Below are 111,284 nucleotides of genomic sequence, written 5' to 3'. Positions count from 1 at the left end.
AGCGCAGTATTTCAGCCGCGCCAAGCCGCGCGCCAAGGTGCTGATCCTCGACGCCAACGACGACGTGGTCTCGAAAGGCGCGCTGTTCAAGCGGATCTGGTCGCAGCGCTATCGCGGCATGATCGACTACCGGCCGCAATTCAAGACGGTGAGGGCGCAGGCGAATGCGGTGTTTTCCGAACTGGGGGACCGCGTCGATGCGCACGTACTCAATATCATTCCGCCCCAGCGTGCCGGCGCCATCGCCGTGCAATCCGGACTGGCAAACCTGAACCAGCGCTGGTGCGGGGTGAATTTCCTCAGCTTCGAATCGACTGTGCATGCCAACGTCCACGTGCTCGGCGACGCCATCCAGACCTCGCCGTTCATGCCGAAGTCCGCGCACATGGCGAACCAGCATGCGAAAGTGTGCGCGGCGGCGGTGGTGGACATGCTGGGCGGCCGTGCACCGGACGCCCATCCGGTGCTCACCAACACCTGCTACAGCTTCGTCTCCGACAGCGACGTCATTCACGTGGCGTCGGTGCATGCGTACGACGCGGCGCAAAAGACGCTGATCGTGGTGCCGGGGTCGGGCGGCGTCTCGGCCAACGCCAGTGCGCAGGAGGGCGTGTATGCGTTCAACTGGGCCCGCAATATCTGGGCCGACACGCTGGGCTGATCAGGCTCGGATAGCCGGCGCCGCCGCCCCGGCCACCCGCAAAACACGTCGCATCAGAACTGCGGCAGCTGGCGGAAGCCATGGGCCGGGATGCCGGACGTCACACCCAGCCTGCAATAGGACGTGCCCCACAGCGTTCCGTTGCGCTTCTCGATGATGGTGCATGAGTCCCCGGCCCATACCTTGCGCACGCCGGTCGCTACCTGGGTGAGCGTGGGCGCGCCCCCCGTTGTGCCATCGCCGAACTGTCCTTCTGAATTGCTGCCGTGCGCCCAGAGCGTTCCGTCGGTCTTCAGCGCCATCGTGTAATACGCGCCGGCCGCGAGCGAGGCATAACCCTGTCCGGCCAGCACCGGCACGTCCTCTGTGCCGACCTCCCCGCGGTTCGGCGCATTGCGGCCCCACGCCCATAGATCGCCGTTTTTCTTGAGGCCATAGGTAGCGCCATAGGCAGTGGCGAGCGCCTGGTAATCGTCGCCGATTTTTTTCACGACAAATGGCGCGTCCGAGATATTTTCGTGCCACGACCATATGCTGCCGTTTGCCTGCAGCGCCATCGATAGCCCGCTGCTGCCCCCGGCAAGGGCGGAGAAGCCCGAGCCGAACTGGTGCGGGGTGAACTGGCGCTCCCACGAATTCGGAACCGGACTCGAACGGGAACCCCAGGCCCATAATGATCCATCACGCTTTAGTCCGACCACCCGGCCCCCGGCGCTGGTGTGCGAGCCCTTTGCCGCGACTTCGATGAAGTCCTTGCCAATTTCAATCGGGGTTGGGCTGCCGGCCCTCGGGCCATCGGCAAACGTGCCGGCATTGTTGGAACCCCATGCCCACAAGGTGCCGTCGGTCCGGATTCCCAGCACCGATTCCTCGCTCACTTCCAGCTTGGTGTAGTTGGTCCCCAGTTGCGTGCGCGTGATCACGGTATTGGCCGCGGTGCTGGCGGTCCAGTCGTTTTCCCACACCCACAATGTACCGTCGGCCTTCACCACGTTCACCCTGGAATTGAGTTCGCCAATGTCGAGCACTGGCGTGAGATGCTCGACTGCCTTGCTGGACAGGCTGGTCGTGGCGGTGGCCGATTGGAAGACCTGCAGCGTCCGGCTACCGGCGCTGCCCGATGGGGTACAACTGAACACCCGGCGCGTTTTACTGCCGCCGGCGGCTTCGGTGACTGCGGCGCAACCATCGAGCTGGAAGCGCATGTGGCGGCAGCGGAAGGCTGGGTTGACGGAGCGGTAGCGACAGTGATCACTGTAAATTGCTTGTGCCGCTAGCGATATTGTCCTTTGGTGCAGTCGGGTGTGACGCTGAGCCATTGCGCTGGCCGAAACAATCAATTTCGCCCCGCCCCGTTTCGCTCCCGGGCGCAAGTTCCTAAGATGGCTTGGTCGACTACCGACACATCAACCAAGCCACTCACGCAAAGGAATCATCATGAAAGCAGCCATCATCGTCTTCTCCGATCCAACACACGGCGGCGAAGAAGCCCTCGGCCGGTTGTTCAACGCCCTGGCGGCCGCCTACGACTTCAAGCAGCGCGGCACCGACGTGGCGATCTATTTCCAGGGTACGGGAACCCGCTGGGCCGGGGTCGTCGGCAAGCCGGACCATCCGGTGCACGCGCTGTACAACGCGGTGGCCGACACGGTCGCCGGGGTGTCCTGCGGTTGCGCCGATGTGTTCGGCGCGCGCGAAGAAGCGGAAAAAAACGGTTTCGACCTGATCACCGACAACAGCGTGCCGGGCACCTCGGGCCTGCCGAGCATTGCGCAGCTGTCGGAGCAGGGCTACACCATCTTCAGTTTCTAGGCGCCGCACGGTCGGCAGCCGCGCAGGCGGCTGCCTTCAAGCTGGCAGTGGCGATTGCACGAAAAGACAGTCATGTCGTCAGGGCCGCGGCGACCGGGCGGCGTTGCCGCCGTACGCCGGTATGCGCAACATCCTGCGGGCCTGGCTCGGCGCCGCGATTGCACTGATGCCGCTGACCCGCACCGCGCATGCGCGGGCCGTCTCGAATCCTGTAATCATCTTGCTGGCGCCGCCGGGGCGGGACTTACTGCTGTTCCCGACCGTGAGCGGCGCATTGGCCGTGACCGTGGTTGCGCTGGTCTACAACAACGCCACGCGCACGGCGCGCTATCCGAAGCACTGGCAGGCAGGAAGCGGCGGACCGACATTGTCCGCCGCTAAGGCCGGCCCACCGCGCGACATGCTTGCCTGTCGCGGGGGGCACTGCTACAGGTCCAACTCCAGATCATCGCCCGCGGCCCATGAAACGCAGGTCGTCATCCCCTGCGCCCGCTGGCCGGGCGTGAGGCAGGCGTCGCGGTGGATCGGCTCGCCGGCAACGACATTGGCGAAGCAGTGGCCGCACTCGCCGCGTTTGCAGTCGAAGGACACGAACGCATCGGCGGCAATCATTGCGTCCAGGATAGACGTGCCCGGCATCACGTCGATGCGCATGTCGCTCTGGCGCAGGTACAGCTTGATGGGCCGGTCGGTGGCTGCGCTGCGCGCACCGAAGCTTTCGACATGCACATTGGCCATCGGCCAGCCCAGCGCGGCGGCTGCGGTACGGATGGCGTCGAGTAAGGACGCCGGTCCGCAGGCGTGCAGCTCGCTGCCTTCGCTGTAGGCGCCGATCATTGCCTGGAGGTCCGGACGGTTGCCCGACTCGGTCGTATAGGTGGCCAGCTGCCCATGCGCCAGCCGGTCGACCTCGTGCAGCAGCACCAGCCGCCCGGCGTCGCGGGCGAGGTAGTGCAGCTCGAACCGGCTGCCGCCGCGATCCAGCGCGCGCGCCATCGAGACCATGGGGGTGATGCCGATCCCGCCGGCGATCAGCAGGTTGCGCGCGCTGCCGGTGTGCAGTGCGAAGTTGCCCATCGGCGCGCTCACCGAAATCCGCATGCCGGCGATGTACTCGTCATGCAGCACGCGCGATCCGCCGCGTCCTGCCGCCTCGCGCTGGACGGCGATGCGCAGTTGCGCGCCGGGTTCGCCAATCAGCGAATACGCATTGCGGTGGCGCTCGCCCGACTGCGCGGCGATATCGAGTTCGACATGGTCGCCCGCTTGCCACGCCGGTGCGGCGCCGCCGTCCACCCGCACCAGGCGAAATTCCTTGACCGCCGGGCCATGCTGCAAGATGCTGTCGATGAAATAGTCCATGGTCGTCACCCCTCCGCGGTTGGCAGGTTGAACGGCGATGCATCGAGGTATTCCCACTCCAGCCGCTGCGGCACCTGGCGCAGGACCCAGCTGGCGATCTCGACTTCCCAGAAGCGCCCGGTGCCGCCGGTCAGGTTGGCCGGGTCGGGCTGATCCCACAGCACCCGCGCGGCGCCGCTGATCTGCAGCAGGCGCTGCCCCGCGAAATCCGGAATGCACAGGCCCACGCGCGGGTCGAGTTCAAAATTGCCGAAGCTGTTGAACAGGCTGTTGCCGGCGTAGTCGGGAATGCGCAGCGTGCGTTCGCCGGTAACCTGTACGAATCCTGGATTGCCGCCGCGGTGCGATGCGTCGGCCCCGGTGTCGGCGTTGGTGCTGGCGACGAAGACGGTGTCGGCTGCGCGGATCAGGGTGGCGACAAGGCCGCCGATGGCCGCGCCGGTCGCAACGCCTCCGGCCTCGTGGAATTCGCCTTGTGCCCGCAAGTGGCGGCGCTGGATGAACTTGGGACAGTTCGGGTAGGCTTCGCCGACCCGGATGTCGATGGCGGCGCAGTCGTCGCGCTCGATGGTGCCGTTGATCCGGTAGCGGCGGCGCGTGCCGAGCTCGATGAAGAGCATCCCGACTGCCGGGTTGAAGCGGATATTGTCCCAGAACGGCTCGCTGTCGGCGCGGCGTTCGGCGGGAACGTCGAGCGTGACGACGGTGGCGCTGTCGGCATGGACAAAGCCCGGCTGGCCGTAGACGACCGACGACCAGACCGCGCCGCCGGCGTCCACGCTGGCCAGCACCACCATGAATTGTTTGGCGATGAAGGGCCGGGCGCCGCCGAGGATGGTGTCGGCGATGACGCTGCCGTTGCGCTCGGCCATGGCCGCTTCTCCGGCACGTTCCTGCACCGCGCGTTCGCCCGGGTGGAAGCTGAATTTGGTCTGCATGATGTTCTCCTGGGTAGCGAACCGGGCAAGCTGCCCGGTTTTGATTGTCGATGGAGATATTTTGGGAAATAATGAGGGGAAATAGAATCCCCGCCCGCCGACATTCACTGTTTCGCCAGGAGTAACGCTCATCGACCAGGTCCATCTGATGCAGGTTTTCGTCACCGTCAGCGAGGAGGGCGGGTTTGCCGCGGCATCGCGCAAGCTCGATGTCTCGCCGGCGGCGGTCACGCGCGCCATCGTGGCGCTGGAGGAACAGCTCGGTACCGTGCTGCTGCAGCGGACCACGCGCAATGTGCGCCTGACCGACGCCGGCCGCCAGTACTTCGACGATTCGCGCGCCATCCTCGCCAGCATCGCCGAGGCCAATGAAGCCGCGTCCGGCGTCAATGCCGAACCGCGCGGGCAGCTGTCGGTGACGGCGTCGGTGCTGTTCGGGCGCATGTACCTGATGCCTTGCATCGTCGAGTACATGCAGCGCCATCCCCAGGTCGAGGTGAGCGCGCACCTGCTGGACCGGGTGGTCAATATCGTCGAAGAGGGCATCGACGTGGCGGTGCGCATCGGCCACCTTCCCGATTCGTCGCTGCGCGCATTCCGGGTCGGCCAGATCCGGCGCGTGCTGTGCGCTTCGCCTGCCTACCTGGCGGCGCATGGGGTGCCCGGGCATCCGTCGGACCTGCTGCAGCACACCATCGTCTCGTCGAGCGCGATCTCGCCGCGGGTCGAATGGCACTTCGGCAGCGGCGCGGAGCAGCTGACCGTGCGCATGAAGCCGCGCCTGGTGGTGACCAGCAATGACGCGGCGATGCAGGCGGCCCTGGGCGGACTCGGGATCACACGATTGCTGTCCTACCAGGTCGCCCAGGAAGTGGCGCGCGGCGCCCTGGTCCTGGTGCTGGAGAATTTCGAAGAGGCGCCGTGGCCGGTGCAGGTCGTGCACCGGGAAGGCAAATACGGCGCGTTCAAAGTGCGCGCGTTTATCGATTGCGTGGTCGAGCGGCTGCGCGCCCAGCCGGAGCTGCAGGGCTGAGCGTGGCGGCGTCGACGGGCGCCACCGGCTTGGGTGTACAGTAGCGCTGTTCCGGCTTCCTGATCTGGAGGATCACATGACTCAGCAGCGTATTGAATTCCCCGGCGCGCACGGCACCATGCTGGCCGCGCGCCTGGACGCGCCCGCCGGCCCGATCCGCGCCTACGCGCTGTTCGCGCATTGCTTCACCTGCGGCAAGGACGTGTTCGCGGCGACCCGTATTTCCCAGGCGCTGACCGAGCACGGCGTGGCCGTGCTGCGCTTCGACTTCACCGGGCTGGGCGCCAGCGACGGAGAATTCGCGAACACCAATTTCTCGTCGAATGTCGCCGACCTCGTGGCAGCGGCCGATTATCTGCGCCGGCACCACCATGCGCCGGCGGTGCTGATCGGCCACAGCCTGGGCGGGGCGGCGGTGCTGGCCGCTGCCGAGCAGGTGCCGGAAGCGCGCGCCGTGGTCACGGTGGCCGCCCCCAGCGATCCCTCGCACGTGGCCGGGCTGTTCCGCGATCAGCTGGCCCAGATCGAAGCCGACGGCGAGGCCGAAGTCAAGCTGGCCGGGCGCACTTTCCGCATCCAGCGCCAGTTCCTGCACGACGCCGCCCAGCATCGCCTCGGCGAAACGGTCGCGCGCATGCGCAAGGCGCTGCTGGTGATGCATTCGCCGCGCGACCAGACCGTCGATATCAGCAACGCGCTCGACATCTTCACCCATGCCAAGCATCCGAAAAGCTTCGTTTCCCTCGACACGGCCGACCACCTGCTGAGCCAGAAGAGCGACGCGCTCTACATCGCCAATGTGATCGCCGCCTGGAGCGAGCGCTACCTGCCGCCCGCGCCGGGCGGGCACAGGGACGGCGAAAGACCCGGCTGACGGCTGGAAAAATTTACCGGATGGACTATGCTGAAAGTCCATTCGTCGCAGCGGGCAGGGTGCCATATGATCACCGCGCAAGATATCGAGGCCGGACTCGGCGCCCGCCAGTTCCAGTTGTACTATCAGCCGAAGTTTTCGATGGCCCATGGCGAAGTGTGCGGCTCGGAAGCGCTGGTGCGCTGGTGTCCGCCTGACGGCAGCGTGATCGAACCCGGCGCATTTCTTCCGCTAACCCACAGCGCCGGCCTGTCGCCCCGGATGAGCGCCTACATCGTCGCGCGCCTGTTCGAGGACATGGCGGTACTTGGCCCGACCCGGTTTGCGCCTGTGTCCTTCAACACCGTGGCCACCGATTTCGAAGATGACGCCCTGAGCGGGCAGATTTTCGCCGGCATGGCCGCCACCGGTACCGCCCCCGCCTCGCTGGAAATCGAAATCACCGAGCACCATGCGCTGTCGTGCAGCCCGCGCGTGCTGGCCAACATCAGGCGCCTGCGCGAGGCCGGTCTCGGGCTGGTCATGGACGACTATGGCCTGGGCTATTCGTCGGTCGACACCCTGAGCAAATGGCCATTTACCTCGATCAAGCTCGACCAGGGGCTGGTGCAGCGGATGCTCAACTCGGACAAGAATGCGGGCATCGTGCGTTCGGCGATCCGGATGGCGCATGAACTCGATATTGGACTGGTGGCCGAAGGCGTCGAGACGGCGGCCCAGTACCACTTCCTGGTCGAAGCAGGCTGCATGAAGATGCAGGGCTACCTGATCAGCCGGCCGCTGGCATTGGCGGCGCTGATCGCGCATGAGCGCTTCGCGCCGTGTCCGGTGTCGATGGCGGTCGGGCTGGTGCAGATGGCGATCGTCGACCATATCCAGTGGCGCCGCAAGATGGTGGCCTACACGCTGCGCCACGCCGGCGAGCCGGCCGACTCGCCGCAGCGCGCGGCCACCGACTTTCCAACACTGAATTGCGACAAGTGCCAGATCGGGCGCTGGTACCGCAACGAGGGCGCGACGCTGGCCGGTTCGCCGACCTTCGCGCTGTCGGAGCGCGCCCATCGGCGGCTGCACGCGATCGGCGCCGAGCTGGTCGAGCGCATGGGCCAGGGGGCGGATCTGGAGCAGGTGCGGCCAATGCTGGGCTCTTTGCAGCAGACCTCGCTCGAGCTGCTCGGCTCGCTGCTGTCGCTGGAGGACCATGGGCTGGCCACGATCTACGCCAGCGGCAAGCCGGCGCCGGAGGGGGCCGCACGGGTGTGCGGCCTGGAGATGCCGGCCGCTGTCATGTGAGCTTAGGGCGCTGCCGGGCTGCCCCCCAGCAAGGAAAACGTGTTTTCGACCGGCGCCGCCTTGCGCCAGATGCCGGGTGTGCTGCCGTAGAAGCGGCTGAAGGCCCGGTTAAAGGCCGCTTCGGACTGGTAGCCCACCGCATTGGCGATGATTGCCACGTTGCGTCCATCGCCGCGCAGCAACTGGGCCGCGCGCGCCATGCGGATCCGCATCAGCATGTCGCCCGGCGTCATCCCGGCGGCCTTGCCGAAGTGGCGCGCGAAGCTGGCGCGCGACATGTGGCACGCTTCGGCCAGCTCGTCGACCGACCACTGGCGCGCCGGATCGTCAAGCATCGCCTGCAAGCCGCGCCGCAAGCGCGGGTCCGCGAGCAGGCTGAGCATGCCGGACTGGGCCGGGGCTTGCTCGGTCCAGGCGCGCAGGATCAGGGCGAACAGCACCGAGGCCAGCTGGCGCACGATGACGGACGAGCCGAGCCGGGTCGCCTGGGCTTCCTTGCGCAGCAGCTGGATCAGCAGGGCCATCTCGTCCAGGTCGCTGCGATGGGCGTGGCGTACGTGCAGCACTTCCGGCAGGGACGACATCAGGGTGCCCGCGACATCGGGTTCGAAACTGAAGTGCCCGCATAGCATCTCGTTCTGCACGCCATGGCCGCCGTTGGCGACCACCGGCAAGGCGTCGCTGTAGGTCACCTCGATACTGGTGCCGCTGCTGTCGCCGTCGGCGAACAGGGTGTGGGCCATGCCCGAGGGCAGCACCACGATATCGCCTTCCTCCAGCAAGGCCGCGCGCACATTGGGGGTATGCAGCCAAACGTTGCCGGAGGTGATGATGTGGTAGGGCGCCGTGCCGGCCCCGGCCTGCGCATTCTCCAGCGACCACGGCGCGCCCAGCTTGCAGGCGAGCTCAAGGTCGACGTCGACCGGATAGAGGTGGAGCAGGCGGCTCAGCAGGTCCATGGTGCTTTTTCCTTGGTTGAGACTGTGGAGCAAATTTCTGAGCCATTGTGTCACCAATACGCTTTTTGGTCCATCTATAGTCTAGTCATCCGGAAACGTTCCGGCCTCAACCGACTATAAAGGACATCGTATGACCCGCCTGAACTCGCAACCTGTCTCCCAAGCCACCGGCCCAGCCGCCGACATCTTCGCCAGCATCCAGGCCGCCATCGGCGTGGTGCCGAACGCCTACGCCGGCATCGGCACCAACAGCCCGAACGTGCTCAGCACGCTGCTGGCGATGGACGCCACCCTTGCAAAGGGTTCGCTGAGCAAAAAGGAAGTCGAAACCATCAAGCTGGCCTTGAGCCAAGACACCGGTTGCGACTATTGCCTGGCCGCCCACACCATGATCGGCAAGAGCGCCGGCCTGAAAAAAGAGCAGATCCTGGCCGCGCGCCACGGCAGCGCATCGGGCGACGACCGCCTCGACGCCCTGGCGCTGTTCGCCCGCACCGTGCACGGCACCAAGGGAACGGTGCCGGTGGAAACGGTCGATGCGGTCAAGGCTGCCGGCTACACCGACACGCAGATCGTCGAGTCGTTGCTGGCCATCTCCGCGATTCTCTTCACCAATTATTTCAACCGCGTCAACGACACGGTGCTTGATTTCCCGAAGGCAGACTGATTGTCGCCCTTGTCCACTAAAAAACACTTAAAAGGAACCACCATGAACAAGCTCAAAACCGCCGCCGCCGCCCTGATGATCGCCGCCGCCTCCGCCGCCGCGGCCGCCCCGGCCGTCAAGCCAACCGTCATCCTGGTGCATGGCGCCTTCGCCGACGCCACCAGCTGGAACGGCGTGGCCGCCAAACTGCGCAAGGACGGCTACACCGTCATCGGCGCCGCCAATCCGCTGCGTAGCGTCAAAGGCGACGCGCAGGTGGTGTCGAACATCGTCAAGAGCATCGACGGTCCGGTGGTCCTGGTCGGCCACTCCTACGGCGGCTCGGTGATCAGCGCCGCGGCCAATGGCAACGCCAACGTCAAGAGCCTGGTCTATGTCGCCGCGTTCGCACCGGAACAAGGGGAAACCGCGCTCGAACTGTCCGGACGCTTCCCTGGCGGCACCCTGGGCCAGGCGCTGGCCACCCCGGTCGTGCTGGCCGAAGGCGGCAAGGACTTCTACATCCAGCAAGACAAATTCCACAAACAGTTCGCCGCGGACTTGCCGAAAGCCGAGGCCGCGCTGATGGCCGTTGCCCAGCGTCCGATTGCCGAGGCGGCGCTGACGGAAGCGTCCGCTGCGCCGGCATGGAAGACGCTGCCGTCTTACTTTATCTACGGCACCGGCGACAAGAACATCCCGGCCGCGGCGCTTGGCTTCATGGCCGAACGCGCCAAGTCGCGCAAAACCGTGACGGTGGCAGGCGCTTCGCACGTGGTGATGACCTCGAACCCGGCCGCCGTGGCCAGCTTGATCGAAGCGGCCGCTGGCGCAAACTAAGGCCGCGATCCGCCAGGTTCGCCTGGACAGTATCGTTCGATAATTTCGACGATAGAGCTGCAAATTTTCCGTTTTTTAAAGTTGGGCGGACCCGGCATACTGCATTCCTCGCCTACAAGAAGCCGTGCATCCCAAGCCGGATTCGCCCACTTTAAAGGACAGCATCATGAAAAAAATTGCACTCTTCTTCCTCGCGGCCACGGTCTCGCTGGGCGCGCTGGCAGCGCCCGAGACCTACGCCATCGACGGTTCCCATACCTTCCCGCGTTTCGAATACAGCCACTTCGGCTATTCGACCCAGGTCAGCCGCTTCGACAAGACCAGCGGCACCATCGTCCTCGACCGCGCCGCCAGGACCGGTTCGGTCAATGTCACCATCGACACCACCAGTGTGAACACCGGCTTCCCGCTGTTTAACGAGCACATCCAGGGCGAAGACTTCCTCGACACCAAGAAATTCCCGACGATTACATTTAAATCGACTAAGCTGAATTTCGCGGGCGACAAGCCGGGATCGGTCGACGGCGACCTGACCATCAAGGGCGTCAGCAAGCCGGTGCGCCTGGAAGTCACCTCGTTCCACTGCATGCCGCACCCGCTGCTGAAGAAGGATGCCTGTGGCGCGAATGCGGTCGCCAAGATCAAGCGCAGCGAGTTCAACGCTGGCAAGCACGCACCGTATGTCGGCGACGAAGTCACCTTGACCATCGCGGTCGAAGCAGTCAAACAATAATCCTCGGTCAACCATCGTGCCGCAGTGCGGCGTCAGGATATAAAAATGAAACCATCTTCGTACCTCTTTTTGGCGGGCCTGGCAGCGGCCGGCATGGCCCAGGCGCAAGCGGATTTGATCCTGACGAACGGCAAGATCGCCACGATGGTGAAACAGGGCGAATTTGTCCAGGCGGTCGCGATCAAGGACGGCAAGATCGCCGCCGCTGGCAGCAATGCGGCCGTGCTCAAGCTCAAGCGCGCCGATACCAAGGTGATCGACGCCCAGGGCCGCACAGTCATTCCAGGCCTGAACGATTCGCACACCCACGTGATCCGCGCCGGACTGAACTACAACATGGAGCTGCGCTGGGACGGCGTGACGTCGCTCAAGCGGGCGCTGGAGATGCTCAAGGAGCAGGCCGCGCGCACGCCCGACGGCCAATGGGTGAAGGTGGTGGGCGGCTGGAGCGCGCACCAGTTCGACGAAAAGCGCATGCCGACCCTCGCCGAGATCAACGCCGCCGTGCCGGACAAGCCGGTGTTCATCCTGTACCTGTACGGCCTCGGCTTCCTGAACAAGAAGGGCGTCGAGACGCTCGGCTACAACAAGGACACCAAGTACAAGGACGGCGTCATCGAACTGGACGCCAAGGGCGAGCCGACCGGCCTGCTGGTGGCCAAGCCAAATGCGATGGTGCTGTATTCCACGCTTGGCAAGACCAACAAGCTTGGCCGCGCGGACCAGGTCAATTCGTCGATCCACTTCTACCATGAACTCAACCGCCTCGGCGTGACCAGCGCGATCGACGCCGGCGGCGGAGGGCAGGCTTATCCGGACGACTACAGCGTCAGCATCGAACTGGCGCGCCAGGGCAAGGTCACGGTCCGCACCTCGTACTTCCTGTTTGCGCAAAAGCCGGGCACCGAGCTGGCCGACTTCCAGCGCTGGATGGACCAGACCAGGCCGAACAAGAATGACCACATGCTGTATCCGAACGGCTTCAGTGCCGAAGGCGCGGGCGAAAACCTGGTGGCGAGCGCCGGCGACTTCGAAAACTTCCTCGAGCCGCGTCCCGACCTGCCCGGGCATATGGAAAGCGAACTGGAGCCTGTGATCAGCCTGCTGGTCAAGAACCGCTGGCCGTTCCGCCTGCATGCGACCTATGCCGAAAGCATCGAGCGCGACCTGGCCGTGATCGAGCGCGTCAACCAGAAGACGCCGTTCAATGGATTGCGCTGGATTGTCGACCATGCGGAAACCATCACCGACGACCAGCTCAAGCGCATCAAGAAGCTCGGCGGCGGGGTGGCGGTGCAAAACCGCATGTTCTTCCAGGGCGAGTCGTACTGGGAACGCTACGGCGCCCAGGCACGCCAGATGCCGCCGATCCGCAAGATGCTCGAGCTCGGCGTGCCGGTGGGCCTCGGCACCGACGGCACCCGCGTCAGCAGCTATGCGCCGTGGCCGGCCCTGTACTGGGCGGTGACCGGCAAGACCGCCGGCGGCATGAGGATGTGGCAGGACCGCGACGTGCTGAGCCGCTTCGAGGCGCTGCGCCTGATGACGACCGGCAGCGCATGGATGAGCGGCGAGGAGCAGCTGAAGGGCACGATCCGCACCGGCCAGTACGCCGACCTGGTGGTGCTGCCGGCAGATTACTTCTCGATCCCCGCGGAAGACATCAAGAAGCTCGACAGCGTCCTCACCATCGTCAACGGCCAGGTGGTGTACGGCGCCGGTCCTTACCAGTCGCTGGCGCCGCAGCTGCCGCCGGTGTCGCCAGCCTGGAGTCCGGTCGGCGCCTACGGCGGCTACCAGAACAAGTAGCCGCGTTCGGCCGGCACGCCGTCGGCCGGCATCGCGGCACGCATGACGGCGCAGTGCGCCGTCATGCGTGACTCTTTCCCGTTATAATCTATGCAAGGGTGATCATGCCGTAACGGCATGACAGGATGCGCGATGGTCGGGCCGCCACGCGGTACCTTTGCGTCCATCACCCATGCGTATTGAAAAACAGCTCTCACTCTCCTTCAAAAAATTCATCCAGTCCAGTAAAGCCGGCGGCATCGTGCTCATCGCGTGCACGCTGGTCTCGATGGCGCTCGCCAATTCGCCGGTGGCCGAGGGCTATCTCGGGTTCTGGCAGCTGAAAGTGGCCGGCCTGAGTATCGAGCACTGGATCAACGACGCGCTGATGGCGATCTTCTTCCTGCTGATCGGCCTGGAACTCGAACGCGAGCTGTATAACGGCGAATTGTCCGACCTGCGCAACGCCATGCTGCCGATGCTGGCCGCGGCCGGCGGCATTGCCGTCCCCGCGCTGATTCACTTCGGCCTCAACTACGGCTCGCCGACCCAGCCCGGCATCGGCATCCCGATGGCCACCGACATTGCCTTCGCGCTGGGCGTGCTGGCGCTGCTTGGCAGCCGGCTGCCAGCGTCGCTCAAGATCTTCCTCACCGCGCTGGCCGTCATGGACGACCTTGGCGCGATCATGGTCATCGCGGTGTTCTACACGGCCGAGCTGTCGCTGGCTTACCTTGCCGCGGCGTTCGCCGTGTTTGCGGCGCTGGTGGCGATGAACCGGGTGATGCGCGTCATGCGCTTGCTGCCGTATCTGGTCGGCGGCGCCTTGATGTGGTTCCTGATGCTCAAATCCGGTGTCCATGCGACCATCGCCGGGGTGCTGCTGGCCTTCGCGATTCCCTACTCGTCGGTGCAGGACGATGCCAGGTCGCCTTCGCACCGGCTGGAAAACGCGCTCCACATTCCGGTCGCCTTCCTGATCTTGCCGGTGTTTGCGCTGGCCAACACCGGCATCGCGATCGCCCCCGGCTGGACCCAGGAACTGTTGTCGGCGAATAGCCTAGGCGTCCTGCTCGGTCTGCTCGTGGGCAAGCCCGTGGGCATCTTCCTGTTCAGTTTTGCCGCGGTGGCGCTGGGCCTGTGCAGGTTGCCGCTCGACCTGGCCTGGCGCCACGTCCTTGGCGCCGGCCTGCTTGGCGGCATCGGCTTCACGATGTCGATCTTCATCACCAACCTGGCGTTCACGGGGCAGGCCGATGTCATCAACTCGTCCAAGATGGCCATCGTGATCGGTTCGCTGTTGGCCGGCGTCATCGGGTTTGTCTGGCTGAAGTTCATGGGCGCGCCGCTGGCTTCGGACACCAATCCGGATACGATGGACTTCGACAGCGGGCCGGAGCCTGGGCGGGAAAAAACAGCAGGCTGATTCAAGTTTTGTAGCAGGCAGCGCGGCATACTCCGGGTGTGGGCCGCGTCGCGGCCCGGACAGCTGAAGGGGGCCGCAATGTACCTGATGTCGATTGGCGCGGGAATACTCGTAGGGATCATCTATGGCCTGATCAATGTGCGCTCGCCGGCGCCGCCGGCGATTGCCCTGGTCGGATTGCTGGGCATGCTGATCGGCGAGCAGGTGGTTCCGGTCGCCAAGCGGCTGGCCCAGGGCGCGCCGCTGACCAAAGCCTGGCTCGCCAGCGAATGCGCGCCCAAGATCACCGGCATCGCGCCCAAGGAGCAGCAGCCCGGGGAGGACCGGGCATGAGCGCGTCGCTGATCCTCGTCAATGGCCGCTTCCACACCGGCGACCGCGCCAATCCGGCCGCCAGCGCGGTGGCGATTGCCGACGGCCGCTTCCTGGAAGTGGGCGATGCGGAGGCGGTGATGCGCCACCGCACGCCGGCCACCGAGGTCATCGACCTGGCAGGGCATACCGCCATCGCGGGCCTGAACGATTCGCACATGCACCTGATTCGCGGCGGGCTCAACTACAACCTGGAGTTGCGCTGGGAAGGCGTGCCGTCGCTGGCCGACGCCTTGCGCATGCTGCGCCAGCAAGCCATGGTCACGCCCAGCCCGCAATGGGTGAGGGTGGTGGGCGGCTGGACCGAGTTCCAGTTTGCCGAGCGCCGCATGCCGACCCTCGACGAATTGAACGAGGCGGCGCCGGATACCCCGGTGTTCGTGCTGCACCTGTACGACCGGGCCTTGCTCAACCGCGCCGCGCTGCGCGCTGTCGGCTACACCAGGGACACGCCGAATCCGCCCGGCGGCGAGATCGCGCGCGATGCCGCCGGCAACCCGACCGGCATGCTGATCGCCCGGCCCAACGCGATGATCCTGTACGCCACGCTGGCCAAAGGGCCGGCCTTGCCGCTCGACCAGCAAGTGAACTCGACGCGCCAGTTCATGCGCGAGCTGAACCGGCTGGGCGTGACCAGCGTGATCGACGCCGGCGGCGGTTTCCAGAACTATCCTGACGATTACGCCGTGGTCGACCAGCTCGCGCGCGCCGGCCAGCTGACCGTGCGTATCGCCTACAACCTGTTCACCCAGAACAAGGGCGCCGAACTGCAAGACTTCAAGGCGTGGACCGGCATGGTCAAGCCGGGCGACGGCAGCGACTTCTACCGCCACAACGGCGCCGGCGAGATGCTGGTGTTCTCGGCCGCTGACTTCGAGGATTTCCTGGAGCCGCGGCCCGACCTGTCCCCGAGCATGGAGGACGAACTGGAGCAGGTGGTGCGCCACCTGGTCGAGCAGCGCTGGCCGTTCCGCCTGCACGCCACCTACGACGAATCGATCAGCCGCATGCTCGACGTGTTCGAAAAGGTCAACCGCGAGATTCCTTTCGCCGGCCTGCACTGGATGTTCGACCACGCCGAAACCATCACGCAGCGCAATATCGACCGCGTGGCCGCGCTGGGCGGCGGCATCGCGATCCAGCACCGGATGGCGTTCCAGGGCGAGTACTTTGTCGAGCGCTACGGCGCCGATGCGGCCAGCCACACGCCGCCGATCGCGCGCATGCTCGCCACCGGCGTGCCGGTGGGCGCCGGCACCGATGCCACGCGTGTCGCCAGCTACAACCCGTGGACAGCGCTGTACTGGCTGGTCTCGGGCAGCACCGTCGGCGGCTTGCGCATGTACGGCGCCGACCAGCGCCTGCCGCGCGCCAGCGCGCTCGCGCTGTGGACGGCCGGCAGCGCCTGGTTCTCGAGCGAGCAAGACAAGAAAGGCAGGATCAAGGCGGGCCAGCTGGCCGACCTGGCCGTGCTGTCCGCTGACTTCTTCAGCGTTCCGGAAGACGACATCAAGGCCATCGAATCGGTGCTGACCATCGTGGGCGGCAAGCCTGTCTACGGCGACGCCGGCTTTGCATCGTACGCGCCGCCGCCGATCCCGGTGCTGCCCGACTGGTCGCCGGTCAAGTCCTTCCCCGGCAGCTACCGGCCGCGCGCCGCCGCGCCGCGGATGGCGCTGCCGCATATCTGCTCGGGCCCCTGCGGCGTGCACGGGCACGGCCACGACAGCGCGCGCGCCTCGACCGTTCCGGTAGCCGATTTCACCGGTTTCTGGGGCGCGCTGGGCTGCAGCTGCTTCGCGTTCTGATTTTCAACCCAAGGAGTATTTCACCATGAATCCGAAACTTGACGTTCTCAGCCCAAGCAACTCGCAGCTGATCTTCATCGACCACCAGCCCCAGATGGCGTTCGGGGTGCAGTCGATGGACCGCCAGGCGATGAAGAACAACACCGTCGCGCTGGCCAAGGCGGCCAAGGCGTTCAACATCCCGACCACCATCACCACCGTTGAAACGCTGGGCTTCTCGGGGTACACCTATCCTGAACTGCTCGATGTTTTCCCTGGCCAGCCGATCCTCGAGCGTACCTCGATGAATTCCTGGGACGACCAGAAAGTGCGCGACGCGCTCAAGGCCAATGGCCGCAAGAAGGTGGTGGTGGCGGGCCTGTGGACCGAAGTGTGCAACTGCAGCTTCGCCCTGTGCGCGATGGCCGAAGGCGACTACGAGATCTACATGGTGGCCGACGCGTCGGGCGGCACCAGCAAGGAAGCCCATGACTACGCGATGCAGCGCATGGTCCAGGCCGGCGTGATCCCGGTGACATGGCAGCAGGTGATGCTGGAGTGGCAGCGCGACTGGGCCCACAAGGATACCTACGAAGCGGTCATGGCGATCGTGACCGAACATTCGGGCGCGTACGGCATGGGCGTCGACTATGCGTATTCGATGGTGCACAAGGCCGCTACCCGCGCCACCGGCGCGCACGAAACGCTGGCGCCGGTGCCGGCACGCTGATCGCTTCGCGCCGCCGGCAACGGCGGCATGTCTTTCCCGACCAGGAGAATCGTTTATGTCTAACATGACTGGCAGCACCTTCACCACCACCGACGGCGTCGAGCTGTACTACAAGGATTGGGGCAGCGGCCAGCCGGTCGTTTTTTGCCACGGATGGCCGCTCAATTCGGACAGCTGGGAAGCGCAGATGTTCCACCTGGCGAGCAATGGCTTTCGCGCCATTGCCCACGACCGCCGCGGGCATGGCCGCTCCAGCCAGCCGTGGGACGGCAATGACATGGACCATTACGCCGACGACCTCGCACAGCTGATCGCTGCGCTGGACTTGAAAGATGCCATCCTGATCGGCTTCTCGACCGGCGGCGGCGAGGTGGCGCGCTATGTCGGCCGCCACGGCACCGCGCGGGTCGCCAAGCTGGCCCTGGTTTCCGCGGTGCCGCCGCTGATGCTGCAGACCGGCGACAATCCGGGCGGCTTGCCGATATCCGTGTTCGACGGCATCCGCGCAGGATCGCTGAAGGACCGCGCGCAGTTGTACATCGATATCGCCAGCGGTCCCTTCTTTGGCTACAACCGCGCGGGCGCGATCAAATCGCAGGGCGCCATCGACGCATGGTGGATGCAGGGCATGATGGCGGGCCACAAGAACACCTATGACTCGATCAAGGCATTCTCCGAAACCGATTTCCGTGACGACTTGAAAAAATTTGACCGGCCGACCCTGGTGGTGCATGGCGACGACGACCAGATCGTGCCGTTCGAGGCAGCAGGCAAGGCGGCCGCGGCGATGGTGCCGGGTGCGCAACTGCTGGTCTATCCAGGGGCGCCGCATGGCCTGAGCGAAACGCACAAGGAAAGGCTCAACGCCGACCTGCTGGCATTCGCGCGCGCATGAGCGGGCTGCCGGCATGACTTCAGGGCGCAACCGCTGGACCAGCGTCGGGCTGGGATTTCTGGCCGGCTATGTCGATACGCTTGGCTTCATCGCGCTGTTCGGGCTGTTCACGGCGCACGTGACGGGCAACTTCGTCCTGATCGCGGTGGCGCTGGCGGACGCCTCGCAGGCATCGGTCCTGCTGAAATTCCTCGCTTTCCCGGCCTTTGTGGCCGGGATCGCCGCGGCGCGCCTGCTGATCGCCGCGGCCCAGCGCAGCAATGGCCCGGCGCTCAAGCTGGCCCTCGGTCTGCAGGCTTCGCTGCTGTTTGGGTTCATGTTGTGCGGCTATCTGGCCGAACCGATCGGCAGCACGGTCACGCCGCTGGCGATGGCCGCCGGTTTGCTCGGCACCGCCGGCATGGGCGCCCACAGCGCCACCAGCCGCCTGCTGCTCGGCCATCTCGCGCCAACATCGATGATGACCGGGAACGTGACCCAGCTCGTGATCGACAGCGTGGACGTGCTGCGCGGCGCGGCCGACGCGGGCACGGCCGAGCGCTGCGGCAAGTTCTTCTGGCCGCTGTGTGCGTTTGCGCTCGGTTGCATTGTGGCGGCGTTTGCCTACCAGGCGGTCGGCTTCCTGGCGCTGATACTGCCGATCGCGATCCTGCTGCAGGAACTCGTGAAGCAGGATGCGCCCGCACCGGCGGGCGCGTGAGCATGCGCCATGGCTTCTGACCCGCCGGGCTGGCTGTGGCTGCGCCAGCTAGCCGGTGCTATCATCGGCCGATGAAAGTCACGCGACAATTGCTGTTCGGCGCGCTGCTGTTGCTGTGCTCGCTTCTGGCCGTGCCCGCCGGCGCGCAGGAGCGCTCGCTCGACAGCATGGAGCACCGGCGCTGGCTGTCCGCCGATGGCGGGCCGAGCCAGGTCGGCGCCATCGCCCAGACCCGCGACGGCTACCTGTGGCTGGGCACCAACGATTCGCTGTTCCGCTTCGATGGCATGCGCTTCGTGCGCTACGAAGCAGCGGCGCGCAATACGCTCAATATCGTCGCATCGCTGCTGGTGGTCGGCGACGAGCTGTGGGTCGGCTTGCGCTACGGCGGGGTGCGCGTGATCCGCGACGGCGCCATGCGCGCGTTCCCGGTCGGCGCAGGCTTGCCCGACGGCGTGATCTACAGCCTGGCGCGCGACCGCGGCGGTGCGATCTGGGCCGCCGCCGACGACGGCCTGGCGCGCTATGCCGGCGGGCGCTGGCAGCGCATCGGTGCCGACTGGGGGTTCGCCGGCGCCAACGCGCGCGCCGTCTTCACCGACCGCGACGGCGTGCTGTGGGCAGCCAGCGGCAAGCGCCTGCTGTACCTGCCCGAGGGCTCGCGCAGCTTTGTGGATACCGGTCTCGCGGTCGACACGGTCAGCCAGATCGCCCAGGCGCCTGACGGCGCGATCTGGGTTGCCGAGCGCTACGGCGGTACGCTGCACCGCGTGGTGCTCGACAAGGGACAAGTGACCACTGCCAGCAGGCAGATGAAGGCGGCCGCGATCGGCCTGCTGTTCGACCGGGCCGGCAGCCTGTGGCTCAGCACCACCGGGCAGGGCATCCGCCACATCGCCCAGCCCGTGAATCTGGCAGCGCTCGACAGCGCCACGGTGTTTACGGCCAGGCAGGGCCTCAGTTCCGACTTCATCTGGAAGATGCACGAAGACAGCGAGGGCAACATGTGGGTCGGCACCAACGCCGGCCTCGACAGGTTCCGGCCGCGTACCCTGATGCCGGCGGCGTTTCCCGCCGGCGCCCTCAATTTCGCGCTGGCGGCGGGCGCCGACGGCAGCGTCTGGGGCGGGCCCAGCAATCGTCCGGCAATGCGCATGGTGGGCGACCTGGTCGAGCAGATGGCGATGCCGGCGCCGGTCAACAGCGCCATGACCGACAGCAGCGGGACGGTCTGGATGGGCGGCCCGTCGGGCATCTGGCGTTCGCGCGGCAATGCGCTTGAGCGCGTCGCGGCGCTGCCCGGCGCGCCCGGGATGGAGACGCCGGTACGGGCGATGGCGCGCGACGCTGCCGGCGACTTGTGGGTGTCGATCAACCGGGTCGGCCTGTTCCGCCTGCGCGGCGGGCAATGGCGCGCCGAGCCGCCGGTGTCGGCGCTGGCCAACCAGCGCATGCCGGTCAGCGCGCTGGCTGCGCCCGGCGGCTGGCTGTGGTTCGGCTACCGCGACAGCCTGCTGGTGGCGCGCCGCGGCAGCGAGGAGCTGCGCTGGACCAGCGACGACGGGCTCGACATCGGCCACGTCACCGCGCTGGCGCAGCACGGCGGCAGGACCTGGGTCGGCGGGCAGCGCGGCGTCGGCTACATCGACGGCGGCCGTTTCCAGCGCCTGCAACTGCCGGAAAACGGCTTGTTCAACAATATCTACGCGATGGTCCCGGTGCCGGTGCGCGACGGCCGCGGCGTTGACCTGTGGCTGCATACGCGCTCGGGCATCTTCCAGCTGACGGTGGCCGAATTGCGCCGCGCCGCCGCCGATCCCCAGCACCGGATCCGCTACCGCTCGTTCGACCTGATGGGCGGCCTGGCCAACGACCCGTACCAGGTGCTGCCGCTGCCGACCGCGGTGCGCAGCAGCGACGGCCGGCTCTGGTTCTCGACCAGCGGCGGGGTCGCGTGGATCGACCCGGCACGCCCGCCATCGCAGCATCCCGGACCGACGGTGGTGATCGAATCGGTCAGCGTCGATGGCGCCAGGGTCGGCACCGCCGCGCCGCTGGCGCTGGGCTCAGGCACGCAGCGGGTCACGGTCGATTACACCGCGCTGAGCCTGTCGGCGCCGGAACAGCTCAACTTCCGCTACCGCCTCGACGGCTTCGATGCCGACTGGCAAGACGCCGGGCGCGAACGGCAGGCCAGCTACACCGGGCTCGGTCCCGGGAACTATACGTTCCGCGTGATGGCGCTGAACAAGGACGGCATGTCGAGCACGCAAGAGGCGACGTTTTCCTTTAACATCGCGCTGGCGTTCTATCGCGAGCCGCTGTTCCTGGCCCTGATGGCCACGCTGGCGGCAGGCAGCCTGTGGCTGGCATATAAAATCAATATGCGCCGCGCCGCCCAGCGCCTGCGCGACCGCCTGGAAGAGCGTCACCGCGAGCGCGAGCGCATCGCGCGCGAGCTGCACGACACCCTGCTGCAGGGTGTGCAGGGGCTGGTACTGCGCTTTCATGCCGTGGCCGGCAGCATGCCCCAGGATGCGCCCGCGCGCGCCAGCCTGGAGCAGGCGCTGGACCGCGCCGACCAGGTGCTGGTCGAGGGGCGCGACCGGGTGCGCGACCTGCGCAGCGGGCCGCAGGATGCGCGCGGCCTGCAGCAGGCGCTGGCGGCGGTGGGTGCAGAACTGGCGCAGCAGTCGGGCCGCGGTTTCTCGGTTCATCTGGCCGGCCAGGTAAAGCCGCTGTTGCCGGTGGTGCTGGACGAGGTTTACCGGATCGCGCATGAGGCCATCGTCAACGCGTTCGCGCACGCGGGCGCGCGCCAGATCCGGGCCGAGATCGGGTACGGGCAAGAAGTCTTCGGACTGACCATTTCCGACGACGGTCGCGGTATCGATCCGGCCTTCCTGTCGCCGCAAGGACGGCCGGACCACTGGGGGCTGCGCGGCATGCACGAGCGCGCCGAACGAATTGGTGCCAGCCTCGAGGTGTGCAGCGGCGCCACCCGCGGTGCGGCCATCACGCTCAGCCTGCCAGCAAGGATGGCCTATCGTCGCAGCCATGGCCGCCAGGCAGGCTGGCGCGGCTTTTTATCGCGATAAGGATTCGATGTGACAGAGACGCACAAGAGCATACGGGTGCTGGTCGCCGATGACCATCCGCTGATGCGCGAAGGAATCGCCGCGGTGATCGACAGCCAGCCCGACATGGAGGTCGCCGGCGAAGCTGGCGACGGCGCCGAGGCGGTACGCCTGTACCGCGCGCTGCGCCCGGATGTGGCCCTGATCGACCTGCAGATGCCGGGCATGAACGGGATCGAGGCAATTGAAGCGATCAGGACCGAATTTCCGGATGCGCAGCTGGCCATCCTGACCACCTACCGCGGCGACGCGCGCCTGCTGCACGCGGTGAAAGCGGGCGCGCGCGCCTACCTGCTCAAGAGCGCGCTGCGCAAGGAACTGTGCGAGGCGATTCGCGCACTGGCCGCCGGGCGGCGCTACTTCGCGCCGGAGATCGCCGCCGACATTGCCGGCATTGTCGGGCAGGACAGCCTGAGCGCACGCGAGGTGCAGGTGCTGCAGTTGCTGGCGCGCGGCTATTCCAACCGCGACGTCGGACTTGCGCTGAACCTGTCGGAAGATACGATCAAGGGCTACCTGCGCACCATCACGGCCAAGCTGGGCGCGAACAACCGCACTCACGCCGTTACGATCGGCATCGAACGGGGATTCATTGACGTCTGATACCAGGCTCGCGCCAACACTTTCGTGTAGATGTTTCCCACCCGTATAGGCCTGCCGGCTCCCGTGAAAAACTGGCACGATGTCATGACGATATCGCCTGACGGGAGCAAGAGTGAAGCAAGCAATTTCCAGCAAGGCGGGCGCTCGAACGGCATTGCCGCGATGGCAGCTGCAGCGCGTGGTGGCGTATATCGACCATCACCTCGATCAGCCGTTGCGCAGCTGCCACCTGGCCTCGCAGTGCGCGCTCAGCGCCAGCCATTTCACGCGCGCCTTCAAGCAGGCGACCGGATTGTCGCCGCGGCTGTTTATCCTGCAGCGGCGGGTCCAGGCGGCTTGCCGCGAAATGCTCGCCACCGACCAGCCGCTCACTGCCATCGCCCATGCCTGCGGCTTCTCCGACCAGGCTCACCTGAGCCGCAGCTTCCACCTGCAGATGGGCACTGCGCCGCTGGCGTGGCGCAGGATGCAGGCTGGGGCCTTGCGCGCCTGACGAAGGTGCGCCGTGGCTGCGCTACGGCGGACGCTACTCGCGCGCAGCCGCATCGCTAGCGTCAACAGGCCAGCGGCGAGCAAGGCGACTTGCGGCGGCTCGGGCACGACCGCCACCTGGACGGCGATGGTCGCGACGGTCGCATCCATCGCCCACCTGAGCGGCACATCCGGATTGTCGGGATACATGATGACCGCGGAGTGGCCGAACACATCCTTTCCCGATTTTTCGGTGGCGTCGAAGGGCGTCAACGGTCCCGCTTGACCGCTACTGCCCGGCAAATAATATACATCGTTATAGAACTGCACCGTGAAGCCGGCGTCGGGCGCGCTGATATCAAACCAGCCCCGATGCTGATAGCTGTCGAAAACCGACACCGAGGTACGCTCGACCTTGCTGGTAGCGCTGCCTTTGTAATGGTAGGCCTGGCCCCCAATCAGAAAGTCGACCATCACCTCGCCGCCTTCGTTGATGCCGTGGTCACGGGCCCACGGATCGTCGGAGTCGAAGTGCGAGGTCAGTGTCAGGGCGTAGGGAAGCGACGCTGTGGCTGGAACTTGTTTCAGGCCCAGTGCCATCATGATCGTCGCGTCCGGCGCCGTTGTGCCGGTCGAACGCGTGGTGACCGTTACCGGCTCGGCCACGGCCGTGCCGGCTAAAGCGAGTAATAGCACGAAAACAGCCCTGGTTGAGAGGTCCATGGCATGCTCCTGTTCCGCTCCCCGATGTCTCGACTCTAGCAAAGTCACGCTGGCATGGCGACTGACACACGCGCCTTCGTACCAGAAAAGCGACTCGACAATCCAAACGGATGAACACCATGTCCGGTTCAAGACACCTGAGTATATTCACGCGGCTGCCGTTCCTCCCTGGAGCAGGTAACCCTTGCAAAGCTGCTGATGCTATTCTCTCAACAGCCGCATATGGCGTATCCCAATCTAACATTCACGGAGACCTACATGACATTCTGGACCAAAACCTGGCAGTGCCTGGCCGCAATCGCAGTTGCCATTCCCGCGATGGCGAACGCGTTCCCGACTGGAACCATCGAATGGGTGGTGCCTTATGCGGCTGGCGGCGGGTCCGATGTCGTGGCGCGGGTGATCGCGGCCGAGATGGCCAAGTCGCTGGGACAGCCGATCATCATCAACAACAAGCCGGGCGCCGGGACCAATATCGGCGCGGCCTACGCGGCCAAGGCGAAGGCCGACGGCCACGTGGTGCTGACGGCCGACACCGCAACCCTGGCGGCAAACCAGTTCCTGTACAGCAAACCCGGTTACAGCGCGGAGCAGGACTTTGCGCCGGTCGGGCTGATCGCGCGGTTTCCGATGATTCTGGTGGTCAATCCGCAGGTGCCGGCCAAAGACCTCAAGGAGTTCCTGGCCTGGGCCAAAGCGCAACCCAACGCGGTCGCCTTCGGCACGCCTGGCGCTGGCAGTCCGCACCATCTGGCCACCGAGCTGTTCTCGGACGCGACCGGGCTCAAACTGCTGCACGCGCCTTACAAGGGCGCCGCGCCTGCGGTTCAGGATGTGCTGGCAGGGCAGGTTCCCTTCATGATCGTCGATACTGCCGTCGGCGGGCCGCATATCCGCGCCGGCAAGCTCAAGGCCATCGGCGTGGCGAGCCTGAAGCGCGTTGCCGGCTTCGACACCATTCCGACACTCGACGAACAGGGGCTGAAAGGGTTTGAAGCATACGCCTGGCAAGGCATGGTCGCACCGGCCAATACGCCCGCCGCCACCGTCGCGACCTTGAATAAGGCGCTGGTTACGGCAGTCAACAGCGACGCCGCCAAGGCGCGCTTCCAGGCCCTGGGTCTTGAAGCCATCCCGGGGACCCCGGCCGAGATGGGCGCGTACGCCAGAGGCGAACGCGAGAAGTGGGGCAAGGTCATCAAGGCGAAGGCCATCAAGCTGGACTAACAGGAGCGGGTTCTGTAAGCCAATGTATCTGAGCGGCTAACTGGTACACAACATGGCAGAACCCGGCCGCCGCGGACATACCCCGGATACGGCGGCGCGGTGTAATCAGGTCTCGTTGCAGCACATGCAATCCAAATTCCTGTGGGAGAGACCCGTGACCGATCCGTTCAATCCCAGCCGCCGCTTGTTCGGCGCGATGCCTCCGGCGCTTGTCCGCAGCATCGCTCAACCGGGCGCGCCGACGGTCAGCGACGCCGTTGCGCTTTCATGATGGAGAGGGCCATGGCAGCACCTTTACGCAGGGCCTGCGCGGCCATCGCCGTAGCGTTCGCGACGCAGGCCGGCGCGACCGGGCTGTGGATCAACAGCGACAGCACCAGCCGTGAAAACAGGCTCGGCGCCATCGTGCTGCTGGAAGCGGGCACCACGACCAGCTGCATCGTTTGCCGCCGCGAGCGGGCGTCCGCGGCCAACCGGGCCGAAGCGCCCCGGCCTGCGAGCGAGCCCGATTTTTACGCGTCGGTCACGCGCAGGCGCGATGGCAAAACCAGTGTCGCCGCGAGTCCGCCGCCGTCGCGGTTCGCCAGCGACAGTTCCCCATCCATGGCCAGCGACAACTGGCGCGCGATCGCCAGGCCTAGCCCGGTGCCGCCGGTATCGCGGTTGCGCGAGCCTTCGAGCCGGTAGAACGGCGTGAACACGGTATCGAGCAGCTCGGGCGGAATGCCGGGGCCGGGGTCGGCCACGGTAATGCGCACCGTGCCGTCCTCGCCTTCCGCCACCGATACGTCGGCCGCGCCGGCGTATTTGAGCGCATTGTCGATCAGGTTGCCGACCACGCGGCGCAGCGCATGCGGGCGCGCCAGCAGCGGCGCGCCGAGCTGGCCATGCAGGCGGACCCGCTGGCCGGCGTCGGTGTAGTCGCACACCATCGTGTCGAGCAGGCCGTCGATGTCGATGCGGCGCGCTTCCTCGGCGGTTCCGTGCAAGGTGCGCGCATACTCGACGCCCTCACGCACCAGTGCCTCCATCTGCTGCAGGTCCTGGCGCATCTTGTCCTGTTCGTGGCCTTCGTCCATCAGGTCGAGGCGCAGCCGCATGCGCGTGATCGGTGTTTGCAGGTCGTGCGAGATCGCCGCCAGGATCTGGATGCGGTCGGCCACATACATGCCGATTCGCTCCTGCATGGCGTTAAAGGCGCGCGCCGCGCGCGCCACCTCGGTCGGGCCGTCTTCAGGCAAGGGATTCGCTTTGAGATCCGGTCCGAGCGTGTCGGCGGCGTGCGCCAGCTGCAGCAGCGGGCGAGTAGCCAGCCGCACCGCCAGCCAGCACGCCACAGCCAGCAGGATCAGCTGCCCGGCCAGTACCAGCGGCAGCCAGGGCGACAGCGGTACTCCCGGCATCGGCCGGATATCGATGGTGAGCGGGCTGCCGTCGCTTAGCTGCAGGTGCACCTGCAAGCGTTCGCGCTCGCCTGAGACCGCGTTCGCTGCCAGGGCGTAGGTCTTGCCGATGCCGGTGTTGATCGACTCGGCCACCTGCGCCGACAATTCGGCGTCCAGCGGCGGGCCGCCGATCCCGGGGCCGAGGATGAAGGTGTAACTGCGACGTGCCAGCCGGTCGAGCCACTGCGCGCGCTGGTCGGCCGGGAGGTGATCAAGCAGGGCGACCGACGTGGCGACTTCGCGTTCGATATAGCCCATCATCAGTTTGGTGGTGGCCTGGTTGCGCTCCATGAGCGTGATCGCGAACGACAGCGTCTGCGCCAGCAGCATGCCGACGATGACGATGATCGACAGGCGCGCAAACAGCGAACGTGGGATCACCGTATTTCCCCGTCCAGCGTGACGCTGGCCGAGAAGATGTAGCCTTCGCTGCGCAGCGTCTTGATGTACTTCTGTTCGCGCGCGTCGTCGCCAAGGCGCTGGCGCAGCCGGCTCACCAGCAGGTCGATCGAGCGGTCGAACTGGTCGGCGTCGCGCCCCTGCGTGAGGTTGAGCAGCTGGTCGCGCGTGAGCACGCGCTGCGGGTGGTCGAGGAACACGCGCAGCAAACGGTACTCGGCGCCGGTCAGGGCCACCATCGTCGCGTTCGCGTCAAGCAGGTGGCGTCCCACGGTGTCGAGGCGCCAGTCGCCAAAGCAGATGAAGCTGGCCGCTTCGGTGATCTGCAGGTTAGGCGGCAGCATGCGCGCGCGGCGCAAGATGGAATTGATCCTGGCGAGCAGTTCGCGCGCGGCGAACGGCTTGACCAGGTAATCGTCGGCCCCCATTTCGAGACCCAGGATGCGGTCGCTCTCGTCGGAACGCGCCGTCAGCATCAGGATCGGCATGTTGCGGTGAGGCCCGGCGCGCAGGTCGCGGCACAGGCTCAGGCCATCTTCGCCGGGCAGCATCAGGTCAAGCACGATCAGGTCGACCGGCGTGTCTGCCAGCACGGCGCGCATCTGGCGCCCGTTGCCGACCGCCGTCGCACGCAACCCGTTCCTGGTCAGGTAGGCCGCAAGCAGCTCGCGGATCTCGCTGTCGTCGTCGACAATCAGCACGTGGTTTGAATGGTCCATATGACAAGGATATCGCAATTATTCCGCCAGCAGGCGGCGGATCTGGGCTTCAGTTTCGGCGTAGGCGCCTTCGCCGAAATGGGTGTAGGCGATACGGCCTTTTTTGTCGATCAGGTAGACCGCCGGCCAGTACATGTTGTTGTACGCGCTCCAGGTGTCGTAGCGGTTGTCCTGCGCGACCGGATAGTTGATCCTGAACCGCTGGATAGCCGCCTGTACGTTGGCGGTTTTGCGCTCGAACCCGTATTCGGGCGTGTGCACGCCCACCACCACCAGGCCCTTGTCCTTGTAGCTGTCGTACCACCTGGTCACATAGGGCAGGGTGCGGATGCAGTTGATGCAGGTGTAGGTCCAGAAGTCGACCAGCACGACTTTGCCCTTGAGCCCGGCCATGGTCAGCGGCTCACTGTTGAGCCAGTTACTGATGCCCTTGAATTCCGGGGCGGGGCCAAGGTCGCGGGTTGCGGCGCTTGCGCTGGCCGACAGGGCGGCCGATAGCGCCAGGGCGGCGAGGTGTTTGGTGGCAGTCATTTCAGAGTCCTTTCAAGGTGGGGAAGCTGTCGGCGAGCCAGGCATAGGCCAGCACGTCGTAGTGGTAGAACATGGCGCCAGCGGTCAGCAGGACCAGCACGCCGAAGGCTTTCTGCAGCCGTTCGGTATGGCGTGCGAGGGCGCGCACCCTGGTGCTGGCGAACTGGCCGCCGTAGGCGATGGCGAGCATCGGGATGCCGGCGCCGACGGCGTAGATGCCGAGCAGCGTGGCGGCCCAGGCCAGGTCCTGCGAGCGGGCCACCAGCGCCAGGATCGACGCCAGCACCGGGCCGGCGCATGGGGTCCACGCGGCGCCCAGCGACATGCCGAGTACGAAGCCGCCGGTGTTGCTCGGGCCGGCGCTGGCGCCGGCGTCGCCCAGGCGGCTCAGCGGGCCGCCGATGCGCATCGCGAGCCAGTCGTACGGCGCCGGCCAGATGCGCGCCAGGCCGGCGAGCGCAAGCAAGGCGATTCCGGCATTGCGCAAGGTGTCCTGCGCGATCTCGGCGAAGCTCGATACCACGCTGAGCAGCATGCCGAAGGCGCCGAAGGCCAGCACGAAGCCGAGTGAGATGAACAGGGGCCGGGTGCGGCTGGTTTGCCCGACCGAGGTGCCGAGAACGATCGGCAGCACGGGAAGGACGCATGGCGAGGCGACGGTCAGTACGCCCGCCAGCAGTGCGAGTGGCGCTTCGATCAGACTTTGCATGGTGGAGATCCGGGATGATGGGCCGCAGCGCGGTATGGGGCTATTGGACCCGAGCGGGGTATCCCGGGTGTGTCGGGCGATGGCGCCTTGTGCAATCTTGTGTATCGGGCGCAGTGCCTGATACACAGGGATACAAACCCCTGTCATCAAGCTGTCATCGAATCTCCCCAGAATGAGCGTGTTCGCTCAGAGCGCATAGGAGACAGCCATGTACCAAACCAAGAAGTTGATCATCCTGGACGCCGACGGCACCACGATCGATGCGTATCCTGCGATCGAAGCGGCGTTCGCCCAGCACGGCATGACCCTGGGGGAGGAAAAGAGCTTCCAGAAGCGCCATCACCTGTTCAAGTATCTGGGCGGCTTGAAGGAATTTCCGTCGATTATCAAGAAGAACCTGCGCAAGAAGGCGCGCAAGAAGATCGTCGATTCGCTGACCGATGTCTACCGCACCGAAGCGCGCCTATATACGGGTATCCCCGAGATGATCCAGTCGCTGCTGGCGGCGCCGGATATTGTTGTCGGCCTGGTCACACGGAATGTCACCAACGAACCGCTGGACACCCTGAGGATGCTGTTTGCCCGCCACGGCATCGACGTCGACCAGTTTGACTTCTTCGACCATGTGCCGCTCAGCGAGGGCAAGACCGCGCAATTTCGCCTGATTCGCGAACGCTTCCAGATCAACCCGGCGCGCGCGTATGCCTGCGGCGACGAACACAAGGATTTCCACGCGGCAATCGGCAGCGGCATGCATCCGTTCATGGTGTCGTACGGGTTCGAGGACCATGACCGGCTGGTGGAGAAGTTCGCGATTCCCGACGAGGTAATTTCGCGCAGCCCCGCGGCTCTGCGCCAGCGTATCTGGCACGCGTTCGATATTCCGGCGCCCGACGTTCAGGCGCTTAAAATCGCCACGCCCAGCCGCCGTACGAATACCCGAACAGCAGGCAGCTGAGCGCCGTGAACACCCAGTAATCGACCGGCGCGCCAAGCACCCAGTGCTTATGCCACGGCACGTGCGCCGCTCGAAAGCGTTTCAATCCAAACGCCGGATTCAGGATGAACCATAAAAGATCCTCGACGATCCAGAACACCATCAGCGACGCCAGGATGCGCGCCTCCAGCTGCAGCGACCACTGCCAGGCGATCAATGCCGGCAGGTGGAACACCAGCACGATAAACGACATGACCCATGCGTGATAGCCCGTCATCGCGCGACCGCCCCAGAAAATAGTGAGCAGCCAGTGCTCTTCCACGCGCCAGGTCGGCAGATTGGCCGCCCAGCCGGCATCGCCTTCGATCTGGATTTCGACCTTCGCAAAGACGAAGGCAAGGACCACGACAAACGCGAGCGTCGACAGGAATTGGGTCAGTTCCGGCACGGGCATTATTTGACCTGCTTGAGGATGGTGGCAAGGACCTCGCTGGCGGCGGCGGGCTTTCCGAGCGCCTGCGCGATGGCGCGCATTTCGGCCAGCCTGGCGGGGTGGGCGAGCAGATGGCCGATTCGGTATTCCAGCGTCAGCAAGTCGAACGCCTTCAACGCGGCGCCGCGCTCCAGCAGGAAATTGGCGTTGTGTTCTTCCTGCCCCGGTATCGGTGCGATGACGATCATCGGCAGGCCAAGCGCGAGCGCTTCGGAGGTCGTCAACCCGCCCGGCTTGGTGACCACGATATCGGCCGAGGCCATCAGGCGCTCGATGGTGTCGGTATGGGGCTGGGGCGACAGGCGCCCGGGATAGCGCGCGGCGAGCTGTTTCAACGCCGCCAGCGCAGCCTCGTCGCGGCCCGCCAGTGCGATGACCTGCAGGTCGGCATGTGCGCCAAGCAGGCGCTCGGCAATGCATGCCACCGTGCCGAATCCCGGCCCGGCGCCCATCAGCAGGACCGTCATCCGGAAAGGCAGGATACCCAATTCGCGCGCGCATCGCTGGCGCTCGCGCGGCCCCGAAAAAGCCGGCATGATCGGAATGCCGGTGATATGGATGCGCGCCGCCGCAATGCCGTGCGCGCGCAGGCGGAACGCCACCTCGTCGTTAGGGACGAAATAGCCTGCCATATGGTCGTGCACCCAGATCCGGTGCAGGTCGAAATCGGTCACCTGCACCCACACCGGGCATGTCAGGCGGCCGCGCGCGGTCAGCTGCGACAGCAGCTCCGCCGCCAGGAAATGGGTGCAGACGATGGCGCCTGGCGCGATGCGCCCGATCTCGCGCTCGAAGCGCGTACTGTTGAGGCGTTCGGCCCAACGGCGCAGCAGGTGCAGGGGGCCAGCGCTGTCGGCGGCGTGGGTCGACTGGTATACCTGCCGCCACACGGCCGGTGCGCGCCTCACCAGCCACGCATACAAGGTCGTATAAACCATGCGCAGCAGGGGAGAGACGAACTGCAAGATGTCGATGTGGGTGGCGCTGACGCCGGCGTGCCGGGAGTGGACCCGCAATGCTTCAGCGGCGCGCGTGTGACCGTTGCCGGCGGAGGCACTGACGAAGAGGATGTTGATCGTGCCCATTTGCGCCTGTTCAGGATGGAAGCGGGCTGATTCTATTGAGCTGGTGTGACCGGGCGATGACAGGCGCTTTTCCGACTGCCGCGGCGGCCTGATTTTTTTTGGGCTACAATTACCGCATGCGATGTAATCGTATGCGGTAATTGAATATTTATACATCAAAAGGACTGCGATGACGACGAAAACTGAGACTGCCATCCTGGCGGGCGGCTGCTTCTGGGGCATGGAAGATCTGCTGCGGCGCTATCCCGGGATTCTATCCACCCGGGTGGGCTACACCGGTGGCGACGTGCCCAATGCGACCTACCGCAACCATGGCACCCACGCCGAAGGGATCGAGATCGTGTTCGACCCGGCGGTCATCAGCTACCGGAAAATCCTGGAGATCTTCTTCCAGATCCACGATCCGACGACGATCAACCGCCAGGGCAACGACATGGGCACCAGCTATCGTTCGGCGATCTTCTATCTCAGCGACGAGCAGAAGAACATGGCCGAGAACACCGTGCGCGATGTGGATGCCTCCGGCCTCTGGCCGGGCAAGGTCGTCACCGAGATCGCGGCGGCCGGCCCGTTCTGGGAGGCCGAGCCGGAGCATCAGAATTATCTGGAGCGCCGCCCTGACGGATACACCTGCCATTTCATCCGTCCGGACTGGAAGCTGCCAACAGCCAGTTCCTGAAACGACGAGGAAGCAACCATGGCCGCGACCGGATATCAACCGATCAGCTGCGAGTTTCACGATGTGCTCGAGGCCAATGCGACGCTGCGCAAGCCGGTGCAGATCCGGTTTCGCGATGACGGCGGCGGGGTGCAGGAACGCCTCGCCGCCGTCAAGGATATATTTGCGCGGGACGGCAGCGAATTCGTCGCATTGAGCACTGGCGAGACCGTGCGGCTGGACCGCCTGATCGCTGTCGACCAGGCCCGGCTGGCCGAGTTCTGACGCGCTGCCGCATCAGCCGTGCGCGTTCATTCAGCCTTGGCGCCGCGCGCCTGGACGCCCAGGCACAACGCGCCCGTGACCAGCGCCAGCACGAACTGAAGCCAGTACAGCGGCAAAAAGTCGGCGCGTGCCAGCGCCGCTTGGCCTACCAATAGCACGGTAGTCGCCACGCCCATCACCGACCCAAGCTGGCGCGTGGCCTGGTTGACCGCGCTGCCCACCGCATACTGCGCCGGCGGCAAGCCCGCCACCGCCGCACCCGATAGCGATGGCAGTACCATACCCACTCCCAGGCCGCTCAGGATCAGCCCCGGCAGCCAGTGCGTCAGGTAGGCCGGTTCGCTGCCCGGTACCAGCAGCATCCACAGGCCCGCCGCCGCGTACACCATCGATCCAGTCACCAGGATCGGCCGGTAGCCGATCCGCGCCGCGATGCGGCCGGTGATGATCGCCGTCGGCACCACCATCAGCGGACCGGGCGTGACCGCCAGGCCGGCGGCAGGCAGGGTGTAGTGCCAGACGCCGGTCAGGTACGCAAAAAAGCCGAAGAACATCATCGCAAACGCAGTGCCGAAGGCCAGCGTGGCCAGGTTGACCGCGCCATAGCTGCGGTTGGCGAACAGGCTCAGGTCGACCAGTGGCGCCGCCGCATTGCGCGCCCAGGCGATGAAGGCGCCGAGAGCGGTCACGCTGGCGCCGCCAAGCGCGGCCAGCTCCAGCCGGCTCCAGTGCGCCGACTCCAGCTGGGTGATCGCCATCGCCGCGGCGCCGACGGCGGCAATCAGCAGCAGCATGCCCACCACGTCGATCCGCGCCTTGAGTGCGGCGGTCTTCGCTTCGCGCAGCCGGGCCGCACCGAACCACAGCGACACTGCGCCGAGCGGAATGTTGATGTAGAACGCCCACGGCCAGCCGAGGTAGTCGACGATGCTGCTGCCAAGGCTCGGGCCAATTGCCGCGGCCAGTCCGCCCACCGCGCCCCACAAACTGACCGCCACCGTGCGCTTGTCTTCCGGGAACGCGTCGAGGATGATCGACAGCGATGCCGGCGTGAGCAGGGCGGCACCGAGCGCCTGCACCACCCGCGCGGCGATCAGCAGGCCGACGCTGCCGGCCATGCCGCATGCTGCCGAGGCAGCGAGGAACAGCGCGACACCGGCCAGGAACACCCGCTTGCGGCCGTGCGCATCGGCCAGCCCGCCGGCCGGGATCAGCATCGTCGCATAGACCACGGTATAGGCGTTGAGCACCCATGACAGGTCGGCCGGGGTGGCGTCGGGGAAAGCCTGCTGCAGCGCGCCGAAAGCGGCGAACAGCACGGTGCTGTCGATCGAGACCAGGAACACCGCGATACAGGCGATCCAGAATGTCGGCCAGGGCGAGGCCTGGACCGACGGCAGCGCGGCTGGCGCGGCCGGTGCGAGCGAGGGGGATGTCATGGCGTGCTCCGTCGAGGGTAGGGAATCAGCGCTGGTAGTCGATGTACACGCCAGGCTCGTCGGACAAGCCGCGCTTGATTTCCTGGGTCCAGTCGCCGACCGATACTTCGCTGGCGCCGGCTTCAAACGCGTCGAAGGTACGCGCGACAACAAATTCAGGCGTCATCTTGTCAGCGTCGAAGCCCTTCGTCATGTCGGTGTCGATGAAGCCGACGTGCAGGCCGAGCACCTGGGTTTGCTGTTCGCGCATTTCGTTGCGCAGCGCGTTGGTCAGGCTCCACGCGGCCGCCTTGGTGATCGAATAGGCGGCCAGCACCGGCGCGCTCAACCAGCTCGATACCGACAGCACGTTGAGCATGCCGCCGCCGCCATTGTTGCCCAGCACCGGCGCGAACGCCTGGCTCACCCGCATCACGCCGTACAGGTTGGTCTCCATCAAACGCTGGGTCGCCGCGACGCTGTCCTCGTCAAGCACGCCTTTAAGCGTGACGATGCCGGCGTTGTTGATCACCAGCGTCACGTCGCCGCATGCGGCGGCGGCAGCGGCAACCTGCGCGGGATCGTTGACGTCGAGCTGGACCGGAATGACACCCGGCAGGGTGACGGTTGACGGATCGCGGGCGCCGGCGTAGACCTTGCGGGCGCCGCGGGCCAGGGCCTGGCGGGCAAATTCGAGGCCGAGTCCGCGGTTGGCGCCGGTAACGAACACTGTGCTGTCCTTGAGTTTCATGGTGATTCCTTTTCGGTTAAGAGACGTCGATTAAAATATGACGAGCATCATATTTAAGGTGCAAAAAAGGCCGCGTCGAAGCTGCGGCCGGGAAGCGTTTAAGCAGCGCGGTCGTATTGGGCGATCAGCGTTTCGCCGGTCGCGTCGAGCATTTCGCGTCCGAGGTCGCCCAGCGCGCGCGCCATCTGCACTGCGCCGACCAGGCTGCTGGCCAGCGCGAACGGGTAATGCGCCGGGCTGCCGGGCGGCAACGCCTGGCGCGCCATCTCGATCAGCGCGTCCACCCGGCGGCGCGATGCCCCGCGCACGCCGTCGGCCTGGCGCGGCATCTCGGAACCCAGCGCGGCGACCGGGCAGCCATGCTCGGCTGCACTGACGTGAATGTCGGCGAGATACGATTCGACCAGGGCGCGCACGGGACTGGCGCCGCCCTCGACCCGTGCGGCGATGCGCCTGGCGATGAAGCCGGCACTGTCGTTACCGGCATGTTCGACGGCAGCGGCCAGCAGGGCGTCGCGCGATGTGAAGTGGGCATAAAAACCGCCGTGCGTCAGGCCAGCTTCCTTCATCACATCGGCGACCCCGACGCCGCTGTAGCCATGCTTGCGCACGGCGCGCGCCGCCGCATCGAGAATGCGCTCGTGTGAAAGTTGCCTGCGGTTCGACTTGAGATCGGTGTTCATTGCATCACCTGCTGCTTTATGATGAGTGTCATATCATGATCATCATATTTGGAAGTCAAGCGATTTCTTCCGCAAACGCCAGCGGCGCTACAATGTTCGCTCAACTTTACGGGATCGATATGTCTGACTTCGTCATCACTCCGCCGGCCACGCCTTCCGTGGCCGTGGCCGGCAGCAGCGCGCGCTTTCCAGTGCGCCGCGTGTTCTGCGTCGGCCGCAACTATGCGGCGCATGCCCGCGAGATGGGCGCCGACCCGTCGCGCGAGCCGCCATTCTTTTTCATGAAACCGGCCGACGCGGTCGTCGATGCGCAGGGCGTGATCCCATTCCCGCCCGCCACCGGCGACCTGCACCATGAAGTCGAGCTGGTGGTCGCCCTGAGCGGCGGCGGCGCCGATATCGCCCCAGCGGACGCGCTGGCGCTGGTGTGGGGCTACGGCGTCGGCCTGGACCTGACCCGGCGCGACTTGCAGGCCATCGCCAAGGAACTGAGCCGTCCGTGGGACTTCGCCAAGGGTTTCGATGCATCGGCCCCGTGCAGCGCCTTGCACCCGGTGAGCGAAACCGGGCATCCGGCGCACGCGCGCATCACGCTGACGGTAAACGGCGTGCTGCGCCAGCAGGGCAGCTTGCAAGAAATGATCTGGCCGGTGGCAGACGTCATCAGCCACATTTCGCGCTTCGTCACGCTGGCGCCGGGCGACCTGATTTATTCGGGCACGCCGGCCGGCGTGGCGGCGCTGCAGCGCGGCGACCGCGTGCATGGCGGAGTGGAGGGCGTTGCCGCGTTTGACCTGGAAATGGGCAGCTAGGGCTACAGCAGCCAGTCGATCGGCAAGAGCGACAGGAACCAGACGGCGGCGCGCTGGCCGAAGCTGGTGCCAGGTTCGACAGCGTGGCGCACGCTGGTCTGCCCGCGCCGTTCCTGCCAGTACAGCTTGCCGTCCGCGGCGAGCCGGACCTCGTAAGCGGCAGCCGGGATGCGCTCGTCGAACGCCCCGGCGATGCGGCCCGCCATGCCTGGGCTGTCAATGACAAATCCCATTTCCGTGTTCAGCCTCGCCGAGCGCGGATCGAAATTGAAGGACCCGACAAAGACCCGCGTGCGGTCGATGGCAAAGGTTTTGCTGTGCAAGCTGGAGGCGGAACTTCCCGATGCCCCGATGCCTGGCCGCGCCGGGGCGTTGGGCGACAAGCGCCGCAGTTCGTACAGCGCCACGCCCGCCTCAAGCAGGCGCTTGCGGTATTTGGCGTAGCCCGAATGTACGGCGGCGACGTCGGTCGCTTCCAGCGCATTGGTCAGCACGCGGATCCGGACGCCTTTGCCGGCCATCGCCTCAAATGCCTCGACACCCGCGCCGGTCGGCACGAAGTAGGGCGATATCAGGTTCAGTTCGGCCACCGGCTGGCCCATCGTCTCGCGGATCTTGTCCAGGATAAGCGTGCCGGGCCTGGCCTTGCCCAGCCCCTTGGCGGGGTCGTCGCTGACCATGCGCGTGACCGCCCATTCGAACGCCAGCTTTCCCGCGGCCAGATCGTTGAAGAACGCGGCGTCGCCGATGGTGCGGACATAGCCGAGCGCCGGGTCGCTGCGTTCGAGCGCGCCGGCGGCGGCCGCCAGCTGGTCGATCGATTGCTGGCTTGCCGGCGGCAGCAACTGGCCGACGCCGTAGGATGAATGGCTGTTCCAGTAGCGGTCAAAATCCCTGGCGACCTCGGTGACCACGGGCCCGACCGCCATCACGTCCAGATCGGCAAACAGCATGTGGCCATCGGCGCCGAAGTAGGCGTCGCCGATATTGCGGCCGCCCACTACCGTGGCCTGGCTGTCGGCGGTGAATGACTTGTTGTGCATGCGCCGGTTGGCGCGGCCAAAATCGGTCAGGAAACCGTGCACGCGCATGCTGCGCACAACAAACGGATTGAACAGGCGCACCTCGATGTTGCGATGCGCGTCCAGCGCCGCCAGCGTCGCGTCAAGTCCCGATGTATTGTTGTCGTCGAGAAGCAGCCTGACCCTGACGCCGCGATCGGCCGCCCGGCGCAATGCGCCGAACAGCAGCGATCCGGTCATGTCGTTGCGCCAGATGTAGTATTGAATATCGAGGGTACGCTCGGCGGCGCGCGCCAGCGCAGCCCGTGCGGCAAATGCGTTGTGGGCGTCGGCCAGCGGAAAAATGCCGGACTTTCCCGGGTTTGCCGCAGCCAGCGGCGCGACCGCGCGCCCGAGCAGGGTGGCGCCGGTGTCCAGGTCGGCGCTCGACACGGCGCGGCCGTCTTGCGGCGGCAGGCCGACGCAGCCCCCGAGCAGGACAACAAGCAGGCACAGGGCGGCAATGTGGTTCATGGGCGCCAACAAGTTGAAAAAAGGGCGGCGGCTACGATCTGCCGAGCTCGCCTCTAACGGATGTTACCTGAACGCGGCCGTGCAGGGTGAACACCATCAATGACGTTATAGTGGATCAAACGCCTTTGACGCACACCCCCGATGAAACAGTCTTTCGTTCGCCAAGCGACGACATGCTCCTCGCTGGGCACGGGCTTGCTGTCGCCTGCGTTTCCGGGTTTCTGCGCTGTACCGCGGCGCTTCCGGGCCAGGCAGGCAACCGCCTGCCTCCCTCAGGCTCGGCGAGCCGGTTGAACTGACCACCAGTTCTGGTCTGCCCGGCCGACCTGAGCAGCGCGCCGGACCAGATCTCGGTGCTGACGCCGATCGGCACTGCCGCCGCTAGATAAGGTGCCTGAAGGTCGGTTCGATCTTCTTTGAGTGCAGGAAGCGGACAATGTCTTCCAGCGTCGCGTCTTTCAGCAGCAAGCCCTCGGCCGCCGCGGCGGGATGCGCGCGCGGCGCGGGCGCAGGGCTGTGCGGCGGCTGGAGCACAGCGAGCGCATGGCGGAACTGATCCTCGCTAATGCTGTGCAGGCCTTCCAGGAAGGCCAGCTGGCCTGCCATCGGCGGCGCCATCTCGAGCCCGGATTCATCGGCAAACGACGCTCCCATTCCCGGATGGATGAACGCCGCCCACTTGCCGCTGGCCTGGTTCAGGCACGGCGGTAGCTCCACCGGGGCGTTGACCGCAGCGGGGTCGACCGCGGTGTCGGGAAAGTAGGCCTGGCCCAGCAGCGCCAGGAATTGCTGCGCCGCGCTGGCCGGCACCGGATCCGCGAACGACAGCCACAAGCCGTAGCCATCCGCGCCAGAGATGCTGACAGCGGGCGCCGGCAGCCCAAGGTCGGCCTGCAAGGCATTGGCTAGCGCGCATAGCTGGGTCCAGTGGCGGGCCTCGTCGCCGCCGTTTTTCGCTTTGCGGAACGGGATCATGAGGGCGCGCGTCATGCCGCTGTCCGACACCAGCGGGACGGCCAGCGTGGTCTTGCCGAGCATGTGCTCGGCCAGCGCGTCGGGCGCCACGGCGCCTGCCGGCAGGTACAGCCGGCTCAGTTCCGAGATCAGTTTTTGCATGTCAGAGCCTTAGTCCGAATGGGCGACGCGCAGGCCGCCTTTTTTGTCCGGCAGCCATGCTTCGGCAAGGTCGGAACTGACATCGAAGAAACCGAGGCCGTGTTTGCCGGCCAGGCTGAATACCGCTTCGTGGGCGCGGTCGATCTTGTCCCAGTCGAGGAAGGACAAGTAGATCAGGGACGGGCCGATCGTATAGTCGGTGCCGGTGTCGCCGTCGCCTTCGGCGGGCGCGAACTCGGCCGACAGCTCGGCGAAGAATGCCTGTAGAGCCGCGGTGGCGATGGCAGGGTCGTCGTAGTCCTGGTCGTCGTGCCACTCGGTTTGCTGGTCGTACCAGTCGAGGAAGGCGTCACGCTTGTGCGGCGCGGCCTCCGGCGCAAAAACCATCAGGTCGTAACTCATTGGGGCTCCAGGTTCGCGCTGCGCTGGCGCAGCCGGAAACCCGGATTATTTCACAATGCGCGGGGACCGGCTTATTTCGCCATCCGGGCAAGCGCCTCAATGGCTTCGGCACGGACCGTGTCGCCCGAGCCGACCATGCGGTACAGGCTCATCACGCCAGGACCGTTCGCGGCAGCGGGCGTGAACAAACGTACAACAGAGCGAGCCAGCGACGACAGGAACGCATTTTCCGAAACGAGGGAGAAGGTGGTAGTGGTCATTGGGCGCTTTCGTGAACAAGTGGATTGATTCGAGTATCGGCCCCGATGAGAAATAAATCCAATTCGATCTTTCGATACCAGTCATTCACCGAATGTATTTGAAGGGGCGCTGCGGCGGTTCGCATATACTTGACAGACACGCTGTTCATTCAAGGAACCTTCATGTCGCCAGAAGAGCTGTTGCAGAAAATGTTCGCCGCCGCCGTGGATGCCGCCCAGCCGCGCCACTGCCTGCCAGCTCACCTGCCGCCGGCGCCGGCCGGCCGCACCTTGGTCATCGGTGCGGGCAAGGCATCGGCGGAAATGGCCAGGGTGGTCGAGCAGCACTGGCCCGGGCCGCTGAGCGGCCTGGTGGTCACGCGTTACGGCTACAAGGTGCCGTGCGAGCGCATCGAGATTATCGAGGCTGCCCATCCGGTGCCAGACCAGGCCGGACTGGAGGCGGCGCGGCGCATCCTCGCGCTGGTGCAGGGCCTGAATGCGGATGACCTGGTGATTTGCCTGATCTCGGGCGGCGGTTCATCCTTGCTGCCGTTGCCCGCCGATGGCCTCAGCCTGGCCGACAAGCAGGCGCTCAACCGCGACCTGCTCAAAAGCGGCGCGACCATCAGCGAGATGAACTGCGTGCGCCGCCACCTGTCGGCGATCAAGGGCGGACGCCTGGCCGCGGCGTGCTTCCCGGCGCGGCTGGTGACGCTGGCCATCTCCGACGTGCCGGGCGACGACCCGATCAATATCGCCAGCGGACCGACCTGCGCCGACCCGACCACCTGCGCCGATGCGCTGGCGATCCTGCGGCGCTACGCGATCGACGTGCCGCCGCCAGCGCGCGCGCTGCTCGAGAGCGGCGCCGGCGAGAGCATCAAGCCGGGCGACGCGCGCCTCGCCAACAGCGAGACGCGCATGATCGCCACCCCGCAGATGGCGCTGGAAGCGGCAGCGGCGGTGGCGCGCGAGGCTGGCGTGCCGGCCCATATCCTTGGCGACAGCATCGAAGGCGAGGCGCGCGAGGTCGGCACTGTCATGGCCGGCATCGCACGCCAGGTGGCGCGTTTCGGCCAGCCATTCGAGGCGCCATGCGTGTTGTTGTCCGGCGGCGAGACGACGGTGACGATCCGCGGCGACGGCCGCGGCGGGCGCAACGTCGAGTTCCTGCTGGCGCTCGGCGTGGCGCTCGATGGCCATGCGGGCATCCATGCGATCGCCTGCGATACCGACGGAGTCGACGGCCAGGAAGAGATCGCCGGCGCCTTGCTGGCGCCCGATTCGCTCGAACGGGCCTGGGCGCACGGCATCCGCCCGCGCGACAGTCTTGCCAACAACGATGGCCACGGGTTTTTCCAGGCGCTGGGCGACTCCGTCATTTGCGGACCGACCCTGACCAATGTGAACGACTTCCGCGCGGTGTATGTCGGCGCCGTGGCCTCGGCCAGTCAAGGCTAGGGAAGGGCGAGGGCGCCGGCTCCACAGCGGGCCTGACGCGCTTGCACCGGGGCGTCACAGGATCGTCATATCAGCTTGTTAAGCTCGACGCACGTTCAACAACCTGGAGTTCACCGTGCAACGACGCGTCCTGCCGTTCCCATCCCGCTTCGCTTCCCTGATCGCCATTGCCGCGGCAGCCGTCCTTGCGACGGGCTGCGGCAGCGACGGCGGCCCCGACCTGCAGAACCCTGGCGCCGCCTGGCCGCCAACGCCGACCGTGACCGGCCACCGCGGCGCCTCGGCGCTGCGCCCCGAGCACACGCTTGCCGCTTACCAGAAGGCCATCGAGGACGGCGCCGACGTCATCGAACCCGACCTGGTATCGACCAGGGATGGCGTGCTGGTAGCGCGCCACGAAAACGAGATTTCCGGGACCACGAATGTGGCGACGCTGTCGCAGTTCGCCGCGCGCAAGGCAAGCAAGGTTATCGACGGCGTGGCGGTCACCGGCTGGTTCACCGAAGACTTCACGCTGGCCGAGCTGAAAACCCTGCGCGCGCGCGAGCGCATTCCGGCCAATCGTCCGGGCAACGTCGCCTACAACGACCAGTTCGAGATCCCGACGCTGCAAGAGATCATCGACCTGGTCAAGCGCGAAGGCCAGGCGCGCAACAAGGTGATCGGCCTGTACCCGGAGACCAAGCATCCGAGCTATTTCAAGGCGATCGGGCTGCCGATGGAGAAGCGCCTGGTCGACCTGCTGGCGGCCAACGGCTACCGCGGCAAGGATGCGGCCGTGTTCATCCAGTCGTTCGAGACGGCCAACCTGAAGGAGCTGCGCGGCATGACGGCGATTCGCCTGGTGCAGCTGGTCGACAGTCCGGCCAATGCGCCGTACGACTTCGTTGCTGCAAAGACGGGCCGCACCTACGCCGACCTGATCACCGCCAACGGATTGCGGGAAATCGCCGCCTATGCGGATGTCGTGTCGCCGTACAAGGAAATCATCATCCCGCGCACCGGCGCCAATGAGCTGGGCGCGCCGACGCAGTTCGTCACGAACGCGCGCGCGGCTGGCTTGAAGGTCCACACCTGGACCCTGCGCCCCGAAAATCCGTTCCTGCCGGCGAGCCTGCGCGCGGCGCCCGCGACGTCGCCTAGCCAGCGCGGCAATTCGGGCGCCGAGATCCTCGCTTACCTGAACGCCGGGATCGACGGATTCTTTACCGACGACCCGGCCGTTGGCCGTGCGGCGGTGGACGCATTCGTGAAGAAGTGACCGGCACGCGCGGCACGCTGGCAGGTGCGACACGGCGCAACAGCCAGCGGTGCCTTAACGCACAGATCGATGAGCACCGCTTGCGATAGAGTGGTCCCATATTCGCTATTCATCGAAAGGTGTTCCCCGATGCACGGTGCCTCAGGAAGTCGTAGCTTCAAGCAACTCTGGTTGCAGATCCACTCCAGTTTATGGTTCGTGCCTGCACTCATCATTGCAAGCCTGATGCTGCTGGCGTTTGGCCTGGTGGAACTCGACCGGCATGTCGACGGCGTTGCGCAGCAGCGCTGGCCGCGGCTGTTCACGACGGAAGCCGACGGAGCGCGCGGCATTCTTTCGACCATTGCGGGCGTCATGGCGACCATTGCCGGCGTCACGTTCTCGATTACGATGGTGGCCCTGACCCTGGCATCGGCCCAGTACACGCCGCGGGTGATGCGCAATTTCATGCGCGACAAGGGCAACCAGGCGGTGCTGGGGATATTCGTCGGCATTTTCCTGTATTGCCTGCTGGTGCTGCGCGCCGTCAGCGAGCAGCCCGTGCCGTTCGTTCCCGCCTTCGCCGTGCTGGGATCGGTGCTGTTGTCCGTGCTGGGGAGCGCGGCCTTCATTTTCTTCATCCACCACATTTCATCGACCATCCAGGCAGCCGAGATGGCCCAGGCGATCACGCAAGAAACCTTGCGCATGATCGACAAATATTTTCCCGGCGATGGCGATAGCGCCGGCGGAGTGCCCAGGACGGCTAGCGCTCCGGCCGGCCTGGCCTGGCACGCCGTGCCCGCGCGGCAGTGGGGAACCATCCAGACGGTCGCGGAAGAGCAATTGCTGGCGTGGGCGTGCCGGCATGACGCGATCGTCCGCATCGAGCACAGGCCCGGCCAATTTGTCGGCCAGGACGCGACGCTGGCCTCGGTGGCCATGCGGCTGCCCCCGGATGAGCAGATGATCGACGCGCTGAACCGCGCCTTTGGTATCGACGCCTTCCGCACCCTCGACCAGGATCCCGCCTTCGGGGTTCGCCAGCTGGTCGACATGGCCCTGAAAGCGCTGTCGCCGGGAATCAACGACAGCACCACCGCGGTGACCTGCCTGGATCACATGGGAGTCATCCTGGCGTACTGCGGGCGGCGCGACCTGACGCCGCGCCACCGCTACGACGAGCACGGCAGCTTGCGGGTGCTGTCCATCGGCATCGATTACGAGCATCTGGCCAGCCTCGCTTTCAGCCAGGTCGCCGAGAGTGCGCAGGGCAACACGGAGGTATTGCTGAAGATCCTGGACACGATCGCCAGGGCAGGGCAGGCATGCGGGGGAAGCGCCGAGCGCCGGGCGCTGCTGCATCAGGCCGAAGTCACCGGCGAGATAGCGCTACGCAGCGCCAGATCGCAGGACGCGAAGGAGCGGCTCGACGCCCGCCTGCGCGCCCTGACGCAGGCGTTGGCCGCTTGATGCAGGCCCTATGGGCAGGCGCTCGGCCTGTGCGCAAGATCGTGGTTTATTTCGGGCGGTGCAGCGCGCAGAGCTTGTTGCCGTCCGGGTCGCGCACATAGGCCAGGTGAATCGTCCCCATGCCGCCGTCGCGCGGGCCGGGCGGCCCTTCAACCGACACGCCGCCGTGCTGGACGGCGATATCGTGGAATTCCCGCACTTGTTCCGGCGAGCTGCATTTGAAGCCGATGGTGCCGCCGTTGGCAGGTGTCGCTTGCTCTCCATTGATCGGCTCGCTGACGCAGAAGGTATTGCCCTCATGGCGATAGAACAGGCGGACATGGCCGCTGGGCGCCTCATTGCGGATCGGCTGGCCCGCTCCCAGCATCCCGAGCACGGCGTCATAAAAACGTTGCGAGCGCTGGATGTCGTTGGTGCCGACCATTATGTGATTGAACATGGCGTTTCCTTTGTGTGATTGAGCTGGACGCTGAATGGCGTAGCGCTGGCAAATATATCACCGGTCGCCCTCAATCGTACGGTCGTGCGCTTTTTTCGGACGGCCATCCGATCAACACCCTCAGCGCGACGGCAAATTTTTTACGTGGAAACTGTCGCTTTTCTTCCAATTTCCGCGGCGATCAAAACTGTTCCGACGTTGAGCAAAACTCTGGCCGCCAACCCCTCTGGATAATGAACACCATGTTGGAGCAGGGAAATAAATGTTCCATTTGACATCATCTGCGAGGAATCATCATGTTGAAAGCAAGAGCAAAGCGCCACGCCGTCGTATTCGCTGCGGTACTCCTGATGCCGGTCCTTGGCAGCGCGGCCGTGTACAGCAACGGCAGTAAATCGTCGACCTTCGATGTGACGATGCGCATCGTCGCCGATTGCACGATCGGCACCAATGGGATGGATTTCGGCCAGAGCCAGGGCGTCCTGGCGACCACGGTGAACGCGCAGTCGAGCATCAACGTCACGTGCACCAACACGACCGCTTACAATATTGGCTTGAACGCCGGAACTGGTAGCGGCTCGTCCGGCACCACGCGCTACATGAGCGGTACTGGCGCCAACACGGGCGTCGTGCAGTTCAATCTGTACCAGGCAGCCGGTTCCACGCCGTGGGGCAACACCCAGGGAACCAACACCATGGCAGGCACCGGCAATGGCACCCAGCAGACTTTGACGGTGTACGGCGAGATACCGGCGCAGAATACGCCGGCGCCGGATAGCTACAAGTCGACAATCACTGCGACGGTTTACTTCTAAGAGGCTGGCATGAGGCGAATACTGACGTTGCTGCTCTTCGCCATTGCGCTGGCTGGCGCCGGCGCCCAGGCCGCGAACCTGCAGATTTCGCCTGTCATGATCAACTTCAAGGCCGGCCAGAACGCGGCCGGAATTTCGATGCAGAACTTCGGCGATGCACCGGTGTATGGCCAGGTCCGGGTTTACCTGTGGGACCAGCGCGACGGCGACGATGTGCTGACCCCGACCGACCAGGTCGTTGCGAGCCCGCCGATCATCCAGATCCCCGCCAAGAGCACGCAGACGATCCGCCTGATCCAGCGCGGCGCTGCCGCCGCCAGCATCGAGCAGAGCTACCGTATCCTGATCGACGAGATTCCACGCGACGACGGCCCGGCCACCGGTGTCGACATCCGGCTGCGCTACTCGGTTCCCGTGTTTATTTTCCCGGCCGACGAACGCGCGGCACCGCAGCTGCAGTGGTCGGTGTTGCGCAAGCAAGGCGAATGGATGCTGAGCGTGCATAACGCCGGCAGCCTGCATGCGCAGATCGGCGCCACCCGTTTGCGCTCGGTCGCCGGCAAGGAGTTCGAAGTGAGCAAGGGCCTGCTCGGCTACGCGCTCGCCGGCCGCACGCGCGAGTGGCGGCTCGCCGTCGATAAAACGGCCGACCTGTCGGGCGCTGTCGTCATCGAGTCGAATGTCAACGCCAAAGCGACCAGCGCAGTCGCCAAGCAGTGAACGCCGCGCGCTTCCTGCTCTTGCCGGTGATGTGCATGGCTGTTGCCGCGCACTGCGATGCGGCCGAGCTGTATCTGGAGGTCACCCTGAACGGCAAGGCGACCGGCAAGATCCTGCAGTTTTCCGAAGGTGCGCGCGGCTTGCGCAGCAGCGCGCAAAACCTGCGCGAGCTGGACCTGAATCCGGCAGCTTTCGGCATCAGCGGCGAAGAATTCGACCTGGCCGACGCGCACGGCTTGAGCGTCGCCTACGATGCGGCGACCCAGGTGCTGGTGCTTCAGGTAAGCGACGCACTGCGCCAGCCGCTGGCGCTCGCCGCGCGCGCGACGCGCACGGTGGCGGAAGGGGTAGCGTCGCCCGGATTCCTGCTGCATTACGACCTGTATTCGCAAATCGGCGGCAGCGCCGGGCGCACCGCCGCATTCACCGAGCTGCGCTACTTCACCCCGCAAGGCGTGTTCAGCAGTACCGGAACGGCGACCTTGCGCGGCCTGGGCCGCCACTTCATCCGCTACAATACCTACTGGCAGCGTTCCAACCCGCTGACGCTTGAATCGACGCAGATTGGCGATATCGTCAGTTCGTCACTGGGCTGGACGCGCGCGCTGCGCATGGGCGGCGTCCAGTGGCGGCGCAATTTCGCCTTGCGCCCTGATCTGCTGACCTATCCGGTAGCGGCGCTGGCTGGTTCCGCGGTCGTGCCCAGTTCGGTGAGCCTGTTCGTCAATGGCGTGCAGCAGTTTGCCGCTGACGTACCGAGCGGCCCGTTCGTGGTCAACCAGGTGGCCGGAATCAATGGCGCGGGGCAGGCCACCATCATCACGCGCGATGCGCTCGGACGCTCGGTGTCGTCGTCGCTGCCGCTGTACGTCGACAGCCGGATGCTGGCGACCGGACTGTCGGACTATTCCGTCGAGCTCGGCGCGGTGCGGCGCGACTGGAGCACCCGGTCGTTCAACTACGCCAGCAGCCCGGCCGCGTCGGGTTCGTGGCGCTATGGGATTGGTCCCAACCTGACGGTCGAGGCGCATGGCGAGGCCGGGCGCGGCCTCGTCAATGGCGGCGCCGCGCTGCTGTGGCGCATCGGGCAGTTCGGGGTTGTCAACGCCGCGGCGGCTGCAAGCGGCGGGCGCGGCGATGGCGCGCAGGGCAGCATCGGCTACCAGTACATCGCGCCGCGCTTCAGCATCGACCTGCAATCGCAGCGCGCATCGCGCCGTTACGCCGACCTCGGCACCGGCGAAGGCACGCCGGTGGCCAGGGTCAGCGACCGCGCCAGCATCAATGCGACGCTGCCGCTGGGGCAAAGCGTCGGCCTCAGCTGGCTGTCGTACCAGAGCCCGATGCAGCCGGCGGCCAACGTCGTGGCCGCGTCCTACGCCGTGGCGCTGCGCAGCGGCGTGTACGTCACCGTCAGTGGCTTTCGCGACCAGCATGACCGCAGCGTGCGCGGCGTATCGGCCACGCTGAGCATCGCACTGGGCAACCGCATCGCCGGCACCGTGGGCAAGGGGCGCCAGAACGGCGCCGACAACCGGCAGTTCAGCATGTCGCGGGCGCCCGACTTCGGCGGCGGTTTCGGCTGGACCTTGCAGAAAGGCGATATCGGCGGCCAGGACTTCGACCAGGCGCAGCTGCAGTACCTGGGCAGTGGCGGCCATGCCACCTTGTTCACCCAGCGCACGGGCGAGCTGCGCAGCACGGCGGCCAACGTCAACGGTTCCCTGGTGTACATGGATGGCGCACTGTCGGCCGCGCGCCAGGTCGGGAGCAGCTTTGCGATGGTGGCCACCGGCGTGGCGGACCTGCCCGTGGTGCATGAAAACCGCCGGATTGGCCGTACCGATGCGCGCGGCCACTTGCTGGTGCCCAATCTGGTACCGTATGCCAATAACCTGATTTCGATCGATACCAGTGCGCTGCCGCCCGATGCGCGCATCGCCAACACCAGCATGCAGGTGGTGCCGCAGCAAATGGCCGGCGTGGTCTCGCGCTTCACGGTGGAGCGATATTCGGCGGCCTCGGTCGTGTTGCATGGCGCCGACGGCAAACCGGTGGCGGCGGGAACGCTGTTCAGGAATATGGCCAGCGGCGCGACCGTGCTCGCTGGCTACGATGGCATCGCTTTCGTCGACGACCTGGCCGCGGACAACACGCTGCGCTCGGCCGACGGCGCCTGTGAAGTGCGCTTCGGTTTCAAGCGCCCGGCCGACGGCAGCTTGCCGGTGATCGGGCCCCTGGCATGCAAGGCCGTGAACGGAACGCCATGAACACCGTGCGGATGCTGTTGCTGGCGCTGGCCCTCCTGGGCATGCACGCCGCCGCCCGCGCCGACAGCTGTACGGCCACGATGACCGACGTCGACTTCGGCGTCCACAGCACCGTCGGCGCGGCCGACGCCTATGCCACCGGGACCCTGACGATCACCTGCAGCTGGACCCTGCTGACCGGAATTCCTCCGTTGCTGCTGTTTCCGAACGTTGCAATCTGCGCCAATTTCAATACCAGTGTGCGCACCTTGAACCATGGCAGCAACACCATCGCGTTCGGCCTGTACCGCGACAGTTCGTATGCGCCGGCGGCGCTGTGGGGCAGCCCGGCAGTGCCATCGTCGCCGACGCCGATCTCTACCAGCTTCGGCGGCCTGATCGCGCTCGGCACGATGACGCGCACCATTGCGGTGTACGGGAAAGTGCCGGCTTCGGCCATCGAAGCGGCCGCCACCACGAGCGGCGGCGATACGCTGTACACCGCCAACCTGAACGGCAGCATCAACTACTCGTTTTATGGTCTGGTCGCGCAGCCTTGCGCCAGCAGCGGCAACAGCGCCGCGTTCGCGTTCGCCGCGCGCGCGACCGTCAGCAACAACTGCATGATCAATACCGATGCGCTGGCGTTCGGCACCCAGGGCCTGCTGCGCAGCGACGTGCGCACGACGGCGGCGATGCGGGTACAGTGCACCAAGGATAACCCGTACCGCATCGCGCTCAGCGGCGGCAGCGTCGCCAACAATCCCGCGGCGCGGCGCATGAAACATGGCGCCAGCGCGGCCACCATCGGCTATCAGATCTCGGCGACGCTCGACGGCGCGCCCTGGGGCGATGGCAGCAACGGCACCGCGACGCTTGCCGGGACCGGCAGCGGTGCGTTGCAGACGATTACATTGTATGGGAGGGTGCCCGCGCAGGCGACGCCGGCGCCGGGAGACTACAAGGATACGGTGATGGCGACCATCATTTTCTAAGCGCGCAGCTTAGAAGGTGATGACGGTGACGGCGGCGTCGGTCTTCGGGGAGGGGGCGGCGATGCTTGATGGGGCCGGCTGCGGCGCATGCTGGATCTGGAACGGCGCGTCGACATTGCATCGCACCGTCGTGTTCTGCGCCGCGGACTGGATGACGCACGCTTCCTTGATGACAAAGCTCACCTGCATGGCATCGCTGCGGCCGCCGGCAAGGGCGGCTCCGGACAGCGTCAGCAGTGTTACGAGGGTAACGAGTCGTTTCATGTATGCGATCACAGGTTCTGGGTGGGCGGGGTGTTGCTATAAAGTTCAGGGTAATTTCTTTTGGTAAACACCCTTGAATGTGATAGTACCTCTGCCTTGGCAGATCGTAAAGTGATTTTTTGAGAGATTTTGAGCCGGTTGGGGCCCTGCGCCGGCGCGCAGGGCGACACAGCCCGCCGACGCGGTAAAAGCGTCGGGCGGGCTGTGTCAAATTCTACACAGGTTCAACTGCGGAATGGATGTCAGCCGGGGCTGCGGCGAAATGCGCTCGGCGTGGAACCGGTCTTGGCGCGGAAGGCGGTGGCGAAATTGGCGGAGCTGGTAAAGCCAACCTGGGTGGCGATGTCGCGCACGTCCATCGCGGTCTCGCGCAGCAGTTGCGCGCTGCGGTTGATGCGGCAGTCGCGCGCGAATTCGAATACGCTCTGGCCGGTACGCTGGCGGAAAATGTCGCTCAGCTTTTCGCGGTAGGTGCCGACGGCCCTGGCGATGTCGTCCAGCGAGGGCAGGTCGGACAAGCAGCTGGCAATGTGGTTCTTGGCCGCCTCGACCAGCACCTCGTCGCTGCAGGCGCTCGCGGCCTGCTCGACCGGAGCTGTATGCTGGTACCTGGCCAGTTCGAGGTGGATGCGGATGCGCGCCAGTAGTTCACCAGGATAAAAAGGCTTGGAGACGAAATCGGCGGCGCCGATCTGGAGTCCCTGTGCGCGCTCTTCCGGCGAATCCGATCCGCTCAGGAAAATTACCGGAATGTCGCGGGTCGCGGGGTTGGCCTTGAGCATGCGGCAGCAGCTGTCGCCATCCATGACCGGCATGCGCCGGTCCAGCAGAATAAGGTCGGGGCGGTCGCTCAGCGCCAGTTCGTAGCCAATCTTGCCGTTGCCGGCCAGCGAGAGCTGATAAGGAAGGTCGAGCAGCATGTCGGCGACCCGGCATTGCTCGAATGCGCTGTCGTCGATCATCAGGATCTTGGCGTATGCCCGGCGGTGAAATGGGGAGGTCATGGTATCCAGCTCCGAAAGATGAAGTATCGATCGGCGGGGACAAGGCCGGAGTTGCGTGGTTCACAAATGGGGTGAACATTTCGGATCATAGCGGCTGGTCGATGCGTGCACCAGAAAATAATTGCGTGACGGCAAAAATACGACATTCTATTGACCTGTTGTTCTGATCGCTCTGTAACTTCCGATTTGCGGAACCGTCCAGCCCGGCGGTACCTGGATGGGAGCCAGGGTATCGGAGCGCATGGGTATCGTGCGCGCAGATCTGTTCCGACTCAATCGCGCTCGCTATATAATGGATTTTCCGAGGTCAGAGAACAACCATGAAATCTGCAAACGCGAAAAAACCGAAGCTGGCCGACTTCCTGTGCTTCGCGATCTATTCGGCCAACCTGGCTTTTGGCCGCGCCTACCGGCCGATCCTCGATGAACTCGGGCTCACCTATACCCAATACATCGCGATCATCGCGCTGTGGGAAGAGGACAAGCAGACCGTCAGCAGCCTGGGCGAGAAGCTGTTCCTCGAGTCAAACACGCTCACGCCGATCCTCAAGAAGCTCGAGTCGCTCGGCTATCTCAAGCGCGAGCGTTCTGCCAGCGACGAGCGCCAGGTGATCGTCAGCCTGACCGGCGCCGGCCGCCAGCTGCGCGAAAAAGGCCTGGAGATGAACCTGGTCAAGGAGTCCGGCTTGTCGCCCGCGGAATTGAAGACCGTCCAGAATACCGTGGTCGCAGTGCGTAACAGCCTGGTCAAGGCGACCCAGGCGCGCCAATAACCCGCTGTCAGGCCGGGCGCGGTTGGCATGGGAAGCGCGGCCGGGACGGTGCGCTAATGCATGTCGCGCGCGTAGCGCGAGAAGTGTTCTTCCGAGATCGCCTGTTCGTACAGGTAGCCCTGGTAGGCAAAGCATCCGGCATCGGACAGGAACTGGCGTTGGCCGATCGTTTCCACGCCTTCGGCAATCACCTGCAAACCAAGACTTCCGCTCAGTGCGATGATCGAGCGCACGATGGCCGCGTCGTTGCGGTCGGTCAGCACGCCGCGCATGAACGAGTGGTCGATCTTGAGCTGGTCGATCGGCAGGTTGCGCAGGCACACCAGCGATGAATAACCGGTGCCGAAATCGTCGAGCGAGAAACTGATGCCCAGCTTGCGCAAGGCGCGCATCTGCTGCGCGGTGCTGGCAAAGTCGGTCACCACCAGGCTTTCGGTCAGCTCGAACTTGAGCCCTTTCGGATCGGCGCCGGTCTGGCGCAGGATGGTCTCGGTCATCGCGACCAGGTTCGGCTCGACAAACTGGCGCGCGCTGACGTTGACCGACAGGGTCAGGTGCGCGGTGTCGGGCTGGCGCTGCCAGATGGCCAGCTGGCGGCAGGCGGTGCGCAGCACCCAGATGCCGATATCGACAATCAGGTCGGTCTCTTCGGCGGTGTGGATGAAGTCGGCCGGCAGCCGCAGTTCGCCGTTGGGCAGGGCCCAGCGCAGCAGCGCTTCGGCGCCGGTGACGTGGTTGTTCTCGTCCATTTGCGGCTGGTAGTACAGCACGAACTCATTGTTGCGCAGCGCGCGCTGCAGGCCGGTTTCGAGCTCGGCCCGCGCGAACAGCGCGGCCTGCATCTCGGGATCGTAGAAGCGGAAAGTGTTGCGCCCGCTGGCCTTGGCCTGGTACATCGCGCTGTCGGCCTGCTTGAGCGCCGATTCGACGGTGTCGCTGGCGCCGGAAATGACCACCATGCCGATGCTGGCCGATACCGCGTAGCTGAAGTCGGCCAGCTTGAACGGCGCGGCCATCGCGGTGACGATCTTGTGGGCGACCGTCTCGGCCTGCATCGCGGCCGCGTCGCGGGTTTCGTCCTGCGGTGCGATCAGGATCACGAATTCGTCGCCGCCGATGCGCGCCACCATGTCCGCTTCGCGTACGCTGTGTTCGAGGCGGCGTGCGGCGGCCTGCAGCAGCATGTCGCCGGCGTCGTGGCCGTGGGTGTCGTTGAGAGTCTTGAAATGATCGAGGTCGCAGAACATCAGCGCGCCGAACTTGCCGGTGCGCGCGCTGCCGATCAGCGCGCGGCGCAGGTGGTCGAGCAGGTTGGCGCGGTTGGGCAGGTCGGTCAGCGGATCGTAAAACGCGAGCCGGAAGATCTTGTCTTCGTGCTGCTTGCGCTCGCTGATGTCGGTGCTGATCGACATGATCTTGCGTGCCGCCGCGGGACTGTGGCCATTTCCCCTGCCGAGCAGGGTCCAGCGGCTGTCGGTATGCGCCAGGCTGCCGTCGCGGCGGCGCTGGCACTGCTCGCCGCGCCAGTCGCCTTCGTCCAGCGTGGTTTCGTAGGCCGTCCGGAACGCGTCATGGTCTTCGTACAGGAGCTCGCACAACAGCTTGCCTTCGGCCTCGCCGGCGCTCCAGCCGTACATGCGCTCGGCGCCGTGGTTCCAGTAGGTGATGCGCGAGTCGGTGTCGATGACGACGATGGCGTCGCGCGCCTTGTCGAGCAGTGTGGCTTGCTCGACCACCTTGAGGTCGGCCTTGCGTACGCGCGTGAAGTCGGCCATGAAGCCCTGGATCGCGACGGCCGTGCCGTCTTCTTCCACCAGCGCAGCGCCTTGCTCCCACACCCATTTGATGTCGCCCGCCGCGGTGACGATGCGGTAGGTCAGCTGAAACGGCTCGCCGGTGTGCAAGGCCTGGTCGACGGTGCGCGAGGCCTTGTCGCGGTCGTCCGGATGGATGACGCTGCCGAAGGTGACGTCACCGTCCCGGAATGCCGCTACCGGGTAGCCGGTCAGCTTTTCGATGCCGGGACTGATGTATTCCATGCGCCACGGGTGGGCGATTTCGCAGCGGTACACCACCCCTGGAAGATGGTGCAATAAATGCTCGAGTGACAATGCGCCCGCGTCGTCGGGTGGAACATTGGATGACGCGGCAGGAAGGTCCGGGCTCATGGTTCCATCGCAGAGAAAATTCGGGATGCACGGCAATAAAGTAGCATAGAAAATAATTCGTTTGTCATATGCAATCGAAAAAAACACGCCATGCGCGCATTTGTTCAGCCTCCTTTTTGTTGTCACATGACAACGAGATTCGCGCTATTACAACTGTTTGATATCTCTACAGCAATCTGTTCTTGATCTTGGGAAAGATCGCTCGCTACACTCGCGCATGGCCCCAACAACGCCAGCACCCCAATACCGAGCCCCAGCATCCGCCTCGAATCTGTCCGCCGGACACCACATCGTCTATTTCTTTTGAGGGCTCATCTTGGCCACGAGCATCGTATCGGTATCGTTTTCCAATGGTTTTATCGGCACTGCGTCGAAAACCAATGAATCGTCGTCGTCGTCGTATTTGACCGCGCTTGGCTGGTCGAATTTCCAGTTCCAGCAAGCCACGACCACGGGTCTGTTCGGCGGTAGCCAGGGCAACGACCTGTCCGGCACCATCCTGATCACCGATGCCGCGGGCGTCCAGCACAAGATCGACGGCGTGATCAACTGGCGCGCGCCGAGCGGCGCGGTCAGCACAATGGTGTTCTACGCGACGGGCAACAGCAACCACACGCTGGCCACCACAGGCGGCGGGTTCACGGTGATCGATCCGAATACCGAAGCCAATGGCGACCCGCACAGTTTCATCGGCCTGACGTTTAACGGACAGGCGTTGTCGATCAGCGGCGGCAAGGTGTCGGGCAACGCGGCGACCAGTGGTTTGCTGACGACGCTTAATGAATACCTGGCCGCGCAGCCGCAGCTGTCGGTCAACGATGTGGTGGTTGACGAAGCGGCCGGCGCAGCGACCGTGACGGTCTCGCTGAGCAAGGCGACACTCGATACCGTGCTCGTAAAATACAGCTTGCAGGACGGTACGGCCATTGCCGGCACCGATTACACCGCCGACACCGGGACGCTGACGTTCGCGCCCGGCGAACTGACCAAGACGTTCCAGGTTGCGCTGGTGGACAATGCGACCGTCGACGGCGCACGTGACATCTCGGTGGTGCTGAGCGACAGCGCTTTCGCAGCGATTACGGATAATCTGGGCGTCGTCACCATCACCGACAACGATGCCGCGCCTACCCCGCCGGTCGTGGTCGTTCCTGTCATCCCGGCCCCTGTGCCGGTTGACCCGGTGCCAGAACCGACACCAGATCCGGTTCCCGTCCCTGTTCCAGTGCCAGACCCTGTTCCTCTGCCAGTCCCGGTACCTGTCCCAACACCAGTTCCAACACCGGTTCCAACACCGGTTCCAACACCGGTTCCAACACCTGTTCCCGTTCCCGTTCCTGTCCCGGAGCCTGAACCAGAGCCAGAGCCAGAGCCAGAGCCCGAACCGGCCCCGGTAAAACCGGTTCCGGCGCCACCGGCACCACCGGCAGCACCGGCGCCACCGGTGATGGAGACCGGCCTCGATGCGAAATCGGACGACGGCAGCAGCAACAACGATGGCGTCACCAGCGTGCGCGATCCGGAATTCACGCTCAAGGGCAACGGCCTGCTGGTAGCGGGTGGAAGCGTTCGCCTGCTGTCGCCAAGCGGCGAGGTGGTCGGCGCGGCGACCGTTACCGCAGCGGACCTGCTCACCGGCGCGGTCAACGTCGGTCCCGGACCGCTCGACGACGGCGTGTACACTTTCACCGCGCAGATCTTGAATGCCGCCGGTGCGATTGTCGGCCAGGCGCCGGTATCGGTGACGGTCGTTACCGACCTGGACGGCGTTGCCCCGTCGGTGGAGCTGGCGGCCTACAATGGCGACTACAACAAGGATGGCATCCTCGACTGGCAACAGAACTCGGTGGCTCACATGCCGCTCGCCTCGCTTGCCGATTTTGCGTTGGGCAAGGCCGCGCCCCTGGCGTCGTTCGGCGCGGTGATCGCGGGCAGCATCGGCGCGGGAACCGACGCTGTCGTACTGACCGCCGGCGCCCAGCTGAAAGACCTGAGCTTGTCCGGCCTGCCGGCCGCGCTGCCGGAAGCACTCCGTGCGGCGTCCCCGGTATTCAATTTCACGATCAGCCCGGAGAACAATGTCGCGGCGCTGCCCGACCTGGCGCCGGATCGCCCCGGCCTGCAAACGCGGGTGGTGATCGACCTGGGCTTGAGCGGTGTCGTATCGAACGACTTCGTCAAATTCGACCAGGCATCGCAGACCTGGTACAGCTTCCTCGACGACCAGGACCTGACCACGATGGATGACGGCGCCACGCTGGTCGACCTGAACAACGATGGACGGATCGACCGCATTGTCCTGACCCTCACCGACGGCGCCCGCGGCGACGATGATGGCGTGGTCAACGGCGTCATCGTCGACCCGGGCCTGCTGGCATTCGACATGACGGCGCCGGACCAGGTCTTCAGCGTTCGCCTGGCAAACGGCGAGCTTTACTACACCGCCGACATCGCCGACGCCCAGGGCAAAGCGGCCGGCGCCGGCAACGTGTTTACCGGTGTCGCGTTCGACTCGATGGCCGGTGCGCCCGGCGCAAAGCATGTGTCGTCGTTCTACCAGCCGTTCACCCTAGACATGACGTTCGCGGTCGATGGCGACGCCTTGCCGTACGCCTGCTACGAGATCGTCAAAGGCTCGGCGGGCTTCATGGCGGCGGCGCCCGGGCAGGCTGGCGTCAATATTCACCTGTACCAGAATGCCCGTGGCCTGACCGAACTGGCTTCAATGGCCGAGGCCGCGAGCCAGGGCCTGGCGGCGCTGGGCTACACGGACCGTGGCGCCAGGTTTAGTGTCACCGTGGATAATGCTTTCAAGTTCGATGCGGAAGGCTACCTGATCGCCAACCATGACAATGCGGCGGTCAAGGACCTTGTCGCGCAGCTGGCGCGGACGTACCAGTCGACCAGCGACGCCGGCTTTATCGACGCCGTCGAACAAAGTTACTTCACGCAGGTCCAGCTCGTTGGCGTCGCGCACGGCGCCGCCGCCACCGCTGGCGACCTGAATGCCGTATTCGGCACATCATTTGGCAATTGAGGAGTAAGGATGAGGAAATTGAGCCTATTTGCCCTGTTCGCCGCGGCCACGCTGTCGGCCTCGCAGGCGATCGCGGCCGAGCCGCTGCGCTACTGGGGCGTGCATGCCGGCGTCAACACCTTGCGGCACTGGGATGCCCAGATCGATTTCGGCGCGGGCACGCCGCTAAATGGTCGGATGGAACTCGACCGCGGGCTGCATGGCGGCCTGGTCATCGGCCGCCAGAAGGATCACCTGCGCTACGAACTCGAGTACGAGGCCGGACGCCTGGAGGTGACGCGCCTGACGCTCGCGCCGCTGAGCGAGGCGGTCGACGCCAACGGCCGCTACCAGGCGCTGTTCGCCAATGCGTTCCGCACCGACCAGCTGTCTGAATCGGTCGACAGCTTCATCGGCGGCGGCATTGGCTGGGGCAGGACGACCCTGCCGCTGCTGGGCGTGGGCGCCAGTTGCAAGTGCTTTGGGCCGGCCGAAAAGAGCGGCTTTGCGTGGCAGTTGCGTGCCGGCCTGGGCTACCGCGTGGCCGAGCGCGACAGCATCGTATTGCAGTACACCTGGCTGAACCCGCCCAAGCCGGCAGGCGACGGTCCGCCGGCCATCAGCTACGCGCGCCGCCGCTTTGGCGCGATCACGCTCGGCTACACGCGGCAGTTCTAAGCTCCCCGCGCCAGTTCGGTCGACAGCAGCGTCACTTCGCGCCAGCGGAATCGCGTTTTATCGCAGCTGACTTGCCCTCGGTCTGCCGGGTTGGCACAATGCATTTTCATTGTGACCAACTGAACAGGGCAAGCGATGTCCCCAAGTATCGAATCTCTCGCCATCAAGCCGCGCGCGCCGATGCGCCGCCTGCTCGACGAGTTGCGCATCGCGCTGGTCATCGGCGCGATGGCGGCGCTGGTGATCACGCTGGTGGTCGGCAGGCCTGAGAGCTTGTTCGAGCAGCTGGTGTTTTCAATCAGCATCGCCGTGATTGGCTTTTCGATGGTCAACGGCCCGCGCATCTGGTTGCTCGACCATCCACGGCGTAAACCATTGTCGTGGCCTGCGCTGATCGCGCTGATGGCATTTGCCGCGCCGGTCGCTCACTATTCGGGCCTGGTGTTGGGCAGCCTCCTGTTTGGTTTCAAAATTCCCGGCATTGCCGACTATCCGACACTGCCGCGGGTCAGCATGATTGTGTTCACCTTTCTCGGCCTTATCATGATGACGGCGATCGTGATCCATCGCGAGCGCCTGCGCCGCGTCGAGCAGGAACACCACCAGGCCCGCCTGCGTGCCGAAGTCATCGAGCGAACCGCGCTGCAAGCCCAGCTGCGCCTGCTGCAGGCCCAGATCGAACCGCACATGCTGTTCAACACGCTGGCCAACCTGCAAGGATTGATCGCCCTCGATCCGGGCCGTGCCAGCGAGATGCTCGACCAGCTGATCCAGTACCTGCGCGCGACCCTCGGCGCCTCGCGCAGCGAGAGCACCACACTGGCGCAGGAGTTCGCCGCGATGGAGGCCTATCTTGGGCTGATGAAAGTGCGGATGGGCGCGCGGCTGTCTTACCGCCTCAGCCTGCCGCCCGAACTGCGCGGCGCGCGCGTGCCGCCGATGCTGCTGCAGCCGCTGGTCGAGAACGCCATCGTGCACGGCCTGGAGCCGGCGATCGATGGCGGCGCCGTGGACATCGGCGCCACCGCGGAGAACGGGGTGCTGCAGCTCAGCGTGCGCGACAGCGGCTGCGGGCTGACCGGCGCGCCAGCGTCGCGCGGCGGCGGCATCGGTGTCGCCACCACCCGCGAACGCTTGCACGTGCTGTATGGCGAGCGTGCCGCGGTCGTCATCGAAGCGGCACTGCCGCAAGGCACGCTGGCCCGATTGCATTTTCCACTGGAGAGCACATGACCATCCGCGCCCTGATCGCCGAAGACGAACCGATCCTTGCGGCCACGCTGGCGATGACCTTGCAGCGGCTCTGGCCCGGCCTGGAGATCGTCGCCACCGCGCCGAACGGCATTGCCGCAGTCGAACAGGCACTTGCGCTGCGCCCCGATGTGCTGTTCCTCGACATTAAGATGCCTGGCCAGACCGGGCTCGAGGCGGCTGAAGAGCTGGCGGAGCACTGGGAAGGCCCGGCGCCGTTTCCCCAGGTCGTGTTCGTCACCGCCTACGACCACTATGCGGTGCAGGCGTTTGAACAGGCCGCCGCCGACTACGTGCTCAAGCCGGTCAACGAGGCGCGCCTCGGAAAGACCGTCGAACGGCTGCGCGCGCTGCTGGCGAGCAAACAGGATGGCGGCGGACTGGCGCACCTGATCGGGCAACTGCGCGCGCTGGTGCCCGACGCGCCGGCCGCGGGGCGGCTGACGATGGTGCGCGCCGCGGTCGGCCATGGCGTGCGCTTGATCCCCGTGGCCGAGGTGGTGTATTTCCAGGCGGTCGACAAGTATGTCAACGTCGTCACGGCCGACAGCGAAGCGCTGATCCGGGTGCCACTCAAGGAACTGCTGCCGCAACTCGACCCGGAACAGTTCCGCCAGATAAGCCGGAGCATGGTGGTCAACATGGCCAGCGTCAGCTGCGCAAACCGCGATGCGATGGGGAAGATGGTGCTGGCGTTTCGCAACCGGCCGGAAAAGCCGCGTGTCAGCCCGCTGTACGCGCATTGCTTCCGTGCCATGTGATGCAGGCGCAGCGTAAATAAGCTTGTGGGGAAACCAGCGATTCAAGTAGGATCGTAAGATTTTCTGGCTTTGAATTGATGTGGAGACATTTTGGACAATCATCACCTTCCGCGCCCTGACCGGGCATCCGCTGTCAAAGTCGACCTCGCCATTGCCGTCCAGTCGGCGCAAGGTACGCTCGCGGCGGCGCACTTCCTGAAAACCGCGGGGATTCCATTCCCGGTAGCATTACGGGTGTTGACCCGTCCGCATCGCCGCCGCTACGTCGCGTAAAGGCTGGCGAACCTCAAATCGATCCCAGGGCCACCGTCATCGGCCGCGCCCACATTGTTTCCGCCCACGGCCCGGCCATGCCGCACGCCGCTACCGTCTATGGCGTCGCGCGGCCCAGCACGGTCAGTGTGCGCGGCCCGTCCAGCCGGACAATCGGCATCTCTCCGGACGCCACCGATACACCTGTCAAGGCGCTGATGTTCAGGGCATGGGTGACCAGCACCAGGTTGCCGGCCGCAGCGGGGCGCTGCGCCAGAAACTTGTAGAGTTCGGTGTGCTTGTCCTCGCCGCTGCGCTCGCTGTCGTTGAAGACGGAGTCGAGCATGGTTGCGGGGCGCACCTTGCCAAAGGCGATGGTGGCGGTGTCGACACAACGGCACCAGCGGCTCGACAGCACGTCGGCAACCGCGATCGCGCGGGCACGGAATGCGGCGCCGATCCGCATCGCATCGGCCCGTCCTTCGGCGGACAGGTTGCGCTGCGTACTGCAATCGCCGAGCCTGAATCCGCGCGGGTCGCCGACACCGGGGACAGTCTGGGCATGGCGCATCAGAACGATGTTGCCGCCTTGCTTGAGCTGAGCCCAGAAGGCCTCGTCGATCGCCGCGCTGGCGTTGAGGCTGATTGAAAGCAGAAAGAGCAATAGGAGTCGTGTCATCGGGGTCCTCAGGTGTAGGCAAGCAGGCGGCCGCAGCTGATCACGGCGATCCAGATCAGCAGCGACGCGGCGGCATGGGCTTTGGCGGCAAGCGGGGCAGGGGCGCCATCGTTCCAGCCGACCGCCCCGCGATAGGGGCCGGCATGAAAAATCGCCGCGTTGACACCGGCAGCGGCGATCAGCGCGAGCTTCAGCTGGAATACCGTGCTGCCGGCAAAGTCATGCGGATGGGCCGAGAACATCATGAATCCGGCAGGCACGATCAGCGCAAGGGAGGCCAGCGCCCATGGCAGCAGATGCCGTCCCAGCGCCTTGAGCGGCAGCGCACGGGCAAAGCCGAGCACGCGCAGGTCGAACATCGCCACCGAGCCGACCAGCACCGCAAAGCCGACGATATGGACGATCTCGACGATCGGATACATCCACATGCTGCCGCGCATGGCTGCCGCCAACGGGCTCGCTTCAAGCCAGCCCAGCAGGCCGGCGCCGTCCGGCATTAACGCAGCTCCGTGGTCTTCCCGCCGATGGTGATGCGTTCGGCGCGCATCTCTTCGGGCTTGTTACGGTGCTGGTAGCCAAGCACGCTGGCGCTCGCGCCCTTGGTCAGCGTCGCCGGTGCGAGCCCGCGGTTTTCCATGCGCGAAGGCGGCGCCAGCACCACCAGCCAGGTCTTGTCGCCGGCTTTCAGGCGGACGAAACCATGCGGGTGCATGTAGCCGGATTCCTCGATGGTGCCGCTGACCTGCAGCGGTTTCTCGGCGTTGTACTCGCTCCAGCCGTGGTGGGCGCTCGCGTGGGTAGTGAACAGCAGCGTCAACATGGCAAGCCATTTCATCGTGCATCTCCCGGGTTGTGCGTTGTGCGGAAGTCAATTCTACGTCAGGCGCGGGCGCGCACGCGTCGCTGTCCCGCTGTTTTTCACACGTCGCTGGCCACCAGCAGGCGCCCCAGCGTCGCCATCGCGGCCTCGGCGCGCGCGTCCCACGGATGGCCGTAGTTCAGCCTCAGGCAATTGGCGAAGCGGCGCTGCGCCGAGAACATCGGCCCCGGCGCGACGCTGATGCCCAGCGATAGCGCCTGGCGGTGAATCTCGATCGTGTCGGCCCGTCCGGGCAGCTCGACCCAGATGAAATAGCCGCCATCGGGCCGGGTGGCGCGGGTGCCGGCAGGGAAATGGCGCTCGACCGCTTGCAGCATCGCTTCCTGCTGCGTTGCCAGCGCGTGGCGCAACTGGCGCAGGTGCTTGTCGTAGCCGCCCTTGGCCAGATAATCGGCCAGCGCGGCCTGGGCCGGCGCCGAGGCCGACAAGGTGCGCGTCAGCTTCAGGCGCGCCACGTCGCGGGTGAACCGTCCCGGCACCGCCCAGCCGACCCGGTAGCCCGGCGCCAGGCTCTTCGAGAACGACGAGCAATGCATCACCAGGCCTTTCTTGTCCCAGGCCTTGGCGGGCAAGGGCCTTTTGCTGCCGAAATACAGCTCGCCATAGACATCGTCCTCGATCAGCGGAACAGCATGCGCAGCCAGAAGTTCCACAAGTGCCTGTTTTTTCGCATCCGGCATCAGGCAACCCATTGGGTTCTGGAAATTGGTCATCAGCCAGCAGGCCTTGGGCGCGTGGCGTTCCAGCGCGATGGCCAGCTCGGCCAGGTCGATGCCGTCGCGCGGATGGGTCGCGACCTGGATCGCGCGCACGCCGAAGCCTTCCAGCGCCTGCAGCGCGCCGTAGAAGGCGGGCGATTCGATGATCACGGCGTCGCCCGGCCGCGCCACCGCGTGCAGGCACAGGTTGAGCGCTTCCAGCGCGCCGTTGGTAATCACGATTTCGTCGGTGTGGACCGACATGCCGTCGGCCAGGTAGCGCAGCGCGATCTGGCGGCGCAGGCTGGCATTGCCGGGGGTAAGGTCGTCGACCGTGCTCCATGGATCCATCGCCTGCACGCTCGAGGCCATCGAGCGCGCCAGCCGGGGCAGCGGAAACAGCAGCGGGCTGGGAAACGCCGAGCCGAACGGCACCACGTCGCGCATGCGGGTCGATTCGAGGATGTCGAACACCAGCTCGCTGACGTCGATGGCGGTCGAATCGCCGTCCGGGCGGGTGCCGAGCCCAGGCTCGGGCAGCTGGGCCCTGGCGCCGGCGGTCACGTAATAGCCGGAGCGTTCGCGCGCGCGGATCAGTCCGCGCGCTTCCAGCAGGTAGTAGGCCTCGAATACGGTCGACGGGCTGACGCCGCGGCTGGCGCTGGCCTGGCGCACGGACGGCAGGCGATCGCCGCGCTTCATCACGCCGGCGCGGATCGACTGGGCTATTTCTTCGGCGAAGGCTTCATACAGCTTCATGTCAGGCGATCGCGTATCGCGCGAACGCGACCAGTACCCCGATAAAGATGGCCACGCCGAGCAGGGCGGCGATTACCACATGGAAGGGGTTCATGCCGCCTTCCACGTCGTCGTCGAAATCGCGCTTGCTGCGCAGTCCCGTGAACGACCAGGCGATCGCCTTCATGGTCCGGCCGAACGAGCGGGTGGATGGGGTGTCGTCAGGGTTGCTCATGTGCGCCTCCAGGTGAATCTGCATTGTCCTCCCGGAATCGCTTGCAGTACAGTGGCAGACGCAAGAAAAAATAGCATATCAGATGCGCTTTCCCGCTCTGGGCGCGACGCCGCGTGCGAGTCCGGAACGGGCAGCGCAGTTGCCATCTGATCTGCAAAAATTGCGCTCCGCTGCTTCTGTTTTGCCGTGCCAGCCTGCCGGACAATATCGGTCATGAAGACAATCGATACGATGTTCGCCGCGCTGGCCATGCTGGCGATTCCCGCCGCCGCGCAGCAAGTGGCGGTCCCCGACACGATCGCCCAGCGCGCGCTCGCCTGCGTCGCCTGCCATGGCAAGCAGGGGCGCGCCACCAGCGAAGGCTATTTTCCCCGGATCGCCGGCAAGCCGGCTGGCTACCTGTACAACCAGCTGGTCAACTTCCAGCATGGCAGGCGGCAGTATCCGCCGATGACTTACCTGATCGACCACATGCCCGATGCCTACCTGCGTGAAATCGCTGGCTATTTCGCGGCCCAGCATCCGCCGTATCCGGTTGCGCCGCCATCGCGGCTGCCGGCGGCGGCGCTGGAACGCGGCCGCGTGCTGGCGCTCAGCGGCGACCGGTCCAGCAAGATTCCGGCGTGTAGCGCCTGCCATGGCGCCGCGCTGGGCGGGGTGCAGCCGGCCACGCCGGGCCTGCTGGGCCTGCCGCGCGACTATCTCATCGCCCAGATCGGCGCGTGGAAGAATGGCGCGCGCCGCGCCGCCGCGCCTGACTGCATGGCCCAGGTCAGCCGCCAACTGAGCCCGGACGATGCGGCCGCGGTCGCTGGCTGGCTGGCCGCGCAGCCGGTTCCTGCCGGAATGCTGCCGGCGCCCGCGCCCGCCGCGCCGATCCGCTTGCCGCTCGCCTGCGGCAGTGTCCCACCATCCCACGGGCAGTAACATGAAACGACTATTGCTTACCCTTGCCGCTGTCCTCGCGCTGGTGTCGCTGGCGATCGTCGCCATGCAAACCTGGCGCGATCCCGGCGCCGATGCCGTCGCCGTCCCGGTGGCCGACACCCTTGCCCAGATCGACAAGGGCAGGTACCTGGCGCGCGCCGGCAACTGCATGGCTTGCCACACCGCCCGCGGCGGCCAGGAATATGCGGGCGGGCGCGCCATCACTACGCCCTTCGGCAACCTTTACGCACCCAACGTCACGCCGGACGCGGCGACCGGCATCGGCAGCTGGAGCGCCGACGACTTTTGGCGCGCTCTGCACAACGGCAAGTCGAAGGATGGCAGCTTCCTGTATCCGGCGTTTCCCTATCCGAACTACACCAGGATGGTGCGGGCCGATTCGGACGCCTTGTATGCCTATTTCCGCACCATTAAGCCGGTGAACCAGCCGAACCGCGCCCATGGGCTGGCGTTTCCGTATAACCAGCGCGTGCTGCTGGCGTTCTGGCGGACGCTGTACTTCACGCCCGGCCAGTTCCAGCCGCAGCCGAGCCGGGGCGCCGAGTGGAACCGCGGCGCCTACCTGGTGCAGGGCCTCGGGCATTGCAGCGCCTGCCACTCGGCGCGCTCGGCGCTGGGCGGCTCGCTGGCGCAGGATGGCCTCGGCGGCGCCCTGATGCCGGGCGCGCTCTGGTATGCCCCGGCACTGTCGTCCGATCCGGTTACCGGCCTGGGCGACTGGCCTGAGGCGGAGCTTGCCCGCCTGCTCAAGACCGGCGTGTCCGGGCGCGGTGCCGCGGTCGGGCCGATGGCGGAAGTGGTCAAGGCCAGCCTCCAGCATCTGTCCAATACCGATGCCGGCGCCATGGCGGCTTACCTGAAAAGCTTGCCAGCGACGCGCGGCGCCACCGTCGCGGCGTCGGCGGGCCACGCGGGCGACCCGCACAGCGTGCTGCGCCTCGGCGCCAGGCTGTACGAGCAGCACTGCGCCGCTTGCCATGGCGCCGACGGCAAGGGCGCGCCGCCAGCGTACCCTGCGCTGGCCGGCAACCGGGCGCTGGCGCTGGGAGACGCGACCAACCCGATCCGCATCGTGCTCAACGGCGGTTACCCGCCCGGCACCGCCGGCAATCCGCGTCCCTACGGCATGCCGCCATTCGGCGCCGCGCTGACCGATGTGGAGATCGCGGCCGTCGTGTCCCTGGTCCGTTCCGGCTGGGGCAATGGCGGAAAGCTGGTGTCGCCGCTCGACGTCAGCCGCCTGCGCGGGGTGCCGGCCGACTAGTGATGTGGGAATTACAAGTTTTTTGGAAAATTTTCGTAAAGTTATCTCAAGAAACGAATTTGGGTGCCGTTACAGGTGAGGAACCATTACGGGCTTGCCCACCATGTCGCTGTCGATTTCTACCAATGTCCTATCGCTGCACGCGCAGCGGCGCGCCTCCGCAGCGGGAGAGGACATCGCGCGCACCATCAGCCGGCTGTCGAGCGGGCTGCGGATCAATGGCGCGAAGGACGATGCGGCAGGCCTGGCCATTTCCGATCGCATGACCTCGAGCCTGAACGGCTTGAACCAGGCCGGGCGCAACATCAATGACGCGGCCTCGATGCTGCAGGTGGCCGACGGGGCCATGGCCCAGGTGACCGAAAACCTGCAGCGCCTGCGCCAGCTGGCGGTGCAGGGCGGTTCGTCGAGCTTCTCGTCGAGCGACCGCGAAGCGCTGCAGCAAGAAGCGCGCGAAATCCTGGCAAGCATCACCGAGATCGGCACCAACACCGAATTCAACGGCGAGGCGGTGTTCTCGCAAGACCTCGGCAGCATTGGCGGCGACAAGGCCAAGCGCGCCGTCATCGACGGCTTGAAGTCGGGCGGCTGGCTGACCCAGTCGGAAAAGCTGATCAGCAAGTATTACGGCATCCAGGGCGACGGCGCCAACCTGCGCATTGACCTCGACGCCCTGAACGACGGGCCCTCGAATGTGCTCGCTTATGTGGCATGGCCGAACCTGATGATGGCGCTCGACATGAGCGACTTCACGCTGACTGGTACCGCCGATGGCGGCGACGGCCTCGACCGGATCGTCGCGCACGAAATGGTGCACGCGGTGATGTACCGCGATACCGGCATGAACCTGCCGGGCTGGTTCATCGAGGGCGCCGCCGAGCTGATCCACGGCGCCGACGACCGGGTGCGCGGCGCAACCAACAACGGCGCAACCGCGGCCACCACGGCATTTGTCGCTGACTTCGAGAACTCGGTCTACGCGGGCGGCTTCGCGGCCACCCGCTACATGCACGACCAGCTGAAGGAGATGGGCGTCGAAGGCGGCATCAAGGGCATCATGACTTACCTCGGCGATAACCGCGGCAACACGCTGACCCAGGCGCTCAACGCGGTGACCAACGGCGCCATCGCCGACGAGGCGGCGTTCGTCGCCGACTTCAAGGCCAACGGCGTCGACTACATCCAGAACGTGATGAACCTGAACAATGCCGACACCGGCGCCATCGGCGGACTCGACGCCGACGGCGGACCGGAGCGGGACGCGCGCAGCGTGATTCCCGATGGCAGCGACCGTCCGCCCGACAAGCCGCTGGCGGGGTTCAACGTGGTGTTCCCGGAAACCAGCAGCACCACCGCCATGCGCAAGGTGCAGATTCAGGTCGGCGCCAATGCGACCGACCATATCGAGATCAGCCTGTCGGCGATGAATGCCGGCGCGCTCGGCCTCGACGGCCTCGATCTCAGGCGTACGTCGATCGCGATCCGCCACATCGACGAGGCGCTGGCGTTTGTCTCGAACCAGCGCACGTCGGTCGGCGCATCGAGCAAGCGGCTGGAAATTGCCGCCAGCGCCGCCGCCATTAGCAGCGAAAACCTCGCCGCCAGCCGCTCGCGCATCGTCGATACCGACTATGCGGCCGAAACGGCCGCGCTCACGCGCGCTCAGATCCTCCAGCAAGCCGGCACCGCGATGGTCGCGCAAGCGAACAACGTGCCGCGCACCGTGCTGTCGCTGCTGCGCTAGCCGCTTTTCCTTCAAGCCACCTGCTGCAGAAACAAGGCCCGCGCCGGCGCTGGCGCGCCGCGTGCGCGCGCCGCCGGTGCTAACATGAGGGTATCGAGTCGCTTCCGACTCGCCTGTCGAACAGGGTGCCAGCATGAAAGCAATCGTTACCGGACATACCAAAGGGCTGGGTGCGGCCATCGCCTCCGACCTGCTCGCGCGCGACATCCCGGTGCTCGGGCTGGCGCGTTCCTTTTCGCCCGAGATGCAGGCACGTTGTCCCGGCCTGCTGGCCCAGATCGACATCGACCTGGCCGACGCCGGCGCGCTGGGGGCGTGGCTTGGCGGCAGCGCGCTGCGCCACTTCATGGCGGGCGACAATGCCATCCTCCTGATTAACAACGCCGGCATGGTGCAGCCGGTGGGCAGCCTGAGCGACCACGACCCGCTCGAGGTGGCGCGCGCCGTGATGCTCAACGTCGCCGCGCCGATGATGCTGGCCGCCGCCGTGGTGGCGCAGAGCGAAGCGGCCGAGCGCCGCATCATGCACGTGTCCAGCGGCGCCGGGCGCAGCGCTTATCCGGGCTGGAGCGTCTATTGCGCCACCAAGGCCGCGCTCGACCAGCATGCGCGCGCGGTCGCGCTCGACGCGCTGGCCGGGGTGCGCATTTGCAGCCTGGCGCCCGGGGTCATCGATACCGGCATGCAGGCCGAAATCCGCGCCACCCCGGCCGCGCGCTTTCCGCTGCGCGAGCGCTTCATCGAGCTGCAGCGCGCGGGCGAACTGAGCCCGCCCCAGCAGACCGCGCGCGCGCTGGTCGAGTACATGCTCGCGCCCGGATACGGCCGCGAACCGGTGGACGACCTGCGCAGCGCCAGATAAGCGGCCAGTGGCTGCCAACTTGGCTTGCGCTAGGGAAAGCGGTATGCTGTGCCCCGGGCCGCGGTCTTCCCGCGTCCCGATTTCCCTGATTGCGCAAAACAATGGCGAATGAGTCGAACAAGGCCGGACCCGGGGTTGACGGCGCGCGCGCAGACCGCGCGGGGCCGAATGACGCCGACGGCGCCGCCCAAGCCGAGCTGGGCCGGGTGCTCGTCGCCAGCGACAGCCCCGGCGCGCTGGTCCAGCCCGAACACTGGCTTGCGCCGTGGCCGGTGGTCGCGGCCGATGCCCAGGCCATCGTGGCGGCGATCGGCGCCGAGCGGCCCGACATCATCGTGCTTGACCTGGCACTGCCGGCGGCGGTCGTGCCGCTGCTGCGCGCGGTGCGCGCCGTCGACCCGGTGGCGGCGATTCCGCTAATCGTGCTGGCGGCCGAAGCGGGCGACGCCGCGCGCGCCGAGGCGCTGGCCGCCGGCGCCGACGACTACCTGGCCAGGCCGTTCAGCGCGCGCGAACTGGCCGCGCTGGTACGGTCGCAGGTGACGCTGGCGCGCACCCGGCGCGCCGCCGGCGAGCGCTTGGCCGGGCTGCTGAGCGAGCTCGCGGAGGTGCGCGGCGACCTGGCCAGCATCATGGACGGCGCCGGGGACGCCTTTCTCAACGTCGATGCCGATCTGCGCATCGTCGCTGTCAAAAAAAGCGATCCGCCGATGGTGGCGCTGCCGGCCGAGCAGCTGATCGGCCAGGTGCTGACCGAGGTGGCGCCCGAATTTGGCCCGGTCGCGGCCGCCTTGCGGCGCGCCATGGGCGAGCACCGGGCGGTGAACCTGAACTTCCTGCACACCCCGAGCAACCGCTGGTTCAGCGTGCGCTGCTATCCGGGCGGGGGCGGCGCGATCGCGTTCGGCAACGAGATCACGCGGCGCAAGACGGCCGAGGCGCGCCTGAAGCAGGCCAACGCCGAACTGGAGATGCGGGTGCTGCAGCGCACGCGCGACCTGAACACCGCCAATGCGCTGCTCGAGGCGGTGTTCGAGCGCTCGCCGGCCGGCATCGTGATGGCCGATTTCGAGGGGCGCATCGTGCGCGCCAACGCCGCCTTCGAACGCCTGGTCGGCCTGAGCGGCGCGCAGCTACGCGCGCTCACCATCGAGCACCTGTCGGAGCCGTCGGATGCGGCGCTGAACCAGGTGCTGCTCGAGAAGCTGCGCGCCGGCGAGGCCGATACCTTCCTGACCGAGACGCGCTTCCGCCGTCCCGACGGCGGCGTGAGCTGGGTCGAGAACTTCGTCGGCACCATCGACGGCGAAGACGGCCGCCCGCGCTACCTCGTCAAGATCGTCCAGGACATCAGCAGCCGCAAGGCTGCCGCCGACGAGATCCTTGCCTCGCGCAACGAGCTGCGCTTCCTGTACGACTGGCTGCAGCACGTGCGCAAGGACGAACGGATCGCGCTGGCGCGCGAAGTGCACGACCAGCTCGGGCAAATCCTGTCGGCGGCCAAGATCGACATCAAGCTGCTGCTGGAAGATGTCCAGAGCAGCAGCGCGGGACTGCCGCGCCGCAAACTGGTGCAGGAGCTGAGCAGCGCCTCCGACACCCTCGACCAGGCGATCGACTCGGCGCGCTCGATCGCCATGCAGCTGCGCCCTCCGGAGATCGACAGCCAGGGGCTGTATGCGGCAGTCGACTGGCACGCGCGCGACTTCGAGCGGCGCACCCGGGTACGGGTCGAGCTGGACTTGCCGGCGGCCACCGGCGGGCCGACCTGCGCCGGCGCCGCGGCGCTGTTCCGGATCCTCCAGGAAGGGCTGACCAACATCCTGCGCCATGCGCGCGCGACCTGCGTGGCGATCAGCGTGCAGCGGCGCGGGCACCGGATACTGCTGCGCGTGCGCGATAACGGGATCGGCATCGCCCAGGCGCGGGTGCGCCAGTCCGGCACCCTCGGGCTGGTCGGCATGCGCGAGCGCGCCGTCCTGGTGGGCGGGCGCGTGGCGATCCGCCGGCTGGCGGCGGGCGGCACCTTGTTGTCGGCACTGTTGCCGGTGTCAGAGTTCCGCCATCCTTGATACACTGTCGTCACATAACAGAATCGAGACGACATTGACCAACATTGTGATCGCCGACGACCACGCGCTGATCCGCGAGGGCATCAAGAAAATCATTCGCTCGTCGAAGGACCTGCGCATCGTCGGCGAGGCGGCGGGCTTCGCCGAGCTGCTCGCGCTGATCCCCGAGCATGCGCCCGATGTCGTCATCCTCGACCTGTCGCTGCCCAATTACGAAGGCCTGGCCGGGCTGCTCGAGCTCAAGGCGCGCTTCCCGCACCAGTGCGTGCTGATCCTGTCGATGTTCCCGGAAGAGCAATTCGCGGTGGCCGCGCTGCGCGCCGGCGCCGCCGGCTACGTGACCAAGGCGATGGCCGCCGAAGAGCTGATCCAGGCGGTGCGCCGCGTCACCAGCGGCGCCAGCTACATCAGCGAGCACCTGGCCGAACTGCTGGTCACCGACGCCACCGCGCCGCAACAGCTGGCGGTGCATGAAACCCTGACCGCGCGCGAGCGCGATGTGCTGCGCATGATCGGTTCCGGACGCCAGATCAAGCAGGTGTCGGCCGAGCTGGGCATCAGCATCAGCTCGGTCAACACCTATCGCGCCCGCATCTTCAAGAAAATGGGCCTGGCGTCCAACGCGGCCCTGATCCGCTATGCGCTGAAGTTCGGGCTGGTCGCCTGATGGCCGGGCAGATCCAGGCCGGCGCGCCAGCCGCTGTCACGGGCGCCAACACGCTGGCCCGCGTCGAGGTGGCGCGTAACATCCTCGACCTGCCGGCCTTGCCGACCATCGTGCTCGAGCTGATGAGCAGTTTCGACGACCCGGACGTCGATATCGGCCGGCTGGCTGACGCCATTTCGCACGACCAGGCACTCACGGCGCGCACCCTGCGGGTGGCCAATTCGTCGTTCTACGGGCTGAGCGCGAAGGTCAAGACCATCAATCAGGCCATCATGATGCTGGGCTTCGATACGGTGCGCACGCTGGTGGCGGCCGGCGCCATCGTCAATGTGTTGCCCGCCGGAACCGGGACGCAGCGCGAGCTGTCGCAGTTCTGGCGCCATTCGATGGCCACCGCGGTCTGTGCGCGCAACGTCGCGCGCCGCACCCGCCTGAACCCGGAGCAGGCCTTCCTGGGCGGGCTGCTGCACGACATCGGCCGGCTGGTGCTGGCCACGCGCTTCCCCCGGCAATACGGCGCGGCGCTGGCCTGGCGCGATGAACACGATGCCTGGCAGGTCGACGCCGAGCAGCAGGTGCTGGGCATGACCCACCAGCAGGTCGGCCTGATGCTGGCCGAGGCGTGGCGGTTTCCGCCGCAGCTGCTGCGCGCAATCGGCTTCCACCACGCGCCCGCGGTCGATGACCTGGGCGACCTGGCGAGCATCGTCCACGTCGCCAACGCCATCGTCCACGCGCTCGACCTGGGCGACGCCGATGCGCTGGTGCCGGCATTGTCCGGCGAAGCCTGGGCCAGCCTGCGCCTCGAAGGCGACATGCTGCGCGCGATTTTCCGCGAGACCGAGGCGCAGTACGAGGAAGCCTGCCTGATCCTGCACTGAGGCGGGCGCCGTTCAGGGCGGCGCCGGCTGCGCTTCCATGGCGTGTACCCGCACCGACCACGCCACCCCGGTCACCAGCAGCACGATGGCGGCAATTTCCAGTGGCCGCGGGAACTGCTGTTTGTAGATGAAGCCGTACAGCAGGGCGAACAGGGTTTCGAACAGGATCAGCTGGCCCGACAAGGTCACCGCGACCCGGCGGCTGGCGATATTCCACAAGTGGTTGCCGATGACCGAAGCGCCCAGCGCGAGCAGGGCGTTGGTGATCCAGAACAGTGTCCAGTCGCGGCCACTGGCGGCGCCGGCCGCGCCGCTGATGTCATGATAAAAGAAGGGCAGGGCCACGGCGGCGATCGCCAGCGCGATCGCGCCGCTCGACAGGCCGTACAGCGCCGACCACTCGGCGCTGCTGAAATGCGGATGCTTTTTCAGGTAGCGGGCATTGTCGACGCTGTACCAGCTCCAGCACAGCAGCGCCCCGCTGGCGCACAGCACGCCGGCGCCGGTCTGCCACAGGCTGGCGCCGGCCGCGCGCGCGTGCAGGAAGAGATCGACATTGATGCAGGCGATGCCGGCGCCGACCACGGCCAGCGGCAAAGCCAGCTGGCGCAGCGGCGCCGCGCCGTGATCCTTATGCCCGATCAGGGTGACGACAATCGGCAGCAGCCCGATGATCAGCGAGGTCGGCGCCACGCCGGCCAGCTTGACGCCCAGTGCCAGCAGCATGTAATACACAATATTGCCTGCAAGCGCATGGCGCAGCAGGGCGGCAAGGTCGCTGCGCGCAAGGCGCCGGAACAGCGACGACAGCCGCGGCGCCATCAGCCCCAGCGCGATCGCCCCATACGCGGCATAGCGGCCGAGCGCCATTTCGAGCGGCGAGAAGGCCGCCAGGATCTCCGGCACGATGAATACCATGCCCCACAACGCGCCCGCCAGCAAACCGCACAGCACCCCATTCCGCATGCTTGATTCCTTTTTTATCAGATCCGCTAGTGTTGCACAGTTTCAACTGTTGTTTTCTTTTGTTATTTTTTCCGTCGTCATATTCGTGACATGAATTCTCCGTAGAATATCTTTCTGAGACGCCAATAGCGGACTGTTGCGTTTGCGTCCAGCAGAGAGAAATAGTGTTCGGAATCTACTGGTGTGCTGTCAGAACCGTCCTATACTAGGACCAGTAGTCATTCGCGGCGAGCCCATCAAGAGGCGCACGCCGCCGGGGAGAAGGATATGTCTGAAAGATCATTTGCACTCAGTTGTGTGGGGCTAGCGCTGGCGTTCGGGCTGGTCGTGCCTGAACCTGGCAAGGCGCCGGAGGGCGCTGCGGCAACACCGGAGATGGTGATGGTACAGCCTGTTGCTCAACCAGGGCCGGACAAGGAAATCGACCGCATGCAAGGAGAGCCGTTCGCGGTCCACCACGCCGCACCGGCCAAGCAGAACACCACATCGGCGGTGTACTGGCCGGCGCGCGGCACGCCGTAAGCGCGTTCCCGCCTGGCAACGGCGCCGTCAGCAGGCGGTGCATCAACGCTGTCCGGGCGGACCGGCGGCGAGCCGACACTGGCCCGTAGTACAGCCGCGCCGCTTCACGAACGCGGCCTGGACCTGGGCCGCCACGCCTGCGGCGCCCGCTGCCGTCAGCGCCGGATGGCTGGTGCGCCGCGACGGCGCGGCCAGCTAGACGAGGTACACCGCCGCAAAGCCGCCGCCGGGGGTGCGCATGTTGGTGGCCTGGCCCTGGTAGACCCGGGCGGCATGCCACTGCACCTTGCCGGCGTAACAGTAGGCGCGCAAGTCGAACTTGAGGTTTTCCGGCCCGGCCGGCGTGCGGACCATGCGCTCCGACGGCGCCACGAATGCCTGCGCCACGTAGACGCCGCCGAGGATCTCGTCCCATACGCGCCGGGTCAGCTTGTCGCCGCGATAGGCGGCGCGCCCGCCATAGCCGTCGGCCGGCTTGAAGAAGCGCTGGCGCCGCAGGCCCCACAGGCGCTCGGCGTCGCCTGCGCCGACCAGCTCGGTATGCGGGATGCCTGCCAGCAGGATCTGGCGGGTGGCCTCAGGGACCCCGAATTCGGCAAGGCGGACCTGGTCCGACAGGATCGCCAGATTGCGCTTGTCGGCGTACAGCGCGTGCGCATGCGGATGGGGCGTGACGACCGCGGCGCGCGCCAGGTAGGCGGCGCGAATCGCCGCGCTGGCCGGCGCCTCGAGCATGAAGTCGGTCATGCGGTTGTACACCAGGTCGATCGTGCTGTCGCCGTGCCACAGGCGCGCGCCGTCCCAGCGCAAGGCGCCGGGGGCGGCGATGACGGCGGCGATGCCGTGCTGTTCGAGCAGCCTGCGGAACAGCAGGAACTCCGGGTACAGATACTGGTCGACCGGGTCGGCGTCGACGATCGCGACGCTGCGCAGCGCGCCGCCGGTGCCGCCAAGGCGCCACTCTTCACGGAACATCGCCACGATGTCCTGCTCGAGCTGGTGCGCATCCTGGGCGCCGCGGGCGGCGCCGGCCAGCGCCTTGCATGGGTCTTGCGCGCGCGCCAGTGCCGCGTTGAGCAGGGCGCCGCCGGCGTTGGTGTTGATTTCGATGAGGGCGACGCCGTTGTCGCCGAGATGGAAGTCGTAGCCGAAGAACACGCTGCGCGCGCCCGGATCGTGGCGCGCGATCGCCGGCGCGCCGGCCAGCGCGGCCTTGCGGTACGCGGGCAGGGCGATGACCGACTCGATCGCGGCGATCAGCTCGGCGATGCGCTCGGCGTGATGATGCGACACGAATACCGGCTGGCGCGAAAACAGGTGCGGGCAGCGTTCGGCGATCAGCGCGGCCACCTCGGCGTCGCCCGACCCGGCCTCCAGCGCCTCGACCAGCGCCGCCCGCTCATGGCTGACGCACAGGCAACTGGCATTGAGGCGCGCCGCTGGCGTGCCGCCGCAACCGGTGTCACAGCCGGTGTTGCCGGCGGAAATGCATGGCATCGTCATGTGCAGGGAGGCCGGCCGCGGCGAGCGCCGGAAATGCTGTATGGAACTCCCATTGTACCGCTGCCTGCGCTAACGGGTCGGGCGGCTGTGCTGCGCGTAAGTCCGCGCACGGCGGACGCGCAGCGAACAAGGCCGCACCCTCCCGGCGCGAGCAGGCTGGCGCCACACTGTTGACGCATGGTCAGGCCCTGTGAAATTCGCGCGCCGGTGGTACAGTCCGGGTTGCGAAAACCACTACGATAGCCGACCAGAACATGCATCCAGCCACGCCCGATCCACAGGCGACGTTTTTCATCGTTCTCAATGCCGGGTCCGGTTCATCGGAAACCGAGGAACGCCGTGCGGTGATCGAGGACGTGCTGACGCAGGCCGGCCGGCGTTTCGAGCTGACCCTGGTGGACGATCCGGAAAACATTGCCGAGATCGCCGCCGCCGTTGCCGCCAGGGCCAGCGCCGCGGACGGCATCCTGGTCGCGGCGGGCGGCGACGGCACCATCAACGCGGTGGCGCGCGAAGCGGTTGCGCAGGCTTGCCTGTTCGGCGTGCTGCCCCAGGGCACCTTCAACTATTTCGGCCGCACCCACCATATTCCGGAAGACCTGGGCGATGCCGTGCGCGCGCTGTTGCACGCGCAAGTCCAGCCGGTCCAGGTTGGCGCGGTGAACGAGCGGATTTTCCTGGTCAACGCCAGTATCGGCCTGTACCCGCGCATGCTCGAAGAGCGCGAGCTCGACAAGAGGCAATTCGGCCGCAGCCGTTTCGTGGCCTTCATCTCCGCCATCAAGACCTTTTTCAGCGCCCACCGGCGCATGCGCATCACCCTCGATCTCGACGGCAAGGAGCATCTGATGCGTACCTCCACGCTGTTCGTCGGCAATAACCGCCTGCAGATGGAGCAGATCGGCATCGCGCCACTGTCGGACGCGGTCGAAGATGGCAAGCTGGCCGCGATCGCCCCGAAGTCGGTCGGCAGGCTTGGCATGCTGGGACTGATGCTGCGGGCAATGCTCGGGCGGCTGGGGGAGGCCGACAACCTGATTACCTTCAGCTTCAGGCGCATGATCGTCAAGCCGCGCAAGTTCTACGGCAAGCGGCGCATCAAGGTGGCCACCGATGGCGAGGTCACCCGGATGAACACGCCGCTGGCGTTTCGCGTGCTGGACGGCCAGCTGCTGCTGTTGAAACCGGCTGCCGGCGGCACGGCGCAGGTCGATTCCGGGCGCGCCGCCGGCGCGGCCGTGCCGCTGCAGGCCTAGCGTAGGCCCGGTTGCGCCGCGCCCGCGGTGCACCACTGCCTGCTGCACGGAATACCGTTCAGGTCGCGCTCCATCCCGGCCGCGGCGCCTGGACAGTTGGCAAGGAAATACTTCGCTTCCGCGCAGGAATTCATCTGGCTGCAGCGCGTGCGCCCATCGCAGGACGCATTGCTTGGCCGGGCAAAGCGGGCCGCGCCGACCGCATCGATCTTGCGGGCGCGCGCATCCGGCGCGGCGCGTGCCGCTGGGGCCGTTTCGAGCGCCGGTTGCTCGCCCTCATGGAGCATGGCCGCGTAGAGCAATGCGGCACTGGCGGCGAAAATCACCAGAACGGCGGTAAACAACGCCGACAACCAGCCGGCCTGTTTCGCCTTGTCCCACGATCGAGGCATGATGTCGAAGCGCATACATTTCCGCTGCTAATTTTCCATTGGGAAAGATAATAGCAGTTGCTTACAGCAACAGATGCACACTTTGTCACATTGCGATCGGGTCTGTTGGTTTTTATTCGATGTCAGTATGGCAACTATTCCCCGGTGTTGACGTGACCGGCCGTCAGCCTGTTCTGCCATCCCGCAGTCCGCCTGCTGTGCGTGCCGGCTCGTGCGCTTGTGCTATACATCGTGCAACCGGCGCTTGCGATAGCGCCTTGCTGACTTGGGAGGAACCATGGCGATACAAATGATCCGCATCTTCGACCAGTATGCCGACGCCGAAGCGGCGCGCGACGCGCTGCTGGCTGCCGGCTATGCCCGCGACGCGGTGCGCGTGAGCGTGCGCGACGACGAAGCCGGCCCGGTGCAGGGTAATTTCACCGTTGACAACGGCACCGAAGCGGCGCGCGGGACCGCTGCGCGCAACGATGAGCGCGTGACCCAGCGCGGGCTGTGCATGGTGGTGCTGGACGCCGCCGAGGGGCGCGAAGCGGCTGCCGCCGCCGAGCTGCTGGAGCGCTTCGGCGGGCGCGATATCGACAAGCTGGCGCCGCCGGCAAACCACCAGGATATTGTCTGAAAGCATGCGTACCGTTGTTTGTCGTCCGCGTCAGCTATACTCGGCCATTCTGAATTAGTGAACATTTGGCAAGGCAACCATGGTGGACGATAACGACAAGCTGGCGCAACGCATGCGCCAGAAGGCCCTGCGCGCGGGCAGCGCGGCGACAACCGGCGCCCAGGCCGGCTATGCGCGGTTCCGGGAACATTTGCTGCGCTATCCGCCGGCGCAGCGCGCCGCGCTGATCGCGCTGTGGGGTATCGCAGCCCTGCTGGGGCTGTTGCTGCTGTATGTGCTGATCCTGATCCCGCTGACGCCGGGCATCAGCGACCTGCGCCAGGCGCGCGAAGCCAAGGCCAGCAAGCTGGTCACCGCGGACGGCAAGCAGCTGGCGACCTTCGAGTCGGGACTGCAGGAACGGGTCAAGCTCGACAAGATCTCGCCGCACGTGGTCAAGGCGCTGGTGTCCACCGAAGACCACCGCTTCTACGATCACCACGGCATCGATTTCCGCCGCACCGTCGGCGCGGTGCTGTACACGCTGCAGGGCGATGCGCAGGGCGGCTCGACCATCACCCAGCAGCTGGCGCGCAACATGTTTCCGGAAGAAATCGGCCGTTCGCGCAACCTGAACCGCAAGCTGAAGGAAATGATCACGGCGTTCAAGATCGAGGCCACCTACAGCAAGGCCGAGATCCTGGAAGCCTACCTGAACACGGTGCCCTTCCTGTACAACACCTTCGGCATCGAGATGGCGGCGCGCACCTATTTCGACAAGCCGGCCGCCAAACTCGACATCCTCGAAAGCGCGACCCTGGTCGGCATGCTCAAGGGGACCAAGTACTACAACCCGGTCACCAATCCGGAACGCTCGGTCGAGCGCCGCAACGTGGTGCTGGGCCAGATGCTCAAGCATGGCGAGATAAACCAGGCCCGCTTCAACGCGCTGAAAAAGCGCCCGCTGCGCCTGCACTTCGAGCGCCAGCCGGAACGCGGCGGCACCGACAGCCATTTCGCGGCGCACGTGCGCAAGTGGATGATCCAGTGGGCCGACGAAAACGACTACAACCTCCAGCTTGACGGGCTGGTGGTGCACACCACCCTCGATTCGTCCTTGCAGCAGGCCGCCGTGCGCGCGGTCGAACGCCAGGGCCAGGCGCTGCAGATCATCGCCGACATCGAATGGAGCCAGGCGCCGCTGTCGTACACCGCCTCGACCGGCGCGTATGCCGGCATGCACCATGCCATCACCCCCTTCGATTACTTCTGGAAATCCAAGCGCGGCCTGCTCGACCAGTTCGTGCGCGATACCGGCGACTACCGCAATGCGGTCGAGGCGGGCGAAGACGGCAAGGCCGTGCTCAAGCGGCTGAAGTCGGACCGCAAGTTCATGGCCAAGCTGCGCAGCGCCAAGACGCGGCTGGAAACCGGCTTCGTGGCGATGGACCCGAACACCGGCGAGGTCAAGGCGTGGGTCGGCAGCCGCGATTTCGAACGCGACCAGTTCGACCACGTGGCGCAAGCGCTGCGCCAGCCCGGTTCGACCTTCAAGCCGATCGTGTATGGGGCGGCGCTGGAAAAAGGCTTGTCGCCGGAACAGCCCTACATCGACGCGGTGCTCGACATCAAGGCCGGCGACGGCAAGGTCTGGCGCCCGACCGACATGACCCGCTCGAGCGGCAACCGGATGACGCTGCGCGACGGCCTGGTGTATTCGAAGAACACGATCACCGCGCAAGTGATGCAGGATGTCGGCTTGCCTGGCATTGTCCAGCTGGCGCGCGACCTCGGCATCAAGGACAGCCCGCTGTCGCCGGTGCCCTCGCTGGCGCTGGGCACCAGCCCGGTGACCCTGCTGGAAATGGTCAACGCGTACGCGACCATTGCCGCGCAGGGCGAGTATCGCGCGCCGGTGGTGGTCAAACGGATCACCGACCGCGACGGCAGGGTCATCGCCGAGTTCGGCGGCGAATCGCCGCGCCGCGCGATGTCGTCGGCATCGGCGATCCAGCTGATCGACATGATGCGCGGGGTCGTCAACCGCGGTACCGGCACCGGGGTGCGCTACCGCTTCGGCATCGGCGCCGACGTCGCCGGCAAGACCGGCACCACCCAGAAAAACGCCGATGGCTGGTTCATCCTGATGCACCCGGACCTGGTGGCCGGGGCGTGGGTCGGGTTCAACGACAACCGCGTGGCCATGCGCAGCAATTACTGGGGGCAGGGCGGCCATAATGCGCTCTTGCTGGTGGGCGATTTCTTCAAGGCAGGGCTCGACACGGGCAAGATCGACGCCAGGGCCAGCTTCCCCGGTGCGCCGCGCAGCGCCCCGGTGCGCGAGCAAGAACCGGTCGAGGTCATGGAAGAGCCGGGCGAATTGTACGAAGACGGCATCGCGCCGCAAGAGCCGGTGCTGGAAGACCCGGTCGAGGTGGAAGGCGAAGAGGACATCATCGTGCTGCCGCCCGAGCTGCCGGAGCCGCAGCGCGATCCGGGCTTCGGCCGGCGCGCTGATCCCGAGCCGTTCCGCGAGTCCGGCCCGGGACGCCGCGCGGAACCGGAACCGCTGCGCGAGCAGGAAGCCGGGCGCCGCGTCGAACCGACGCCGGAACTGATCTTGCAGGACGAGGACTTGCCGTAACGCTGGGAAAGTAAATCGGGCACTTGATTTCTTAGCATCAAACCCGGCGCGGGTTGGCAGCGAGGTCAGCCGAATGGTTGACAATGAACAAACGCAGGAAGGCGCTCTTTGACCAGAATTGGCCGGGCGCGGACCACGGTCCGGACCTTCTTGCGGAGTTCTAATGAGACAGCTTTACGAGTACCACCCGGTCGTCGGTTACCGCTTCATTCCGAACCTGAAAGCCCGCATCCAGCACGAGGGCGGCGGCTACCTGGTGCATGCCAACGACGATGGCTTCCGCTCCAACCGTCCGTTCGTCAAGGCGCTGGCGCCGGGCGCGCGCCGCATCCTGTTCTTTGGCGATTCGTTTACCGCCGGCGATGCCGTCAGCAACCATCACCGCTATACCGACATCCTCGAGGCGCGCCTGTGCGAGGCGGCCAGGGCCAGGGTCGAAGCCTACAATTTCGGGCTGTCGTCGACCGGCACCGACCAGCAATACCTGGCCTGGCGCGAGTTTGCCCAGGACATCGAACACGATGTGCTGGTCATCGCGGTGTTTGTTGAAAACATCCGCCGCGTGATGGCGCATTATCGCCCGCACCGCGACGCCGACGGCCGTGAACGGATCTACGCCAAACCCTATTTCTCGCTCGATGGCGGCGCGCTGGTGCTGCGCAATGTGCCGCCGCGGCCTACCCCCTTCGACATGCACGAGCTGCCGCCGTCCGAGCAGGGCGCGGTCGACATGGGCGGCCGCTTCGCCTTGCTGCGCAAGATCGTCAACGCCGTCGGCGCCAAGGATGCGGTCCAGCGCCTGACCCACTACCAGCCGCTGCCGGCCTACGATTCGCCCACCAGCCCCGGCTGGCTGCTGATGCGCGCCATCTTGTCCGAATGGATACGCAGCGCCAAGCGCCCCGTGGTGCTGATGCCGCTGCCGCTGCCCCAGCACCTCGACCAGGCCTGCGACGCCAGCGCCTACCAGGCCCGCTTCGCCGAACTAGCGGCCGAACTAGGCTGCCACTTGCACGATCCGCTGCCGGACTTCCTGGGCTACCCGGCCGCCGAGCGGCGCGGCTTCCGCTGGGAAACGGACATCCACTTCACGCCCGACGGCCACCGCGCGCTGGCCGAGTCGATGGCGCCACTGCTGTTCCGCCTGCTGGCGCAGGCTTCGCAACGAAAGGGCATCGTATGTCCCGGCTGATTCTCGGCATTTCGGCGTTTTACCATGATGCGGCGGCGGCGCTGGTGCGCGACGGGCAGATTGTCGCGGCGGCGCAGGAAGAACGCTTCTCGCGCAAAAAGCACGACCCGCGCTTTCCCGTCAACGCGATCAACTACTGCCTCGAGGAAGGGTTTGTCGACGCCAGCGAACTCGACGCGATCATCTTCTACGACAACCCCGTGGCCACCTTCGACCGGGTAGTCGAGAACGCGCTGGCGGCCGGTGCGCGCGGGCGCGCGCAGTTCGTGCAGGCCGCCGGACAAATTCTCGGCGACAAGCTGTGGCTGGACGACCATGTGCGCGCCGCCATCGGCTCGCTGGGGCGCGAGGGCCGCGTGCTGTTCTCCGAGCACCACATGGCGCACGCGGCCAGCGCCTTCTATCCGTCGCCGTTCGAGCGGGCCGCGATCCTGACCATCGACGGCGTCGGCGAGTGGGCCACCACCAGCCTGGGCAGCGGCGACGGCAGCACCGTGCGGCTGTTCTCGGAGATCAACTACCCGCACTCGCTGGGGCTGCTGTACAGCGCCTTCACCTACTTCTGCGGCTTCAAGGTGAACTCCGGCGAGTACAAGCTGATGGGGCTGGCCCCCTACGGCGAGCCGCGCTATTACGAGACCATCCGGCGCGCGCTGATCGACGTGCGCGACGATGGCTCTTACCGGCTCGACACGGCCTACTTCGCCTACCTCGATTCGATGCAAATGACTGGCGACAAGTTCGCCGCGCTGTTCGGCGGTCCCGCGCGCCAGCCGGAAACGCCGATCACGCGGCGCGAGATGGACCTGGCGGCCAGCGTCCAGAAGCTGACCGAGGAAATCATGCTCAAGACGGCGCGCCACCTGCGCGAGATCACCGGCGAAAGCAAGCTGGTGATGGCGGGCGGCGTGGCGCTGAACTGCGTTGCCAACGGCAAGCTGGTGGCCGAAGGCATTTTCGACGAGGTCTGGATCCAGCCGGCCGCGGGCGACGCCGGCGGCGCGCTTGGCGCGGCGCTGCTGGCCAACCACATGTATTTCGACCAGCCCAGGACAATGCCGTCGCGCGGCCGCGATGCCCAGCAGGGCAGCCTGCTGGGGCCGCGCTATTCCAGCGCCGAGGTGCTCGCTTTCGTCGAACGCAACGCGCTGCCCTACCAGCAAGTCAGGGAGCGCGACACGCGCCTGGCTACCATCGCCGCGGCGCTGGCCGAAGGCAAGATCGTCGGCTGGTTCAGCGGCCGCATGGAATTCGGACCGCGCTCGCTGGGTGCGCGTTCGATCCTCGGCGATCCGCGCAATCCTGCCACCCAGGCGCTGATGAACCTGAAGATCAAATACCGCGAGTCGTTCCGGCCGTTCGCGCCGAGCGTGCTGCGCGAACGCTGCGCCGATTACTTCGAGCTCGGCACCGCCAGTCCCTACATGCTGCTGGTGGCGCCGCTGCGCCAGGACCGGCGCTTGCCGATGGACCTGGCGCGCTTTGACGGCGGCGACGACGACATGATGAGCGTGATTAAGCAGCCGCGCAGCGACGTGCCGGCCATCACCCACGTCGATTATTCGGCCCGGGTGCAGACGGTCGACGCCCTCACCAGCCCCGAGTTCCACGCGCTGATCCGCGAATTCGAGCGCCAGACCGGCTGTCCGATGCTGGTCAACACCTCGTTCAACGTGCGCGGCGAACCGATCGTGTGCAGCCCGCAAGACGCCTACCGCTGCTTCATGCGCACCGAGATGGACCTGCTGGTGCTGGAAGACGTGCTGCTGTGGCGCAAGGACCAACCCGAACCGCAAGATCAGGACGACTGGAGGACGACCTATGAACTCGACTAAGGAAGCGCAGCTGGCGCAGCTGATGGGAACGCTGTTCGACGAGGTGCTGCTGCCGATATCGCAGCGCATGGAGGCCGCCGGTGTCCAGGCATTCCCGCTGGCGCCGGACGTGACATGGCTGAGCTACTACGTGCGGCGCCGGCGCAGCGCCATGACCCACGACGACTTTGCCAGCGCGGCCTGTGCCGATCCGGCCGAGCTCGCTCTGAGGCTGGCCGCGCACTGGAACACGCTCGGCCGTACCGAACTGGCAGGGCAGGCCGGGCGTATCGCCGCCGATGCCGCCGCTGCGCGGCCGCTGCTGCAAGCTGGCAGCGCCGCCGAGGCGCCGTCGCCCTACGTCTACGCGATGTTCTGAGCCGCCAGCGGCGGCAGCAGCCAGCCCTTCAGGCGCCGCCGCAGGCGGTAGGTTTGCGCCTCGAACGGCAGGTGGAACAGCCAGGCCAGCAGCACGATCACCACCACCAGCGACAGATACACGCCGAAGTCCGACAGGCTGGCCGGGTCGAGCTGGGTAATGCCGAACTGGCGCTGGTTCACATGGCGCAGCAGGAAGATCAGCGGCACGTGGATGACGTACAGGCTGAACGAGAATTCGGCAAAGAAGTTGCCGATCCGCCCGAGCCGGAGCATCAGCACGTCGCCCGGCGCCACCCTGGTCTGCAGGCTGCACAGCAGCACCAGGAACAGCAGGCCGTACAGCAAGTCCTGCAGGTAGGATTCCTCCGTCAAAATATTGTTGCTGCCATTGAGGCGGAACCACACCGCGACCAGCACGAACAGCGCGCCGCAGCCAAATTGCAGTGGGCGCCCGGCGTGGATGTGGATGCGCGAGAAGCCCGCGCCCATCAGCCACAGCGTGAAGTACAGCAAGATCGCCGCGTTCAGGTGCCAGGCGATGACGGCCAGCGCGACGGCCGACGCCGCCTTGGCGAAGGCGCCGGGCCTGGCGAACATCAGCACGGCAAGCGGGAACATCGCGTAGTACCAGGTTTCGTAGGTCAGGCTCCACAGCGCGAAGTTGCCGCCGTAGCGCGGCACTGCCAGGTCCTGCAGGCCGAACATGTTGCCGATGAAGGTCAGCGGCGCGTACGCCTGCGGGATCGGGCCGCCGGCGCGCCAGGAGCCAAGCTCGCCGACGAACAGGCCGATCAGCAGCGACACGGCAAAGGCCGGCACCAGCACGATCCACAGCCGGCTGATCCGGTCGATGCAGTACGCCAGCATCGCGTGCGGCTGCTCGAGCTTGTTCATCAGGCTGCCGCCAACCAGCCAGCCGGACAGCAGGAAGAAGATCACCACCGCCTGGTGCGCGAAGCCGGTCACGAAGGCCAGCAGCTGGTAGCCGGCCGAGGGGTCGGCGATGGTCGACAGGCCGGGATAGAACTGGGCGCGCACGTGGGCGGCGGCGACCTGCAGCGCGGCCAGTCCGCGCAGCAGCGAGATGGCCACCGAATGCTGGTAATCCGTACGCAAATTGGTCCGGGGCAAGAACCGGACGCGCGCGAGTTTGCTGGGCAACATGGCTTCTCCTGAATGAACCCCCGGGCAGATCCAGGTTCATTCTAGAGGGGCGCCCGCTAACCGGGATTGATACCCAGCAGGTCTGAGCGCGGATGAGTCCACTTCGGGATGCCGGACGGGCAGGGCTGGCCGGCGAAATCGGCGTGGCGTATGGTCGAGAAATTGCTGTCCGGATCGACCCCATAGCGCGCATCGGTCGCGTTGCCGGCGTTGAGCACGGGAGCGCGCGCAAAACGCAGCCAGGCATCGACGCTGCAGTCCTGCCGCTGCAGGCCGCGCAGTTCGGCCAGCGGCCGCTCGTGTTCCCACACCACCGCCACCGCCGGCGACAGCGCGCGCTGCGCCGCGCGCTCGGCGAAGGCGGCCGGACAGGAACGCGCGTCCATCAGGCCGGGCGCGATGCTGGCGACGCCGCGCGCGACCCGGAACACGGCGCCCTGGTGTTCCACCGCCACAAACGCCCAGCACAAGGGGTTCGACGGAAACGCCGACATCGCCACGTCGGCAACGCGGGTGCCGGGATCGCGCCGCTCCAGCTGCGCCGTGATCGCGCGCTTGCCGGCGCCGGACGACCACGCCTGCACGCCGATGAAAACCAGCGCCGTTGCCAGCGCGGCCAGCAATCCTTGCCTGCCGGCGGCCCCGGCGCGCCGCTGCAGCACGCCGGCCGCGGCAGCCAGCAGCACCAGCACGGCGGTCGAGACCGGATGCAAATGGCCGCTGAAGGTAAATATCGCCGGCACGCCGATCAGCATGCCAAGCAACACCAGCCTGGAGATCCGGCGCGTGGCCATCAAGGCCAGCGGCACGCCGAAGGCGATCCAGAATACCGGCTCGATGATGAACACCATGTCGCCGTAGAACCAGCGCGGGTCGAGCGGATAGAAGGGATGGATGCCGTACGAGTTCAGCCAGTCCATCGACAGGTGCAGCAGGAAACCGGCGCCGATCGCCAGCAGCAGGCCGCGGCGCGCCGGTGCGCTGCGCGCCAGCAGCGTGCGGGCGTTCGGCCACAGCAGCCACAGCAGCGCGGCGAGCAGCATGGCTTGCGGCAATGCATACAGCAAGGTGTGGGTGTGCCCGCGGTGATGCAGCAGGTAGCCAAGCGGCGCCGGCAGCAGCGGCGTCAACACCAGGTCGAGGTCGGGGAAGTTGCTGGCCGCCCAGCACGACACCAGCAACAAGCGGCGGCGCGTGCGCTGGCTGTCGTCGTCGGCTTCCGGCGGCAGGCTGCGTGAGATGAGTTCGCCGACGGCAAGGCCGGTGACGGAGTGGCTAAGGTTGTCCATTGGTCAATCTTATCGTCTTTGGGGCAAGCTTGCCGGACGACAGCGGCGTGGTAGGGGGCCAACGGAAAGTTGTTACTAAGTATGAGTACGCATTGCCGGACTGCCAAGCAGCGCCTATCATACTGGCTCCTCAAAAACACAGAAGTTAAGAAACATGAAAAAGACTCTCACCGCCATCGCCATTCTGGGCGCATTCTCAGGCCTCGCACAGGCGCAGTCGTCGGTCACCATCTACGGTATCGTCGATGCGGGTATCGTGCGCGAGTCGGGCGGCGTCAACGGTTCGGCCACCAACATCAGCAGCGGCGTGGGCTCGGCTTCGCGCCTGGGCTTCCGCGGCACCGAAGACCTGGGCAACGGCGTTTCCGCGCTGTTCCTGCTGGAAACGGGCTACCGCCTCGACACCGGCGCCAGCGACGTCGCCGGCTCGATCTTCAACCGCCAGGCCTACGTCGGCCTGAAGGGCGCCGCCGGCACCCTGACGCTGGGCCGCCAGTACACCCCTTACTACAACGCCGTGAGCCAGGTCGCCGACCCGTTCATGGCCGGCTATGCAGGCAGCGCCAAGAACCTGCTGCCGACCGCCGGCGTCAACACCCGCACCAGCAACGCGGTGGTGTATGTGTCGCCAGTGGTCAACGGTTTCTCGGGCGAGCTGTCGTACAGCCTGGCTGAGCAGGGCGGCAACAGCATCGCCGGCCGCCAGATCGGCGCCGCACTGTCGTTCGGCGCAGGCAAGCTGAACGCACGCCTGGCACACAATCACCGCAACAACGACCTGGCCGTCGGCGCTATCGTGCAAGATCGCCAGATCGGCCGCAACACGCTGCTGGCCGCCAACTACGACTTCGGTGTCGCCAAGGCCTACGCTGCTTACGGCATCAACGAAGGGCTCAACAGCTCGCCGCTGCCTAACGCCAGCAACCCGTTCGGCCGCGCGCTGGCACCGGTGGCCTCGCTCGACAGCCGCGACATGCTGATCGGCGCCCAGGTGCCGTTCGGCGCGAACGCGCTGATCGCCTCGTTCATCCGCAAGGACGACCGTAGCGCGTTCAACCAGGACGCCGACCAGTGGGCAGTGGGCCTGACCCGTGCGCTGTCGAAGCGCACCAGCCTGTACACCTCGTACGGCAAGATCAAGAACAAGAACGGCGCGAGCTACACCGTCGGCAACAACAGCGACGTCGGCTCCGGCGATACCGCTTACAACGCAGGCATCCGCCACACGTTCTAATCGTTCCTGAGGCTGTACCCCACGACGCCCGGCTGGCAGTATCGCAGCCGGGCGTTGTTTTTTTTTGCGCCGCGCGCGCTTGAGCGCCGTCAAATCCGCCATCGGGCGCCCGCCTATCCTGAGGGCTTTGGCGAGGAGCGCATGCCTACCCTGATCGACGACAGTCTCTGCCTGTTTGCCCTGCACGCCAGCCGCGCCTTCGGCGAGCGCGTCGCGCAGCACCTGGGCATGGCGCTCGGCCGCCACGAAGAGCGCGAGTTCGAAGATGGCGAGCACAAGACCCGCCCGCTTGACGAGGTACGCGGCCGCGATGTGTACGTGATCCATTCGCTGCATGCCGATGGCGGCGAAAGCGCCAGCGACAAGCTGTGCCGGCTGCTGTTCTTCATCGGCGCGCTCCGGGATGCCGGCGCCGCCAGCGTCACCGCCGTGGCGCCCTACCTGGCCTATTCGCGCAAGGACCGCCAGACCCGCGAACACGACCCCGTCACGACGCGCTATGTCGCCTGCATGTTCGAGTCGGCCGGCGCCGATGCGGTCGTGACGCTCGACGTCCACAACCTGTCGGCCTTCCAGAACGCGTTTCGCTGCCGCACCATGCATCTCGAAGCGCATGGCCTGTTCATCAAGTTTCTGCTGCCGCAGCTGGCCGGCGTCGCGGTCGCGGTGGTCGCGCCCGACGCCGGCGGCATCAAGCGCGCCGAAGCGTTCCGGGTTGGCCTGGCCGAAGCGCTTGGCCGGCCGGTCGGCATGGCATGCGCCGAGAAATACCGCAGCGCCGGCGTCGTCAGCGGCAGCATGCTGGTCGGCGACGTGCGCGGCCATACCGCCATCCTGTTCGACGACATGATCAGCACCGGCACCACGCTGGCGCGCGCCGCGGCTGCCTGCCGCGATAACGGCGCCAGCAGCGTGATCGCGATCGCCACCCACGGCCTGTTCAATGGCCAGGCCAGCGCCGTGCTGGGCGACCCGCTGCTGCAGCAAATCGTCGTCAGCGACAGCATCGCGCCCGGGCGTGCAGGCGCTGCCGGGCTGGGATCCAGGCTTGCCGTCGTCAGCAGCGCAGCGCTGTTTGGCGAGGCAATCACCCGCTTGCACGACGGCTTTTCGGCAGCACGGCCATGACCGGCCTGGTACGCAAGGAACTGGTCAGCCTGCCGATCGACGGCCAGTCCGTCGAGGGCCTGCTGGCGCTGCCCCGACAGGCCCGGGCGGTGGTGCTGTTCGCCCACGGCAGCGGCAGTGGCCGCCTGAGCCCGCGCAACAACACCGTGGCGGCGGCCTTGCGCAAGGCCGGGCTGGCCACGTTGCTGATGGACCTGCTGACCCCGCCCGAAGCGCCGAGCACCCGGGCCCGCTTCGATATCGCCTTGCTGGTCCGGCGGCTGGAGATGGCCGCCAGCTGGCTGGCCGGGGACCGCGACACGCGCCACTTGCCGCTGGGGCTGTTCGGCGCGAGCACCGGCGCGGCCGCGGCGCTGCAGCTGGCCGCCGGCGCCAGCTTCCCGGTGTATGCCGTGGTCTCGCGCGGCGGGCGGCCCGACCTTGCCGGCTCGTTCGCGCTCGAACGCGTGTCCGCGCCGACCTTGCTGATCGTCGGCGGGCTCGATACCCAGGTGATCGAACTCAACAAGGCGGCGTATGCGATGCTCACATGCCGCAAGGCGTTCGAGGTGGTGAAGGGCGCCACCCATTTATTCGAAGAACCCGGCGCGCTCGAGCAGGTGGCGCGGCTGGCCAGCGACTGGTTCGTGCGCTCGCTGGACCCGGCGCCGGTGCCCTAGCCAGCGGCGCGTGCGCGCCAGTTCTGGTGGCGTTCGGCCAGCTGCAGGTAGTGCATCGCGATGGCCGCCCATTTGGGCGAGTAGCGGAACTGCGCTTCCTTCAGGTGCGCGACGGCCAGCGCGGCGCGCACGATGGCGCGGTAGCTCTGGTAGAAGTGCAGCAGGCCCGGCGGCGGCCGGTCGTGCGACACGGCGCGGTAGTGCTGCACCAGGGCCGCGCCCAGCGCGGGCGCGCCCAGCCGTTCGGTCTCAAGCGCGAGGAAGGCGATCTCATCGGCGCGGTCGAGCACCCGCAGGGGACGCGAGAATTCGAGGCAATCGATCACCACCGGCGTCGGGTACAGGCAGATATGTTCCGGCCGTAGGTCGCCGTGGCCTTCGACCACGAAGCCGTCGGCCACGCGCCAGTCGATGCGCGCGGCCAGCCGGTCGAGCGCGCTGTGCTGGCGGTGGCACACCAGCCGCACATGGGCGGCCGGCAGGTGGTAGGCGGGCTGCAGCAGTTCGTGGGCGCAGGCGGCGATCTGGCGCGCGTAGCGCTCGCGGTAGGCCGAGCCGTCGATATCGATGGGCGCCAGCGACTGGAAAAATTCCACCAGGCGCGCGGCGATCGCGTGCATGTCGCGCACGCCGGCGCGGCCGTGGCGCACAATATGGTCGAGCATGAACTGGTGCGGCAGCCGGCGCATGCGCACCAGCCAGTCGACGATCTCGCCGTCGCCGCCCAGTGCCAGGTAGCCGCTGTCGGCCAGGGTCAGCGGGACCAGGCCCAGGTAGACATCGGGCGCCAGGCGCCGGTTCAGGCGCAGTTCTTCGGCGCAAAAATGATGGCGTGCCGCGACGCTGCGGAAATCGATGTCGTCGTAGTACACCGGCTTTTTCAGCTTGTACGCGTGATGGCTGGTCAGGAATACCCAGGCCATGTGGGTTTCGACGGTCTCGACGCGGTAAGCGGGTTCTGGATAGCTGGCGGGCTGGCGCAGGAAGGCCAGCTTCGCTTCCAGCGGCACCGCAGCACGCGGGCCGCTCGGCGCGGCGTGCGCGCGAGGCGTGTCGCATGGCATCGGCATGGCGCGGCTCCTCGAAATCCAATGCCGGCAATTTTACGCCGAGGAGCGGCGCACGAAAACTGGCGCGCGCAAACAGGGCGCGCGACTCGGCTAGTGCGCTGGCGGCGAGCTGAGCAAGATGGTCGTCACGCTGCCGTCGTGACCCCTGACCAGCTGGTACAGGCGGTCGTATTCATCGTCGCCGATCGCGCTGCCCGGCTGGCCGCCCAGCAGGCTGACCAGCTTGCCCACCGTGTTCGAGTGGCCGACCACCAGCGCGTTGCCGCCGGCCAGCCTGAGCTGCTCGACCATTTCCTCGGGCTGGCGCGCGTCGTACTCGCTCACCGGCAGCCCGAGCAGGGCGGCGGCCGGGGCCGCGGTCTGGCGGGTGCGCGCGGTCTTGCTGGTGTAGATCCGGCGAATGCCGGTGTGTTTCAGCATCGTCGCGATGTTGGCCGCGCGAATCCGTCCTTTCGCGGTCAGGTCCGGGTCGCCGTCGTTGCCGGTCTTTTCGCCATGGCGGACCACGTAGATGACGGAAGGCTCGGCCGCCGAGGCGGCAGGCGCCAGCATGGCGAGCGCGAGTGCGGCGGCGGCGAGGAGGCGGGTCGTGAAGGTTGCCATCGGTTTATCCTAATCAGGTCAAGCCGCATGTATAGCAACAGAATTGTGAACGCGCAAGCAGAAGATGGCGCGCATCTTGCTAGATACGGGGTATCGACGATCCGCACCAGGACCCCATGAATTCTGTGACCGCTACGCTCCATACCCTGATCGTGTCGACCGACGAGGCGAGCGGACAGCTGCTGCGCGCCTGCCTGCTGCAGGCCGGCTGCACCATCGTGGCCGACGTGGCGCCGGATCGCTCGCTTTCGGCCCAGCTGGCGCAGCACCAGCCGGAGCTGATCGTGCTCAGCACGCCGGGCGACGCGGGGCAGCTGGCGTCAACCGTGGCGCGCGCCTGCGGCGACGCGCGCCGCCCGATGGCGCTGTTTACCAGCGATGCGCGCGGCGGCAGCATCGATGCCGCCCTGTCCGCCGGCGTGGCGGCCTATGTCATCGACGGCGTCGAGCCCGGCCGCGTTCGCGCGGTGCTGGGCGTTGCCATGGCGCGCTTCCGCCAGCAGGGCAGGCTGCTCGACGAGCTGCACGGCGCGCGCACCAAGCTGGCCGAGCGCAAGGTCATCGACCGCGCCAAGGGGATCTTGATGGCGCGCCATCAGCTGGGCGAGGACGAGGCGTACCAAAAGATGCGCAGCATGGCAATGAACAAGAAGCTCAAGCTGGCCGAGGTGGCCCAGCGCCTGCTCGACGTCGAAGAACTGCTGGAGCGCTAGTACCTTCTGGTGCATTGCATCATTTTCGGGCGCGCGCCGCACTGCGATGTGGCGCCAGCGGCGCCAAACCGGCCTCCGCTTCCCCCTGTCATTACATGGCACGGCACTTGCTAAACAACGTGGTATCGGGTCAATGGCGATCCCTGCATACACGCGCTGGCCCAACGAGGGGCCGGCAGGACAACGGCGTCCGCGCCGCCCGGCAGCACCGGGCGGGCGCGGGCGCTTTTTTTTTTGACGGGACACCCGATGGCATCAAAAGCAAGCCGGATCGACCTGTTCACCATCCGCACGCCGCAGATGCGTGCCTTCCACCTGACCTGGATGGCGTTTTTCACCTGCTTCTTCGCCTGGTTCGCCTGCGCGCCGCTGATGCCGGTCATCAAAGGCGAGTTCGGCCTGACCATCGGGCAGATCGCCAACATCAATATCGCCGCGGTGGCCATCACGATCCTGGTGCGTCTGGCGGTCGGGCCGATGTGCGACCGCTACGGCCCCCGCAAGACCTATACCTGGCTGCTCGCGCTGGGCGCGATCCCGGTGCTGGGGGTGGCGGCCGCCCAAAGCTACGACAGCTTCCTGTTCTTCCGGCTGCTGATCGGCGCGGTCGGGGCCAGCTTCGTCATTACCCAGTACCACACCTCGGTCATGTTCGGCCCGAACGTGGTGGGGACGGCCAACGCCGCCGCCGCCGGCTGGGGCAACGCCGGCGGCGGCGCCGCGCAGGCGCTGATGCCGCTGCTGCTCGGCGCGCTGCTGATGCTGGGTGTCTCCGAGAGCCTGGGCTGGCGCGCCGCGCTGGTGGTGCCGGGGGTGCTGATGCTGGTCATGGCGGTGCTGTACTGGCGCTACACGCAGGATTGCCCCGACGGTAACTACGACGCCATGCGCGCGGCCGGCATCCCGGTCGAGGCGGGCAAAAAGGGCGGCTGGGCCAGCTTCCGCGCCGCCGCTGCCAACTACCGCGTGTGGCTGTTGTTCGTCGCCTACGGCGCCTGCTTCGGCATCGAAATCTTCATCCACAATATCGCCGCCGTCTACTACGTCGACAACTTCGACCTGAGCATCGGCCAGGCCGGCATGGCGGCGGGGAGCTTCGGCCTGCTGGCGCTGTTCGCGCGCGCGCTGGGCGGCTTTATGTCCGACAAGCTGGCGCTGCGCGGCACCCTCAACAGCCGCGTCACGCTGCTGTTCATCCTGATGATCGGCGAAGGCCTCGGCCTGCTGTGGTTCGCGCGCGCCGACAGCATCGCCTTTGCCATCGCCGCGATGCTGGTGTTCGGCCTGTTTACCCACATGGCATGCGGCGCGACCTACGCGCTGGTGCCGTTCATCGACCGCAAGGCGCTCGGCGGCGTGGCCGGCATCATCGGCGCCGGCGGCAACGTCGGCGCGGTGATGGCCGGATTTTTGATGAAAGGCACCGGCGACATCCGCCACACCCTGTCGATCCTGAGCGGCCTGGTACTCGTATCGGCGCTGTGCGCGATTGCGGTTCGCTTTACCGCCGGTACCGGCGGGCCTGCGCTGGCGTCCGGCGCGGTTGCATCCTGAGGAGATACCAGCATGAACATCATCGTCATCGGCCACGGCATGGTTGGCCACAAATTCATCGAGAGCCTGCTGGACGGCGGCGTTCCTGGACTGCACATCACCGTGCTGTGCGAAGAGCCGCGCCCCGCCTACGACCGGGTCCACCTGTCCGAGTTCTTTTCCGGGAAGACGGCGGACGAGCTGTCGCTGGTCAAGCCGGGCTTCTTCGAGCGCAGCGACGTCACGCTCAAGCTGAACGCCCGCGCGCTGGACGTGGACCGTGCGGCGCGCACCGTGACCCTGGCCGGCGGCGAAGTGCTCGGCTACGACAAGCTGGTGTTCGCCACCGGGTCGACGCCGTTCGTGCCGCCGCTGCCTGGCAGGGACCGCAAGGACTGCTTCGTCTACCGCACCATCGAGGACCTTGAAGCGATGCGCGAATGCGGCGCCCGGTCAAGAACCGGCGTGGTGATCGGCGGCGGCCTGCTGGGCCTCGAATGCGCCAAGGCGCTGCGCGACATGGGCCTGGAGACCCACGTGGTCGAATTCGCGCCGCGCCTGATGGCGGTGCAGGTCGACGACAACGGCGCGCGCATCCTGCGCGCCCGGATCGAAGGGCTGGGCGTGACCGTGCATACCCAGAAGAACACGCTGGAGATCGTCGACGGCGAAGCCGGCACGCACCGCATGCGCTTCGCCGACGGCGGCGCGCTCGACGCCGACATGATCGTGTTCTCGGCCGGGATCCGGCCGCGCGACGAACTGGCGCGCGCAGGCGGCCTGGCGGTGGGCGCGCGCGGCGGCATCGCCATCGACGACAGCTGCCTGACATCGGACCCGGATGTCTATGCCGTGGGCGAGTGCGCCGCATGGAACGGCACCGCCTTCGGGCTGGTGGCGCCGGGCTATGACATGGCGCGGGTGGCTGCGCGCCACCTGGCAGGCGAAGCCGCGGCGTTCAACGGCGCCGACATGAGCACCAAGCTCAAGCTGATGGGCGTCGATGTGGCCAGCATCGGCGACGCGCATGGCAGCACCGCCGGCAGCCGCGCGTACCAGTTCACCGACGAGCGCAAGCAGGTGTACAAGAAGATCGTCGTGTCCGAGTGCGGCAAATACCTGCTGGGCGCCGTGATGATCGGCGACGCCTCCGAGTACGGGACGCTGCTGCAGATGATGCTCAACAAGATCGCGCTGCCGGAGGCGCCGGAGTTCCTGATCCTGCCGCAAGCCGATGGCAAGGCGCGGCCGATGCTTGGCGTCGATGCGCTGCCCGACGCCTGCCAGATCTGCTCCTGCAACGACGTCTCGAAGGGCGTGCTGTGCGAGGCGGTAAGCGCGGGCGCCACCAGCATTGGCGCGCTGAAAAGCCGCACCGGCGCCGGTAGCGCGTGCGGCGGCTGCGTGCCGCTGGTGACCCAGGTGATGAAGGCCGAGATGAAAAAGCAGGGCCTGGCCGTCAACAACCACGTGTGCGAGCATTTTCCCCATACCCGCCAGGAGCTCTACCACATCGTCAAGGCCGGCAAGATCCGCACCTTCGCCGCGCTGCTCGCGCAGCACGGCAGCGGGCTCGGATGCGACATCTGCAAACCGATGGCGGCCAATATCCTGGCCTCGACCTGGAACGACTTCGTGCTGGCGCCGGTTCACGCCAGCCTGCAGGATTCGAACGATTACTTCCTCGGGAATATCCAGAAGGACGGCACCTATTCGGTGGTGCCGCGCATGCCGGGCGGCGAAGTCACGGCCGACGGCCTGATCGCGGTCGGCCAGGTCGCCAAGAAGTACGGGCTGTACACCAAGATCACCGGCGGCCAGCGGGTCGACCTGTTCGGCGCGCGCGTCGACCAGCTTCCCTTGATCTGGGAAGAGCTGATCGCCGCAGGCTTCGAATCGGGGCATGCGTACGGCAAGTCGCTGCGCACGGTCAAGTCGTGCGTTGGCTCGACCTGGTGCCGCTATGGCGTCGACGACAGCCTGGCCTTTGCGATCCGCCTCGAGAACCGCTACAAGGGCTTGCGCACGCCCCACAAGATCAAGTTCGGGGTGTCCGGATGCACCCGCGAATGCGCCGAAGCGCAGGGCAAGGACGTCGGCCTGATCGCCACCGAAGCCGGATGGAACCTGTACGTATGCGGCAACGGCGGCATGAAGCCGCGCCACGCGGAGCTGATCGCGAGCGGGCTCGATGAGCAAACCGTGGTGCGCTACGTCGACCGTTTCCTGATGTTTTATGTGCGCACCGCCGACCGGCTGCAGCGCACCAGCGTCTGGCGCGACAACCTCGAAGGCGGCCTGGCGTACCTGCAGGACGTGGTGCTCGACGACAAGCTCGGCATCGCCGCAGAACTGGAAGCGGACATGCAGCACGTCGTCGACACCTACGCCTGCGAATGGAAAAGCGCCGTCAGCGATCCGGAGACGCGCAAGCGCTTCCGCCACTTCGTCAACAGCGACCAGCCCGACCAGAACGTCGTATTCATGCCGGAGCGCGGCCAGATCCGCCCGGCCACCGTGGAAGAGCGCAAGCGCGTCATTCCGATCGCTGTCCAACAATCGGCCTGACCGGGAGACCGCCATGCACCGTGATATCGAACTCCAGACCTGGACCGCCATTTGCCCGATCGACGACATCGTGCCCGACACCGGCGTCTGCGCGCTGGTCAACGGCAAGCAGGTGGCCGTGTTCCGGGTCGCCTCGGGTGAACAGCGCGTGTTCGCGATCGGTAACGTCGATCCGAACAGCGGCGCGTCGGTGCTGGCGCGCGGGCTGGTTGGCAGCGTCGGCGAGCGCATCGTCGTCGCCTCGCCGATCTACAAGCACCACTTCGACCTGGCCACCGGCGAGTGCCTGGAAGCGCCTGAGCACTCGGTGCCGCGCTACCGGGCGCGCATCGAGGGCGGCACGGTCTGGGTTGGCGCATGAGCTCCGCCGCAGCAAAGCCGGCGCTGGTCGTGATCGGCAACGGCATGGCCGGCATGCGCACCGTGGAAGAGCTGCAGAAGCTGGCGCCGGAGCTGTATGACATCACCGTATTCGGCGCCGAGCCGCACGTGAACTACAACCGCATCCTGCTCTCGCCGGTGCTGGCGGGCGAAAAGAACGCCGAGGATATCGTCCTGCATCCGCGCCAGTGGTATGCGGAAAACCGCATCGCGCTGCATTCGGGCGACCCGGTAGTGCGCATCGATCGGGTGCGCCGCACGGTCCACTCGCAATCGGGCCGCGAGGTGCGCTACGACCGCCTGCTGCTGGCGACCGGATCGCGCCCGTTCATCGTGCCGGTGCCGGGTCACGAACTGCCGGGGGTGGTGGGGTTTCGCGACCTGGACGATGTCGACACGATGCTGCGGGCCGCGGCGATCGGCCGCCATGCCGTGGTGATCGGCGGCGGGCTGCTCGGGCTGGAAGCGGCCAACGGGCTGAAACGGCGCGGCATGGACGTCACCGTGGTGCATGTCACCGACAGCCTGATGAACCAGCAGCTCGACAAGCACGCCTCGCTGCTGCTCAAGGGCGCGCTGGAAGACAAGGGACTGCGCTTCATGCTGGGCGCGCATACCGCCGAAATCACCGGCAACGGCAAGGTGGCTGGCGTGCGCTTCAAGGACGGCAGCGAGATCCCGGCCGACCTGGTGGTGATGGCGGCGGGAGTGCGGCCGAACATCGCGCTGGCGCGCGACAGCGGCCTGCATTGCGACCGCGCCATCGTGGTGGACGACACCTTGCAGACCTACGATCCGCGCGTGTACGCCGTGGGCGAGTGCGTCCAGCACCGCAGCGCCACCTTTGGCCTGGTCGCGCCGATCTGGGAACAGGCGCGGGTGTGCGCCGCCCACCTGGCCGGCGCGGGCCACCGCCGCTACGTGCAGGAGGCCACCGCGACGCGCCTCAAGGTGACCGGGGTCGAGCTGTATTCGGCGGGCGACTTCATCGGCGGCGAAGGCAGCGAGGACCTGGTGCTGCGCGATCCGCGCCGCGGCGTCTACAAGCGGCTGGTCGTCTCGGGCAACCGCCTGAGCGGCGCCGTGCTGTACGGCGACGTGCAGGACGGGCCGTGGTACTTCGACCTGATCCGCTCGAACGCCGACATCGGCCGCATTCGCGGCCACCTGCTGTTCGGCGAAGCGATGTGCGCATGAAGCTGTCGACGCTTCCGCTGGCCGTGCGCACCACCTGCGCCTATTGCGGCGTCGGTTGCGGCGTGCAGGCGACGCCGCAGGCTGACGGCGGCATCGTCGTTGGCGGCGATGCCACCCATCCTGCCAACCTCGGAAAATTGTGCGTGAAGGGATCGGCGCTGGGTGAAACCCTGGGCCTCGAAGGGCGCCTGCTGCATCCGCAGCTGCGCGGCGAGGACGGGCTGCGGCAGGCTTCGTGGGACGAAGCGCTGGGGCGCGTTGCGGCCGGATTCAGCGACATCATCGCCAGGCACGGCCCGGGTTCGGTGGCGCTGTACGTGTCCGGCCAGTTGCTGACCGAAGACTACTACGTCGCCAACAAGCTGATGAAGGGCTACATCGGCAGCGCCAACATCGATACCAACTCGCGCCTGTGCATGTCGTCGTCGGTGGCGGGACACAAGCGCGCGTTCGGCGCCGACATCGTGCCGGGCTGCTACGAAGACTTCGACCTTGCCGACATGGTGGTACTGGCCGGCTCGAATGCCGCCTGGTGCCATCCGGTGCTGTTCCAGCGTATCGCGCGGCTCAAGGAGCGCCGCCCGGAGGTGATGGTGGTGGTGATCGACCCGCGCCGCACTGCCACCTGCGAGATCGCCGACCTGCATTTGCCGATCGCCGCCGGTACCGACGTCTGGCTGTTCAATGGCCTGCTCAGCCACCTGGCGCGCGAGGGCGTGATGGACGGCGCGTTTGTTGCAGCCCGCACCACCGGGCTGGCGGCGGCGCTGGCGGTGGCCAATGTCGATTGCGCCGATCCGTTGGAAGTGGCGCGCGTGTGCCGCATCGAGCCGTCCAAGGTGCGCGCGTTCTACCGCGCCTTTGCGGCCACGCCCAAAGTCGTCACCGCCTATTCGCAGGGGGTCAACCAGTCCTCCGCCGGCACCGACAAGGTCAACAGCATCATCAACTGCCACCTTGCCACGGGCCGCATCGGCAAGCCGGGCATGGGGCCGTTTTCGCTGACCGGACAGCCGAACGCGATGGGCGGGCGCGAGGTGGGCGGGCTGGCCAACATGCTGGCCGCGCACATGGAACTCGACAATCCCGAGCATGCCGAGCTGGTACAGGGATTCTGGAAGTCGCCGCGCATCGCCGCCAGGGCGGGGCTGAAAGCGGTCGACCTGTTCCAGGCGATTGAAGCGGGCAAGGTCAAGGCGGTGTGGGTGATCGGGACCAATCCGATGGTCAGCATGCCCGATGCCAACCAGGTCCAGCGCGCGCTCGGGAAGTGCGAACTGGTGGTGGTGTCGGACATCATGGCCAGTACCGACACGACGGCGTTCGCCCACGTGCTGCTGCCGGCGCTCGGCTGGGGCGAGAAGGACGGCACCGTGACCAATTCGGAGCGCTGCATCTCGCGCCAGCGCGCCTTTTTGCCGGCGCCGGGCGAGGCAAGGGCGGACTGGAAGATCCTGTGCCAGGTCGCGCAGCGCATGGGCTTCGGCGGTTTCGACTTCCGCGCGGCGCATGAAATCTTCGACGAGCATGCGCGCCTGAGCAGCTGGCGCAACGGCACCGGCGCGGGCTGCGTCAAGCGCGTCTTCAACCTGGAAGGGCTGACCGGACTCGGTGAGCGCAACTACGACACCCTCGATCCGGTGCAGTGGCCGGTAACCCAGGGCGCCGCGCTGGGCACCAGGCGCATCGAATGCGGCGGCAGGCTGGTGCCGACCGCGCCGCGCGCGCCGGTGCATGCGGCCAGCCCGGACTATCCTCTGTCGCTCAATACGGGCCGGGTGCGCGACCAGTGGCACACGATGACGCGCACCGGCAAGGCGCCGCGCCTGGCAGGCCATGTGACCGAGCCGTTCATCGACATGCATCCGCACGATGCGCTGCTGTACGGCGTGCGCGAGGGAGAGCTGGCGCGGGTGTCCAGCGCCTGGGGGGCGATGGTGGCGCGGGTGCAGCATGGCGGCGGCATCGCGCGCGGCGCTGTATTCGTGCCGATCCACTGGAATGGCCAGACCGCCTCGGACGCCCGGGTCGGCGCGCTGGTCAGCCCGGCGGTCGATCCGGTGTCTGGCGAACCGGAATTCAAGCACACGCCGGTCACGGTCGAACACTTCGGCGTCGCGTGGCACGGTTTCGTGCTGACGCGCCGGTCGCTTGCGCTCGATGGCATCGCGCACTGGACCCGGATCCAGGGCAGCGGCTTCGCGCGCTACGAACTGGCAGGGCGCAGCGCGATGGCCGCGCGTGGCGCCTGGGCGCGCGCGCTGCTGGGCGTGGGCGAGGACGAGGACTGGCTGGAGTACGAGGACAGGGCCGGCGGCGTGTACCGCGCGGTGCACCTGGTGGGCGAGCGCATCGAGCAGTGCGTGTTCGTGTCGGCGCGGCCGGACCTGCCATCGCGCGCATGGCTTGGCGGCCTGTTCGACCTCGAGGCGATCGGGCGCGACCAGCGCGCCGGCCTGCTGGCGGGACGATCGCCGGGCAAGGCCATCGACGCCGGGCCGACCGTGTGCGCCTGCTTCGGCGTTGGCCGCAATACCTTGTGCGCGGCGATTCGCACCGGCAAGCTGAGCGAGGTGGCCGAGGTGACCGCAAGCCTGAAGGCGGGCGGCAATTGCGGCTCGTGCGTGCCGGAGATCAGGGCGCTGCTGGCCGAGGCGCACGTGGCCGGCCTGATGCAGGATGGGTAGGGCGAAAGGCGTTTCTTCGGCGTGGTGAAAATGCTAGTATTGCTGCCTGAAAACAACGGGCACGCGCCTAACTAGTGAGGTCCAGAATGAACGCAGACATTGAAACGGCAGGCGAGCTGGTCACGGCCGGCCTGGCCGCCCAGCAGATCGAGCACGCACCGGCGCCGCCCGCGTCGGAACATGGCGGCAGCTGTGCCAATTGCGGCGCTTGCCTGGCCGGCAGCTTCTGCCATGCCTGCGGCCAGCGCAGCCACCTGCATCGTTCGCTCGCCCACCTCGGCGAGGAAGTCTTGCACGGGATCCTGCACTTCGACGCCAAGGCATGGCGCACCTTGCCGCTGTTGATCGCCAAGCCGGGCGAACTGACCCGGCGCTAAATCGACGGCCAGCGCACCCGATTCGTCTCGCCGCTGGCCCTGTTCCTCTTCCTGATGTTCTTCCTGTTCTTCATCGGCTCTTACTTCAGCAAGGGCAACGTCGATATCGGCCAATCGGACGGCGCCAGTCAGGCCCGCGCCGAGATTGGCGCCGACCTCGCCCAGGCACGCGCCACGCTGGCGAGCGCCGAAGCGGCGCTGGCCGCTGCACAACAGCGTGGCACGCAGACCGGTGCGCTCGTCAACGACGTTGAACAGGCGCGCGGCGAGCTTGCCGAGGTGTCAAACGCGGCGCGCGTGGTGAATATGGCCGGCGACGCGCAGGATGTGGCCAGGCGCGCCGGGGCCGGCATCACCGGACCCGGGATCGACTTTAAAAGCGGCATCGCGTTCATCGATAACGCGGTCGAGCACGCGACCAGGAATCCCGAACTGACTGCCTACAAGCTGAAAAACACGGCGTACAAGTTTTCCTTCCTGCTGGTGCCGATCTCGCTGCCATTCCTGTGGCTGATGTTTTTCTGGCGCCGCGACGTGGCGATGTACGATCACGCGGTCTTTTCGCTGTATTCGCTGTCGTTCATGGCGCTGTTGTTCGCGCTGCTGTTTGTGCTGCAGTTCGCGGGGTTGTCCGGCATCGTCGGCGTCTTGCTGTTCACCGTTCCGCCTGTGCACATGTTCGTGCAGCTGCGCGGCACCTACGGCCTGAGCTGGGGCAGCAGCTTGTGGCGTACCGCCGTGCTGCAGACGATCGTGGCGGTGGTTTTCCTGACCTACCTCGCATTGATCCTGTTTCTTAGCGCTTAAACAAGAAACAGCACGTCGCTGGCGCGGTTTTATTAGTTCCACACGGAAACATTGCAGAATGTGTAGACTTTCGATAAACAGAAGGGGAAAAGTCGATCTTCTTGTTGTTTAGAAATTACGGCTGAGCTTGATAATTCATAAACGCAATTTTCATTTATGAATTATAAGGAGCATCGCCATGGAACACCTCTCTACCGTTTCGACCCGCCTGTCTGGCGTTGCTCCTGATGCTGTCATCGGCATGAAGAGCGAGCGCCTGCCATTTACCATCAAGCGGGTCCACAGCGAGGAAGACTTGATGAAGGCGGTCAAGATCCGCCACGCGGCGTACGCGCGCCACCTTCCGGAATTCGCCCGCAGCCTGATCGAGCCGGAAGCATGCGACTTCGACACCGACTCGGTGGTGTTGCTGGCCGAATCCAAGCTGGACGGCTCTCCGATCGGCAGTGCCCGCATCCAGACCAATTTCCACCAGCCCCTGCATGTCGAGGAATCGGTCGACCTGCCGTTGTGGCTGATGACCCGCCGGCTGGCGGAGGTGACCAGGCTGGGGATCGACGAGGGACGCATCGGCCGCCTGGTCAAGGTGGCGTTGATCAAGGCCTGCTTCGAATTTTGCGAACAGAACAAGGTTGAGTGGGCCGTTGTGACCGGACGTACGCCGATCGACCGCCAGTACGAGCAACTGTTGTTTTCCGACGTATTCCCGAACCGCGAACTGATCCCGCTGCGCCACGTCGGCAACATGCCGCATCGCGTGATGGCGTTCGAGATCGAAACGGGCGAAGAGCGCTGGGCGGCGGCACAACACCCGTTGCTGGGATTTTTCCGCCATACCCATCACGCCGACATCGACCTCGGCGCGCCGGCCTTGCCATTGGCGCGAGGGGCCGCCGCAGCGGGAGTTACCAATACTCCAATGAATTTCGCCATAGATGGTATTTTTGCGTAAATATTTCAATGACGGTAAGTGATTGAACATGTATCCTTGTAGGAATATTACCCGTCACCCGTATAGAATGGCGGCGGTTAACCTGCAGTTGGATAAAGTTCATGTCGATGCCGTCATTCTCTCTACGCTCCATCATTCCGAGGCGCGCCCAGCGAGCGCTGGAATGGCTGCTGCGTGGGCTGTCCTTATATATAGTGCCTTTGGGGATCGTCGTGCTATCGATGGTGGCGCTGGTTTCCTGGGAAAGCCACTACACCGTTGACGATGACAAGCAATTGAAGGTCCGGGTGTTGCCCGAAACCAACACTTCGCTGACGCCTGCACAGGCCCTTGCCGGGCTCAGGGACAAGCCGGCCGTCACCTTCAGCGACACCAAGCTTTCTGAACAACCCCGCTGGTTTACCTTCGACACCCTGGCCGCCAACGGCGATGTGCCGGTCATCGAATTCCCGTCGCGCCATTCGATCGACCTGGCTTGCTGGGATGCGGTCACCCTCAGCCTGCTTGGCAAATCGAGCCGCAGCGCCTCGGATGGGGCGATGTCCCCGGTCAAGTCGGGCTTCGCGCTGGCGCTCGACAACACGCCTTCCCAGATCCTGTGCCGCGGCAGCTTTGTCGGTCCGGCGCGCCTGACCGTATCGCAATGGCCGGCCGACCAGCTGAGCCGCTCGGTCGAGCAATATCACCGCAAGTCCGGGCTGCTTGACGGCGGCATGATCGTGTTGACCTTGTTCGTGCTGACCACCGCGCTGATCAACCGCCAGGGCTTGTACGTGCTGTTCGCCGGCTGGCTGATCATGAACCTGCGCGTCGGCGCGCTGTCGGCGGGCTGGGATACGCAATGGCTGGGGCAGGTCGTCCCGGCCGAATGGCTGCTGCTGAGCCGGTCGGTATCGATTGCGCTGTATGCGGTGGCAACGCTGACCTTGTACCAGACCTTGTTCCGCAAGGACCTGGCGCGCTCGCGCTTCGTCGGCCCGCTGCAGGTGATGGAATGGATGTGCCTGCCGCTGCTGGTCGCCGCGTTTATCATGCCTTACAGCATGTTCCTGCCGCTGATGTGGGCGGTGACCGGCTTCGGCCTGCTGTGGATGACGATGGGGCTGGTCAGCATCATCGTCGAATCCCATACCCGCGTCGCGTTCTGGTTCGCGGCCTCGTTTGCCGTGACCTTCCTGTCCGGATTTGCCGAACTGATTTCGGCCGCTCTCGGCATGCGCGACTTGCTCGGCGTGGTCAACAGTGTGACGGCGGCGCTGGCGTCGAGCCTGCTGGCGGCGCTGGCGGTGGCCGAACAGATGCGCCTGGAAACGGAAAAACGGATCGCCGCCCAGGCCGAACTGCAGCACGCGTACGAAGCCATGCCGGTCGGGCTGTTCACGCTGGATGTATACGGCCAGTTCCTCAGCGCCAACCCGGCGGTGGATAAAATGCTGGGCCTGGCAATCGTGCCAGGACGCACCCGCTGGAAGCAATTTTTTGCCGACGAAGTCTGGCGCCAGCTGCACGACCAGGTGCATTCGGCCGACGACGCCGAACTGGAAATACAGAACCGCGAAGGCACGCGCCGCTTCCTGGTGCGCGCGACCCTGGCGCGCAGCCGCATCGAAGGCGTGCTGCAAGATATCACCGAGCAGGCCAAGGCGACTGAACAGTTGAAATTCATGGCCAACAACGATCCGCTCACCAAGATTTTCAACCGCCGCGGCATCGAGCGCATGTTCGACACGGCCGCCGTGCAACTGGCTGGCGGCAAGCCCCTGGCGCTCGCCTATCTGGACCTCGACCGCTTTAAGCTGATCAATGACCTGTTCGGCCACAATGCGGGCGATGAAGTGCTCAAGCAGGTCTGCGAACGGATTTCGATGATGCTGGCCGGCGGCCAGCAAGTTGGCCGGGTCGGCGGCGACGAGTTTGTCATCGTCATGCCGGACACCACGATTCCGCTGGCATCGCTGATTTGCCGCGGCATCGTCGACCGCATCAGCGCCACCCCATACCGGGTCGGCGACAAGGCCTTCCATGTGCGCGGCTCGATCGGCTTGATCGAAGTCAGCCGGGGCATGCCGATGAAGGATGCGATCTCGACCGCCGACCGGGCTTGCCGCGAAGCCAAAGGCGGCCATTCGGAAGGCCTCGTCGTGTATGAGCGCAACGCCTCCGCCTTCCATGAGCGCGAGGCCGAACTGAACCTGGTGGCGCGCCTTGCGGCGCCGAACGCGACCGATGGCATGTTCCTCGAGATGCAGCCCATCATGTCGCTGAAGGCGCCTGCCGCTTCGCTGAACTTCGAAGTGCTGCTGCGCATGCGCGACCCGGACGGCAACGTCATGGCGGCTGGACCGATCATTTCAGCGGCCGAGAAAAGCGGCCGCGCCGGCGTCATCGACCGCTGGGTGCTGGCAACGACACTGGCCTGGATCGCGCAGAATGCCGAATCGCTGACCAATACCCAGTTTGTCTGCATGAATTTGAGCGGCGCCTCGCTCAACGATGAAAGCTTCGTGCAAGACACGTTTGACTTGCTGGCGCGCTATGTCCACATTACCAACAAGCTGTGCCTGGAAATCACCGAAAGCGTCGCGCTGCATGACCTCGACAACACGCGCCGCTTTATCGACCAGGTGCGCAATTTCGGCGTCAAGGTCGCGCTCGATGACTTCGGCGCTGGCTACACCTCGTTCTCGTACCTGAAGGAATTGCCGGCCGACGTGTTGAAGATCGACGGCAACTTTATCGTCAACATCAACGCCCACCCGGCCAACGTTGCCATCGTCGAGGCGATCGTCAGCCTCGCCGTCAACCTCGGCATGAAGACCATTGCCGAATGGGCGGAAGACAGCGCCACCGTTCAGACGCTGGCGGACATCGGCGTCGACTATGTGCAGGGCTACGCAATCGCGCGCTCGATGGCGCCTGAAAAGCTGCTCTCCGGCCAGTCGTCGGCGGCGTTCATCGCCGATGACGATGTCGCCAAGCTGGTCGCCTCTCTCGGCTCGGCACGGCCGCTGGCGGCCTAGCGCCAGCGCCGCGCTGCGGGCCCTACACCCCTTCCGGAAACGTCTCGGGCACCTCGCGCCCGTTCGCCTTGCTGACCTGCTCAAGCGGCATTACCGCGCTGGTCCGGTCGAAATGAATCATCGCATCGAACTGGCGCGCGAGCTGGGCATGGAAATAATGGCTGCGCCGCTCGCTGTGCGGCAGGTAGAGCACGCCAATGGCGCGCTGCAGCCTGGACGCCATGAGCTCCTCGCGCAGCGCGGACCCCGTTCGCAGGTCGAGCAGGAAGCGATCGACCCCGGCCTGGTGGAATAGTTCTTCGTAGCTGCCGGGCAGCGCCGGCTTGACCTGTTTGCGTTCGGCCCGGCCGCCCCATTCCGAGGCCGCCGTCACGGTGCCGTGGTAGGTCGAGAACCCGATCAGCCTGGCCTGGTCGCCATAGCGTTCGCGTACAAGCTGGCCGACGTTCGATTCGCCAAGTTGGCCGACCTCGGTCGCGCGGGCATCGCCAATGTGCGAATTGTGTTCCCACACGACGATCTTGGCCTGTGTACCGGTACGCGCGCCCACATGCCCGATCAGCGCGTCAAGCGTGTCGGCCATGTGGCGGTCGCGCAGGTTCCAGGACGACACGCGGCCGCGGAACATGGTCCGGTAGTACGCCTCGGCGTTGATGACGAGGCGGGCGTTTTGCTCCGCATAGAAGTAGGCGTCGTGGGCGTTGGCGCTGTCGCGCTGCATGTACGCGAGCGCATGCCGCTGCAGCTCCTGCAGTTGGGCAATGACCGCGCTTTCGCACGATGCGGAGGTGCCGGCGCCGGCGGCGTACGCATAGCTTTCGCTGTCGTCCTGGTAGTGGTCGAAGCAGGAATAACGGTCCTTTGCGGCCGCTGCGGCGACCGGGTCGACCTGTTCAAGGTAGCGCAACACCTCGTCCATCGAGGTGAACAGGCTGTACAGGTCAAGGCCGTAGAAGCCGACCTTGTCGTCCGGTTCGAGTCCATCGTTGTAGCTGCGCAGCCAGCTGACGAAATCGACGACATCGGTATTGCGCCACATCCAGCTGGGGAAGCGCTGGAAACCCTGCAGCGCCTGGATCGGATCGGCGTCGTCGCCGCGGTCGCGCACGAAGCGGTTGACCCGGTAGGCGTCCGGCCAGTCGCCCTCGACGGCGACGGCGTTGAAGCCGTGTTCGAGAATCAGGCGCTGGGTGATGCGCGCGCGCTCGGCGTAGAACTCGTGGGTGCCGTGGGTGGCTTCGCCGATCAGCACATAGTTGGCGTCGCCGACCAGCTCGAGCAGCGGGGTGTAGTCGCCCATCGCGCCGGTCAGCGGATGGGCTGCTTGTGCTATCGCTGCAGGCAGGGAAGTGGAAACCCCGTGCAACATGGCCGATCCTTAGTGCAGGAACCTGCCGTGCGAACCGCCTTCGCGCGCCGCACTGGACGGAATGGCGCCGCGCTCGATCACGGTCTTCATGCGCGCCAGGTCTTGTTCCATGCGGCTTTCCGGATCGCTGCCGATCATCGCGGCCAGGCCGTGGCCGAGGGCGCCCGCAGGCGGCACGTACGACATGCGCACGGTGACGCGGGTGCCGCCGCGCGAGGACTGGAATTCCACCGAACCGGACTGCTCGATGTCGGCCCCCGGTTCGCTGCGCCACGCCAGGCGGCGCGGGCGCGACTGCTCGGTCAGCACGGAATTGAACTGGAATTCGCTGCCGGCCGGTCCGCGCACCACCCAGTGCGAACGGCGGTTGCCCAGGTCGCGCACCTCGACGACATTCGACATGAACAGCGGGAAGTTCTCGTAGTTGCTCCAAAGCTCGTACACCTTGTCCGGCGAGGCGTCGATATGGATGGTGCGGGTGACATCGACCATCCGGTGGCGCCCGCCGACCAGCTGGCGGATCGGACGGTTGCTGGCGCCACGGGTGAGCAGCGTGAGGCCGGCCAGGCCGGCGAGCAGCGCCAGCGGCGAGCGCGAGGCCAGCGCGTACAGGCCAAGCGCGCCGCCGCCGACCACGGCGGCGCTGCGGGTGCTGGTCGACCATGGCCCGCGCGTCGCGTCGAGCAGCGGTTCGATCGCGTGGCTGGCCGCGCTGCCGGCGCGCGCGGCCGAGTCGCGCAGGGTGCTGGCGGCCGAGTGGTAGGCTTCCACGCCCCGCTCCGCGAGGTGGTGGGCGCTGTCGGCGGTGTGCTGGACGGCCTCGGAGGCGGCGTGGCGGGCGCTGTCGTAGCTGGCGCCTTCGCCGATGCTGCGCACCACGCGTTCGAGGGCGTCGCCCTGCTGCTTGCCCATGTCGCGCAGGGTGGCGCCGGTGTGGGCGCGCCGCGCCGCGCCGCGCTCGGGGTCGAGCATGTACATCACCAGCGCGCCAACGGCGGCGCTGCCCAGCCACTTGCCCCAATCAATGTTGTCGTCAGTCAGTTGCCTCATGCTGCTCTCCTTGTTATGAGTGATTCATCGGTGCCGGCGCCGCCGCGCCCGGACCTTCACGCCAGGCAACGGCGAGCAGGTCCACGACCTCGGCGTCGCTGGTCTGGCCGAAATCGCGGTACCAGCGGCTGACCGCGGTGAAGAAAGGCGGCCTGACGATGCAGACCAGTTCGTCCACTTCGCGGGCCAGCGCCTCGCAGGTGTCCGGCGCCCCGACCGGGACAGCGGCGACGACCCGCGCTGCACCAAGTTTATGCGCGATCTGGATTGCAGCGCGCATGGTTGAACCTGTCGCCAGGCCATCGTCGACCAGCAGCGCGATACGGCCTTTGAGTTGCAATGGAGCATGCGCACCGCGGTACTGGCGCTCGCGCCGTGCGATTTCCTTCCGCTCGCGCGCGCTGATCGCCTCGATCGCCCTGGGCGCCACGCCGTAGCTGCCGGCCACGTCCTGGGCCAGCACGCGCACGCCGCCGGCGCCGACGGCGCCGATCGCGTATTCCTCGTGGCCTGGCATGCCCAGCTTGCGCACGATCAGCACGTCGAGCTCCAGGCCCAGCTGGCGGGCCACCGCGGCGCCGACCGGCACCCCGCCGCGCGGCAGCGCCAGCACGATTGCGCGCGGGTCGTGGGCGTAGGCCGACAAGGCCTTGGCCAGCAGCTTGCCGGCGTGCTTGCGGTCCTTGAACTGGGTAATGCTGTGCATGCCAAGCTCCTGCAGGCGAGCGCCAGCAGCCCGCCGGAAGCGGCACTGCGCAAGCAGGAAGTTCCTGCCTGCGCATGCGCCGATAATGCTTATTGCACGGTAAGCCGGGTGGCTGCGCCAGCCTGCTTCTTGGGCAGCGACAGGACCAGCATGCCGTTGTCGAGATGGGCCTGGGCCGACGCCTCGTCGACATCGGTCGGCAAGGTGAACGAGCGCATGTACCGGCGCGTGCTGTGCTCGGAATACACGACGTTTTCGCCGGCGCGCTCTTCGGTGTCGCGCTTGCTTTCGGCTTCAATGGTGACCCGCTGGTTCTCGACCGACACCTTGACGTCTTCCTTCTTCACGCCAGGCATTTCGGCTTCGATCTCGAACGATTTTTCGGTTTCGCGCACATTGATGCGCGGGGTTGCAACCGTGTCGCCCTGGTTCGCCAGGAAGGGGGCGAACATGTCTTCGACCATGCTTTCGACCATGCGGCCGAACGGGTCGTCGATGCCGCGCGGACGATAGGTTGCCATCGATGTAGGACGCCGGATCAGGTTCATGGTTGTCTTCCTTTGAGGTAAATGGTTGATGAAAACGGGCGCACCGGGCTGCCCGCGTACCTATCCCATTTATAGGGCGGCGGCGGGCGGAATTCAAGCAAGCCGGAGCGGCTCGGGAGCGCCGATCGCGATGCTGTTTGACCGGCGACAGGGCGGGGTCGAACGTGCCGCGGAATCCGCCGGCGCCACGGTCTAACCGGATCACGTAAGGAGGCACTGATGAACCACATCCTGATGCGGTCCTGGTGGATGCTTGCGCTGCGCGGCCTGGTTGCCATCGCCTTCGGCGTGCTGGCGATCCTGTTTCCCGCCATGACCCTGGGCTCGCTGGTGGCGCTGTTCGCCGCGTTCGCCTTGTTGTCGGGCGCGATCTGGGTCTTTGGCGCAGCCAGGCACCGCAAGTCGGATGAGCAATGGTGGGTGCTGCTGCTGCTCGGCCTGGCCAGCATCGGCGCCGGGTCGGTCGCGGCACTGCATCCGGCGCTGACGCTGCTGGTGCTGGTCTTGCTGATCGGCGCGAACGCGCTGGTCACGGGGGTGCTGGACATCGTCGTTGCGGTGCGCATGCGCAAGAAAATGCAGGGCGAGTCGCTGCTGATCGCCAGCGGCATCGCCTCCATCGCGTTCGGCGTGATCGTGTTCCTGTTCCCGGTGGGGATAGGCGGACTGGCGATCGCCTGGATGATCGGCCTGTACGCGCTGGTGACCGGCATGCTGATGCTGGCGCTGGCCTGGCGGGTGCGCGCATGGATGCGGCTGGGAGGAGGGCGCGGCCGGCCGGCGCCGGTGTGACGGCGCCCGCGCCGCGGCCGCGGGCGCTAGGTCAGATTCGCGCTGTGGAACTTCAGGTGGTCTTCGATAAAGGTCGCGACAAAGTAGTAGCCGTGGTCGTAACCGGGATGGCGGCGCAGTTCGAGGCCCTGGCCGGCGTGCCGGCAGGCCGCCTCGAAGGCTTCGGGATACAGCTGGTCGTCGAGGAACTTGTCGGCCAGTCCCTGGTCGATCAGGATGCCCTTGGGGAAGGGCGCGCTGGCCTGGGCCATCAGCGCGCTGGCGTCGTACGCGCGCCATGCGGACTCATCCGCGCCAAGGTAGCCGCTGAAGGCTTTCGTGCCCCATGGGCAGCGCGATGGCGCGGCAATCGGGGCGAACGCCGAGACCGAGCGGAACAAGTCGGGATTGCGCAGCGCCAGCACCAGCGCCCCATGCCCGCCCATCGAGTGGCCGCAGATGCCGACCCTGCGCTCGTCCAGCGGCAACTGCGCCACCAGCAATGCACGCAGCTCCAGAATATAGCTGTACATACGGTAATGCCGCTGCCACGGCGCTTCCGTGGCATCGACGTAGAAACCGGCGCCAACGCCAAAGTCCCAGTCTTGCGCCTCGCCCGCGATGCCGGCGCCGCGCGGGCTGGTGTCGGGCGCGACCAGGATCATCCCATCGCGCGCAGCAACGCGCTGGGCGCCGCCCTTGGTCATGAAAGTCTCTTCGTTGCAGGTCAGGCCGGCCAGGTAGAACAGCGCCGGCAGCTTGCCCGAGGCGGCTTGCGCCGGAAGAAACACCGAGAACCGCATCGGCAAGCCGATCGCACTGGACTGGTGGCGGTAAAAGCGTTGCGAGCCGCCGAAGCAGGCGTGTTCACTGATGAGTTCGAGCATGGGGGCACCTGGTGATGAGGAGGCGCCAGTATGCCTGTCCGCGGCGAAACTTGCCAACGCGCTGTCGTCACGCGGTGCCGGACAGGCGCCTGGCGACGATCGCGCGCACCGCGTCGAAGTCGTCGCCGCTGGCGGCAAGCTCATTGGCGAGCAGCGTATAAACGGCGCGGATCTCCAGGTCGAGCAGCGAATGTTCGCCAGGCAGGCGCGCGGCATCGGCGGCCTGTCGCGCAAGCTGGTGCGCTTCCGGCCTGGCCATGCTGATCCAGCTGCCGATGCAGACCCCCGCGTACAGCAGCTGGGCCTGCTTTACCGTGCAGCCGCCGGCCACGCAGGCTTCGTAGAACATGCCGTCGGCGTCGATGCGCGGCACGCCCGGATCGCGGATGGCGGCGTCGTGCAGGATGGCGGCGCGCCGGTAGTTGCCGGTAAACGGGCTGCCGACGGACGACCACAGGGTGCGCGGAATGGTCGCGCCGTCGACCTCCATGCCGGCGGGCACTTCCCAGCAGCGTCCGCTGCGATCGATGAACGAAAACGCCTCTATCATGCGCATGCCGCGGTCCGGACCCGGCTCCGCCAGCCATTCGGCGCGCGGATTTCCCGAAAATTGTGCTGTGCTCATGAATGCCTCGCAGAAGTGGTGATGCCAGATGCTAACGGCAATGCGGCGCCGGCATCGCGAGGCGCGTCAATCAGACCAGCTGTAGCCAGCCGAGCAAGGCGCCGGCGGCGAGGAACCACAGCAGGTGCAGGCGTGTGCGCCAGATCAATATGCCACTGACAATGGCCAACAGCCACAGGGGCCAGCTGGCGCGCGCCGCCTGCGGCGCGCTGCCGAGGATCCAGCTGGTTGACAGCAGCAGTGCCACGACGACCGGCGCCATGCCCATCTTGAATGCCCGCACGGCCGCCAGTTCGCGGTTCCGGTGGCCCCAGCGCGCGGCGAAATAGGTCAGCGTCGTCGACGGCAGCAGGATGCCCAGCATCGTCACGGCGACGCCCAGCAGGGCGGCGGTGGTGCTGCCGGCGTTCATGCCGACGTTCCAGCCCATCAGGGCGACGAACAGCACGTTCGGCCCGGGCGCCGCCTGGGCGATGGCGATCGAATGATTGAACTGTTGCTGGGTCAGCCAATGGGTCTGCTCGACCAGGTAGCGGTGCATTTCCGGGGCGGTCGAGATGGCGCCGCCAAACGACATCAGCGACAGCATCAGGTAGTGGCCGAACAGGCTGGCCCAGTCGTGCCAGCCAAGCACGATCGCGTGGGTGGTCATTGGGAGATCCTGCGCCAGGTGAGAACGCAGCCAAGTCCGCCCAGGCCGAACAGCACGAACAGTAGCGGTACCCGCAGCAGCGCCACCAGCACGAACGCCAGCAGCGCCAGCGAGGCGCCCCACGCCAGCGGCATCGGATGGCGGGCCAGCACGCTGGAGAGCTTCAGGCCGGCCGCGCCGATCATGCCTGCCGACACCGCCGCCATGCCGCGCAGGGCCCCGTCGACACCTGGATGGCCGCCAAAGCGGCTGTGCAGCATGGCCAGCAAGATGACCACCACCAGCGGAATGGCCAGCATGCCGCCGAGCGCGGCGAGCGCGCCTGGCAAACCGAAGTAGCGCCCGCCGATCATCATCGACAGGTTGACCACGTTCGGCCCCGGCATCACCTGGGCGACCGCCCAGTCCTCGATGAACTCGTCCTGCGTCAGCCATTGCTTGCGCTCGACCAGTTCGCGCTGGACGACCGCAACCACGCCGCCGAAGCCTTGCAGGGCCAGCAGCGTGAATGAAACGAACAGATCGGTCAGGGAGCGCGGGCGGGGGCGGGCGGCGTCTTGCGGAAAAGTCATGCCGCATTATCGCGCCTGCGGTGGCCACTGTCTACGCGCGCTTAGCCGCCGCCGATCCCGTGGATGACCTTGCCGGTGCCGCCGCAGTTCGGGCAGTCGCGCCCGTCGCCGAGCTTGCCGCTGCCGCCGCATTCGTCGCAGATATCCTCGCCGGTACCTGGGGTGCCGGCTTCGGCATCGTCGCCGGGATTGCGCTTGGGATCGATATGGCTTGCCATGGAAATCCTCCATCGGTGGGGAACATGCCCTTCAAGATGCAGCGATTGTAGCGCGGCGCTGACGCCGGGCACCTTCCATTTCCGCGCGGCTCCAGGGGTTCGCAACTGCATGCTGCACAACTTAATAATTCGCCGTTTTGATGGGAACCTGACATTGACTTTGGGCTTTATTGGGGGATACTCCGATAGCGGCAAAATTGATCTGTGTCAGATAATTCGAGGGAGTTGCGATGAATCAATACCAATACGCCGGGGCGAATGTGGCGGTTCTGGAGCCGACGTACCAGCGCACCGATGCCAGGCGCAGAGACATCGTGAACCACGCCATTTCTGTACAAGAATCCAGCAATACCGTCGCAGCGCTCGAATACCTCAAATCCCACGGCATTTCCTCCCACGTCATCGAACGCGTGCTGCTCGAGCCATCGCGGCGCCGCCACTAAGCACGCATCCGCGATCGCGGCACCTTGTTGGTAAGGTGTAATGCATATCAAAAAAACATCGATCCGCAGCCCGTTTCCGCGCTGGGGACGGTCCGGTTATGCACAAAAAATTCCTAAAAGAATTTTTGAGTTTATTTTTGCGTGCCGTGCCGTTGACTTTTCAAGTCATTGATTTTAAACGAGAAATAGTTCTGCCTGTGGATTGGGCATTTTGTTGAAACCCGCATCAGCATTGGGTTCCGGGGTGTCAAGGGGTGGTTTTCCACAAAGTTATACACAGCGAATGTGGATATCTCAAAAAGTGCTTTAGTTACGGCTACTTAGCGCAGGACA

Annotated in this window: 109 protein-coding genes and 3 pseudogenes (1 of these 112 running past the window's edge); 67 read left to right on the top strand and 45 right to left on the bottom strand. The window is 66.2% G+C overall.

What is annotated here, in order from left to right; translation table 11 throughout:
- Positions 1-661: the 3' portion of an NAD(P)/FAD-dependent oxidoreductase gene (locus I4X03_RS20140; protein ID WP_223470023.1), read on the top strand. It extends 587 nt beyond the left edge of the window; 661 of the gene's 1,248 nt are visible here — the last part of the coding sequence; the start codon falls outside the window, past its left edge; the stop codon is at positions 659-661.
- 53 nt (positions 662-714) lie between these two features.
- Here the strand turns inward: I4X03_RS20140 and I4X03_RS20135 are convergent, their stop codons facing one another.
- Positions 715-1,866, bottom strand: a complete 1,152-nt coding sequence (locus tag I4X03_RS20135) for an RCC1 domain-containing protein (protein WP_223470022.1) — start codon at positions 1,864-1,866, stop codon at positions 715-717.
- Positions 1,867-2,098: 232 nt separating this feature from the next.
- On the opposite strand from I4X03_RS20135, the gene I4X03_RS20130 reads away from it, so the two are divergent.
- Both I4X03_RS20130 and I4X03_RS23375 read left to right on the top strand, forming a co-directional pair.
- Positions 2,099-2,473 (top strand): DsrE family protein, encoded by a 375-nt coding sequence (locus tag I4X03_RS20130; protein ID WP_223470021.1) that lies wholly within the window; start codon positions 2,099-2,101, stop codon positions 2,471-2,473.
- Positions 2,474-2,594: 121 nt separating this feature from the next.
- A pseudogene (locus tag I4X03_RS23375) lies at positions 2,595-2,795 on the top strand (HPP family protein); the annotation flags it as partial.
- Positions 2,796-2,899: 104 nt separating this feature from the next.
- On the opposite strand, the gene I4X03_RS20120 reads toward I4X03_RS23375, so the two are convergent.
- Both I4X03_RS20120 and I4X03_RS20115 read right to left on the bottom strand, forming a co-directional pair.
- Positions 2,900-3,835 (bottom strand): PDR/VanB family oxidoreductase, encoded by a 936-nt coding sequence (locus I4X03_RS20120; RefSeq protein WP_223470020.1) that lies wholly within the window; start codon positions 3,833-3,835, stop codon positions 2,900-2,902.
- Positions 3,836-3,840: 5 nt separating this feature from the next.
- The gene (locus tag I4X03_RS20115; RefSeq protein ID WP_223470019.1) at positions 3,841-4,773 is read right to left on the bottom strand and encodes a pyridoxamine 5'-phosphate oxidase family protein; all 933 of its coding nucleotides are present in this window, start codon (positions 4,771-4,773) and stop codon (positions 3,841-3,843) included.
- A 148-nt stretch (positions 4,774-4,921) separates the two neighbouring features.
- On the opposite strand from I4X03_RS20115, the gene I4X03_RS20110 reads away from it, so the two are divergent.
- The 3 genes from I4X03_RS20110 to I4X03_RS20100 all read left to right on the top strand — a co-directional run bounded on the left by I4X03_RS20110 (position 4,922) and on the right by I4X03_RS20100 (position 7,973).
- Positions 4,922-5,806 (top strand): LysR family transcriptional regulator, encoded by an 885-nt coding sequence (locus I4X03_RS20110; protein WP_229428246.1) that lies wholly within the window; start codon positions 4,922-4,924, stop codon positions 5,804-5,806.
- Positions 5,807-5,882: 76 nt separating this feature from the next.
- The gene (locus tag I4X03_RS20105; RefSeq protein ID WP_223470018.1) at positions 5,883-6,680 is read left to right on the top strand and encodes an alpha/beta hydrolase family protein; all 798 of its coding nucleotides are present in this window, start codon (positions 5,883-5,885) and stop codon (positions 6,678-6,680) included.
- Positions 6,681-6,746: 66 nt separating this feature from the next.
- Positions 6,747-7,973: an EAL domain-containing protein gene (locus tag I4X03_RS20100; RefSeq protein ID WP_223470017.1), complete on the top strand. Its 1,227-nt coding sequence runs from the start codon at positions 6,747-6,749 to the stop codon at positions 7,971-7,973.
- A 2-nt stretch (positions 7,974-7,975) separates the two neighbouring features.
- On the opposite strand, the gene I4X03_RS20095 is transcribed toward I4X03_RS20100, so the two are convergent.
- Positions 7,976-8,932 carry an AraC family transcriptional regulator gene (locus tag I4X03_RS20095; RefSeq protein ID WP_223470016.1) on the bottom strand — a complete coding sequence of 319 codons (957 nt, stop codon included), beginning with the start codon at positions 8,930-8,932 and terminating at the stop codon, positions 7,976-7,978.
- A 130-nt stretch (positions 8,933-9,062) separates the two neighbouring features.
- On the opposite strand from I4X03_RS20095, the gene I4X03_RS20090 reads away from it, so the two are divergent.
- The 13 genes from I4X03_RS20090 to I4X03_RS20030 all read left to right on the top strand — a co-directional run bounded on the left by I4X03_RS20090 (position 9,063) and on the right by I4X03_RS20030 (position 23,082).
- Positions 9,063-9,599, top strand: coding sequence for a carboxymuconolactone decarboxylase family protein (locus I4X03_RS20090; RefSeq protein WP_223470015.1), 537 nt, complete (start codon positions 9,063-9,065; stop codon positions 9,597-9,599).
- Positions 9,600-9,641: 42 nt separating this feature from the next.
- On the top strand, positions 9,642-10,418 hold the full coding sequence (locus I4X03_RS20085; protein ID WP_223470014.1) for an alpha/beta fold hydrolase: 777 nt from the start codon (positions 9,642-9,644) through the stop codon (positions 10,416-10,418).
- Between the two features lie 166 nt (positions 10,419-10,584).
- Positions 10,585-11,151: a YceI family protein gene (locus I4X03_RS20080; RefSeq protein WP_223470013.1), complete on the top strand. Its 567-nt coding sequence runs from the start codon at positions 10,585-10,587 to the stop codon at positions 11,149-11,151.
- 45 nt (positions 11,152-11,196) lie between these two features.
- Entirely contained in the window at positions 11,197-12,960 is a 1,764-nt protein-coding gene (locus tag I4X03_RS20075; protein WP_223470012.1) for an amidohydrolase, read from the top strand.
- Positions 12,961-13,132: 172 nt separating this feature from the next.
- Positions 13,133-14,365, top strand: a complete 1,233-nt coding sequence (gene nhaA / locus I4X03_RS20070; RefSeq protein ID WP_223470011.1) for a Na+/H+ antiporter NhaA — start codon at positions 13,133-13,135, stop codon at positions 14,363-14,365.
- A gap of 78 nt (positions 14,366-14,443) precedes the next feature.
- A complete protein-coding gene (locus I4X03_RS20065) occupies positions 14,444-14,698 on the top strand; it encodes a XapX domain-containing protein (protein WP_223470010.1) in 255 nt (84 codons plus the stop codon).
- Complete coding sequence (locus I4X03_RS20060; RefSeq protein ID WP_223470009.1) at positions 14,695-16,545, top strand: amidohydrolase; 1,851 nt, start codon at positions 14,695-14,697, stop codon at positions 16,543-16,545. Before I4X03_RS20065 ends, I4X03_RS20060 begins: the two co-directional genes overlap by 4 nt.
- Positions 16,546-16,570: 25 nt before the next feature.
- Positions 16,571-17,254: a hydrolase gene (locus I4X03_RS20055; RefSeq protein ID WP_223470008.1), complete on the top strand. Its 684-nt coding sequence runs from the start codon at positions 16,571-16,573 to the stop codon at positions 17,252-17,254.
- A 55-nt stretch (positions 17,255-17,309) separates the two neighbouring features.
- Positions 17,310-18,149 carry an alpha/beta fold hydrolase gene (locus I4X03_RS20050; protein WP_223470007.1) on the top strand — a complete coding sequence of 280 codons (840 nt, stop codon included), beginning with the start codon at positions 17,310-17,312 and terminating at the stop codon, positions 18,147-18,149.
- A gap of 13 nt (positions 18,150-18,162) precedes the next feature.
- Positions 18,163-18,849, top strand: a complete 687-nt coding sequence (locus I4X03_RS20045; protein WP_223470006.1) for a YoaK family protein — start codon at positions 18,163-18,165, stop codon at positions 18,847-18,849.
- Positions 18,850-18,920: 71 nt separating this feature from the next.
- On the top strand, positions 18,921-21,947 hold the full coding sequence (locus I4X03_RS20040; RefSeq protein ID WP_223470005.1) for a sensor histidine kinase: 3,027 nt from the start codon (positions 18,921-18,923) through the stop codon (positions 21,945-21,947).
- A gap of 9 nt (positions 21,948-21,956) precedes the next feature.
- The gene (locus tag I4X03_RS20035) at positions 21,957-22,589 is read left to right on the top strand and encodes a response regulator transcription factor (RefSeq protein ID WP_223470004.1); all 633 of its coding nucleotides are present in this window, start codon (positions 21,957-21,959) and stop codon (positions 22,587-22,589) included.
- A gap of 112 nt (positions 22,590-22,701) precedes the next feature.
- Positions 22,702-23,082, top strand: a complete 381-nt coding sequence (locus tag I4X03_RS20030) for a helix-turn-helix domain-containing protein (RefSeq protein WP_223470003.1) — start codon at positions 22,702-22,704, stop codon at positions 23,080-23,082.
- Here I4X03_RS20030 and I4X03_RS20025 read toward each other — a convergent pair.
- Complete coding sequence (locus tag I4X03_RS20025) at positions 22,998-23,783, bottom strand: hypothetical protein (protein ID WP_223470002.1); 786 nt, start codon at positions 23,781-23,783, stop codon at positions 22,998-23,000. The genes I4X03_RS20030 and I4X03_RS20025 overlap by 85 nt on opposite strands.
- A 258-nt stretch (positions 23,784-24,041) precedes the next feature.
- On the opposite strand from I4X03_RS20025, the gene I4X03_RS20020 reads away from it, so the two are divergent.
- Positions 24,042-25,010: a Bug family tripartite tricarboxylate transporter substrate binding protein gene (locus I4X03_RS20020; protein WP_223470001.1), complete on the top strand. Its 969-nt coding sequence runs from the start codon at positions 24,042-24,044 to the stop codon at positions 25,008-25,010.
- Between the two features lie 245 nt (positions 25,011-25,255).
- Here the strand turns inward: I4X03_RS20020 and I4X03_RS20015 are convergent, their stop codons facing one another.
- From I4X03_RS20015 to I4X03_RS19995, 5 genes are all read right to left on the bottom strand, one after another.
- A complete protein-coding gene (locus I4X03_RS20015) occupies positions 25,256-25,450 on the bottom strand; it encodes a hypothetical protein (RefSeq protein WP_223470000.1) in 195 nt (64 codons plus the stop codon).
- Positions 25,451-25,522: 72 nt separating this feature from the next.
- Positions 25,523-26,785 carry an ATP-binding protein gene (locus tag I4X03_RS20010; RefSeq protein WP_223470086.1) on the bottom strand — a complete coding sequence of 421 codons (1,263 nt, stop codon included), beginning with the start codon at positions 26,783-26,785 and terminating at the stop codon, positions 25,523-25,525.
- A 47-nt stretch (positions 26,786-26,832) separates the two neighbouring features.
- Complete coding sequence (locus I4X03_RS20005) at positions 26,833-27,573, bottom strand: response regulator (protein WP_223469999.1); 741 nt, start codon at positions 27,571-27,573, stop codon at positions 26,833-26,835.
- Between the two features lie 18 nt (positions 27,574-27,591).
- Positions 27,592-28,104 carry a thioredoxin family protein gene (locus I4X03_RS20000; RefSeq protein ID WP_223469998.1) on the bottom strand — a complete coding sequence of 171 codons (513 nt, stop codon included), beginning with the start codon at positions 28,102-28,104 and terminating at the stop codon, positions 27,592-27,594.
- Position 28,105: 1 nt separating this feature from the next.
- A complete protein-coding gene (locus tag I4X03_RS19995; RefSeq protein ID WP_223469997.1) occupies positions 28,106-28,813 on the bottom strand; it encodes a cytochrome c biogenesis CcdA family protein in 708 nt (235 codons plus the stop codon).
- A 208-nt stretch (positions 28,814-29,021) separates the two neighbouring features.
- Between I4X03_RS19995 and I4X03_RS19990 the strand changes: the two genes are divergently transcribed.
- A complete protein-coding gene (locus I4X03_RS19990; protein ID WP_223469996.1) occupies positions 29,022-29,771 on the top strand; it encodes an HAD family hydrolase in 750 nt (249 codons plus the stop codon).
- Here the strand turns inward: I4X03_RS19990 and I4X03_RS19985 are convergent.
- Together I4X03_RS19985 and I4X03_RS23370 are read right to left on the bottom strand one after the other, a co-directional pair.
- Positions 29,719-30,204 carry a hypothetical protein gene (locus tag I4X03_RS19985; protein ID WP_223469995.1) on the bottom strand — a complete coding sequence of 162 codons (486 nt, stop codon included), beginning with the start codon at positions 30,202-30,204 and terminating at the stop codon, positions 29,719-29,721. The genes I4X03_RS19990 and I4X03_RS19985 overlap by 53 nt on opposite strands.
- Positions 30,204-30,668, bottom strand: a complete 465-nt coding sequence (locus I4X03_RS23370; protein WP_223470085.1) for a glycosyltransferase — start codon at positions 30,666-30,668, stop codon at positions 30,204-30,206. The genes I4X03_RS19985 and I4X03_RS23370 overlap by 1 nt, the downstream gene beginning before the upstream one ends.
- Here I4X03_RS23370 and I4X03_RS23365 point away from each other — a divergent pair.
- A pseudogene (locus tag I4X03_RS23365) lies at positions 30,633-30,707 on the top strand (hypothetical protein); the annotation flags it as partial. The gene I4X03_RS23370 and the pseudogene I4X03_RS23365 overlap by 36 nt on opposite strands.
- An 84-nt stretch (positions 30,708-30,791) precedes the next feature.
- Here I4X03_RS23365 and I4X03_RS23360 read toward each other — a convergent pair.
- A pseudogene (locus I4X03_RS23360) lies at positions 30,792-31,328 on the bottom strand (MGDG synthase family glycosyltransferase); the annotation flags it as partial.
- Positions 31,329-31,497: 169 nt separating this feature from the next.
- Here I4X03_RS23360 and msrA point away from each other — a divergent pair.
- Complete coding sequence (gene msrA / locus I4X03_RS19965; protein ID WP_223469994.1) at positions 31,498-32,007, top strand: peptide-methionine (S)-S-oxide reductase MsrA; 510 nt, start codon at positions 31,498-31,500, stop codon at positions 32,005-32,007.
- An 18-nt stretch (positions 32,008-32,025) separates the two neighbouring features.
- Positions 32,026-32,271: a hypothetical protein gene (locus I4X03_RS19960; protein WP_223469993.1), complete on the top strand. Its 246-nt coding sequence runs from the start codon at positions 32,026-32,028 to the stop codon at positions 32,269-32,271.
- A 26-nt stretch (positions 32,272-32,297) separates the two neighbouring features.
- On the opposite strand, the gene I4X03_RS19955 is transcribed toward I4X03_RS19960, so the two are convergent.
- The 3 genes from I4X03_RS19955 to I4X03_RS19945 all read right to left on the bottom strand — a co-directional run bounded on the left by I4X03_RS19955 (position 32,298) and on the right by I4X03_RS19945 (position 35,123).
- The gene (locus I4X03_RS19955) at positions 32,298-33,710 is read right to left on the bottom strand and encodes an MFS transporter (RefSeq protein ID WP_223469992.1); all 1,413 of its coding nucleotides are present in this window, start codon (positions 33,708-33,710) and stop codon (positions 32,298-32,300) included.
- Positions 33,711-33,735: 25 nt separating this feature from the next.
- Entirely contained in the window at positions 33,736-34,440 is a 705-nt protein-coding gene (locus I4X03_RS19950; protein ID WP_223469991.1) for an SDR family oxidoreductase, read from the bottom strand.
- A 98-nt stretch (positions 34,441-34,538) separates the two neighbouring features.
- Positions 34,539-35,123: a TetR/AcrR family transcriptional regulator gene (locus I4X03_RS19945; RefSeq protein WP_223469990.1), complete on the bottom strand. Its 585-nt coding sequence runs from the start codon at positions 35,121-35,123 to the stop codon at positions 34,539-34,541.
- A gap of 119 nt (positions 35,124-35,242) precedes the next feature.
- On the opposite strand from I4X03_RS19945, the gene I4X03_RS19940 reads away from it, so the two are divergent.
- Positions 35,243-35,935 carry a fumarylacetoacetate hydrolase family protein gene (locus I4X03_RS19940; protein WP_223470084.1) on the top strand — a complete coding sequence of 231 codons (693 nt, stop codon included), beginning with the start codon at positions 35,243-35,245 and terminating at the stop codon, positions 35,933-35,935.
- 2 nt (positions 35,936-35,937) lie between these two features.
- Here I4X03_RS19940 and I4X03_RS19935 read toward each other — a convergent pair whose 3' ends face one another.
- The 4 genes from I4X03_RS19935 to I4X03_RS19920 form a co-directional block, all read right to left on the bottom strand.
- On the bottom strand, positions 35,938-37,470 hold the full coding sequence (locus I4X03_RS19935) for a phospholipase D family protein (protein WP_223469989.1): 1,533 nt from the start codon (positions 37,468-37,470) through the stop codon (positions 35,938-35,940).
- Positions 37,471-37,851: 381 nt separating this feature from the next.
- On the bottom strand, positions 37,852-38,586 hold the full coding sequence (locus I4X03_RS19930) for a hypothetical protein (RefSeq protein WP_223469988.1): 735 nt from the start codon (positions 38,584-38,586) through the stop codon (positions 37,852-37,854).
- Between the two features lie 9 nt (positions 38,587-38,595).
- The gene (locus tag I4X03_RS19925) at positions 38,596-38,988 is read right to left on the bottom strand and encodes a hypothetical protein (protein ID WP_223469987.1); all 393 of its coding nucleotides are present in this window, start codon (positions 38,986-38,988) and stop codon (positions 38,596-38,598) included.
- A gap of 71 nt (positions 38,989-39,059) precedes the next feature.
- Positions 39,060-39,248: a hypothetical protein gene (locus I4X03_RS19920; RefSeq protein WP_223469986.1), complete on the bottom strand. Its 189-nt coding sequence runs from the start codon at positions 39,246-39,248 to the stop codon at positions 39,060-39,062.
- Positions 39,249-39,410: 162 nt separating this feature from the next.
- On the opposite strand from I4X03_RS19920, the gene I4X03_RS19915 reads away from it, so the two are divergent.
- From I4X03_RS19915 to I4X03_RS19905, 3 genes are all read left to right on the top strand, one after another.
- The gene (locus I4X03_RS19915) at positions 39,411-40,691 is read left to right on the top strand and encodes a glycerate kinase type-2 family protein (RefSeq protein ID WP_223469985.1); all 1,281 of its coding nucleotides are present in this window, start codon (positions 39,411-39,413) and stop codon (positions 40,689-40,691) included.
- A 115-nt stretch (positions 40,692-40,806) separates the two neighbouring features.
- Positions 40,807-41,952 carry a glycerophosphodiester phosphodiesterase gene (locus I4X03_RS19910; RefSeq protein ID WP_223469984.1) on the top strand — a complete coding sequence of 382 codons (1,146 nt, stop codon included), beginning with the start codon at positions 40,807-40,809 and terminating at the stop codon, positions 41,950-41,952.
- A gap of 69 nt (positions 41,953-42,021) precedes the next feature.
- Complete coding sequence (locus I4X03_RS19905) at positions 42,022-43,404, top strand: DUF2254 domain-containing protein (protein WP_307735385.1); 1,383 nt, start codon at positions 42,022-42,024, stop codon at positions 43,402-43,404.
- 46 nt (positions 43,405-43,450) lie between these two features.
- On the opposite strand, the gene I4X03_RS19900 is transcribed toward I4X03_RS19905, so the two are convergent.
- Positions 43,451-43,843 (bottom strand): VOC family protein, encoded by a 393-nt coding sequence (locus I4X03_RS19900; protein WP_223469982.1) that lies wholly within the window; start codon positions 43,841-43,843, stop codon positions 43,451-43,453.
- Between the two features lie 296 nt (positions 43,844-44,139).
- Between I4X03_RS19900 and I4X03_RS19895 the strand changes: the two genes are divergently transcribed.
- Genes I4X03_RS19895 through I4X03_RS19880 form a run of 4 tightly spaced genes read left to right on the top strand, consistent with a single transcriptional unit; the run spans position 44,140 to position 48,622 of the window.
- On the top strand, positions 44,140-44,658 hold the full coding sequence (locus I4X03_RS19895; protein WP_223469981.1) for a Csu type fimbrial protein: 519 nt from the start codon (positions 44,140-44,142) through the stop codon (positions 44,656-44,658).
- A gap of 9 nt (positions 44,659-44,667) precedes the next feature.
- Complete coding sequence (locus I4X03_RS19890) at positions 44,668-45,378, top strand: fimbrial biogenesis chaperone (RefSeq protein WP_223469980.1); 711 nt, start codon at positions 44,668-44,670, stop codon at positions 45,376-45,378.
- A 35-nt stretch (positions 45,379-45,413) separates the two neighbouring features.
- On the top strand, positions 45,414-47,648 hold the full coding sequence (locus tag I4X03_RS19885; protein ID WP_223469979.1) for a fimbria/pilus outer membrane usher protein: 2,235 nt from the start codon (positions 45,414-45,416) through the stop codon (positions 47,646-47,648).
- Positions 47,645-48,622 (top strand): Csu type fimbrial protein, encoded by a 978-nt coding sequence (locus I4X03_RS19880; protein WP_223469978.1) that lies wholly within the window; start codon positions 47,645-47,647, stop codon positions 48,620-48,622. Before I4X03_RS19885 ends, I4X03_RS19880 begins: the two co-directional genes overlap by 4 nt.
- A gap of 9 nt (positions 48,623-48,631) precedes the next feature.
- Here I4X03_RS19880 and I4X03_RS19875 read toward each other — a convergent pair whose 3' ends face one another.
- Entirely contained in the window at positions 48,632-48,886 is a 255-nt protein-coding gene (locus I4X03_RS19875) for a hypothetical protein (protein WP_223469977.1), read from the bottom strand.
- Between the two features lie 242 nt (positions 48,887-49,128).
- Positions 49,129-49,890, bottom strand: a complete 762-nt coding sequence (locus I4X03_RS19870) for a response regulator transcription factor (protein WP_223469976.1) — start codon at positions 49,888-49,890, stop codon at positions 49,129-49,131.
- A 320-nt stretch (positions 49,891-50,210) separates the two neighbouring features.
- Between I4X03_RS19870 and I4X03_RS19865 the strand changes: the two genes are divergently transcribed.
- Positions 50,211-50,663 carry a MarR family winged helix-turn-helix transcriptional regulator gene (locus I4X03_RS19865; RefSeq protein ID WP_223469975.1) on the top strand — a complete coding sequence of 151 codons (453 nt, stop codon included), beginning with the start codon at positions 50,211-50,213 and terminating at the stop codon, positions 50,661-50,663.
- 53 nt (positions 50,664-50,716) lie between these two features.
- Here I4X03_RS19865 and I4X03_RS19860 read toward each other — a convergent pair whose 3' ends face one another.
- A complete protein-coding gene (locus I4X03_RS19860) occupies positions 50,717-52,756 on the bottom strand; it encodes a putative bifunctional diguanylate cyclase/phosphodiesterase (protein ID WP_223469974.1) in 2,040 nt (679 codons plus the stop codon).
- Positions 52,757-53,147: 391 nt separating this feature from the next.
- Between I4X03_RS19860 and I4X03_RS19855 the strand changes: the two genes are divergently transcribed.
- From I4X03_RS19855 to I4X03_RS19835, 5 genes are all read left to right on the top strand, one after another.
- Positions 53,148-55,868, top strand: a complete 2,721-nt coding sequence (locus I4X03_RS19855; protein WP_223469973.1) for a Calx-beta domain-containing protein — start codon at positions 53,148-53,150, stop codon at positions 55,866-55,868.
- Positions 55,869-55,877: 9 nt separating this feature from the next.
- Positions 55,878-56,525 (top strand): putative outer membrane beta-barrel protein, encoded by a 648-nt coding sequence (locus tag I4X03_RS19850; RefSeq protein WP_223469972.1) that lies wholly within the window; start codon positions 55,878-55,880, stop codon positions 56,523-56,525.
- A gap of 135 nt (positions 56,526-56,660) precedes the next feature.
- Positions 56,661-57,758 carry a sensor histidine kinase gene (locus tag I4X03_RS19845; protein ID WP_223469971.1) on the top strand — a complete coding sequence of 366 codons (1,098 nt, stop codon included), beginning with the start codon at positions 56,661-56,663 and terminating at the stop codon, positions 57,756-57,758.
- Positions 57,755-58,537 carry a LytR/AlgR family response regulator transcription factor gene (locus tag I4X03_RS19840; RefSeq protein WP_223469970.1) on the top strand — a complete coding sequence of 261 codons (783 nt, stop codon included), beginning with the start codon at positions 57,755-57,757 and terminating at the stop codon, positions 58,535-58,537. The genes I4X03_RS19845 and I4X03_RS19840 overlap by 4 nt, the downstream gene beginning before the upstream one ends.
- 90 nt (positions 58,538-58,627) lie before the next feature.
- On the top strand, positions 58,628-58,810 hold the full coding sequence (locus I4X03_RS19835; RefSeq protein WP_223469969.1) for a hypothetical protein: 183 nt from the start codon (positions 58,628-58,630) through the stop codon (positions 58,808-58,810).
- A gap of 97 nt (positions 58,811-58,907) precedes the next feature.
- Here the strand turns inward: I4X03_RS19835 and I4X03_RS19830 are convergent, their stop codons facing one another.
- The 5 genes from I4X03_RS19830 to I4X03_RS19810 all read right to left on the bottom strand — a co-directional run bounded on the left by I4X03_RS19830 (position 58,908) and on the right by I4X03_RS19810 (position 62,019).
- Positions 58,908-59,468 carry a histidine phosphatase family protein gene (locus I4X03_RS19830; protein WP_223469968.1) on the bottom strand — a complete coding sequence of 187 codons (561 nt, stop codon included), beginning with the start codon at positions 59,466-59,468 and terminating at the stop codon, positions 58,908-58,910.
- Between the two features lie 8 nt (positions 59,469-59,476).
- On the bottom strand, positions 59,477-59,965 hold the full coding sequence (locus I4X03_RS19825) for a DUF6644 family protein (protein WP_223469967.1): 489 nt from the start codon (positions 59,963-59,965) through the stop codon (positions 59,477-59,479).
- On the bottom strand, positions 59,965-60,303 hold the full coding sequence (locus I4X03_RS19820) for a DUF6152 family protein (protein ID WP_223469966.1): 339 nt from the start codon (positions 60,301-60,303) through the stop codon (positions 59,965-59,967). Before I4X03_RS19820 ends, I4X03_RS19825 begins: the two co-directional genes overlap by 1 nt.
- A gap of 83 nt (positions 60,304-60,386) precedes the next feature.
- Positions 60,387-61,805 (bottom strand): aminotransferase-like domain-containing protein, encoded by a 1,419-nt coding sequence (locus I4X03_RS19815; RefSeq protein WP_223469965.1) that lies wholly within the window; start codon positions 61,803-61,805, stop codon positions 60,387-60,389.
- 1 nt (position 61,806) lies between these two features.
- Positions 61,807-62,019, bottom strand: coding sequence for a DUF2970 domain-containing protein (locus tag I4X03_RS19810; RefSeq protein WP_223469964.1), 213 nt, complete (start codon positions 62,017-62,019; stop codon positions 61,807-61,809).
- 213 nt (positions 62,020-62,232) lie between these two features.
- On the opposite strand from I4X03_RS19810, the gene I4X03_RS19805 reads away from it, so the two are divergent.
- From I4X03_RS19805 to I4X03_RS19775, 7 genes are all read left to right on the top strand, one after another.
- Positions 62,233-62,946 carry a c-type cytochrome gene (locus I4X03_RS19805; protein ID WP_370660536.1) on the top strand — a complete coding sequence of 238 codons (714 nt, stop codon included), beginning with the start codon at positions 62,233-62,235 and terminating at the stop codon, positions 62,944-62,946.
- Between the two features lies 1 nt (position 62,947).
- Positions 62,948-64,231 carry a cytochrome c gene (locus I4X03_RS19800; RefSeq protein WP_223469963.1) on the top strand — a complete coding sequence of 428 codons (1,284 nt, stop codon included), beginning with the start codon at positions 62,948-62,950 and terminating at the stop codon, positions 64,229-64,231.
- Between the two features lie 103 nt (positions 64,232-64,334).
- Positions 64,335-65,975, top strand: a complete 1,641-nt coding sequence (locus I4X03_RS19795) for a flagellinolysin (protein WP_223470082.1) — start codon at positions 64,335-64,337, stop codon at positions 65,973-65,975.
- Between the two features lie 133 nt (positions 65,976-66,108).
- Complete coding sequence (locus I4X03_RS19790) at positions 66,109-66,837, top strand: SDR family oxidoreductase (protein ID WP_223469962.1); 729 nt, start codon at positions 66,109-66,111, stop codon at positions 66,835-66,837.
- A 101-nt stretch (positions 66,838-66,938) separates the two neighbouring features.
- Positions 66,939-68,909: a PAS domain S-box protein gene (locus I4X03_RS19785; protein ID WP_223469961.1), complete on the top strand. Its 1,971-nt coding sequence runs from the start codon at positions 66,939-66,941 to the stop codon at positions 68,907-68,909.
- Positions 68,910-68,943: 34 nt separating this feature from the next.
- Entirely contained in the window at positions 68,944-69,576 is a 633-nt protein-coding gene (locus tag I4X03_RS19780; RefSeq protein WP_223469960.1) for a response regulator, read from the top strand.
- A complete protein-coding gene (locus I4X03_RS19775) occupies positions 69,576-70,457 on the top strand; it encodes an HDOD domain-containing protein (protein WP_223469959.1) in 882 nt (293 codons plus the stop codon). The genes I4X03_RS19780 and I4X03_RS19775 overlap by 1 nt, the downstream gene beginning before the upstream one ends.
- A 12-nt stretch (positions 70,458-70,469) precedes the next feature.
- Here the strand turns inward: I4X03_RS19775 and I4X03_RS19770 are convergent, their stop codons facing one another.
- The gene (locus I4X03_RS19770; RefSeq protein WP_223469958.1) at positions 70,470-71,423 is read right to left on the bottom strand and encodes a DMT family transporter; all 954 of its coding nucleotides are present in this window, start codon (positions 71,421-71,423) and stop codon (positions 70,470-70,472) included.
- Positions 71,424-71,690: 267 nt separating this feature from the next.
- Between I4X03_RS19770 and I4X03_RS19765 the strand changes: the two genes are divergently transcribed.
- Positions 71,691-71,945 carry a hypothetical protein gene (locus I4X03_RS19765; RefSeq protein ID WP_223469957.1) on the top strand — a complete coding sequence of 85 codons (255 nt, stop codon included), beginning with the start codon at positions 71,691-71,693 and terminating at the stop codon, positions 71,943-71,945.
- A 195-nt stretch (positions 71,946-72,140) separates the two neighbouring features.
- Here I4X03_RS19765 and I4X03_RS19760 read toward each other — a convergent pair whose 3' ends face one another.
- Complete coding sequence (locus I4X03_RS19760; RefSeq protein WP_223469956.1) at positions 72,141-73,442, bottom strand: hypothetical protein; 1,302 nt, start codon at positions 73,440-73,442, stop codon at positions 72,141-72,143.
- A gap of 260 nt (positions 73,443-73,702) precedes the next feature.
- Here I4X03_RS19760 and I4X03_RS19755 point away from each other — a divergent pair, with 260 nt between their 5' ends.
- On the top strand, positions 73,703-74,704 hold the full coding sequence (locus tag I4X03_RS19755; protein ID WP_223469955.1) for a diacylglycerol/lipid kinase family protein: 1,002 nt from the start codon (positions 73,703-73,705) through the stop codon (positions 74,702-74,704).
- Here I4X03_RS19755 and I4X03_RS19750 read toward each other — a convergent pair.
- The gene (locus tag I4X03_RS19750; RefSeq protein WP_223469954.1) at positions 74,701-75,111 is read right to left on the bottom strand and encodes a hypothetical protein; all 411 of its coding nucleotides are present in this window, start codon (positions 75,109-75,111) and stop codon (positions 74,701-74,703) included. The genes I4X03_RS19755 and I4X03_RS19750 overlap by 4 nt on opposite strands.
- A gap of 262 nt (positions 75,112-75,373) precedes the next feature.
- On the opposite strand from I4X03_RS19750, the gene I4X03_RS19745 reads away from it, so the two are divergent.
- The 5 genes from I4X03_RS19745 (at position 75,374) to I4X03_RS19725 (ending at position 81,726) form a co-directional block, all read left to right on the top strand.
- The gene (locus tag I4X03_RS19745) at positions 75,374-75,718 is read left to right on the top strand and encodes a hypothetical protein (protein ID WP_223469953.1); all 345 of its coding nucleotides are present in this window, start codon (positions 75,374-75,376) and stop codon (positions 75,716-75,718) included.
- 79 nt (positions 75,719-75,797) lie between these two features.
- Positions 75,798-78,341 carry a penicillin-binding protein 1A gene (locus I4X03_RS19740; RefSeq protein ID WP_223469952.1) on the top strand — a complete coding sequence of 848 codons (2,544 nt, stop codon included), beginning with the start codon at positions 75,798-75,800 and terminating at the stop codon, positions 78,339-78,341.
- A gap of 163 nt (positions 78,342-78,504) precedes the next feature.
- Positions 78,505-79,533, top strand: coding sequence for an SGNH/GDSL hydrolase family protein (locus I4X03_RS19735; protein ID WP_223469951.1), 1,029 nt, complete (start codon positions 78,505-78,507; stop codon positions 79,531-79,533).
- Entirely contained in the window at positions 79,521-81,368 is a 1,848-nt protein-coding gene (locus I4X03_RS19730) for a carbamoyltransferase family protein (RefSeq protein ID WP_223469950.1), read from the top strand. The genes I4X03_RS19735 and I4X03_RS19730 overlap by 13 nt, the downstream gene beginning before the upstream one ends.
- Complete coding sequence (locus tag I4X03_RS19725; RefSeq protein ID WP_223469949.1) at positions 81,355-81,726, top strand: hypothetical protein; 372 nt, start codon at positions 81,355-81,357, stop codon at positions 81,724-81,726. Before I4X03_RS19730 ends, I4X03_RS19725 begins: the two co-directional genes overlap by 14 nt.
- On the opposite strand, the gene I4X03_RS19720 is transcribed toward I4X03_RS19725, so the two are convergent.
- Complete coding sequence (locus tag I4X03_RS19720; RefSeq protein ID WP_223469948.1) at positions 81,711-82,892, bottom strand: acyltransferase family protein; 1,182 nt, start codon at positions 82,890-82,892, stop codon at positions 81,711-81,713. The genes I4X03_RS19725 and I4X03_RS19720 overlap by 16 nt on opposite strands.
- Positions 82,893-82,948: 56 nt before the next feature.
- Positions 82,949-84,181 carry a metal-dependent hydrolase gene (locus I4X03_RS19715; RefSeq protein WP_223469947.1) on the bottom strand — a complete coding sequence of 411 codons (1,233 nt, stop codon included), beginning with the start codon at positions 84,179-84,181 and terminating at the stop codon, positions 82,949-82,951.
- Between the two features lie 154 nt (positions 84,182-84,335).
- Here I4X03_RS19715 and I4X03_RS19710 point away from each other — a divergent pair, with 154 nt between their 5' ends.
- The 3 genes from I4X03_RS19710 (at position 84,336) to I4X03_RS19700 (ending at position 87,202) form a co-directional block, all read left to right on the top strand.
- Positions 84,336-85,415, top strand: coding sequence for a porin (locus I4X03_RS19710; RefSeq protein ID WP_223469946.1), 1,080 nt, complete (start codon positions 84,336-84,338; stop codon positions 85,413-85,415).
- Positions 85,416-85,565: 150 nt separating this feature from the next.
- Positions 85,566-86,543, top strand: coding sequence for a ribose-phosphate diphosphokinase (locus tag I4X03_RS19705; protein ID WP_223470081.1), 978 nt, complete (start codon positions 85,566-85,568; stop codon positions 86,541-86,543).
- Entirely contained in the window at positions 86,540-87,202 is a 663-nt protein-coding gene (locus I4X03_RS19700) for a dienelactone hydrolase family protein (RefSeq protein ID WP_223469945.1), read from the top strand. The genes I4X03_RS19705 and I4X03_RS19700 overlap by 4 nt, the downstream gene beginning before the upstream one ends.
- Here the strand turns inward: I4X03_RS19700 and I4X03_RS19695 are convergent.
- Entirely contained in the window at positions 87,199-88,272 is a 1,074-nt protein-coding gene (locus I4X03_RS19695) for a hypothetical protein (protein ID WP_223469944.1), read from the bottom strand. The two genes, I4X03_RS19700 and I4X03_RS19695, sit on opposite strands and share 4 nt — an antisense overlap.
- Positions 88,273-88,362: 90 nt before the next feature.
- Positions 88,363-88,875 (bottom strand): SixA phosphatase family protein, encoded by a 513-nt coding sequence (locus I4X03_RS19690; protein ID WP_223469943.1) that lies wholly within the window; start codon positions 88,873-88,875, stop codon positions 88,363-88,365.
- A gap of 116 nt (positions 88,876-88,991) precedes the next feature.
- Between I4X03_RS19690 and I4X03_RS19685 the strand changes: the two genes are divergently transcribed.
- The 10 genes from I4X03_RS19685 (at position 88,992) to I4X03_RS19640 (ending at position 103,110) form a co-directional block, all read left to right on the top strand.
- Positions 88,992-89,588: an ANTAR domain-containing response regulator gene (locus I4X03_RS19685; protein WP_223469942.1), complete on the top strand. Its 597-nt coding sequence runs from the start codon at positions 88,992-88,994 to the stop codon at positions 89,586-89,588.
- 249 nt (positions 89,589-89,837) lie between these two features.
- The gene (locus tag I4X03_RS19680) at positions 89,838-91,142 is read left to right on the top strand and encodes an MFS transporter (RefSeq protein WP_223469941.1); all 1,305 of its coding nucleotides are present in this window, start codon (positions 89,838-89,840) and stop codon (positions 91,140-91,142) included.
- Between the two features lie 12 nt (positions 91,143-91,154).
- Positions 91,155-93,689, top strand: a complete 2,535-nt coding sequence (gene nirB / locus I4X03_RS19675) for a nitrite reductase large subunit NirB (protein WP_223469940.1) — start codon at positions 91,155-91,157, stop codon at positions 93,687-93,689.
- A gap of 13 nt (positions 93,690-93,702) precedes the next feature.
- On the top strand, positions 93,703-94,050 hold the full coding sequence (gene nirD, locus I4X03_RS19670; protein WP_223469939.1) for a nitrite reductase small subunit NirD: 348 nt from the start codon (positions 93,703-93,705) through the stop codon (positions 94,048-94,050).
- Entirely contained in the window at positions 94,047-95,267 is a 1,221-nt protein-coding gene (locus I4X03_RS19665) for an NAD(P)/FAD-dependent oxidoreductase (protein WP_223469938.1), read from the top strand. The genes nirD and I4X03_RS19665 overlap by 4 nt, the downstream gene beginning before the upstream one ends.
- Complete coding sequence (locus I4X03_RS19660; protein WP_223469937.1) at positions 95,264-97,954, top strand: nitrate reductase; 2,691 nt, start codon at positions 95,264-95,266, stop codon at positions 97,952-97,954. Before I4X03_RS19665 ends, I4X03_RS19660 begins: the two co-directional genes overlap by 4 nt.
- An 86-nt stretch (positions 97,955-98,040) precedes the next feature.
- Positions 98,041-98,331, top strand: a complete 291-nt coding sequence (locus I4X03_RS19655) for a DUF3667 domain-containing protein (RefSeq protein ID WP_223469936.1) — start codon at positions 98,041-98,043, stop codon at positions 98,329-98,331.
- Positions 98,332-98,385: 54 nt separating this feature from the next.
- Positions 98,386-99,138: a hypothetical protein gene (locus I4X03_RS19650; RefSeq protein ID WP_223469935.1), complete on the top strand. Its 753-nt coding sequence runs from the start codon at positions 98,386-98,388 to the stop codon at positions 99,136-99,138.
- A gap of 178 nt (positions 99,139-99,316) precedes the next feature.
- Positions 99,317-100,090 carry a hypothetical protein gene (locus tag I4X03_RS19645; protein ID WP_223469934.1) on the top strand — a complete coding sequence of 258 codons (774 nt, stop codon included), beginning with the start codon at positions 99,317-99,319 and terminating at the stop codon, positions 100,088-100,090.
- Positions 100,091-100,311: 221 nt separating this feature from the next.
- Positions 100,312-103,110, top strand: coding sequence for a putative bifunctional diguanylate cyclase/phosphodiesterase (locus I4X03_RS19640; protein ID WP_223470080.1), 2,799 nt, complete (start codon positions 100,312-100,314; stop codon positions 103,108-103,110).
- A 22-nt stretch (positions 103,111-103,132) separates the two neighbouring features.
- Here I4X03_RS19640 and I4X03_RS19635 read toward each other — a convergent pair whose 3' ends face one another.
- From I4X03_RS19635 to I4X03_RS19620, 4 genes are all read right to left on the bottom strand, one after another.
- Positions 103,133-104,479 carry an erythromycin esterase family protein gene (locus tag I4X03_RS19635; protein WP_223469933.1) on the bottom strand — a complete coding sequence of 449 codons (1,347 nt, stop codon included), beginning with the start codon at positions 104,477-104,479 and terminating at the stop codon, positions 103,133-103,135.
- A gap of 9 nt (positions 104,480-104,488) precedes the next feature.
- Positions 104,489-105,529, bottom strand: a complete 1,041-nt coding sequence (locus I4X03_RS19630; protein WP_223469932.1) for an SRPBCC family protein — start codon at positions 105,527-105,529, stop codon at positions 104,489-104,491.
- Between the two features lie 13 nt (positions 105,530-105,542).
- Positions 105,543-106,235 carry a phosphoribosyltransferase gene (locus I4X03_RS19625; RefSeq protein WP_223469931.1) on the bottom strand — a complete coding sequence of 231 codons (693 nt, stop codon included), beginning with the start codon at positions 106,233-106,235 and terminating at the stop codon, positions 105,543-105,545.
- An 89-nt stretch (positions 106,236-106,324) separates the two neighbouring features.
- A complete protein-coding gene (locus I4X03_RS19620) occupies positions 106,325-106,783 on the bottom strand; it encodes an Hsp20/alpha crystallin family protein (protein ID WP_223469930.1) in 459 nt (152 codons plus the stop codon).
- Positions 106,784-107,002: 219 nt separating this feature from the next.
- On the opposite strand from I4X03_RS19620, the gene I4X03_RS19615 reads away from it, so the two are divergent.
- On the top strand, positions 107,003-107,575 hold the full coding sequence (locus tag I4X03_RS19615; RefSeq protein WP_223469929.1) for an HdeD family acid-resistance protein: 573 nt from the start codon (positions 107,003-107,005) through the stop codon (positions 107,573-107,575).
- Positions 107,576-107,601: 26 nt separating this feature from the next.
- On the opposite strand, the gene fghA is transcribed toward I4X03_RS19615, so the two are convergent.
- The 5 genes from fghA to I4X03_RS19590 all read right to left on the bottom strand — a co-directional run bounded on the left by fghA (position 107,602) and on the right by I4X03_RS19590 (position 110,508).
- Positions 107,602-108,441, bottom strand: coding sequence for an S-formylglutathione hydrolase (gene fghA / locus I4X03_RS19610; protein WP_223469928.1), 840 nt, complete (start codon positions 108,439-108,441; stop codon positions 107,602-107,604).
- A 67-nt stretch (positions 108,442-108,508) separates the two neighbouring features.
- Entirely contained in the window at positions 108,509-109,066 is a 558-nt protein-coding gene (locus I4X03_RS19605; RefSeq protein WP_223469927.1) for a DUF1353 domain-containing protein, read from the bottom strand.
- A gap of 70 nt (positions 109,067-109,136) precedes the next feature.
- Positions 109,137-109,718, bottom strand: coding sequence for a chromate transporter (locus tag I4X03_RS19600; protein WP_223469926.1), 582 nt, complete (start codon positions 109,716-109,718; stop codon positions 109,137-109,139).
- The gene (locus I4X03_RS19595) at positions 109,715-110,290 is read right to left on the bottom strand and encodes a chromate transporter (RefSeq protein WP_223469925.1); all 576 of its coding nucleotides are present in this window, start codon (positions 110,288-110,290) and stop codon (positions 109,715-109,717) included. The genes I4X03_RS19600 and I4X03_RS19595 overlap by 4 nt, the downstream gene beginning before the upstream one ends.
- Positions 110,291-110,331: 41 nt before the next feature.
- A complete protein-coding gene (locus I4X03_RS19590) occupies positions 110,332-110,508 on the bottom strand; it encodes a hypothetical protein (protein ID WP_223469924.1) in 177 nt (58 codons plus the stop codon).
- Positions 110,509-110,738: 230 nt separating this feature from the next.
- Here I4X03_RS19590 and I4X03_RS19585 point away from each other — a divergent pair, with 230 nt between their 5' ends.
- On the top strand, positions 110,739-110,951 hold the full coding sequence (locus tag I4X03_RS19585) for a hypothetical protein (RefSeq protein ID WP_223469923.1): 213 nt from the start codon (positions 110,739-110,741) through the stop codon (positions 110,949-110,951).
- Positions 110,952-111,284 lie beyond the last annotated feature (333 nt).

This window comes from Massilia soli (assembly GCF_016809835.1).
GTDB classification, from domain to species: Bacteria; Pseudomonadota; Gammaproteobacteria; order Burkholderiales; family Burkholderiaceae_D; genus Telluria_A; species Telluria_A soli.
This window is presented reverse-complemented; position numbering and strand designations above follow the sequence as displayed.

Bases quoted from the DNA above. Each gene is read 5' to 3' on its own strand.
- nirB (WP_223469940.1), top strand. From the start codon at position 91,155: ATGAACATCATCGTCATCGGCCACGGCATGGTTGGCCACAAATTCATC.
- I4X03_RS19890 (WP_223469980.1), top strand. From the start codon at position 44,668: ATGAGGCGAATACTGACGTTGCTGCTCTTCGCCATTGCGCTGGCTGGC.
- I4X03_RS20135 (WP_223470022.1), bottom strand. From the start codon at position 1,866: ATGCGCTTCCAGCTCGATGGTTGCGCCGCAGTCACCGAAGCCGCCGGC.
- I4X03_RS19790 (WP_223469962.1), top strand. From the start codon at position 66,109: ATGAAAGCAATCGTTACCGGACATACCAAAGGGCTGGGTGCGGCCATC.
- I4X03_RS20020 (WP_223470001.1), top strand. From the start codon at position 24,042: ATGACATTCTGGACCAAAACCTGGCAGTGCCTGGCCGCAATCGCAGTT.
- I4X03_RS19600 (WP_223469926.1), bottom strand. From the start codon at position 109,718: ATGACCACCCACGCGATCGTGCTTGGCTGGCACGACTGGGCCAGCCTG.
- I4X03_RS20015 (WP_223470000.1), bottom strand. From the start codon at position 25,450: ATGCAGCTGGTCGTGGTGCCCGCTTCCAGCAGCACGATGGCGCCGAGC.
- I4X03_RS19885 (WP_223469979.1), top strand. From the start codon at position 45,414: ATGGCTGTTGCCGCGCACTGCGATGCGGCCGAGCTGTATCTGGAGGTC.
- I4X03_RS20120 (WP_223470020.1), bottom strand. From the start codon at position 3,835: ATGGACTATTTCATCGACAGCATCTTGCAGCATGGCCCGGCGGTCAAG.
- I4X03_RS19660 (WP_223469937.1), top strand. From the start codon at position 95,264: ATGAAGCTGTCGACGCTTCCGCTGGCCGTGCGCACCACCTGCGCCTAT.
- I4X03_RS19950 (WP_223469991.1), bottom strand. From the start codon at position 34,440: ATGAAACTCAAGGACAGCACAGTGTTCGTTACCGGCGCCAACCGCGGA.
- I4X03_RS19595 (WP_223469925.1), bottom strand. From the start codon at position 110,290: ATGACTTTTCCGCAAGACGCCGCCCGCCCCCGCCCGCGCTCCCTGACC.
- I4X03_RS19945 (WP_223469990.1), bottom strand. From the start codon at position 35,123: ATGAACACCGATCTCAAGTCGAACCGCAGGCAACTTTCACACGAGCGC.
- I4X03_RS19850 (WP_223469972.1), top strand. From the start codon at position 55,878: ATGAGGAAATTGAGCCTATTTGCCCTGTTCGCCGCGGCCACGCTGTCG.
- I4X03_RS19605 (WP_223469927.1), bottom strand. From the start codon at position 109,066: ATGAGCACAGCACAATTTTCGGGAAATCCGCGCGCCGAATGGCTGGCG.
- nhaA (WP_223470011.1), top strand. From the start codon at position 13,133: ATGCGTATTGAAAAACAGCTCTCACTCTCCTTCAAAAAATTCATCCAG.
- I4X03_RS19995 (WP_223469997.1), bottom strand. From the start codon at position 28,813: ATGCAAAGTCTGATCGAAGCGCCACTCGCACTGCTGGCGGGCGTACTG.
- I4X03_RS19800 (WP_223469963.1), top strand. From the start codon at position 62,948: ATGAAACGACTATTGCTTACCCTTGCCGCTGTCCTCGCGCTGGTGTCG.
- I4X03_RS19880 (WP_223469978.1), top strand. From the start codon at position 47,645: ATGAACACCGTGCGGATGCTGTTGCTGGCGCTGGCCCTCCTGGGCATG.
- I4X03_RS19785 (WP_223469961.1), top strand. From the start codon at position 66,939: ATGGCGAATGAGTCGAACAAGGCCGGACCCGGGGTTGACGGCGCGCGC.
- I4X03_RS19685 (WP_223469942.1), top strand. From the start codon at position 88,992: ATGAATTCTGTGACCGCTACGCTCCATACCCTGATCGTGTCGACCGAC.
- I4X03_RS20050 (WP_223470007.1), top strand. From the start codon at position 17,310: ATGTCTAACATGACTGGCAGCACCTTCACCACCACCGACGGCGTCGAG.
- I4X03_RS19840 (WP_223469970.1), top strand. From the start codon at position 57,755: ATGACCATCCGCGCCCTGATCGCCGAAGACGAACCGATCCTTGCGGCC.
- I4X03_RS20055 (WP_223470008.1), top strand. From the start codon at position 16,571: ATGAATCCGAAACTTGACGTTCTCAGCCCAAGCAACTCGCAGCTGATC.
- I4X03_RS19875 (WP_223469977.1), bottom strand. From the start codon at position 48,886: ATGAAACGACTCGTTACCCTCGTAACACTGCTGACGCTGTCCGGAGCC.
- msrA (WP_223469994.1), top strand. From the start codon at position 31,498: ATGACGACGAAAACTGAGACTGCCATCCTGGCGGGCGGCTGCTTCTGG.
- I4X03_RS19735 (WP_223469951.1), top strand. From the start codon at position 78,505: ATGAGACAGCTTTACGAGTACCACCCGGTCGTCGGTTACCGCTTCATT.
- I4X03_RS20000 (WP_223469998.1), bottom strand. From the start codon at position 28,104: ATGACTGCCACCAAACACCTCGCCGCCCTGGCGCTATCGGCCGCCCTG.
- I4X03_RS19715 (WP_223469947.1), bottom strand. From the start codon at position 84,181: ATGGACAACCTTAGCCACTCCGTCACCGGCCTTGCCGTCGGCGAACTC.
- I4X03_RS19810 (WP_223469964.1), bottom strand. From the start codon at position 62,019: ATGAGCAACCCTGACGACACCCCATCCACCCGCTCGTTCGGCCGGACC.
- I4X03_RS19815 (WP_223469965.1), bottom strand. From the start codon at position 61,805: ATGAAGCTGTATGAAGCCTTCGCCGAAGAAATAGCCCAGTCGATCCGC.
- I4X03_RS19925 (WP_223469987.1), bottom strand. From the start codon at position 38,988: ATGAGTTACGACCTGATGGTTTTTGCGCCGGAGGCCGCGCCGCACAAG.
- I4X03_RS19725 (WP_223469949.1), top strand. From the start codon at position 81,355: ATGAACTCGACTAAGGAAGCGCAGCTGGCGCAGCTGATGGGAACGCTG.
- I4X03_RS19805 (WP_370660536.1), top strand. From the start codon at position 62,233: ATGAAGACAATCGATACGATGTTCGCCGCGCTGGCCATGCTGGCGATT.
- I4X03_RS19585 (WP_223469923.1), top strand. From the start codon at position 110,739: ATGAATCAATACCAATACGCCGGGGCGAATGTGGCGGTTCTGGAGCCG.
- I4X03_RS19720 (WP_223469948.1), bottom strand. From the start codon at position 82,892: ATGTTGCCCAGCAAACTCGCGCGCGTCCGGTTCTTGCCCCGGACCAAT.
- I4X03_RS20010 (WP_223470086.1), bottom strand. From the start codon at position 26,785: ATGCTGCTGGCGCAGACGCTGTCGTTCGCGATCACGCTCATGGAGCGC.
- I4X03_RS19895 (WP_223469981.1), top strand. From the start codon at position 44,140: ATGTTGAAAGCAAGAGCAAAGCGCCACGCCGTCGTATTCGCTGCGGTA.
- I4X03_RS20100 (WP_223470017.1), top strand. From the start codon at position 6,747: ATGATCACCGCGCAAGATATCGAGGCCGGACTCGGCGCCCGCCAGTTC.
- I4X03_RS19590 (WP_223469924.1), bottom strand. From the start codon at position 110,508: ATGGCAAGCCATATCGATCCCAAGCGCAATCCCGGCGACGATGCCGAA.
- I4X03_RS19825 (WP_223469967.1), bottom strand. From the start codon at position 59,965: ATGCCGGACGGCGCCGGCCTGCTGGGCTGGCTTGAAGCGAGCCCGTTG.
- I4X03_RS19690 (WP_223469943.1), bottom strand. From the start codon at position 88,875: ATGGCAACCTTCACGACCCGCCTCCTCGCCGCCGCCGCACTCGCGCTC.
- I4X03_RS20025 (WP_223470002.1), bottom strand. From the start codon at position 23,783: ATGGACCTCTCAACCAGGGCTGTTTTCGTGCTATTACTCGCTTTAGCC.
- I4X03_RS20065 (WP_223470010.1), top strand. From the start codon at position 14,444: ATGTACCTGATGTCGATTGGCGCGGGAATACTCGTAGGGATCATCTAT.
- I4X03_RS19760 (WP_223469956.1), bottom strand. From the start codon at position 73,442: ATGCCATGCATTTCCGCCGGCAACACCGGCTGTGACACCGGTTGCGGC.
- I4X03_RS19615 (WP_223469929.1), top strand. From the start codon at position 107,003: ATGAACCACATCCTGATGCGGTCCTGGTGGATGCTTGCGCTGCGCGGC.
- I4X03_RS20005 (WP_223469999.1), bottom strand. From the start codon at position 27,573: ATGGACCATTCAAACCACGTGCTGATTGTCGACGACGACAGCGAGATC.
- I4X03_RS19795 (WP_223470082.1), top strand. From the start codon at position 64,335: ATGTCGCTGTCGATTTCTACCAATGTCCTATCGCTGCACGCGCAGCGG.
- I4X03_RS19830 (WP_223469968.1), bottom strand. From the start codon at position 59,468: ATGACACGACTCCTATTGCTCTTTCTGCTTTCAATCAGCCTCAACGCC.
- I4X03_RS19645 (WP_223469934.1), top strand. From the start codon at position 99,317: ATGGAACACCTCTCTACCGTTTCGACCCGCCTGTCTGGCGTTGCTCCT.
- I4X03_RS19650 (WP_223469935.1), top strand. From the start codon at position 98,386: ATGTTCTTCCTGTTCTTCATCGGCTCTTACTTCAGCAAGGGCAACGTC.
- I4X03_RS19755 (WP_223469955.1), top strand. From the start codon at position 73,703: ATGCATCCAGCCACGCCCGATCCACAGGCGACGTTTTTCATCGTTCTC.
- I4X03_RS19905 (WP_307735385.1), top strand. From the start codon at position 42,022: ATGAGCACCGCTTGCGATAGAGTGGTCCCATATTCGCTATTCATCGAA.
- I4X03_RS20095 (WP_223470016.1), bottom strand. From the start codon at position 8,932: ATGGACCTGCTGAGCCGCCTGCTCCACCTCTATCCGGTCGACGTCGAC.
- I4X03_RS19940 (WP_223470084.1), top strand. From the start codon at position 35,243: ATGTCTGACTTCGTCATCACTCCGCCGGCCACGCCTTCCGTGGCCGTG.
- I4X03_RS19750 (WP_223469954.1), bottom strand. From the start codon at position 75,111: ATGCGCTTCGACATCATGCCTCGATCGTGGGACAAGGCGAAACAGGCC.
- I4X03_RS20090 (WP_223470015.1), top strand. From the start codon at position 9,063: ATGACCCGCCTGAACTCGCAACCTGTCTCCCAAGCCACCGGCCCAGCC.
- I4X03_RS19870 (WP_223469976.1), bottom strand. From the start codon at position 49,890: ATGACCTCCCCATTTCACCGCCGGGCATACGCCAAGATCCTGATGATC.
- I4X03_RS19865 (WP_223469975.1), top strand. From the start codon at position 50,211: ATGAAATCTGCAAACGCGAAAAAACCGAAGCTGGCCGACTTCCTGTGC.
- I4X03_RS19730 (WP_223469950.1), top strand. From the start codon at position 79,521: ATGTCCCGGCTGATTCTCGGCATTTCGGCGTTTTACCATGATGCGGCG.
- I4X03_RS20130 (WP_223470021.1), top strand. From the start codon at position 2,099: ATGAAAGCAGCCATCATCGTCTTCTCCGATCCAACACACGGCGGCGAA.
- I4X03_RS19710 (WP_223469946.1), top strand. From the start codon at position 84,336: ATGAAAAAGACTCTCACCGCCATCGCCATTCTGGGCGCATTCTCAGGC.
- I4X03_RS19700 (WP_223469945.1), top strand. From the start codon at position 86,540: ATGACCGGCCTGGTACGCAAGGAACTGGTCAGCCTGCCGATCGACGGC.
- I4X03_RS19920 (WP_223469986.1), bottom strand. From the start codon at position 39,248: ATGACCACTACCACCTTCTCCCTCGTTTCGGAAAATGCGTTCCTGTCG.
- I4X03_RS19930 (WP_223469988.1), bottom strand. From the start codon at position 38,586: ATGCAAAAACTGATCTCGGAACTGAGCCGGCTGTACCTGCCGGCAGGC.
- I4X03_RS19630 (WP_223469932.1), bottom strand. From the start codon at position 105,529: ATGAGGCAACTGACTGACGACAACATTGATTGGGGCAAGTGGCTGGGC.
- I4X03_RS20115 (WP_223470019.1), bottom strand. From the start codon at position 4,773: ATGCAGACCAAATTCAGCTTCCACCCGGGCGAACGCGCGGTGCAGGAA.
- I4X03_RS20080 (WP_223470013.1), top strand. From the start codon at position 10,585: ATGAAAAAAATTGCACTCTTCTTCCTCGCGGCCACGGTCTCGCTGGGC.
- I4X03_RS19745 (WP_223469953.1), top strand. From the start codon at position 75,374: ATGGCGATACAAATGATCCGCATCTTCGACCAGTATGCCGACGCCGAA.
- I4X03_RS19845 (WP_223469971.1), top strand. From the start codon at position 56,661: ATGTCCCCAAGTATCGAATCTCTCGCCATCAAGCCGCGCGCGCCGATG.
- I4X03_RS19770 (WP_223469958.1), bottom strand. From the start codon at position 71,423: ATGCGGAATGGGGTGCTGTGCGGTTTGCTGGCGGGCGCGTTGTGGGGC.
- I4X03_RS19990 (WP_223469996.1), top strand. From the start codon at position 29,022: ATGTACCAAACCAAGAAGTTGATCATCCTGGACGCCGACGGCACCACG.
- I4X03_RS19820 (WP_223469966.1), bottom strand. From the start codon at position 60,303: ATGAAATGGCTTGCCATGTTGACGCTGCTGTTCACTACCCACGCGAGC.
- I4X03_RS20085 (WP_223470014.1), top strand. From the start codon at position 9,642: ATGAACAAGCTCAAAACCGCCGCCGCCGCCCTGATGATCGCCGCCGCC.
- I4X03_RS19680 (WP_223469941.1), top strand. From the start codon at position 89,838: ATGGCATCAAAAGCAAGCCGGATCGACCTGTTCACCATCCGCACGCCG.
- I4X03_RS19655 (WP_223469936.1), top strand. From the start codon at position 98,041: ATGAACGCAGACATTGAAACGGCAGGCGAGCTGGTCACGGCCGGCCTG.
- I4X03_RS19620 (WP_223469930.1), bottom strand. From the start codon at position 106,783: ATGAACCTGATCCGGCGTCCTACATCGATGGCAACCTATCGTCCGCGC.
- I4X03_RS19665 (WP_223469938.1), top strand. From the start codon at position 94,047: ATGAGCTCCGCCGCAGCAAAGCCGGCGCTGGTCGTGATCGGCAACGGC.
- nirD (WP_223469939.1), top strand. From the start codon at position 93,703: ATGCACCGTGATATCGAACTCCAGACCTGGACCGCCATTTGCCCGATC.
- I4X03_RS19960 (WP_223469993.1), top strand. From the start codon at position 32,026: ATGGCCGCGACCGGATATCAACCGATCAGCTGCGAGTTTCACGATGTG.
- I4X03_RS19695 (WP_223469944.1), bottom strand. From the start codon at position 88,272: ATGCCGATGCCATGCGACACGCCTCGCGCGCACGCCGCGCCGAGCGGC.
- I4X03_RS19935 (WP_223469989.1), bottom strand. From the start codon at position 37,470: ATGAACCACATTGCCGCCCTGTGCCTGCTTGTTGTCCTGCTCGGGGGC.
- I4X03_RS19915 (WP_223469985.1), top strand. From the start codon at position 39,411: ATGTCGCCAGAAGAGCTGTTGCAGAAAATGTTCGCCGCCGCCGTGGAT.
- I4X03_RS19640 (WP_223470080.1), top strand. From the start codon at position 100,312: ATGGTGGCGCTGGTTTCCTGGGAAAGCCACTACACCGTTGACGATGAC.
- I4X03_RS19900 (WP_223469982.1), bottom strand. From the start codon at position 43,843: ATGTTCAATCACATAATGGTCGGCACCAACGACATCCAGCGCTCGCAA.
- I4X03_RS19985 (WP_223469995.1), bottom strand. From the start codon at position 30,204: ATGCCCGTGCCGGAACTGACCCAATTCCTGTCGACGCTCGCGTTTGTC.
- I4X03_RS19765 (WP_223469957.1), top strand. From the start codon at position 71,691: ATGTCTGAAAGATCATTTGCACTCAGTTGTGTGGGGCTAGCGCTGGCG.
- I4X03_RS19625 (WP_223469931.1), bottom strand. From the start codon at position 106,235: ATGCACAGCATTACCCAGTTCAAGGACCGCAAGCACGCCGGCAAGCTG.
- I4X03_RS20060 (WP_223470009.1), top strand. From the start codon at position 14,695: ATGAGCGCGTCGCTGATCCTCGTCAATGGCCGCTTCCACACCGGCGAC.
- I4X03_RS19955 (WP_223469992.1), bottom strand. From the start codon at position 33,710: ATGACATCCCCCTCGCTCGCACCGGCCGCGCCAGCCGCGCTGCCGTCG.
- I4X03_RS20040 (WP_223470005.1), top strand. From the start codon at position 18,921: ATGAAAGTCACGCGACAATTGCTGTTCGGCGCGCTGCTGTTGCTGTGC.
- I4X03_RS20105 (WP_223470018.1), top strand. From the start codon at position 5,883: ATGACTCAGCAGCGTATTGAATTCCCCGGCGCGCACGGCACCATGCTG.
- I4X03_RS19775 (WP_223469959.1), top strand. From the start codon at position 69,576: ATGGCCGGGCAGATCCAGGCCGGCGCGCCAGCCGCTGTCACGGGCGCC.
- I4X03_RS20045 (WP_223470006.1), top strand. From the start codon at position 18,163: ATGACTTCAGGGCGCAACCGCTGGACCAGCGTCGGGCTGGGATTTCTG.
- I4X03_RS19635 (WP_223469933.1), bottom strand. From the start codon at position 104,479: ATGTTGCACGGGGTTTCCACTTCCCTGCCTGCAGCGATAGCACAAGCA.
- I4X03_RS20075 (WP_223470012.1), top strand. From the start codon at position 11,197: ATGAAACCATCTTCGTACCTCTTTTTGGCGGGCCTGGCAGCGGCCGGC.
- I4X03_RS19740 (WP_223469952.1), top strand. From the start codon at position 75,798: ATGGTGGACGATAACGACAAGCTGGCGCAACGCATGCGCCAGAAGGCC.
- I4X03_RS20110 (WP_229428246.1), top strand. From the start codon at position 4,922: ATGCAGGTTTTCGTCACCGTCAGCGAGGAGGGCGGGTTTGCCGCGGCA.
- fghA (WP_223469928.1), bottom strand. From the start codon at position 108,441: ATGCTCGAACTCATCAGTGAACACGCCTGCTTCGGCGGCTCGCAACGC.